Here is a 113169-nt window from a genome sequence, read left to right as displayed (position 1 = left end):
TGGGGGATCTTGAGGCCGATCAATGCCGCAAGTGAAGGCGCGATGTCCACCGTTTCCACGCCGCTGGGCTGTTCGAACCCGGTCATGCCCTTGCGCCAGAACAGGATCGGCACGCGGCGGTCATAGTCCCACGGGCTGCCATGCGTGGCGACATAGCCCGCACGCGGCGCCGGAATCGGCACCACGCCACGCTTGAGGAACACCACGAAATCGCCCGAATGCAACGGGTTGTACGAAGCGCGTGCGCGTTCGGCCAGGGTCCAGGTCTCGGGCGAGGTGGTTGGCATCGGCGTCGCGGCGATTTCGGCGGCGCTCAGCACCACCTCGACCTGCGGATCAGCCTCGAGCAGCGCTTTGGCATCGTCCACCAGCTTGCCCTTTGTGCCGGGGTCAAGGTCACGGCGCAGCCAGTAATCGCCCGAAGGCCCGTCGGACAGGATCAGACCCTTGGCCTCAAGCCCGTACTTCTTGCCGAGCGTTGCCGAGAGTGCCTCGGGCGAGACTGCGCTGTTCACCCGAGCGGACTTTTCCAGCGCCTGTTCGTGCAGACGCTCAGGCAGGTCGAACCCGCCATGGTCGGCGGTCAGCACCACGACATAATCGATCCCGCGCTTGTCGAGGCTGGCGAAGAAATCGCCCAGTGCCATATCGAGCTGGGTGAGCTGAATGCACATTTCCGCACCCTCGGTGCCGGTGGCGTGGCCGACATAATCAGTGGCAGAAAGGCTGACTGCGAGGATATCTGGAACCGAATTCTTGCCCAGCTTCTGTTCGTCCACCAGCTTTACCGCGAGATCGAGCGTCGCCCGATCAAGCCGGGGCGAGACGCGGAACTGGTCCCCCTCGCCGGCCTTCAGCGCAAAGCGTCCTGTCCCCACCGTTGCGGTGCCCGCCTGCACGGCGCGGTCCTGCCGTCCGCACCATGCCGGAAGAGGGAATGCAGGTGCGCCCTTGGCCAGCAGCTTGTCGATCTCGGCATTCTCAGCCACCGCCGTGGCCCCAAGCTCGCGCCCGGCAAGCGTGACGAACTGCTTGCCCTTCCACCAATAGACCTGATCGATATCGTGACCGCCCATCATCAGAGCGCCACGATCCTTGCCCGAAACGGCAATGTTCCGCGCCGCCGGATTGGCCTTCTTCATCCATTCGCCCAGCGTCGGCACCAGCAGATGCACCGGCGAGGCGACATAGTCCTTCGATCCTGCCGTGCGCTTCGAAACGTCCTCGGCACAATAGACGACCTTCGGGCCTGTGGTGACGCTCTGGTCGATCCACGAATTGGCGATGATCCCGGTGTGCGCGGGGCGGTTGCCGGTGAGGATCGTCGAGTGGCCGGGGCAGGTCTCGGTTGCCGCGTGGCTCTGGAAGCCTGCCGGGAACACCGCCCCTTGCGTCAACCGTGCAAAGCCGCCGGTGAAGCGCTGGCGATACTGCGCGAAGATGTCGGCCGAGAACTGGTCGATCGAGATCGCCACAATCAGCTTGGGCGCTCCGGCCGGAACCTGCTGGCTCACGGCAGGCGCTCCATCCTGCGCGAAAACGGAAACGACGGGGGCGGCACAAGCCAGCAGAACGGCGGCGTAACGGGAAAGGCTTTTCACGCGAAACATACTCCTGTGGGCACGTGCTATGGACTTGAGGGAAGGCCAGCCGTAGGACGCCCAAGAGCGCTACGCATGGCCCCGCCAGCGCTCCCGTTCAAGGGGCCATTTGGGACCGGTGACGCCCGAGATGCCGATACGCGAAATGGCCGGGATCAAGACCTTGCGCATCATAGCGATGTTTGTGACGGCGTTGTGGCTGTCCCTCGCCCCGGCACAGGCCGCGCCCAATCACATGCAGGCAAGCCTCGTCGCCGAAGGTCCGGCGCAGCCCGGCGGTACCGTGACGCTCGCACTGCTGATGCAGCCCGAGAAAGGCTGGCACGGCTACTGGTCCAACCCCGGCGATGCAGGGTACGGCCTGACCCTCGACTGGACCCTGCCCAAGGGCGCCAGCACCGGCGCAATGCAGTTTCCCGTTCCGCAAACGCTGGTGATCCAGGGCCTGATGAACCATGTCTATGAACACGAATACGCCGTGCTCGTGTCGTTCAAGCTCCCGGCCGACGCCACCCCCGGCACGCTCCTGCCCATCAGCGTGAAGGCGCAGTGGCTGGTCTGCACCAACGAGATCTGCGTGCCCGAACGCGCCGAACTTCAGGGGACGATCACTGTCGGCAGCGGTGCCAATGACGCTCGATTCGAAGCATGGCGCGCCGCGCTGCCCGCCCCGCTCGACCGCCCCGGCACCTTCGCACTGGCGGGCAAGACCCTGCGCCTCGCCCTGCCCTTCCCCGCCTCGGCCACGCTCGAAACGCCGCACCTGTTCCTCAAGACAGAGCGCCTGATCGACTACGCCGCACCCCAGCGCTTCTTCCGCAACGGCGATACGCTCGTCGTCGAAGTGCCGCTGGCCAAGAGCCCCGGCCCTGCCACCTCGGTCGAAGGCGTGCTCGCCATGGGCAAGGACGCAGGCGGAATCGCTTTCACCTCCGCCCCCGGAGCCGTGCCGAGTGGCGGCACCGAACTCGGCGGCGAAGGCACGTTCTCCATGGCCACGCTGGGCCTTGCCCTGCTCGGCGCGTTCCTTGGCGGGCTGGTGCTGAACGTGATGCCCTGCGTTTTCCCGATCCTCAGCCTCAAGGCGCTGGCTCTGGCACGCGGCAATTCCCATGACGCCCGCGCCGAAGGCCTTGCCTATACCGCAGGCGTGGTCCTCGCCTGCCTGCTGCTCGGCGGCGTCATGCTCGCCCTGCGCGCAGGGGGAGAGCAGGTCGGCTGGGCGTTCCAGTTGCAGGAGCCGGGCGTCGTCGCCGTCCTGCTGCTGCTGGCCGTGGCAATCACTGCCAACTTCGCCGGGCTCTACGAATTGCCCGGCCTTTCGGTGGAGCGTGGCGCTGGCAAGTCCGGCGCGTTCGGCACGGGCCTCCTTGCCGCCTTCGTCGCCACGCCCTGCACCGGCCCCTTCATGGCCGCTGCGATGGGCGCGGCGCTCATTCTGCCGACATGGGCCGCGCTCGGCGTCTTCGCGGCGCTCGGCCTTGGCCTTGCCCTGCCGTTCCTCGCGCTCGGCTTCGTCCCCGCCCTGCGCCGCCTGCTGCCCAAGCCCGGCAAGTGGATGGATTTGTTCCGCCGCTTCATGGCCCTGCCGATGGGCCTGACGGCGCTTGGCTTGGGATGGCTGACGTGGCGCCTTGGCGGGCCGCAGTACACTGCGGTTGCCGTAGCGATGGCCGTGATCCTGCTGGCGACGCTAGCCGCCATCGGCATCACCCAGCGCAAGAGCAGGCCCATCGGCGTGCTGGCCGCAATCGCGGCGCTGATCATCGTCGGCGGAGTGGCAGGCCTGCCGCCCCCCGCCCCCGTGACAAGCACCGAAGAGGACCTGCTTGGCTCGGTACCGTTCGACGAGACGGCACTTGCGCAGGCCCGCAGCAATCACATGCCGATCTTCCTCTATTTCACCGCCGACTGGTGCCTGTCGTGCAAGGTGAACGAAAAGGTCGCGATCGAGACCAGCGCCACCAACGCCGCCTTCCGCCTGCGCGGCGTGATCGTGATGCGCGGTGACTGGACGCGGCGCGACCCGAAGATCACGCGCTTCCTCTCAAGCCAGGGCGCGGCGGGCATTCCGCTGTACCTGTGGTATCCCAACGGCGGCGGAGAGCCCCGCCAGTTGCCGCAGGTCCTCACCAAGGACATGCTGGTCGACTTGGTCGGGGAGTAAAGTCGAGCCTAAAGGCTTTGCCCGTCATCCACAGAGATGAACGTGCCCGTCACCTGCCGCGAAGCGTCCGAGGCGAAGAACAGCATCATGTCGTCGAGCGCTGAAATCTCGGTCAGGCGCTTCCTCGGCCACGAGGCGACCTGCGCCTTGCCGCCTTCGCTGTCAAACCACTCGCCATCGATCTCCGTGCGGATATAGCCCGGCTGGATCACGTTGACGTTGATCCCCAGCCGCGCCCACTCGCGCGCGAATTGCCGCCCGAGGTGCTGGACCGCCAGCTTGGTCGCGGCATATGCCGGGTCGCCGGTCGCGGTCATCTGCGCGGTGATCGAACCGGTCAGGATGATCCGCCCCTTCTCCGACTGCTTCGATCCCGCCGCGATCATCCGCCGCGCCCCTTCGCGCGCGGTCAGGTACACGCCGTTGAAATTGGTATCGACCACGCGGCGCATCGCCTCGGCAGCAATATCGATCGAACGCCCCGCCTCGACGATCCCGGCATTGGCCACCACCACATCTGGCACGCCGAGACTGGCCTCAGCCGCATCGAACGCCGCAATGATCGAGGCCTCGTCGGTCACGTCGAGCGCCACGGCCAGAGCCTTGCCGCCGCCTGCCACGATCTCGTCCGCCAGAGCCGACACCCGCTCCACCCGCCGCGCCCCGACGACAACCGCCGCGCCTGCCGCCGCATAAATCCGCGCAAATCGCGCCCCCAGCCCGGACGAAGCCCCGGTAATCAGCGCAACGCGGCCTTCAAGCGAATAGCGTGGGGTATCCATGAAGCATCTCCTTTGGAGACGCAGCATTTAACCGATTGCTTAAGCGGTGCAAGGGTGAAGGCGCGCCATGGCAGACGTTCAGCTATAGGCCATCCTCACGGTCTGACAGCCAGTCCGAGAACCGGACCTTGAGTGCCTGAGCTTCTTCTAACGATGCTGGAAAGAGATCGAAGCCACCGTCGTATGGCGCATAGATCCGTCCTTTCTCCGGCTCGAACCATGTAACGTAGGGACCGGCATCGTTGGCCAAATCCTTCAGTGCGTCATCGAACTTGCCGTTTGCCCACGCTTCGTCGCGGATAAAGAACTTCCATACCAAGCTCTCCGGATCACTTTCATCTTCTGTCCACCCACCAGCTGGAACACCCAGTCCGGCCTCACCGTCGCACCTTGACGAGATGATCCAGCACTTCTGCGACGGTTCGAGCATTGCACTCGCGAGTGTGTTCCCGCGGGACAGGATGATGCCGGACTCCTGCTCGGTCTCGGCATACCTCTTCGAGGCGGGCAACGCATGAAAGCGCACCCATGGAAGAGAGCCGTCTTGCCGGAGCACATACCCCAGTGGTTGACGCCCTTTGTGATGCTTGTCCCAGTCCAGCCAGAACTCTCGGGGGTCTACGATGCCTGTGGTATCCATTCGGTCACGGGTACGCAGAGATGTGTTTCTTTTCCACCCCGTTCCAGCCGTTCACTAAGGAACATCGACACCATAAAACCCGTCACCCCGGGTCAAGCCCGGGGTGACGAAGTTCGGGAGTTCAGTGCAGGGAACATCTCCGCGACCTCAAAACCTGTTATCCCGCGGAAACCCGTTCGGTGGCAGCCGACCTGCAGCCCCACGCGCAACCTTCCACGGCAGCAGGTCCTTCTCCACCCGCGTGCGCCCTGAATCGCCGCCCATGGCCCACGAAAGCCCGTCCTCCAGCCGCAGAGTGATCACGTCGGCCATCTCGCCGTCCTTGTAGCGCTGCAGCGTCACGCCCTGTCCCTTGGCGAGCAGCGGCACTTCGGAAAGCGCGAAGATCACCAGCTTGCGGTTCTCGCCGATCACCGCGACGTGATCGTGCTCCGCCGCAATCTCGCGCACCACGGCAAGCTTCACGCCGGGCTTGGTCGAAACCACGCCGCGCCCTTTTCGCGTTTCGGCCAGCAGCTCGTCCATCTCGGCGGCAAAGCCACGCCCGGTGTTGGCCGCCAGCAGCAGCTGGCCCTTGGGCTTGTAGATCACCAAGCTGATGATCTGCGCCTCTGGATCGATGTCGACCATCGTGCGGATCGGCTCGCCAAAGCCGCGCGCACCCGGCAGCTTGTCAGCGCCCAGCGTGTAGAACCGCCCGTTGTCCACCGCCACCAACAGTTTGTCGGTGGTCTGGCAGTGCAGTGCGAAGGCGGGGCCATCGCCTTCCTTGAACTTGAAGTCGCCATCAAGCGCCACATGCCCCTTGGCCGCCCTGATCCAGCCCTTGGCTGAAAGGATCACCGTCACCGGCTCCTTCTCGATCATCGCGTCCATGTTGAACTCACGCGTCGGCGCGGCTTCGGCAATCGTCGTGCGCCGCCGCCCGAGCACGGTGTCCTCGGCGTAATCCTTGCGCAGCGCGTTCAGATCGCGCTTCAATCGCGTGCGCTGGCGGGCCGGGCTGTCGAGCAGCTTCTGCAGCTCCTCCTGCTCGGCCAACAGCGCATCGCGCTCCTTGCGCAGCTCCATTTCCTCCAGCTTGCGCAAGGACCGCAGCCGCATGTTGAGGATCGCTTCTGCCTGCCGGTCGGTCAGCTCGAACTCGGCCATCATTACCGGCTTGGGCTCGTCCTCGGTGCGGATGATCTCGATGATCCGGTCAAGGTTGAGGTAGGCGATGATATAACCGCCCAGCAGCTCAAGCCGGTTGGCGATCTTGTCCAGCCGGTGCTGCGAACGGCGCAGCAGGATGTCGATCTGGCTGAACACCCATTCCTGCAGCACCAGCTTCAGCCCCAGCACACCGGGCGTGCGGCGCGAATCCAGCACGTTGAGGTTCAGGCCGAACCGCGTTTCCAGATCGGTCAGCCGGTAGAGCGACTCTTTCAGCAGATCTGGATCGACATTGCGGCTCTTGGGGACCAGCACCAGCCGGATCTGCTCGTCGGACTCGTCGCGGATGTCCTCGAGGATCGGCAGCTTCTTGTCGGCGATGAGCTGCGCGATCTGTTCGATCAGCTTGCTCTTCTGCACCATGTAGGGAATTTCGGAGACGACCAGCTGCCACTGTCCGGCGCCCAGCTTTTCGATGCCGCTCTCTTCCCAGTTGCCCGCATCGTCGCGGCCCGTGGAGAAGCGCCCACGCACGCGGATCGATCCGCGCCCGGTTTCATAGGCGTTGGAGATAACCGCGGGGCTATCAACCACGATGCCGCCCGTCGGCAGGTCCGGCCCGTGGAACACTTCCATCAACTGGCTGTGCTCAACGCCGGGATTGTCGATCAGCAGCAGCGTGGCATCGATGATCTCGGCCACGTTGTGGCTCGGGATGTTGGTCGCCATGCCCACGGCGATGCCGCTGGACCCGTTGGCCAGCAGGTTCGGGAACAGGCCGGGGAATATCTCCGGCTCCTCGTCCTCACCGTTATAGGTGGGATGATAGGTGACCGAGCCTTCATCAAGCCCCGCCATCAGCTGCATTGCCGTCTTGGTCAGGCGCGCTTCGGTATAGCGGTAGGCGGCGGCATTATCTCCGTCGATATTGCCGAAGTTGCCCTGCCCTTCGACCAGCGGATAGCGCAGCGACCAGTCCTGCGCGAGGCGAACCATCGCGTCATAGACGCTGGAATCGCCATGCGGGTGATACTTGCCGATCACATCGCCCACCACGCGCGCCGACTTCTTGAAGGCATCGGTGGGGTTGAGCTTCAGCTGCCGCATCGCCCAGAGCAGGCGGCGGTGGACCGGCTTCAGCCCGTCGCGCAGATCGGGCAACGACCGCGCGGTGATCGTGCTCAGCGCATAGACGAGGTATCGTTCCGACAGCGCGGAATCGAACGGGGCATCGACGATTGCGTCGAACGGATCGGGTTCTGTCGTATCGGTGACCATGGCCGGAACGTCGTAGCAACGCGATCACCGGAGCGAAAGTCATGGAACCGCAGCAGTCCCCGGCAATTCTAGCAGGGACGGGCCAATGCCAACCCGATTCCCCAAAAGGAGAACCCCATGACCAAGCGCGTGCTGATCGTCGCGACTGACGGATTCGAGCAGTCCGAACTCGAAGGCCCCAAGAAGGCGCTGGAAGATGCCGGTTTCGAAACCGTCGTTGCCAGCCTCAAGACCGGCTCCATCACCGGCTGGAAGGACAAGAACTGGGGCGATGCCGTTGCAGTCAACATCACCCTCGATGAGGTGGACGCCAAGGAATACGACGCGCTGCTGCTGCCCGGCGGCCAGATGAACCCCGACATCCTGCGCATGGACGACCGCGCGATCGACATCGTCAACGACTTCGACGATCTCGACAAGCCGATCGCCGCAATCTGCCACGCGCCCTGGCTGCTTGCCGAAGCCGACATCGTAGACGGCCGCACCGTCACCTCCTGGCCCTCGATCCGCACCGATCTCGCCAATGCCGGCGCCGATGTGGTGGACGAGGAAGTCGTCGTCGACGGCAACCTCATCACCAGCCGCATGCCGGATGACATCCCCGCCTTCTCCAAAGCCCTGATCGATATGCTGACCGACGACTGATACGCCCTGTCGCGGTTTCCGGGGGTTCACCCGGCCCTCGGGAACCGCTACGGTCGTATCAGATGAAACAGCTTGACCATACAGAACACAAACTGATCGGGGGGATAGATGCCGCCGCCATGCTTGCGCAGGTGGAGGCGTGGTGCCCGCTCAACACCGGCACCGGCAACCTTGCAGGCCTCGCCGCGCAGTGGGACATGCTCGCCAATGCCTTCGCCACGCTGCCCGGCGAAATCCGCAAGGTCGATCCCGCCCCCGTCACCGCCATCTCCGCAGACGGTCGCGCCGTCGAAACTGCAAACGGCGCGCACTTTGTCCTCTCGGTCCGGCCGCAAGCGCCCCGGCGCTACTTGCTCACCGGCCACATGGACACCGTCTTCGCGCCGCCCCACCCTTTCCAGTCGTTGCGCTGGCTCGATGCCGAAACGCTGAACGGCCCCGGCGTTGCGGACATGAAAGGCGGCCTCGCGGTCATCCTCTCAGCGCTGCGGGTCTTCGAGAACAGCCCCGCTGCCGCCGCGGTCGGCTATGACGTGCTGATCAATTCCGACGAGGAAACCGGCAGCCTCTCCTCCGCTCCCCTGATCGCCGAGCTGGCGCAGGGCAAGGCGGCGGCGCTGACCTATGAACCTTCCGCCCTGCCCGATGGCACGCTCGCAGGAGAGCGGCCCGGGAGCGGCAACTACAGCGCGGTCATCAAGGGCCGCTCGGCCCACGCCGGTCGCAATCCGCAGGACGGACGCAACGCAATCATCGCGGCGGCGGACATGGCGCTGAAGCTCAAGAATCTGGAGCGCGATGGGCTCTCGATCAACCCGGCGAAGATCGATGGGGGGAGCGCGAACAACGTCGTCCCCGATCATGCCATTCTGCGCTTCAATGTTCGGCCTCGGCTGCCGAGATTTGCGGTAGAGTTCATGGAGAGTCTGCGAGAGTTGGTGCAGAGTCTCGAAGAGTTGCACGAGGTTGGAATCCACCTCCACGGCGGCGTCTCGCGGCCGCCCAAACCTCTCACGAAAGAAGCCGAAAGCCTGTTCGGACTCGTCCGCGAATGTGGCGAATCTCTTGGCCAGACAATACGTTGGCAGACCTCGGGCGGGGTCTGTGACGGCAACAATATCGCGGCCTGCGGCGTGCCTGTGGTCGATACCATGGGCGTGCGCGGCGGGGCGATCCATTCGGATCAGGAGTTCCTGATCGTGCCATCCCTGGCCGAACGCGCCGCCTTGTCCGCGCTCGTCCTGCATAGACTTTCCGGGGGAAATCAATGACATTCCGCATCCGCGCCGCCCGCGCGAGCGACCTGCAACCGCTCTACGAAATGGCCAAGCTCACCGGCGGCGGCTTCACCAACCTGCCCCCCGACCGCAAGGCTCTGACTGCAAAATTGGCTCGTGCATCAGAGGCTTACGGCAATTCGGAGGAAGGCGATCCGAGGAACCCGAAGGACGAACTTTTCGTTCTGGTGCTGGAAGACACCGCCACCGGAGAAGTGCGCGGAACGGCGCAGATTTTCACCTCGGTCGGCCACCAGTGGCCCTTCTATTCCTACAGGATGGCCACGCTTACCCAGCATTCTCAAGAACTTGGCCGTACCTTCCGCGCCGAGATGCTCAATCTCGTCACCGACCTTGAAGGATCGAGCGAAGTGGGCGGGCTGTTCCTCCATCCCTCGGAACGCGCCGGTGGCCTTGGCATGCTGCTCGCCCGCAGCCGCTACCTGTTCATCGCGATGCACAGAAAACGCTTTGGCGACAAGATCTTGGCCGAGCTACGCGGGGTGATCGACGAACGCGGCGGATCGCCGTTCTGGGACGGCGTGGCGGGGCGCTTCTTCGGTATGAGTTTCCAGGAAGCGGACTATTTCAACGCGATCAACGGCAACCAGTTCATCGCCGACCTGATGCCCAAGCACCCGGTCTATATCGCGATGCTGCCCGAAACCGCGCGCTCCGCCATCGGCCTGCCCCACCCCTCGGGCCGCGCGGCGATGAGGATGCTGGAGGAGGAAGGCTTTGCCTATGAAGGCTATGTCGACATCTTCGACGGCGGCCCGACGATGACCGCGAGGACCGATCGCGTCCGCTCGATCTGCGAAGCAAAAGAGGCACAGGTGGCGCACATCCGCGCGCCAGAGGGCAGCGGCAGCGTGACGAAAGCGCTGGTCGCGACCGGAACGCTCGCCGACTATCGCTGCACTTTCGCCGAAATTGCGGTTACCGATGAGGGCCTGACGCTCGATCCCGTAGCCGCCGCCGCGCTGGGCGTGAGCGTGGGCGACATGGTCTGGTTCGTGGGCCGCTAAGGAAGAAACATGCCTCTCGTTGAGATCAACTTCGACGGCCTTGTCGGCCCAAGCCACAACTATGCCGGCCTCAGCCTCGGCAACCTTGCTTCGGCCAACAATGCGGGCGAGGTTTCCTACCCCCGCGCCGCCGCGCTGCAGGGACTGGGCAAGATGCGCCACAACATAGCGCTTGGCCTGACGCAGGGGCTGTTTACACCTCTGCCCCGACCCAATCCCGTGTTGCTGAAGGCCCTCGGTCTTGAAAACATTGACGAAAGTGATGGCGTGCAGCGACGCCTGCGTGCGGCGGCATGGTCGGCGTCGTCAATGTGGACGGCCAATGCCGCGACGGTCAGCCCCGCGCCCGACACGGTGGACGGGCGCTGCCATCTGACCGCGGCGAACCTGGTAACGATGCCGCACCGTTCGCAGGAATGGCCGGATACCGTGCGCCAGCTGCGCCTCGCCTTTGCCAACAACCAGTCATTTGAAGTGCACGATGCGGTGCCGCCGTGCTTTGGTGACGAGGGCGCGGCAAACCACATGCGCATGTGCGCCAGCCATGATGTGCCCGGGCTGGAGATCTTCGTCTATGGCACGACCGGGGGCGCTTTCCCCGCGCGCCAGCACGAACAGGCAAGCAGAGCTGTGGCACGTCTGCATGGGCTGAATCCAGAGCGTTGTCTGTTCGTCGAACAGGCGAGCGAGGCGATTGCCGCAGGGGCATTCCACAACGACGTTGTGGCAGTGGCCAACGAGCGCGTGCTGTTCACCCACGAACAGGCCTTTGCCGATCCCGAAGGTACTTATGCTGCGATCCGCGAGCGGCTTCCCGAGGCCGAAATTGTGGTGGTGTCGGCCAGCATCGTCAGCCTTGGCGATGCAATCAGGAGCTACCTGTTCAACGCGCAGCTCCTGACCTTGCCGAGCGGCGAGATGGGCCTCGTGATCCCGCTCGAAGCCTGGGAGACACCTTCGGTGCGGAGCTGGCTGGAGGGCCATGTCGCCTCGAACGGGCCGATCCGCCGTGTGCTTCCTGTGGACGTGCGCCAGTCAATGGCCAATGGCGGAGGGCCTGCGTGCCTGCGCCTGCGAGTTGTCGCAGATCCTGCCACCGTCGATCCGCGCTTCCTGCTGAATGAGGCGAAGCTCGTGCTGGTCGAACAGGTCGTTAGCGAGCATTGGCCCGAACAGATTGATCCTGCTGATATCGGGAGCGAATCCCTCGCCCGCAGCGTGATCAAGGCAAGGGCAGCGTTGCTCGAAGCCCTAGCGCTGCCGGAACTCGCCTGAGCCTCGGGGCGTTTCCTTGATGTCGAGCTCGTTGCAGGTTGTCGCCTCACTTTACAGTGAAGATTGGATTAACCAGACTGTTGCCAGCATTTCATGATCTGGCACGATCGTTGCGACGTGATTCTGCAAACAAGAGGAATTGTATCCGGATGCTTCGCAAGGTCGGCCGCCTGTTCATCATCAAGACCCGCTTCGAAGCGTTCGCGGTGATCTTTGCGCTGGCCTTGGGCGCGGTGGAGCGTGGTCAGGCATACCTTGGGCAATATCCCGGATTTGGCGGCAAGTTGCTGTTTCTGGCAGCAACGGGTGCAGTGTTCATCGGAGGCGCGAAGATCCTGGACTCGCTGCGCATGGAGCAGCGATTGAAGGAGCTCGAGGCGGCCATCGAGGAATAAGGCCAGCGGCATTCAAGATGAATAGGGCGATTCTGTTGCTAGGCTCGCCCCCAGCCCCCGGTTTCCGATTCTGTTACCCGGTTCGGTCCGAACCGTGCTCTAACCTTATAACTTCAGGGCGTTAGCCCCTAGAATTATGCAGCGAGAGCAAGTGCTTCGTTGTCGTTGGCACTTGTGAGTTTTGAGCCTTGAACGGGTTACTCAGCCCGGGCAAAAACAGCGCTTTTCAACACACGTCGATCCTAGTTCGGCCCCATCAACACCCTTGCGACAACAAGGCCCGCATCCCGAAGAACACGGTAGTGATGGTGGAGCCGCCGGGTACCGCCCCCGGGTCCGCTGTGCCTATTGCACGCCGCAGTTTATCACCATAGCCGGTCGAAACCGGCAGAGGTGGATATAGGGACTGCGCGGCAAATGAAAAGGGGGGCAGCAACGATCTGCGGCTGCATTGTGACGCTGGCGGAGTGGGCCCCGGCCTTCGCCGGGGCGCCGTGGCCACAACCTGCCCCGGTCTGTCACCCCGGCGCAGGCCGGGGTCCATTTGCTCGAGTGACGCACTCCGGCGAGAGGTTATGGATTCCGGCCTTCGCCGGAATGACGAGCGTAGGAATGTCGTGTAGACCGATCAGCCCTTCGCCTTCAGCGCATCGCGGATCTCGACGAGCAGTTCGACCTCGGTCGGCCCGGCGGGCGCGGCAGGTGCTTCCTCGGCAGGCTTTTCGAAGGCCTTGTTGATCGCCTTTACCAGCAGGAAGATGATGAACGCGACGATCACGAAATTGACCGCCTGGGTGATGAAATCGCCATAACCGATCATCGGCACGCCAGCGGCTTTGAGATCGACGTAGCTGTTGGCATCGCCCTTGAAGTCTGCCGGGACCGGGCCAAGCTGAATGAAGTAGCGGGTGAAATCTACACCGCCGGTGATCCAGCCAACAACTGGCATGATCACGCTTTCGGTCAGCGAGGTCACGATCTTGCCGAACGCGCCACCGATGATCACGCCGACCGCGAGATCGAGCACGTTGCCGCGCGCGATGAATTTCTTGAACTCTCCAAACATGCCCAGCACTTCCCCCTTCACGTCCTGATTAACCATGATCCCTTTTCCGTTGGTTGCCATTGTGCGCGGAACGCGACAAGTGCCAATCGGTTGCAGTACCGGGGATACTTGAACCGTTTCGGCGGACCGCTATCTCTGCTGCATCATCCAAAGGGGAACTTACGTCGATGGCCGCTACCCGCTTTACGCAGATCGCATTCGCCACCGTTGCCGCCGCCAGCCTTTCAGCATGCGGGATCAACTCGGTTCCTGCCGCCGAGGAAGAGGCCAAGGCGCGCTGGGCCGACGTCGAAAGCTCCTACCAGCGTCGTGCCGACCTGATCCCGAACCTTGTCGCCACGGCCAAGGGTGCGGCAGCTTCGGAAACGACGATCCTGACGAATGTGACCAACGCTCGCGCCGCTGCCACTTCGATCAACATCACCACCGACGATCTTTCGAACCCTGCCGAGTTCGAGAAATTCCAGAATGCGCAGAACCAGTTGACCCAGGCGCTGGGACAGCTGCGCACGGTGGTGGAGAACTATCCGCAGTTGCAGAGCCAGGCACGCTTTGCCGACCTGATGGTGCAACTTGAAGGCACCGAGAACCGCATCAATGTGAGCCGCACGCGCTACAATGAGGCGGTTCAGGCCTATAACACCACGATCCGCACCTTCCCTGATGCCATCGGCGCGAAGCTGATCCATGGGGCCAAGCCGATGGTTCCGTTCAAGGCCGCGGCCGGATCGGAAGTGGCACCAACGGTGAACTTTGACATGAATGCCCCGGCGCCTGCTGCGTCGGGCAAGTGACGTGACCCGCCAGTTGCGGGTTTTCTGGCAAACTGTCTCGCTGCTGCTTCTGCTGATGGCGGGAGCAGCGCAGGCGGCCATGCCGGCGCGGCCTGCGGGGCCTGTGCTTGATCAGGCAAACATCATTCCGGATGCCGAAGAGGCTGCTCTGGTGCAGAAGCTTTCGGCCTACAACGCGCAGACAGGTCGGGCAGTGATCGTGGCGACGGTAAAGTCGCTGGAAAACATGGATGTCGCGGATTACGCCCAGCAGCTTGCTGAGACTTGGGACATTGGCGGTGCCAAGACCGAGCAGGGGATACTTTTTCTTGTAGCACCGACCGAGCGCAAAATGCGCATTCACGCAGCGCGCGGTGTGCAGGAACGGCTGCCAGACGTCCTCGCAGGACGTATCATTCGCGATAACGTTGCACCCAAGTTCAAGGCGGAAGACTATGCTGGCGGCATCAACGACGGTGTCGACCAGATCATCGCGCAATTGAACCGCGACCCCGCCGATGCAAAGGCAATCGCAGAGGCTGCAAAGGCCGCTTCACGAAGCGAGGGCGAAGCTGGCTCGTCCATCGGCAGTTCAATCTTCTGGGTCGTGCTGATCGTAGTAATCATTGGCATTTTTGGCCGACGCAAGCGTGGCTATTCGCAACGTCGCAGCGGGATTGATCCCGGTATCGTGTTGTGGGGCATAAGCGAGATCGCCCGTGCCGCTTCGGACAACCGTCATTCAAGCGGATGGGGCGGCGGTGGCGGTTCCGATTGGGGCAGCGGCGGTGGCTTTGGCGGATTTGGTGGCGGTGGCGGCGGCTTCGACGGCGGCGGCGCTTCGGGGGATTGGTGATGGGCAAGCTCGTGCAGATGAACGAAGCTGAGCACAAGATTGTCTCCGATGCCGTGGCCGCAGCCGAAGCGCAGAGTGCGGGCGAGATCGTGACGATCGTAACGCCCCGTTCTGATTCCTATCGCGACGTGGCTCTGGTCTGGAGCGCGCTGGCGGCCGTCGTGGCGCTGGCCGTGCTGGACATGTTTGCCGGGTTCTATCTGCCGATGATCGAGCGGGTGCTGGGGCTGTGGGCGTTCGAATGGACGCCTCGTGCGGTGCTAGGGCTGGCGCTGACCGTCATGTCGCTCAAGTTCGGAGCCATGTACCTGCTTATGCGCTTCACGCCGCTCGGCCTGTGGCTGACACCACGACGGGTGCGCAATGCCCGTGTGCGCGAGCGGGCGCTGACATGCTTTCGTGTCGGTGCCGAAAGCCGCACCACCGGGCATACTGGTGTGCTGATCTACCTCAGCCTTGCCGAGCATCGCGCCGAAATCATCGCCGATGCAGCGATTGCTTCCAAGGTATCCCCCGAAACCTGGGGCCACGCAATGAAGGCAATGCTCGATCCGCTGCGGCAGGGGCAGATGGCGCAGGGGATGGCGGCGGCTGTGACCGAGGTCGGCAAGGTTCTTGCTGAGCATTTTCCGCGTTCGGCCGACGATGTGAACGAGTTACCGGACAGGTTGATCGAAGTATGAGTCTCGAAGAAGAATATCGCGACCATCCCGAGCAGGTGCGCTGGGAAGGCCGCTTCATCGTCGCCAAGACGCGCGGGCGGTGGGAATACGTCTCGCGCAACCGCAACATCAAGGCCGCGGTGATCCTCGCCATCGAGGACGGGCATGTGCTGCTGGTGGAGCAGTTCCGCGTACCGCTCGGGCGTCCGTGCATCGAGCTTCCTGCCGGGCTGATTGGTGACGAGGCGGGTGCGGAGAACGAAGATCCTGCCGACGCTGCCGCACGCGAGCTCGAGGAAGAAACGGGATACCGTCCGGGGCGCATCGAATCATTGGGCGAGTTCCATTCCTCGCCGGGGATGGTGACAGAGGCCTTCACGCTGTTCCGCGCGCATGATCTGGAAAAAGTTTCCGAGGGCGGCGGTGTAGAAGGCGAAGGCATCACCGTGCACCGGGTTGCCCTTACGGAAATCGAGAGCTTCCTCGCAGCCAAGCGTGCAGAAGGCTATGCAATCGACGTGCGGATGCTGCTGCTGCTCGCGCCGGGGATCATGGCCTGATCTTCCCAAGACTTGCGTGATCGCCCGCAACTTGCTTCGTTGACGCAAACGGAAAGCAGGAGAGTGAGGCGATGGGCAGGGTTCAGGGCAAGAAGGCACTTGTTACGGGTGCGGCGCAAGGGCTCGGCGCAGCGCATGCCTGGATGCTGGCGCGCGAAGGCGCGAAGGTTCTGCTAACCGATATCAACGGCGATGGCGCGGCCAAGCAGGCCGAGGCGATCAATGCAGAGCTGGGTACAGGCACGGCGTTTGCCATGCGCCATGACGTGACGAGCGCGGACGACTGGGACAAGGCGATGGCCCTCGCCGCAGAAAAGCTCGGCGGGCTATCGGTGCTGGTCAACAACGCGGGCGTGGGCGTGCGCGGCAATATCGAGACCTGCACGCTGGAGGAATGGCATCGCGGCTTCGCGATCAACGTCGATTCCGTATTCTTGGGCTGCCAGAAGGCCCTGCCCCTGCTGCGCGACAGCCAGCCCGCCTCGATCGTCAACATCAGTTCGATCGCCGGGCTGATCGCGTCGGACACCATGCCGGGTTACAACGCCAGCAAGGCCGCAGTGTGGATGCTGACCAAGTCGGTCGCGCTCTATTGCGCCAAGCGCGGCTGGGATGTGCGCTGCAATTCGGTGCATCCGACATTCGTCGACACCCCGATCCTGGACGGGATCGCAACCAACGCCAACATCGACAAGGACGTGGTCATGGGCAAGCTCGCCCGCCAGATCCCGCTGGGGCGCGTGGGCGAGCCGGACGATATCGCAGCGGGCGTGCTCTACCTCGCCAGCGACGAGAGCCGCTTCATGACCGGGGCAGAGCTGAAGCTCGACGGCGGGATTTCGGCGATGTGAGGCTTGCTTTGCGGCGGCTTGTTACTTGCAGGCGACGTCGAATGACTGGAGATCGATCGCGAGGTCGACCGGGCCTGAATAGCTTCGGCTGATGCCTTCGCGCAGTCGGGCCTCCGAATTGGTGAGTGGTGCCGGCGGGATGGCGAAGTGCGTCAGAACGAGCCTCGACACGTTGGCCTTGGCTGCGAGGCTGCCAAGATCGACCGGCGTGATGTGATGCGTCGAGAGGTGCTTGCTCATGGACTGAAACACGGCTTCGGGCATGTCGGGGCGCGTCTTGCGAATGGACGCAAGTATCGGATCGAGATCGATAACTTCGCTGACAAGCAAGTCGGTGCCGGTTGCGAGTTTTTCAAAGGCTGCGCTGGGGCCAGTGTCACCGGAATAGGTGATCGATCGCGAGCCCAGCTGAAACCGGTAGCTGAGCGAGATCGCCCTGTCCGCCTTCCCCGACACTGATTCATCGTAATGGGAGTTCTCGACGGCGGTAATCTTCACGTTGCCTGACGAAACCTGATCGCCCGACCGCATTTCCACTACCCTTACAGAGTCCGACGGCGGGGTGCTCTTCTGCCCGAGCCCGAGCCCGAACCCGACGCGCGACTGCGGGCCCATCGTGGCAATGATTCCGTCCACGATCTCGCGCGTTCCGGGTGGACCATAAATGGTCAACTGGCCGGGCATATTGTTCATCCAGCGCAGGCCGATGACCGCAGGCAGACCGCCGGTATGATCCATATGGTGATGGCTGATGAAGACGGCACTGATTCGCGTCAGATCAAGGCCGCGACGCGCAAGTTGCACGACCGTACCGTCACCGGCATCCACCAGTGCGGAGAAGTCATCGGCGGTGAGCAGATTGGCAGGTTCGGATCGGTCCGGGGTTGGCACCGGCCCACCCGCGGTGCCCAACGTCATCCATCGCAATGGCGGACATGTTTCAGCCGCAGCAGCCTGCTGTGCAGACAGGCATGCGAGCGCAGCAAGCGCAGCGGAAACACATGCTTTGATGGCCATCTCGCGAAGCCTCTCACCGGATCGTTATCTGGCCAACTGCATCCCGGGATTGCTGTCGCTTTACAATCCCGGGAGTACCATCAGTTCAGAAAACCACGACCGAGCGGATCGACTTGCCCGCGTGCATCAGGTCGAACGCTGTGTTGATTTCCTCGAGGCCCATGACGTGGGTGATCATGGGGTCGATCTCGATCTTGCCGGTCATGTACATGTCGACGATCTTGGGCACGTCGGTGCGGCCCTTGGCGCCGCCGAACGCAGTGCCGCGCCAGTTGCGGCCCGTCACGAGCTGGAACGGGCGGGTGCTGATTTCCTTGCCGGCTTCAGCCACGCCGATGATGATCGAGGTGCCCCAGCCGCGGTGGCAGGCTTCGAGCGCAGTGCGCATGACTTCGGTGTTGCCGGTGGCATCGAAGGTGTAGTCAGCGCCGCCGTCGGTCATCTGGACGATCTTGGCCACAGTGTCCTCGCGGCTCATGCCCTTCGAGTTGAGGAAGTCGGTCATGCCGAACTTGCGACCCCACTCTTCACGATCGGGATTGATGTCGACGCCAATGATCTTGTTGGCCCCGGCAAGGCGCGCGCCTTGGATCACGTTGAGACCGATGCCGCCGAGACCGAAGACGACGACGTTGTCACCCACCTGGACCTTCGCAGTGTTTACCACGGCGCCGACGCCAGTGGTCACGCCGCAGCCGATGTAGCAGGCCGACTGGAACGGCGCGTCCTCGCGGATCTTCGCCACCGCGATTTCTGGCAGGACGGTGAAGTTCGAGAAGGTGCTGCAGCCCATGTAGTGGAAGATGGTCTGCCCCTTGTAGGAAAAGCGGCTGGTGCCATCGGGCATCAGGCCCTGTCCCTGAGTGGCGCGGATCGCGGTGCACAGGTTGGTCTTGCCCGAAAGGCAGCTTTTGCACTGGCGGCATTCGGGTGTGTAGAGCGGGATCACATGATCGCCGGGCTTCACCGAGGTGACACCGGGACCGACTTCGCGCACCACACCTGCGCCTTCATGGCCAAGCACGCTGGGGAAGATACCTTCGCTGTCGAAGCCATCGAGCGTGTAGGCGTCGGTATGGCACACGCCAGTGGCCATGATCTCGACCAGAACCTCGCCCGCCTTGGGGCCTTCAAGGTCAAGTTCGACGATCTCGAGCGGCTGCTTGGGCGCGAACGCTACGGCGGCGCGGGTCTTCATGGCAATGCATCTCCCGTTTGGAATGGCAGGCCGTTAGCATAATTGCTAAGCCAGTGTTAAATCGCCCGATATGATAAACACTGTTGCAAGACGAGAACAATGAGCAATCGCTGGGATGGGATCGACGAAGTTGTTGCAGTTGCCGATACGGGGACATTCGTGGCAGCAGCAAAACGGCTCGGGACTTCCACTTCTCACGTCAGCCGAGCTGTGGCGCGGCTAGAACACAGCCTAGGTGCGCAGTTCTTTCATCGCACCACACGCGCCGTCAGTCTGACCGATACCGGGCGCACGCTGGTCGATCAGTTCCGCCGCCTTATTGCCGAGCGGGACGAGGCCATTGCCATGCTCGATCTGCAGGGCGAGCCGCAGGGCCATTTGCGCATCACCTGCCCGACCGCGCTGGGCGAGCGCTTCGTCGCACCGATTGTCCGCGCCTTCGTACAGGAATACCCCAAGCTCTCGGTCGACCTCGATTTGTCCAACCGCGTTGTCGAACTTGTTTCGGAAGGGTACGATCTGGCCATTCGCACCGGCACGCTGCCGGACAGCCGCCTGATCCGCACCCAGATTGCAGCGCGCGGGATTGTGACCTGTGCCGCACCGGAGTACCTTGCGAAACACGGCACGCCACTCAGCGTGGATGACCTTGAGGCGCATGACTGCATCCCCGCAACTCTGGATATGTGGCGCTATCTTGTCGACGGAGAAGTGCGCGCGATCCGTCCGCGCGGGCGCTGGAGGTGTAGCAATGGCACGGCTGTATTCGACGCGGCGATTGCCGGGATCGGCCTGTGCCAGTTGCCAGCCTTCTATGTCAGCCGAGCAATTTCCGAAGGAGCGCTGGTCGAGGTGTTGCCGGAGTTCCGGCCCGAGGACGATCCCATTTGGGCGGTTTATCCGCAGCGGCGGCACCTTTTACCCAAAGTACAACGCCTGATCGAGAAGCTCCGGCGAGAACTGGGTCCGGCGATGGCTGCGGGTTGAAATGATCGCACTTTTGTGAGAACGTTCACAGGAATAGCTATGCAATGAGCATGACAAGGCTGTCAACGACAGCTAGATAATCCGTATGCCAAATATGGCTGGGTGAGGAGAGGTACGTGGCAGGCAGCAATGCACAATCAGGTTCGCAGAAGGCCGCGTTCATCGCGGTCACCGTGCTGTTTTTTGCCTGGGGCTTCATCACCTCGCTGATTGACCCTCTGGTCGCGGCAGTGAAGGGCATCTTCACGCTCACCACGCTGGAAGCGCAGCTTTCGGCCTTTGCATTCTTCATCGCCTATGGCGTGATGAGCTTCCCCGCAGCTGCAATCATCGGTCGCTTGCGCGCGGTTCCCGCCATTCTGCTGGCGCTGGCGACGATGGTCGTGGCATGCCTCGTCATGCTACTGGCCGCAAACATCGCCTCCTATCCGCTGGTGCTTGCCGGCCTGTTCATGCTGGCGGCTGGCATTACCGTGTTGCAGGTTGCAGCCAATCCCCTGGCAGCCGCATTGGGCAAGCCCGAGGGCAGCCACTTCCGCCTTACGCTTTCGCAGACGTTCAACTCCTTCGGCACGTTTCTCGGCCCGGCGCTCGGTGCGTCGCTGTTCCTCAAGGGCGTGGAAGTATCAGAAGGCACTGCCCTTACTCCCGAAGTGCGCGAAGCGGCACTAGCCGGGATTGATCGGGCCTACTTCTGGATCTGCGGCTTGCTGATCGTGCTGCTGGCGTTCTTCTTCGTGAATCGCGCGCGCATTTCGGCTGCAGCACCCCCGGCCCAGCCGACCGGTGGGATCGGCGCGCTGCTTTCGCAGGCGTTCTCGTCACGCTGGGCGGTGCTGGGTGCGGCTGCGATCTTCATCTACGTTGGTGCAGAAGTCACCATTGGAACGCAGATGGCGTTCTACCTCAACAACCCCGGCATCTGGAATGTCAGCCTTGAACAGGCAGGCAAGGCCGTGTCGTTCTATTGGGGTGGCGCGATGGTTGGTCGCGCGATCGGCACGGTGCTGCTGGCGCGTTTCCCCGCCGCGAGACTCATGACGCTTTTCGCCGCGATTGCAGCCGCAATGTGCGCGTACCTGTTCCTCGTCGGCGGCGTGTCGGCGGGCTACATTGCACTCGCCATTGGCCTGTTCAACTCGATCATGTTCCCGGTCATCTTCACGCTGACACTCGAGCGGTCCTCGGCCAGCGAAGAGGCGACGTCGGGCCTGTTGTGCACCGGCATCATTGGTGGTGCGCTGATTCCTGCGATGGCTGGCGCAGTAACCGACGCAACGGGAATCTTTTCCTCGTTCCTCGTTCCTCTGGCCTGCTACGTGCTGCTGGTGGTGTTCGCGGCCAGTGCCGCAAAGGCCCCGATCCTGCGCCGTTCCAGTGGCGAGAGCATGCACTGAAATCACTGCTTTCAGACACGTTGATATCTTCGGCCCCGGCATGAGCACCGGGGCCGAATTTTTTTGCTTCAAGCACCCTAGCTTGCCGTAGCGTCAGGCGCCGAACAGTGCCGTGTCACCGCCTGAAGCCGTGTTGGAGGCCTTTCCCTTTACGTAAACTTCCACTAGCTCTTTTGTCACAGAGTCGTGAGACTATGCGACCGGGAGAGAACGTTGGAAGCAGGCGGCATCACCGAACAGGCTATCGGACTACAGGCGGCCGCGATGGCAGGTAAAGGGCCTGCCTTTTCGTTGCGCGGCGTGGACGGCTGGCTGCAGGGGCGGACGATGTATGGCGGCGCCTCGTCATTCCTCGCCTATGCGGCGGCACGCAAGGCCCGGCCTGACCTGCCGCCACTGCGGGGGGCCCAGATCAGCTTTCTTGCACCGGTGGGGTCCGACGTCGACATCGAGGTATCCAGCCTGCGCGAGGGCAAGAGCGTGGCCAACATCCAGACCGACATGACGAGCGTCGGCGTTCTGGCCCATCGCGCAGCCTGGGTCTTCGGTAGTGGCCGCCCGTCCAACGGCACGGTGTCAGCGCCACGCGCCGAGAGCTTCGTTCCCTACACCGACATGGAAGAGCTGGACTCGCCCGAGGGCCTGCACTTCGTCAACAATTTCCAACTGCGGCGCGGCGAGGCCAAGGACGATCGGCGCCCGGGCGTAGTGCGACGCTGGGTGAGACTGAAGGATCGCGCTGGCCTTGATCCGATCGGAGAACTCGTCCTGATCGGCGACACCCTTCCGCCAGGATCAATGCGGGCGATGGAGCGGCGTGGGCCGATCAGTTCGATCAACTGGGCGTTCACGCTGCTGGGTGATGCACCAGAGACTCGCGATGGTTGGTGGCTGCTGGAAACGGCGTCAAATCGCATGAGCGATGGGTTCAGCAGCGAAACCCTGCGGATGTGGAATGCCGATGGCGTGCAGGTAATGCACGGCCTGCAGAGCGTGGCGATCTTTGGCTGAGGGGAAGAATATGGAATTGGCCGACGCGCAGACGCTGGGGTTCGAATCTGACCGATTGGGCCGGATCGGGGCCTTTCTCGACGAACACTACATAGCAAGCGGCAGACTGCCCGGCATCGATGTGCTGGTCGCGCGTGATGGCGAGGCGGTCTATCGCCACACCGCAGGCCGTGCGCGCGAGGACGGGACGCCGATGACGGTGGACACGATCTGCCGCATCGCCTCGATGACCAAGCCCCTGACTTCGGTGGCGTTCATGATGCTGGTCGAGGAAGGCAAGATCGCGCTGGACGATCCGGTGACAAAGGTCATCCCGGAGTTTGCCAACCTCGGTGTCTATGCAGGCGGTGGGGGCGAGGTGGACTTCTTCCCTGCGCGCCCTGCCCCGGTGATGCGCATGGTGGACCTGATCACGCACCAGTCTGGCCTGACCTACGGCATCCAGAACCGCACCAACGTGGACGCCGCCTACCGCAAGAGCAGGCTGGACGGCCATGCCAGCCTGCCCGGCAATGACCATTTCATCGAAGAACTGGCCAAGCTCCCGCTCGAGTTCGCACCGGGCGAAGCGTGGAACTATTCTGTCGGCACCGACGTGCTGGGCGTGGTCGTGGCGCGAGTTTCAGGGATGAGCCTTGGCGAGTTTCTCAAGACCCGCATTTTCGATCCGCTGGGCATGGTCGACACCGGCTTCCATTGCCCGGATGACAAGGCGCACCGTCTGGCCGATGCCTGGACCTATCAGGCGGGGCAACCGCCGCAGCTGTTCGATCCTGCCGAGAAGTCCGGCACGCGCCGGGTCCCGCGCTTTGAAAGCGGCGGCGGCGGCTTGCTTTCGACCACAGCGGACTATCACAGGTTCTGCCGGATGCTGGTGAATGGCGGCGCAGCCGACGGTAGGCGCATCCTTTCCCCAAAGACGCTGCAACTGATGACGGCAAACCACCTCCCCGGCGGCGCTGACCTGACTCAGGTGTCCAAGGCATTGTTCAGCGAGGCTTACAATGCCGGCGCGGGCTTTGGCCTGGGCTTCGGCATGACGATTGATCCGGCGCGGGCGCTGGTGCCTGGCTCTGCCGGCGAGTTCTACTGGGGCGGCATCTTCTCGACCGCGTTTTTCGTGGACCCGGTGGAGAAGCTGCACATGGTCTTCATGACCCAGCTCTACCCCTCGTTCATCTATCCCATCCGGCGTCAATTGAAGACGCTGATCTACAGCGCGCTGGCCACCAGTCGCGCCTGATAATCTTAGCAGGAGAACAGCCATGTCCGACCCCATTTCCGGTGCAAAAGACCACATCGACGCTGCCCGCAAGCTGGCGGCAACCATCGACGACATCCCGGCTGACACGCAGTTGCTTCCCATCAAGAGCGTCGGCGTGATCGGTGCCGGCACGATGGGCGGCGGGATCACCATGAACTTCCTGACCGCGGGCATTCCTGTGACTATCGTCGAAATGACGCAGGAAGCTCTCGATCGTGGCGTGGCGACGATGGGCAGGAACTATGAGAACACCGTCAAGCGCGGCAAGATGGAAGCAGCGGATGCGCAGGCCGCGATGGCGCGACTGACACCGACGCTGGACTTTGGCGCCCTCGCCGGGGCCGATCTGGTGATCGAGGCGGTTTACGAGAGCATGGACGTCAAGAAGGACGTGTTCGGGCGGCTCGACAAGGTGGCCAAGCCGGGGGCGATCCTGGCTTCGAACACCAGCTATCTGGACATCGACGAAATCGCCAGTGTCACCTCGCGGCCGGAATCAGTGCTGGGGATGCACTTCTTCTCGCCCGCCAACGTGATGAAGCTGCTTGAAGTTGTACGAGGCAAGGCCACCGGCAAGGCGCAACTGGCGACTGTGATGGCGCTTTCGGTGAAGATCGGGAAGGTGCCTGTGGTCTCGGGCGTGTGCGACGGCTTCATCGGCAACCGCATGCTCAGCCCTCGCCAGGCGCAGGCACATGCGCTCATCATGGAAGGCGCTAATTACTGGGACGTGGACGAGGCGCTGCTCGAATTCGGCTTTCCGATGGGGCCGTGGCAGATGGCAGACCTTGCGGGCGTGGACATCGGCTGGCACCGCGATCCCAACCGCATCGAGACGCTGCGCGATGCTCTTTGCGCGGTCGGTCGCTGGGGCCAGAAGACCAAGAAGGGCTTCTACGACTACGACGACAACCGCCAGCGCACGCCGTCTGATGAAGTAAAGACGCTGATCGCCGACTTCGCCGCCAAGGAAGGCAAACCGCAGCGTGAAATCGGCAAGGACGAAATCCGCGAACGCCTGCTTTACCCCATGATCAGCGAGGGTGCCCTGATCCTTGAGGAAGGCATTTCGCAGCGCGCGAGCGACATCGATACGGTGTGGCTCAACGGCTACGGTTGGCCGGCATGGACCGGCGGCCCGATGTTCTGGGCCGATCATATCGGGCTCGAGACCGTTGTTGCGGGCCTGAAGAAGCACGGCCTTCCAGTCGCACCTCTGCTGGAGCGCAAGGCTGCTGCAGGCGAGAAGTTCAACGCCTGACGGGAGGCACTTGAGGGAAATAGAGGCGATGCGGATCGAGGATATCGTCGATAGCGAATTCACGCCACAGAGCGACATACTGCGCGCCCATGCCGTAAGGCGGGGCGACACGGTGGCGCTGGCTGACGAGACCCACTCCATCGGCTGGGCGGAAATGGACGCCCTGCTCGACCGCATCGCCACTGCCCTCCAGCGCGAGGGCGTGCAGAAAGACGAGCCCGTCGCCATCGCGGCAATGAACGCGGTGACCACGGGCCTCGCCTTCCTCGGCGCGATCCGGGCAGGCGCAGTGGCGGCGCCGCTAACGTCCACCGCGACGCCGGAAACGATCATCGCCATGCTTGAGGACAGCGGCAGTCGTGTGCTGCTGCTGGACAAGGAGATATCGGACAGGCTCGCCGGATTGAACCTGCCCGCCAAGGTCAAGCGCATCGCTCTCGACGACAGCGACGCCGGCACCCCGTTCAGCGAATGGATGGCGGAGAAAGGCGCAACGCCCGAGGAGCGCACCCCCGCCCCCGGCGACCCCTTCAACATCATCTACTCCTCCGGCACCACCGGAGCGCCAAAGGGCATCGTGCAGAGCCACAAGATGCGCCACGAATATGCACGCCGCACCATCCCCGGCGGTTATGGTGACGATACGGCGGTGATCTGTTCAACTCCGCTCTATTCCAACACCACGCTGGTCAGCTTCCTTCCCGCGCTCACCGCAGGCGGCAAGGTCGTGCTGATGCGCAAGTTCGATGCGCGGACGTTCCTGCAGTTGTCCGAGCGCGAGAGGGTGACGCACGCCATGCTGGTGCCGGTGCAGTACCGACGGATCATGGAAGTGCCGGACTTCGACCGCTTCGACCTGTCATCCTACAAGCTCAAGTCCTGCACCTCCGCGCCCTTTCCGGCTTGGTTGAAAGCCGATGTGCTCAAGCGCTGGCCGGGTGGCCTGACCGATGGCTATGGCATGACCGAGGGCGGCGCGACGGCGATCCTGCTGGCACACGTGTACCCCGACAAGCTGCACACAGTTGGCCAGCCCTCCCCCGGCCACGTGATCAAGATCATCGATGACGATGGCAACGAACTGCCGCAGGGCGAAGTGGGCGAAATAGTCGGCCATTCGCCGATCATGATGAACGGCTATCATAACAAGGCCGACCAGACCCGCCAGGTCGAGTGGTACGATGCCGAAGGACGCCGCTACATTCGCCACGGCGATGTCGGCAAGTTCGACGAGGACGGCTTCCTGATCCTGATGGACCGCGCCAAGGACATGATCATCTCCGGCGGGTTCAACATCTACCCGAGCGACCTTGAGGCAGAGCTGACCCGTCAGAGTGCAGTGAAGGAGGCTGCCGTCGTCGGCGTGCCCTCCGATGCCTGGGGTGAAACCCCGCTGGCCGTCGTCGTGCTCGCCAATCCCTCGGCCGACCCGCAAGCCGTTCTCGCCGAAGCCAACAGCCGCCTCGGCAAGACGCAGCGCATTTCCGCGATCGAGGTGGTGGACGAACTCCCCCGCAGCCCGATCGGCAAGGTCCTCAAGCGCGAATTGCGCGACAAGTTCGGCGGCAATCCCATCCTCGCCGCCACATCCCTCGAAAAGACATCCCCAGCAGGAGCTTGAACCATGCGTGACGCCGTAATCGTATCGACCGCCCGCACGCCCATCGGGCGCGCTTACAAGGGTGCCTTCAACGCCACGCCGGGCGCAACGCTCGGCGCACTTTCCTTGCAGGCCGCCGTTGCCCGCGCCGGGATCGACCCCGCCGAGGTAGACGACGTGCTGTGGGGCGCCGCGCTGCAGCAGGGCGCACAGGCCGGGAACATCGCGCGCCAGGTCGCGCTGCGCGCAGGGCTTCCGGTCACCGCGTCGGGTATGAGCATGGACCGCCAGTGCTCGTCTGGCCTGATGACCATCGCCACCGCCGCCAAGCAGGTGATCATCGACCGCATGGACGTGGTGGCCGCAGGCGGTCAGGAATCGATCAGCCTCGTCCAGACCAAGGACATGCGCGTCGCCCCGGACAAGAGCCTGATGGCGATGCACAAGGCAATCTACATGCCGATGCTGCAGACCGCCGAGATCGTCGGCCAGCGCTATGGCATCAGCCGCGAGGCTTGCGACGAGTATGCCCTGCAATCGCAGCAGCGCACTGCCGCCGCGCAGGCCGCCGGCAAGTTCGATGACGAGATCGTCGCGGTCGACACCTCGATGGGCGTCCAGAACAAGGAAACCGGCGAGATCACGTTCCAGGACGTCCACCTGACCAAGGACGAAGGCAACCGCCCCTCGACCACCATCGAGAACCTGCAGGCATTGAAGCCGGTGATCGAAGGCGGCATCGTGACGGCAGGCAACGCCAGTCAGCTTTCTGACGGTTCGTCGGCGGTGATCGTGATGGAGGCAGACCTTGCCGCCAAGCGCGGCCTCACCCCGCTTGGCCGCTATGTCGGCATGGCGGTCGCGGGCACCGAGCCTGACGAGATGGGCATCGGCCCGGTCTTCGCCATCCCCAAGCTGCTGCAGCGCTTCGGCCTGAAGATGGACGACATCGGCCTGTGGGAACTGAACGAAGCCTTCGCCGTGCAGGTCCTCTACTGCCGCGACAAGCTGGGCATTCCCAATGACCTGCTCAACGTCAACGGCGGCTCGATCTCGATCGGCCACCCCTATGGCATGACTGGCGCGCGCTGCACCGGCCACGCCCTGATCGAAGGCAAGCGCCGTGGGGCGAAGTATGTCGTGGTCACGATGTGCGTCGGCGGCGGCATGGGTGCAGCGGGGCTGTTCGAGGTTCTTTGATCCGATAAGCCGGGAATGCCCACCCCCGACCCCTCCCGCAGGCGGGAGGGGTTGGGGGTGGGCTTCCGGCGCTTGCCGTCGAACTCCACCCCGCCTACCCTCACCCCATGATCGATAACGAGATGGAACGCCCTTGGCCCCAGGCCGGGCGCGAGAGGCTGATCTACCCCTCGCCGGTGGGCTGGAAGGGCACCGACTTCGTCGACAACGAAGCCGAGCTGCTCAAGCTGCTGAACCCCAAAACGGTGTTCATGATGGGCGACAATCCCGCCCTGCCCCGGATGCCCGAGCGGCCACGCCTGCTCGATTTCTTCCGCTGCCGCTTTGGCGACATCACCGTGCGGCACCTGCTGGTCAGCGCCAAGCGCGCGCTGGACGATGGGTTGCCGGAGAAGGTGGTGCTCGCCTGCCTGCTGCACGACATTTCCAACGGCTGCCTGATCCGCTGCGATCACGGCTACTGGAGCGCGCAACTGATCGCGCCCTATGTCGATCCGGAAGTGGCCTTTGCGGTGAAGTACCATCAGGCGCTGCGCTATGTGGCGGACGAAAGCGTCGGCTATGCCTACCCTGACAGCTACCACAAGTTCTTCGGGCCGGACTATCAGGTGCCCGAATACCTGCTGCGCGACGCCGAATACGCGCGCGGCCACGAATGGTACATGACCGCGAGGGCTGTGACGCTCTACGACACCTATTTCTTCGACGACTTTCCGGTGGTGGAGCCGGAGGAACTGGAAGGCGTCATCGCGAGGAACTTCCGCGAGCCCGAGGAAGGGCTGGGGTTTGACGGGTCGCCCACGGCGCATATGTGGCGGACGATGATCTGGCCGAATAATTTTTTGTGAGGGGGATGTGCTTTCGACACGACGGCTATTGGCAATTTCCAGCCAAAAGCAGACTGTCTGGACACGACGCCTTAACGGACGTTCTGCTTGGCGCTAATCTCTAGAAATGGCAGTGTGGCAATTCGTCATGGATTTCATCCCAGCATCTTCGGCTAGGTCGCTGGGAAGCACTGCTGCGCGCATGAGCCGCGACCAATTGGACGCAATTCGTCTGGGTTTCTCGGATGCCGACGCGGAGGTTCTCTTAGATCGGCTTGGGTCAATTCTGCCCGAAAAGACTTCTTGGTCTACCAGGCTACGCATTTGGGGCGATGAGAAGACGGACGACATACAGGTTGGCTTGAATGGGCAAAGCATTGAGGACGTTCAGGTCCGCCTGAATGTGGCAGACCTTTCATTGCTCTTGGTAGGCGCTATCTGCGATTTATCGCGCCAGTTCGACTGCGTCCTCGCTACAAGGGATGGGGCGATAATTCAGCCGAATCGAGAATCCGTCCTGCGGACGATCATGCAATCGAGTGCGGTGCAATTTGTCCGCGACCCGCAACGCTTTTTGGAAGAAGCGATCCGTTTGGATCAAGAGGGTGCGTAGCGGCGGCTAACTCCTCACTTCCGGTCATTCAACACGAACATCCCGCGCCATAAAAGCTGCCGTCCTCGTTATCGTCACCCCGGACTTGATCCGGGGTCCCGCTTCTTCTGGCGGTGCGTAAAGGGCAAAAGCGGGACCCCGGGTCTTCGCCCGGGGTGACGTAGGTTGGCCGAGTGTGTGCAGTCGCTGGACTAACCGACGCCTGCCTCACCCTTCCCCGCCCGCCCGGCAAAGCCGTGCATGCCCAGCCACCACTGTAGCGCGATCACGCCGCCCTTGGCGGGCTGGATCAGGCCAACCAGCAGCGCCAGCGCCAGGACCGCCACGATCAGCATCATCGCCCAGCCCGGCAGGCCGGTGTGCAGGCCGAGTTCGATGATCACCGGGGCCATGATGTGCCCGGTCAGCAGGATCGAGATGTAGGGCGGGAAATCGTCAGCCGCGTGGAGCGTCCAGTTCTGGCCGCACAGGCGGCAGCGCTCGACCGGCTTGAGGAAGCGCGCGAACAGGTGGGTGCCGCCGCAGCGCGGGCACTTGCCCCGGATGCCGCGCCACAGCGCCGCGCCGAGCCCTTGGGGGAGCGTGGTGCGGTCGAGAGGCAGGGCTCCGGTGGGCATGGCTACTTCGCGAAGGGGTTCTTGGGGCTGCGCAGCGTCATGCGGATCGGCACGGCCTCGAAGCCCAGTTCGCGGCGGATACTGTTGATCAGGTAGCGGCGGTAGCTTTCCGGCAACTGCTCAAGCCGGGTGCCGAACAGGATGAAGCCGGGCGGACGCGTCTTTGCCTGCGTGATGTAGCGTAGCTTGATGCGGCGGCCGCCGGGTGCGGGCGGCGGATTGGCGGCCAGCGCATCATCGAACCAGCGGTTGAGCGCGGCGGTGGCGACGCGCTTTGACCAGGCGGCGCGGATTTCGAACGCGGCCTTGAGCAGGTCGTCCAGCCCCTTGCCGGTGCGGCCCGAGATGGCGAGCAGCGGCACGCCACGCACTTGCGCGAGGCCATCGTCCAGCGCCTTGCGCACGCCCTGGAACAGGCCCGAAGGGTCCTCGGCCACGTCCCACTTGTTGATCGCGATCATCAGCGCGCGGCCCTCTTCGAGCACCATCGAGGCGATCTTTAGATCCTGATGCTCAAGCCCCCGCGTGGCGTCGAGCATGAGCACGACGACTTCGGCGAAATCGATGGCGTGGCGCGCATCGGCGACCGACATCTTTTCCAGCTTCTCGGTCACGTTGGACTTCTTGCGCATCCCCGCCGTGTCGATCAGGCGGACGGGGCGATAGCCCTCGCGCTCGGGATCGAACCATTGCCAGTCGACGGCGATGGAATCGCGGGTGATGCCGGCTTCCGGGCCGGTGAGCAGGCGGTTCTCGCCCAGCAGGCGGTTGATCAGCGTGGACTTGCCTGCGTTCGGGCGGCCGACGATGGCGAGCTTGAGGACGGATTCGGGATCGAACTCCTCCTCGTCGCCTTCAACCTCTGCTTCGTCATCCTCTTCGACCTGCTTGGGCTCAAGGTGCGGACGCAGTGCCTCGAACAGATCGGCAAGGCCCTGCCCGTGCTCGGCAGAAAAGGCGACCGGTTCGCCAAAGCCCAGCGCGAAGGCGTCATAGATGCCGGGATCGCCCTGACGGCCTTCGGCCTTGTTGGCCAAGAGCACGATCGGCACGCGGCTCGAACGCAAATAGCGGGCAATTTCCTCGTCGAGCGGGGTGACGCCCGCGCGCGCATCAATCACGAACAGCGCAACGTCGGCACCGACCAGCGAGGCTTCGGTCTGCTGGCGCATGCGGCCTGGGAGCGTTTCGGGATCGAGATCCTCCCAGCCTGCCGTGTCGACGATGGTGAAATCGAGCCCGAGCAGCGTAGCATCGCCAAAGCGACGGTCGCGCGTGACACCGGGCTGATCGTCCACCAATGCCAGCTTCTTGCCGACAAGGCGGTTGAACAGCGTCGATTTGCCGACGTTCGGGCGTCCGATAATGATGACCTGAGGGCGCATGGTCCTCCCGTGGCTGTTTGTGCGCCGAAAGGCAAGGGCGACGCTCAGAGGCAACTATCATTTAGCGAGCCATTAACCATCATCCGAAGCATTACATTGACCTAAACTTTATAACCAAAGACACGATGAAAGTGCTTCGGATCATTGCCGCCACGGTATTGGCATTCCCCTGCGGGACCGCTCATGCAGATAGCGTGGAGATACGCGCAGACCGCGAAGATACGGGCTTTTCCAGCCAATCTTCCACCTATCGTACCGACTCCGATTCCCTGCCCTATCTGCAATGCGTGCCCTATGCGCGCGATGTCAGCGGCATCCAGATTTATGGCGACGCCTTGACCTGGTGGAATCAGGCGGAGGGACGCTATGCCCGGGGCCACAGGCCCAAACCGGGCGCCGTCATGAGCTTTGCGCCGCACGGGCGCATGGAACTGGGCCATGTCGCCGCTGTCAGCCGGGTGATCGATTCGCGTACTGTCCTGCTCCGTCACGCCAACTGGTCGCCCATCGACGGGCGTCGCGGCCAGATCGAGGACAACGTGCGCGCTGTCGACGTGTCGGAAGCCAACGACTGGTCCGAAGTGCGCGTGTGGTATGCCCCCATCGGCAATCTCGGTACGACGGCTTGGCCGGTGAACGGTTTCATCTATCCCGAGAAGCCAGGCCGGAACGAACGTCTGGCGGTGCTGGCTTCGGCATCCAGGCCCAAGGCGGCTGAAAGACCACGGTCGCTGGTGGGCGCGGACTTCCTCAAGGGCATTCGCCCGGAGGTTACGGTGAAACCCGCGTCCGTGCGGCGCGAGCTGGCCTACAGGTACGAAGCCCCCAAAGCCGCCGCGTCCAAACCGGTCGCCGCTCGTCCGGCTTGGGCTGCTACATCGCTGGCGGATGACCCGATTGGCCGGATCATCGCCGCGAAGACACGCTGATACCTAAAGCGACTTAATGATCGCGGAGAAGTCCAGACCCGCATTCCCGGCATCGGCAAAGGCCGAATAGAGTTCCTCCGCGCGCCGGCCCATGGGCACATCGGCTCCGGCATCCTTGGCAGCCGCCATGGCAAGCTTGAGATCCTTGAGCATGAGCGCGGTGGCAAAACCACCTTGGTAGCCGCTGTCCGCAGGGCTCTGCGGCCCCACGCCGGGGACCGGGCAGTAAGAGGTCATCGACCAGCACTGGCCCGAAGCCTTGGACGAAATGTCGTAGAAGGTCTGCAAGTCGAGCCCGAGCTTTTCGGCCATTGCGAAAGTCTCGCACGTGGCGACCATCGAGGCACCAAGAAGCATGTTGTTGCAAATCTTGGCTGCCTGCCCCGCGCCACTGGCGCCTGCGTGGATCACTGCCTTGCCCATGGCGGCAAGGATCGGTTCGGCTCGAGCGAAGGCCTCATCCGAACCGCCGACCATGAAGGTGAGCGTGCCGCCATTGGCCGCAGCGATCCCGCCCGAAACCGGCGCATCAACCATGGCATAACCCGCTGCGTGAGCCGCCGAAGCGACCTCACGCGCAGTGGCGACGTCGATGGTCGAGCAATCGAGCAGCAGGGCCGAGGTCGGCGCATGGCCGATGACATCGGCAGTATAGACCGACTTCACAATTGCGCCGTTGGGCAGCATCGAGACAACAGCATCGGCACCCTGCACAGCTTCCTTCACCGAGGTGTAGGTCGTGCAGCCGTTTTCCTTCGCCCGCTCAAGCGCCGCTTCTGCAAGGTCGAAGGCGTGCACGTCATGCCCTGCTTTCACAAGGTTCGCGGCCATGCCGCCGCCCATGTTGCCGAGGCCGATGAATGCGATCTTCATGAGTTCAGCGCCCCTTCCAAACGCCGGGGCGCTTTTCGATGAAGGCCTTCATGCCTTCGGCCTTGTCCTCGCTGGCGGTGAGGATCTGGAAGACGCGGCGTTCGAACAGGAGGCCCTGGTCGAGCGTCGTTTCAAATGCGGCATTGACCATTTCCTTGTTGGCGACGGCGGCCATCGGCGGCATCGCTGCGATGGTCTCAGCCGTCTTCAGCGCATCGGCGAGCAGATCAGCCAGCGGCACGACGCGGGTGACGAGGCCCGAACGTTCGGCTTCGGCGGCGTCCATCATGCGGCCAGTCAGGCACATGTCCATCGCCTTGGCCTTGCCAACGGCGCGGGTGAGGCGCTGCGATCCGCCCATGCCCGGCGCCACGCCGAGCTTGATCTCCGGCTGACCGAACTTGGCATTTTCAGACGCAATGATGAAGTCCGCCATCATGGCCAGTTCGCAACCGCCGCCCAGCGCAAAGCCGTTCACCGCAGCGATCCACGGCTTGCGCGTGGTCTTGACCAAGTGGCTGGTCCACTTCGAGAAGAAATCCTCGTTGTAGAAATCAGCAGCCGGCTTGTCCGACATTTCCTTGATGTCGGCACCGGCGGCAAAGGCCTTCTCACCCGAACCGGTGAGCACAGCGCAGCGCTGTGAAGCGTCAGCTTCGTAGGCAGCGAAAGCCTCGATCAGCTCGGCCAGAACCTGCGAATTGAGCGCATTGAGCGCTTGCGGGCGGTTGAGCGTAATGAGGGTGACGGCACCCTTCTGTTCGACGAGGATGGTTTCGTAAGTCATAGCGGTTTCCATTCGTCAGCGGCGCCCAAAGGCGCGAAGATGGTATCGAGAAGGTCATCGGTAACGCCCTCGGGCGTCGCGGGATTCCACTTCGGCGCGTGATCCTTGTCGACGATCACCGCGCGAACGCCCTCGGCGAAGTCCGGCAACACCAGCACGCGTGCCCCCACGCGGTACTCCATCGCCATGTTGGCGGCAAAGTCCGGCAGGGTCAGGCTGGTGGCAAGCTGACGCAAGGCGACCTTGCAGGTCTGCGGGCTCTTGGTGTGGAGCGTCTTGAGCGTCTCAGCCGCGAAATCCGAGTCATCGGCCTCAAGTGCTGCCAGGATGTCCTCGTAACGATCCGAAGCGAACAGGCGCGCTATGTCCGCTGCGTGCGTCGCGATCTTCGGCTCGGGCGGGACAGCAGAAAGTTCGCGCAAGATGGCCGGAATGTTTCCGGGATCTGCAGCAATCCGCGCCTTGGCCTCCGCTAGGTTTGCAGAAGGCAGATAATGCGTCGCAAGGCCCGCCCAAAGGCATTCCGCACCATCCAGCCGCGCACCAGTCAAGGCTAGGTACTGGCCGAGGCGACCCTTGAGACGCGACAGGAACCAGCCGCCACCCACATCGGGAAACAGGCCGATACCGGTTTCGGGCATGGCGAGCTTGGTGTTCTCGGTCGCAACCCGGTAGGTTGCAGGGCCTGCCAGCCCCACGCCGCCCCCCATGGTGATGCCGTCCATGAAAGCCACGACCGGCTTGCCATAGGTCATCAGCAAGTGGTTGAGCTGGTACTCGTCGTGGAAGAACTTGCGCCCCGACGTGCCGCCATCGTTCAAGGCCGAATTGCGCAGGAAGGCGATGTCACCCCCTGCACAGAAGCCGCGCGACAGCTTTGGATCGCCGTCGTCCGCAACCTGATGGTCCAGCATGACGACTTCCACGCCATCGTCTCCGCGCCATTCCAGCAGCGAAGCCGTCAGTGCGTGGACCATATCGAGCGTCAGCGCATGGATGGCCTTTGGCCGGTTGAGCGAAAGGATGCCTGCAGCCTTCTTCCGCGTTGCGAGCACTTCGTCGGTCACTTCAGCAGGTCCCTTCCCACGATCATGCGCATGACTTCATTGGTGCCTTCAAGGATGCGGTGGACGCGCAAGTCGCGCCAGAAGCGCTCGATCGGATAGTCGCGCAAGTAGCCATATCCACCAAACATCTGCAGCGCGCGGTCGACAATGGAGGAGCCGTTGTCGGTCGCCAGCTTCTTGGCCATGGCCGAGAAACGGGTCTTGTCGGGCGCGCCGGAGGTGACCTTGGCAGCAGCCATGTAAAGCAGAGAGCGCGCGGACTCGAGGTCGGTCGCCATGTCGGCCAGGACGAACTGGGTGTTCTGAAACTCGGCAATCGCCTTGCCGAACTGCTTGCGGTCCTTGACGTACTGCACCGCTTCATCAAGGCAGCGCTGCGCGCCGCCCAGCGAACAGGCACCGATGTTGAGGCGCCCCCCATCGAGCCCCGCCATCGCGAACTTGAAGCCATCGCCTTCGGCACCGACGCGGTTGGCAACCGGCACGCGCACATTGTCGAAGATCACCTGCGCGGTGGGCGAGGCGTTCCAGCCCAATTTGCGCTCGGGCGCACCGAAGCTGACGCCCTCCATATCCTTGTCGATCACCAGACATGAAATGCCGCGTGCACCATCATCGCCGGTGCGGACCATCGTAACGTAAATGTCGTTCACGCCGCCGCCGGAAATGAACTGCTTGGTGCCGTTGACGACATAGCAGTCGCCATCCAGACGTGCCGTCGTCTTGAGAGCCGCCGCATCCGAGCCCGAGCCCGGTTCGGTCAGGCAGTAACTGGCGATCTTGTCCATTGTGACGAGGTTGGGAAGGTAACGGCCCTTGATCTCGTCGCCACCGAACGTGTCGATCATCCACGCTGCCATGTTGTGGATCGAGATGAACGCGCTCGTGGCCGGGCAGCCATAGGCCATGGCTTCCATGATCAGCGCAGCCTCAAGGCGGCCAAGGCCGATGCCGCCTGATTCCTCGCTGACGTAGATCGCCGCGAAGCCAAGTTCGGCAGCGGCCTTGATCGTCTCGCGCGGGAAAGTGTGGTCCTCGTCCCATTGCGCAGCGAACGGCGTGATCGCATCGGCGGTGAATCGACGCGCCATATCCTGGATGGCAATCTGGTCTTCGGTCAGTGAGAACTGGTCGGTCATCTTCTCTTCCCGTCTTACCCTTTTGGCCGTCACACAGTGTTAACCGCGCCCTTAAATTTTTCATGGGCGGCGGATATGGTCCGCCGCCCATGCTGTCCAGACCTATCCGCAGGAAATGCGGACGATCGTGTAGTCGTCGTCATAGGCAACCGTCAGCCGATCCGCCCGATAGTCCATGGTCACCGCCGAGCGAGGCGGAACCCAACGCAAGGTCCGGGCACCGGTCAACTTCATCAGTTCGGCAGCGACCTCTGACGTAGCCTTCCGGCCAATGAACGATTGGGATGCATCGGCATTGCAGGACCCTTCGGGCATGGCGGGCAGGTTCTCCGAAGGTGGTGTGCCTTGTGTGCAAGCGGACACACCAAGCAGCGCGGCGACGGCAAGGACAGACAGCTTCATCATGCCCTCCCTTACTTGCACCGGCTGTGGCGGCGCGGGCCTTGCGGCGCGTCATCGCCATATTCGGTCAGAACCAGCGTCTTCCCGCCATCTTCAAGCTCGTAGCTCGCTTCGCGCTGCCACTTCATACCTTCGCCTTCATAATCAAAGACGGCGCGGATTTCGGTTGGCGTGGCGATCTTGGCGTCGGTCAGGTTTGCCACGGATTCGTAGAACTTTACCGACTTCTCGCTGATGGTAAGCGCGCCCTTGTCTGCCCCGGTCGAAGGATCGCAATCGGCCTGACCCATAGCCCATTTGCCGCGCATGGCGGCTGGGAACGTCGCTGCTGCGACCGGCGCGGCCTCGCTCGCCTCGGGCGAGGCTGGCGGTGCCATGGCTTCGCTCGCACTCACCACTGGGGCGAGGCTCGGGGTCGCAGCGTCGCTCGGCTCGGGCGACGGCTTCGAGCAGGCGGCCAATGCCAGAGGCAGGGCGAGCATGGGAAGAACAAGACGCTTCATCGGGAAAACTCCGGTGCTGTTGCAGATGGCATAACCAACGCGCACCGGAGAGATCCTATCCATGAACAGCCTTTAACCCGGCTCAGCCCATCGTCGGGATGACGAAGGCGTTTCCGCCGTCGGGCGAACCATCCGGCCAGCGCTGCGTGACCGTCTTGACCTTGGTCCAGAACTTCACGCCTTCCATGCCGTGCTGGTTGGTGTCGCCAAAGGCCGAGCGCTTCCATCCACCGAAGGTGTGATAGGCGACCGGCACCGGGATCGGCACGTTGATGCCGACCATGCCGACGTTGACGCGGGCGGCAAATTCACGCGCAGCATGGCCGTTGCGCGTAAAGATCGCCACGCCGTTGCCGTACTGGTGCTTGCTCGGAAGTTCGAGCGCCTGCTCGAAGTTCTCGGCGCGCACGATCTGTAGCACGGGGCCGAAGATCTCGTTGTGGTAGCTGTCCATGTCCGGTGTGACATGGTCGATCAGCGTCGGGCCGACAAAGAAGCCTTCCTCATGCCCCTGCAGCGTGAAGCCGCGACCGTCGACGACGAGCTCACCGCCTTCCTCGATGCACTTGCCGATCCAGCCTTCGACCTTCTCCTTGTGCGCCTGGGTCACGACCGGACCATAGTGCGCTTCCGGATCGGTCGAGATGCCGACCTTGAGCGCGTGGATCGCGGGGATCAGCTTGGCACGCAGACGCTCTGCCGTGTCGTGGCCGACCGGCACGACGACCGGCAACGCCATGCAGCGTTCGCCAGCCGAACCGAAGGCCGCGCCGCACAGATCGTTGACCACTTGATCGAGATCGGCGTCGGGCATGACCACGCCGTGGTTCTTGGCCCCACCCATCGCCTGCACGCGCTTGCCGGCGGCAACACCACGGTTGTAGACGTAATGGGCGATGTCGGAGGAGCCGACGAAGCTGACCGCGCCGATGGCCGGATGATCAAGGATCGCGTCGACCATTTCCTTGTCGCCATGGACGACCTGGCAGATGCCTTCGGGCAAGCCCGCTTCGATGAACAGTTCGGCCAGACGCACCGGCACCGAGGGATCACGCTCACTGGGCTTGATGATGAAGGCATTGCCGGTGGCGATGGCGATGGCGCTCATCCACAGCGGGATCATGCCGGGGAAGTTGAACGGGGTGATGCCCGCGCCGATGCCAATAGGCTGACGCATCGAATAGACGTCGATGCCGGGGCCAGCCCCTTGCGTGTATTCGCCCTTGAGCACGTGCGGAATGCCGCAGGCGAATTCGACGACCTCAAGGCCGCGCTGGATATCGCCCTTGGAGTCCGCGATGACCTTCCCGTGCTCGGACGAGAGCATATGGGCGAGGCTGTCCATGTTTGCTTCGACCAGTTCCTTGAAGCGGAACATCACGCGGGCGCGGCGCTGCGGGTTGGTTGCTGCCCAGGCAGGCTGGGCCTTCAGCGCGGCCTGAACGGCACGTTCGAGCGTCTCCGCGGTGCCGAGCGCGACTTCGGCCTGAACGCCGCCGTTGTTCGGATCGAAGATCTGACCCTTGCGGGCAGGCGCGCCGCCGGGGCCGCCGACGATGAAATGGTCTACGAGACGCATGGGGAATCCTCTTTCGCCAAAACTTGGATGGCGTGATGCGCCGATGGTTGATTGCAGGCAACAAGTGAATATGCGACATGGGCCTGCATTTTTGCAGGTGACTTCATGCAATCGAGCGACTGGAACGACTTTCAGGCCTTCCTCGCCGTGGCCCGTGCCGGACAACTCGCGCGCGCTGCCGCCGCCATGGGCGTTGACGCGACGACAATCGGCCGCCGCCTTCGCCGTCTCGAGACCCGGGTGGGGGCAACACTGTTCGAACAGACGCGCGAAGGGCAGGTGCTGACCGAGGCGGGCGAGGCGATGCTGGCCGAGGTCGAGGCCATGGATCAGGCCGCCAGCCGCATCGCCGAGAATGCCCTGAGTGGGGGGGGAGTTGCGGGTAACTTGCGGGTGAGTCTGTCCGAGGGCCTCGGGAGTTGGATTGTTGCCCCTGCCCTGCGCGGCTTCGTCGAAGCCAACCCTCGCCTTATGGTCGATCTCGTTGCTTCTTCAGGATTTCTCAGTCCTTCCAAGCGCGAAGCAGACCTTGCCGTCACGCTTTCCCGACCGCGCGCGGGGCCGGTGATTGCCGGCAAGCTGTCGGACTACACCCTGCGGCTCTACGCCACGCGCGGCTATCTTTCGCAGAAGGGCCTGCCGGAACAGCCCACCGAACTGGCGCGGGGACACCGCTTGGTGGGCTACATCCCGGACCTGCTCTACGCCCCGGAATTGCGCTATCTCGCTGAAATCGAACCAGACTTGGCAGCGAACCTGCGCTCCTCGTCGATCATCGCACAACATCGGATGATCGCAGCAGGAGCCGGCATCGGCGTGCTTCCCTGCTTCATCGGCGATTCGGACAAGTGGTTGGTCCCGGTCCTGCCCGAGCGACGCATCACCCGCTCGTTCTGGCTGGTCACGCACAAGGACACGCACAACCTTGCGCGCGTGCGAGCCTTCAAGGACTGGCTAACGGCGCTGGTGGCGAGGGAACGCGGGCGGCTGCTACCACGGTAGCCGCGCCCGCCATTTACCTCAGGCCTTTGCCACCGGCGCGTCTTCGCCGAGGTCTTCGTACCAGGCTTCGACCGGGCCATTGAGCTTGATCGTTAGCGGGTTGCCCTTGCGATCCATGCTCTTGCCCGCCTGCACGCGCACCCAGCCTTCGGAAATCGAGTATTCCTCGACATTGTTGCGCACGACGCCCTTGAAGCGGATGCCGACGCCGCGGCGCAGCTTGTCAGCATCGAAGTGCGGGCTGCGCGGGTTGATCGCGAGGCGATCGGGCGGCACGTCCGGACCCGAGGTGACAGGTGTGGTTTCGGGCGTGGCTTCTGGCGAGGTGGTTTCTTCGGTCATGGCCAGCGCAAATATCTTGATTGCCCCACTTGTCAATCGAAGCACGCCGTCGTAGAGGCGCGCCCCTGTCAAGCGGCCACGCTGTTGGTCCACTCTGACGGGCGCGTAGCTCAGCGGTAGAGCACACCCTTCACACGGGTGGGGTCACAGGTTCAATCCCTGTCGCGCCCACCATTTCCCCAGAGACGGCGAAATGGTGCGGAAATGCCGCTTTCGCGTTTTGCGCGTAATCAATGAACTTCTAATATGACCTGCCACTGTTTCGACATTCGAAACGGTAAGCTACCTCATGATGTTCAAGACCAATGTCGGCGGGATAGACCGCATTCTCCGGATTGTGCTGGGTCTGGTGCTGATCACGCTGGTCTTTGTCGGCCCGCAGACACCGTTGGGCTGGATCGGGATCGTCCCGCTCGCTACAGGCCTGCTACGCACTTGCCCGCTCTATTCGCTGCTGGGCATGAATACCTGCCCACGCTGACGGCGGCTTGCCACCGGCGGAGCGAGGCGGCATAGCGCGGCCCATGCATGATATCCGCCTGATCCGCGAAAACCCCGCGGCTTTTGACGCCGCCCTCGCCCGCCGGGGCGTGGAGCCTGCCGCTGACTCCATCCTCGCGCTCGATGCGCGCCGCCGCGAGATCGCGACGCGGATGCAGGAGGTGCAGGCTCGCCGCAATGAGGCTTCGAAGGCCATCGGTGCGGCCATGGGCAAGGGTGACAAGGACACCGCCGAAGCGCTGAAAGCCGAGGTTGCGGCGCTGAAGGTGGAACTGCCTTCGCTCGAAGACGAAGAACGGCAGCTTACGGCGCAACAGAATGCAGCGCTTGCAGCTTATCCCAACGCGCCCGCCGTCGAGGTGCCAGAAGGCGCGGACGAGAGCGACAATGCGGAAGTGCTGCGCTGGGGAAGCCCGCGCGAGTTTGCCTTCACGCCCAAGGAGCACGCGGACCTTGGTCCATTGCTAGGCCTCGATTTCGAGACCGGTGCGCTGATCGCTGGCGCGCGGTTCACTTTCCTGAAGGGCGGCATGGCGCGCCTGCACCGGGCGCTGGCGCAGTTCATGCTCGACCGGCAGACTGGCGAGAACGGCTATCTCGAATGCATCCCGCCCCTGCTGGTGAAGGACGAGGCAGTGTTCGGGACGGGGCAGTTGCCCAAGTTCTCCGAAGACCTGTTCAAGACCACAGACGGCCGCTGGATGATCCCGACTGCCGAAGTCAGCCTGACCAACGCCGTGCAGGGCCAGATTCTGGGTGAAGCGCAATTGCCCCTGCGCATGACCGCCCTAACCCCCTGCTTCCGTTCGGAAGCGGGCGCCGCGGGGCGCGATACGCGCGGGTTCATCCGCCAGCACCAGTTCGAGAAGGTGGAACTGGTCTCGATCACGAGGCCTGAAGATTCCGAAGCCGAGCACGAGCGGATGACCGCCTGTGCCGAAGGCGTACTGCAGGCGCTGGGCCTGCCCTATCGCAAGGTGCTGCTATGCACCGGCGACATGGGCTTTACCGCCCGAAAGACCTACGACCTCGAAGTCTGGCTGCCGGGACAGGGTGCCTATCGCGAGATCTCGTCGTGCTCCAACTGCGGCGATTTCCAGGCGAGGCGGATGAACGCCCGCTATCGCCCGGAAGGCGGAAAGGGCACGGAATTCGTTCATACTCTTAATGGTTCGGGCCTTGCGGTTGGCCGCACGCTGGTGGCAGTCTTGGAAAACTACCAGCAGGAGGACGGATCGGTGGACGTGCCTGAGGTGCTGCATCCCTATATGGGCGGGCTGACCCGCCTCGTGCCGCTAACCTGATGAAACTGGCCTGATGAAGCGGATCGCGGTCGCGCTGGCGCTGCTGGCTGCCGCGCCGCTTTGTGCGCAAGGAACATCGCGCCCGCCGATCGTGGCGTGGAGCTACACCGTGCAGGCGGGGGATACGTTTTCGGACATAGCCCGGCGCTGGGGCGTCGACATGGCTTCCTTGGGTGAAGCGAACGGCATTCCCAGTCCTTACGTGATCCGCATAGGTCAAGTGCTGAAGCGTCCCGAGCCGAAGGGCACGCCCAAGCCAGTCCCTGCGCCCAAGCCCACGCCATCGACCGCAAGCACACCGACGGAGACACCCAAGGCCGTCCCCCGCCCGACGCCATCGCTTCGCCCGCCGCCACCACAGCGCCCCGCACTCGCCCCGCGCGAATCCGATGCACCACGGCTACAATGGCCAACGGCCGGAGCGGTCGTCAGCCATTTCCGCGATCGTGTCTCAGGCATCCCGTCGAACGGGATCGATCTTATTGCGCACCCGGGCCAGAAGGTCCGCGCCGCAGCCACGGGCACCGTGCTCTATGCAGGCAAGGAGCCGGAGCGCTTTGGCCAGTTGATCCTGATCGATCATGGCGGCGGCTTCGTCACCGCCTATGCCTATCTCGGCACGATGACAGTGAAGGAAGGCCAGAAGGTCATCGCCGGGGAACGCATCGCGCTGGTGGGCAAAAGCGGCGAGGCGAAGCGGCCGACGGTCCACTTCGAACTTCGCCGCAACAACGTGCCGCGCGATCCGGAGCTTTACCTGCCTCCGCGCCTTTGAATCGCATTGCTCAGCCGAGCAGGAAGAACGCGAGTCCCATCGACAGGTAGGCGAAGAGCCAGAAGCCGCCATCGATCAGCGCCAGCCGCGTGCTGATGCGCTGCTGGCTGTAGCTGATCCACAGCGAGGGAATCACGAAGGCGATGGCAAGGCCGCCCGACATCATGAAGTAGAGCCACCACTTCACGTCCAGCGTCGCTTCGCCGACGCGGGCGAACATGTGGCCCATCATGGTTGCGGTGATCAGCAGGAGCGCTGCGGTGATGGCGGCAGTGCGTCCGGGCGAGCGGCGGATGCCGAGCTTGCCGGGACCGACTTCCTCCAGACGCGCACGACCGAACAGCGGCCCGTACCACAAGGTGGAGAAACCCAGCGCAACCAGTGTTGCAACAATGACGCCTATCCAGTTGACCGGGCCCATCTTTTCCTTCTTTTCCAAGCCCCCGCTGCAGGTCTGTTGCTACGCCCCTCGCCTGCGCATTGCAACGCCGCACCCGCTGCAGGTGACGTGGCGTGCTTTTTAGCCTATGGGCCGCGCCACAATGGCAAGCCAGACTCCCCCTCTCGAGATTCCCGAAGCCCCCAAGGTCGGCATGGTCAGCCTCGGCTGTCCCAAAGCGCTGGTGGATTCAGAACGCATCCTCACCCGCCTGCGCGCCGACGGCTATGCGATGAGCGCCGACTATGCCGGTGCCGACGTGGTGCTGGTCAACACCTGCGGCTTCCTCGATTCCGCCAAGGAAGAGAGCCTTGCCGCAATCGGCGAGGCGATTGCCGAGAATGGCCGCGTGATCGTGACCGGCTGCATGGGCAACGAAGCCGAAGCGATCCGCGCCAAGTTCCCGCAGGTCCTCGCGGTGACCGGCGCACATCAGTACGAAGCCGTGGTCGAGGCCGTGCACGAAGCCGCCCCTCCCAGCATGGGCCCTTATATCGACCTTATTCCGCAGGCCGAGCCGGGCGATGTCAAGCTTACCCCTCGCCACTACGGCTATCTCAAGATTTCCGAGGGCTGCAACCACGCCTGTGCCTTCTGCATCATCCCATCCTTGCGCGGCAAACTCGTCAGCCGCCGGATCGATGCCGTTCTGCGTGAGGCCGAGAAGCTGGTTGCGGCGGGCACTAAGGAGCTGCTGGTCATCAGCCAGGACACCTCGGCCTATGGCGTCGACGTGCGGCATGAAGAGCGGATGTGGAAGGGCGAGCCGGTCCGCACGCACATGACAGACCTTGCCCGCGAACTCGGCAAGCTGCGCACGCCGGAAGGCGAAACGCCGTGGGTGCGGCTGCACTACGTCTACCCCTACCCTCACGTCGACGCGGTGATTCCGCTGATGGCCGAGGGTCTGGTGACGCCATACCTCGACATTCCGTTCCAGCACGCCAGCCCAAGCGTACTGCGCGCGATGAAGCGCCCGGCCAACGAGGCCAAGGTGCTCGACCGGATCAAGGCTTGGCGGGAGATCTGCCCTGACATCACGATCCGCTCGAGCTTCGTAGTCGGCTTCCCCGGGGAGACCGAGGCGGATTTCGAGTATCTGCTCGAATGGCTTGAAGAAGCCCAGCTCGACCGTGTTGGCGGGTTCCGTTTCGAGCCGGTGGCGGGAGCTGCTGCCAACGACCTGCCGAATCCTGTCCCCGAAGCGGTCAAGGAAGAGCGTTACGCCCGGTTGATGGAGAAGACAGAGGCGATCAGCGCGGCAAAGCTTGCTGCCAAGGTCGGCCGGACGATCAAGGTCATCATCGACGAAGTCGGCGAGCCCGACGAGGACGGCGACATCGGTGCGACGGCACGCTCACAGGCAGATGCGCCGGAGATCGACGGTGCCGTGTACCTGCGCAACGTGCCAGCGACGCTGCAGCCGGGAGACTTCGCGCAAGTGCTGGTCGAGGACGCGGACGCCCATGACCTTTACGGTGTTATCGAAGGCTAACAGGCCTCCTTGCAGGCCGTCGTAAACAGGGCCTCGCGCAGCTTGTCGATGTCCGGCAAGTCAAGGCCTGAGATGTCGGCGATACCTTCGATTGCGTCATCGCCGTAGCAGTGCGCAAGGGCGATGGTCTCGCCCCTCAGCCGCTTGCTCAGCGGTATCGACCAGAACGTGCGCACCGTTGGAAGCGCGGGATCGGCTGGATCTTCGTCGACCACCATCGCCAACCGTTCGGACCGCAGGCGGACGAACGAGCCGATCGGATAGACGCCGACCGTTTCGACGAAGCGCTCGAGAATGTCCGGATCGAACCTTTCGGGCTGATCACGCAGTTCGCGGATGGCTTCCGCCGGGTCGAGCCTGCCACTGGCTTCTCCGCCGGAGATGCGCGAATCGTACACGTCGCATATAGCCGCCATGCGACTGAGCGTATCAATCTCGGCACCGCAGATCCCTTGAGGATAGCCGCTACCGTCCAGCCGCTCATGATGGTGGAGGATCACGCGCAGGACTTGCGGGGGAATGTCGCCTGCCGCCTTGAGGAAGGTATAGCCGAGCACGACATGTTGTTCGCGCAGATCCGGACGCAGCAACGTGTAGTCCCCACCGACCGGTGCCAGATCGACCGGTAATTGACCGACGCCGACGTCCATCAATAATCCGGCCATCCCGGCATCGCGGACGTCGACCGCAGACATGCGCATGTGCTTGGCCAGAGCGATCATCAAGGCGCTGACGGCGAGCGAGTGCCGATAGACCGGTTCGTTGTCGGTCTGGCAGCGCAGCAGGCCGTTGAACGCGTAGAGGTTGCGCTGGACCGAAGCATATATGGCATCAAGCACCGGCTCGACATCGTGCGCGCGGATGGCTTTGCCCAGCCGGACCTGGATAAACGCCTTGCTGACGACCCGTAGCGCATCGCCGGCAGCACGCTTGGCACGTCCGAACTCCCGTGCAACCGGCATCGGGGCAGGCGGGCGGGCAAATCCGGGGCGCTGTGGGACGGGCGCAAGGTCCTGACGACGGACAAGAACAGGTGACGGCGCAGGCTCCCCGGCGTTGCGCGGACCGGAAATGATCTGCGCCGCGCAATCGCCCAGATCGCGCAGAGTCCTGCCCCGGCTGGTGTCGATTATCACCTCGTCCACTGCGCTGTCGCGCAGGGTTTCAAGCATTCCCGGGTCATCAAGCAGGAACCGACGCTTCCAGAAGGGGTGCTTGAACCAGCTTCCCTCCAGCTTGTGGATGAACATCCCGAGTTCGATTTCACTGGTAGAAATACGCTTCAGCATGGGCCGTCCGTTCGAGTGACAGACTAACCTAGGTTAGCAAGCGTATGTCTTGTCCGGACCAGACCATCCGGAAAAATGCGTAGTGGCTGGATTCCCCATCCGGATTGAACCGGATGGGGTAGCTCCAACTTACTGATTAGGGTCCTGAACCTTGAACGGATCGGTAGCGTCTGGCTTGGTCGGCAGCGGCGAGCGCGGGAGCTCCTTGTCGCTCATCGCCGCCTGCAACAGCATCCCTGCAAGGATCACCGACGCCTGACGCATGTCGTCGGCACGCATGTGGTCAAGCGTGTCGAGGCTCGAATGGTGCACGCGGCTGTCGTAGTCGAGCGGGTCCTGGATGAACTGGTATCCCGGCAGGCCGATAGCCTGAAGATAGACGTGGTCGGTGCCGCCGGTCTTGCTCATCACCACCTTGTCGGCTCCCAGCGAATTGAACGGCGCCAGCCATTCGCGCAGGGTGGAGGCGGCGCCGATGTTGCCCTCGGCATAGATGCCGCGGAACTTGCCCGAGCCGTTGTCCATGTTGAAATAGGCCTTGAGCTGCGAGTACTCCGGCTTTGGCGTGATCGGATAGGCATTGCGCCACGCCGCATAGCTGTCGATTCCCTTGAGGCTGGGATCGACCGGACGGGTAGCAAGATGCTGTTCGATGTAGGCCTTGGAGCCAAGCAGCCCCTGCTCTTCCCCGCTCCACAGGGCAAAGCGGATCGTGCGCTTGGGCTTGACGCCCATCTTGGCCAGAAGGCGCGCGGCTTCAATGACCGCGACGCTGCCCGCACCATTGTCGGAAGCGCCATCGCCCGCGATCCAGCTGTCGAAGTGTGCGCCAGCCATGACGTAACCCGCCTTGGGATCGGTGCCGGGGATCTCGGCGATGACGTTGTCTGCCATCAGGTCCCTGTCATCGAAGCTGGCATCGATCGACAGTGACAGTTGCGGCGCAACGCCGGTCTTCTCGAGGCGGACGAGGCGGCGGTAGTCTTCCTGCGCCATGTCCATGGCAGGTATCGCCAGCGTCTGACCGGGGATGAAGTCATAACCTTCGCCATGGACCAGCTTGCCGTCGCGATAGGTCATGCGGACCATCGCCAGTGCGCCTTCGGCCTTGAGGAATTCCGAGAGCTTGCGGGCAAAGCCGCGCCGAGCAGTCTGCATGGCGAGACCTTCGGGATCGTGGCGCGGGAGGGTGTACTTGTCGAGCTTGCCGATGTCCTCGCCCGAGAGGCGCTCGAACACAGGATCTTTGGATTCGCTGGTCTCACCCGGCAGGCTGACAAGCACGATCTTGCCAGCAAGCTTGCCTTTCCACGCGTCGAAATTCTCGACCTTGCTCATCGGCGCAACGATGACCGGCGCAGTGATCGTGCCGCCTGTGGCGGGTGACCACGCCACAGGCAGAACGGTAAGCGGCAGGCTGCGCGGTGCAGTCATCGTGGCCGAGTAGCTCTTCAGGTTCCACCCCAGACCGAATTCGAACGGTTCGCGGTGAATGTTCTTGAGCCCGTATGACGCGAACTTTGCAGTGGCCCATTCCTCGGCCTTGCGGTGATTTTCGGAATTGGTCAGGCGCGGACCGATGCGATCCATCAGTTCCGACGCGGTCTCCATCGCGTCCGAGCGGTTGAGCCCTTCATCGAGCAGCTGGGCGATCAGCTTGTCTTCGGCAGGACCTGCAAGAACAGGTGCTGCGGTGGCGCAAAGCGCGATGGCCGCAACGCCAATGGCAATGCGCGAACGGACGGTCATGTCTGGAAAGCTCCCCTGGGCAAGTTTCTATGGCAACTAGTCTTGCCGCTATGACGCGGATTGCCAAGTGCTTTTTAGACAGGCCTTAGCAACCAGTGGCTGACGCCCCATTCCTTGCCGCCGCGATGACCGAAGAGCCCAGCAGTTGCGAGATAGAACAGACGCCATCTGCGGAGCCACAGCCGCGTCTGCGCGCCGTAGACCGCGTGCAGAACCGGTTCGATCTCCGAGACTTTCGCGTCAAACAGAGCCAGCCAGTCGAGCGCGGTCTTCTGGTAGTGAGTGCCTTCCCACCACCAATCCTGTTCCAATGCGAACAGGTCTGCAAACTGCCCGATCAGACGGTGACTTGGCATGATCCCGCCAGTGAAGAAGTACTGCGCGATCCAGCTCGACTTGTCGGCGGTGTCGAAACGGTAGGGATACTGGCGGTGGCTGAACACGTGGAGGAACAAGCGACCGTCGGGATTGAGCCAGCTTTTCACGCGCCCCAGCAGTTCGCGCCAGTTGGCCATGTGCTCGAACATCTCTACCGAGACGACCCGATCGAACCGTCCTTCAGGCGCAAAGGCGTTCATGTCGGCAGTGAGCACGGTGAGATTGGTGATCCCCCGCGCTGCCGCTTTGGCCCGGATATGCTCGCCTTGCGGGCGCGAGTTGGACACTGCCGTAATCCGCGCGTTCGGGAAGTGCGCCGCCATGTAGAGGCTAAGCGAGCCCCAACCGCAGCCGAGTTCGAGAATGTCCTGACCATCCTGGAGCGCAGCATGTTCAACCGTGGCAGCCAGCGCAGCGAATTCAGCTTCCTCCAGCGTTTCGGCGCCGGTCGGGTAGTGACAGCAGGAGTACTTTGCATTCGGCCCGAGGCTCAACCCGAAAAAGCGCGGCGGAAGCTCGTAGTGCTGCTCGTTGGCGGCGTCGGTGTGCTCGGCGACGGCGCGATGCGCCATCCACGCAGCGAAACCGGCGTCGGTCGGTCGCTCGTCCATGAGCGCGCGCAGGCGCTTCTCGCACATGAAGGTGACGCCTGCACGCGTCAGCGCATCAGGCAAGGGGGCTCGCTCGACGAGCGATATTACTGGGGCAAGCAGGCTCACGAAGCAGAACTAGCCATCGGGGTGTGACTTGTGTCAACCTGTCACGAGGGGAGCGCTATATAACAGATGACAGACGGGTAAGTACGCTACGGCATCAATGCCTTGTGCGATGGGGATCTGGGTTGTGATGAGCCGTGGTGGCGCGCCGGGAGGCGTTCTCGACATTGCCGTAGTCGGAAGCGGAATCTCCGGGCTTTCAGCCGCGTGGCTACTGTCTAAACGGCATCGCGTCACCCTGTTCGAGGCGGATGAGCGGCTTGGTGGGCACAGCAACACGGTAGAGGTTGATGGCGTGCCGGTTGATACCGGCTTCATCGTCTACAACGAGCGCACCTATCCCAACCTCACGGCGCTGTTCGCCCATCTCGACGTGCCGACCCGCGAGACGGTGATGAGTTTTGGGGTCACGCTCGACCAGGGTCGGCTCGAATATTCGGGCGACATACGGGGGCTCTTCGCCCAGCGCCGCAATCTCGTTTCCCCTCGCTTCTGGTCCATGCTTCGCGATCTGGCACGGTTCTACAAGGCCGCCCCGCGCGACCTGCCGGACCTCGGCGATCTGGGCCTCGGTGCCTATCTCGATGGTCTGGGCTGCGGGCCTGCCTTCCGTGACGATCACCTCTACCCCATGGCCGCCGCGATCTGGTCGACCCCGGTGCGCGACATTCCGCACCACCCCGCCGCCGCCTTCATCCGCTTCTTCGACAACCACGGGCTGCTCCAGTTTCGCGAACGTCCGCGCTGGCGCACGGTCGACGGTGGTAGCCGCGAATATGTAAAACGGATGAGCGCCAGCTTTGCTGACGGCATGCGCCTCTCCTCACCAGTAAAGCAGGTTCGCCGCCTGCCCGATTGCGTGGAAATCAACTGCAGGTCTGGCTGGGAGCGCTTCGACCACGTCGTTCTCGCCTCTCATGCAGACCAGTCGCTCGCCATGCTGGCCGATCCCGATGCTGAAGAACGTCGGCTGCTGGATGCCTTCCCCTATCGCCATAACCTTGCCGTGCTCCACGCGGACCAGCGTCTCATGCCACGCCGCCGCAAGGTCTGGTCTGCATGGAACTACGCGGCCGAGCGTGGTGCGGACGCGCACCAGCTTTCCGTTACCTACTGGATGAACCGCCTTCAGCATTTGTCGACAGAGAAGGACCTGTTCGTCACCCTGAACCCGCTGGTCGAACCCGACCCCGCGCTGGTTTACCGGCGCGAGAGCTATGATCACCCCGTGTTCGACGTTGCGGCTGGTGCCGCGCAGAAGCAGCTCTGGTCGCTGCAGGGGCGCCGTCGCACGTGGTTCTGTGGGGCATGGTTCGGCGCAGGTTTTCACGAGGATGGGCTGCAGTCAGGCCTTGCCGTGGCCGAGCAGCTTGGCGGTCTGCGTCGTCCGTGGAGCGTCGAGGAGGAATCCGGCCGCATCCATGTGACTCATCAGGCGCTGGTACCGGAACTCGCCTGATGACAGACGCGGCGCTCTTTCATGGCCACGTCCTGCATCGCCGCTCGCGCCCCGCCGTGCACGTCCTGCGTTACCGCGTCCTGCACCTGCTGCTCGATATCGACCGGCTGGATGATCTCTCAGCACGCCTGCGCCTGTTCTCTCGAGGGCGCTTCAACCTGTTCTCATTCCACGACCGGGACTGCGGCGACGGCAAGGAACTACGCGCCCATGCGCAACGCCTGCTGGGCTCTGCCGGGATTGAGGCAGATGGAGGCCGCATTTGGCTCCTGACCATGCCGCGCATGTTCGGCTATGTCTTCAATCCGCTGAGCACGTGGTTCTGTCATGGCGAGGACGGCTCGCTGCGCGCGGTGATCTACGAAGTCTCGAATACCTTCGGCGAACGACACAGCTACGTTATCCCTGCAGAACCCGGTTCAAAGGCTCTGCACCAGCACGCCACCAAGAGCTTCCACGTCTCGCCATTCCTGCCGATGGACATGGCCTACGCCTTCCGGGTCTCACCCCCCGGCGAAAGGCTCGCAATCGGCATCACCGTATCCGACGCTGAAGGTCCCATACTGGCGGCAGTCCACACGGCACGACGCGAAGAGTTGAGCGACACCGCTCTGCTGCGCGCCGCCCTTTCCTACCCGCTGATGACGCTCAAGGTTACCGCAGGAATCCACTGGGAAGCGCTCAAGCTGTGGCTCAAGCGCGTGCCGCTGTTCCGCAAACCGCCGCCGCCCGCCAAATCCGTGACGGTTGGAAACTGATCAGAACAGGCGGGTGAGCAGGTAGAACGCCGCGCCCACGGTCGCGCTGGCCGGAATGGTGATGAACCACGCCGTGACCACCCGCTGCGCCACGCCCCAGCGCACTGCGCTCGCACGGCGGGCAGCCCCGGTGCCGATGACGCTTCCGGTGATCGCATGAGTGGTCGACACCGGAATGCCCATCGCGCTCGCCCCGAACACCACGATCGAACCGGCGGTCGATGCGCAGAAGCCCGTGTGATGGTTCAACCGCGTGATCTTGGTGCCCATCGTCTTGATGATCTTCCATCCGCCCGACATCGTGCCGAGCGAAATCGCGGCATAGCACGACAGCACGACCCATTCCGGGATATGGAACTCGCCCTTGAGGTAGCCGGTCGAGTAGAGCAGCACAGTGATGATGCCCATGGTCTTCTGCGCATCATTGCCGCCATGGCTGATCGAGTAGGCGGCAGACGAGATCAGGTGTAGGCCCTTGAACACGCCTTCCGCCCTGCGGGGCTGGAAGCCCTTGAACAGCCAGCTTGTGACCAGCACGAAGAACATCGCCAGCACGAAGCCGATCGTGGGCGACAGGAAGATCGCGACGAAAGTCTCGATGGTCTTTTTGGATTCGATCGCGTCAAACCCGCCATGCATCACGCCCGCGCCGAGCAACCCGCCGATCAGCGCGTGGCTGGATGACGAGGGAATGCCCTTCACCCAGGTGACGATGTTCCAGAACATCGCCCCGACCAGCGCGCCAAATACGACCGCGGGCGTCACGATGTCCTTGTCGATGATTCCCTTGCCGATGGTATCGGCCACGTGCAGCCCGACCAGCCAGTAGGCCGCGAAGTTCCCAGCGGCTGCAAAGACCACCGCCGCAACGGGCGACAGCAAACGGGTGGAGACGACCGTAGCAATGGAGTTGGCCGCATCGTGCAACCCATTGAGGAAGTCGAAGGCCAGCGCCAGTGCGATCAGGCCGACCAGCAGCGGAAAGGCTAGCTCGTGCATCGGATCAGCTCCTGTCCCGCGCCGTCAGGCGTGGTCGATGACGAGCGCGTCGATCTCGTTCGCGACGTCCTCGAAAGCATCGGCGATCTTCTCGAGATGCTTGAATATCTCGCGCGAAACGATGAACGCGATGTGGTCGCCGTCGGTGCGGTGGCGCAGGAAATTGGCCTTTAGCCCGGCCTGGTGGATCAGGTCCACCTCGCCTTCCAGCTTGACGATCCGCTCGGTCAGCGCGTGGAGGCGTCCGCCGTTGCGCTCGATGTCGCGGAGTAGCGGCATGGCTTCGGCGATGAGCCCAACGGCTTCGACGATCTTGTCGGCCATGGCCTGCATCTCGGGCTCGAACGCTGCGATCTCATAGAGTTCGATTGCCGAAGCCGCGGCCTGCATCTCGTCGATGGTATCGTCCATCGCGCCGATCAGCGACGTAATCGCGCCGCGGTCGAAGGGGGTAAGGAACGTGCGGCGCACCGTGAACAACACTTCGCGGATCACGTCATCGGCCGCATGTTCGCGTTCGCGGATCTTGCCGACCCACTGTGCGGCATCGCCCTGCGAGCGGGTGAGCTTTGCCAGGGCATCGGCTGCATCGACGCATGCCGCGGCATGCCGTTCAAACATGCCGAAGAAATCGCCCGTCTTGGGCAGGAGACGCTGGAACCAGCCGAACATCGCTACGCTTCCCGAATTGCCGTCACGCATTAGGCGAAACGACTCGTTCCAGCCCACCGCGGCACTAGGCCAGTCACGTTTCCGTCACAATCTCGCAATGCAAGATTGTCCACACCAGCGGCGAAGCCCCTAGAGCCAACCGATGCTGCGGAACCTGAGCCATAGTCCGCCGCATATCGTGATGATCGCGCCCCACACCACGAAGTAGCCATAATGCCACTTGAGTTCAGGCAGATACTCGAAGTTCATGCCATAGATTCCGGCGATGGCAGTCGGCACCGCAAGGATCGCTGCCCATGCTGCAAGCTGGCGGGTCATCTCGCCCTGACGATGCTGTTCGAGCAGGCTTGCCGTCTCGACAATTGCCGCCAGTGTTTCCTTGAGCCCCCGCATCCGCGCCATCGCCCGGCGCACATGGTCAAGCACGTCGCGGAACCAGATCCGCGCGGCGGGATCGATGCACGGAAGGTCCGCAACCACCAGCCTTGAGCAGACCTCCTCCATCGGTCCGATCACCCGCTCGAAACGACGCAGCTGGCGGCGCAGGCGGAATATGCGACGGATGACCGATTGCTCGGGGAAGACGTCGATCGCTGCCTCCTCCATCTCCTGCGCCACTTCCTCGAGCTTCTCGAGCAGTGGCAGGTAGCCATCGACGATGAAATCGAGCACCGCATGGAGCACATAGTCCGGCCCTTCGGACAATCTGTCGCCTTGTGTCTCGAGCTCCTCGCGCAAGGTGAGATGCGCGCGGGTACTGCCGAAGCGGACGCTGATCAGGAAGCCGGGGCCGACGAAGAACGCGGTCTGGCCATAGCCGATCTCCTCCCCTGCCTGCAGTTCCGCCGTGCGAGCCACCACGAAAAGCGTTTTGCCGTAGACTTCAACCTTTGGCAGCTGGCGCGGATTGAGTGCATCTTCCACCGCCAGTGGGTGCAGGCAGTACTGCCGCCGCACGAGGTCCATCTCCGCCACGTCCGGCTCGCACAGTCCGATCCAGTCGAAAGTGTGCGGCGGCAGGTCAGGCGCTGGCTCGCCAGTCAGGTCGAACACATCCTCATGGGCGGTGCCATTGCTGTAGCGGCGGGCGGCGATCACGGTCATGCCAGCATCACTGGCAAACCTTGGAGCCACTGGCAATCGCGCGCAAATATGCTAACATCGCTGTAAATAGATAAGCATGGAGAGTGTTTGTGGGTGCAGAGCAGTCCACTTTTGCGGCGGGCAAGCCGGACGTCGACGTCCTGATCGTCGGCGCAGGCATTTCCGGCATCGGCATGGCCGCGCATATGAAAATGCTCTGCCCTGACCGCAGCTTTGCGATTATCGAGCGGCGCGCTCAGGTCGGCGGCACGTGGGACCTATTCCGCTATCCCGGCGTCCGCTCCGATTCAGACATGCACACGCTGGGCTTCATCTTCGAGCCATGGAAGCATGAGAAATCCATTGCCGACGGTCCGGCCATTCTCGACTACCTGAACCGGATTGTCGACGAACGCGACATCCGCCGCCACATCCGTTTCGACAGCAAGGTCGTCAGTGCAGATTTCGACAGCGAAACAGCACACTGGGTTATCACCCTTGAGGGCAGCGATGGCCAGCGCAGCCGGGTAACCGCAGGCTGGATCTACCTCGGCTCGGGCTACTACGACTACGACAAGCCTTACGAAGCGCAGTTAGAAGGCCGCGAGGATTTCAAGGGCGAGATCATCCATCCCCAGTTCTGGCCGGAGAATCTGGATTATACCGGCAAGCGCGTGGTGGTGATTGGCTCGGGCGCCACAGCCGTCACCATCGTTCCCTCGATGGCCGCCAAGGCTGCCCACGTGACCATGCTCCAGCGCACGCCGACCTGGTACGGTATACGGCCTGCACGTGATGCCCTTGCCAACTTCCTGCGGAAGATCCTCCCCGAGGAACTGGCCTATCGCATCACCCGCTGGAAGAACGTGCGGCTGCAGAACCTCGTGTTCAAGCGGGCGCGGACCAAGCCCGAGCAGGTCAAGCAGTTCCTCACAAAGCGGATCAAGGCGGCTCTAGGCGACAAGTACGACGAGAAGGCCTTCACCCCGCCTTACGATCCTTGGGACCAGCGCCTGTGCCTCGTGCCAGACGCCGACCTGTTCGAGGCGATCAAGGTCGGCAAGGCCAGCGTCGTCACCGACCATATCGACAGGTTCGACGCCACCGGCATCAAGCTCAAGTCCGGCAAGCACCTTGATGCCGACGTCATTGTCACCGCAACCGGCCTCAAGATGGTCATGGCAGGCAAGATCGCGATCAGCGTGGACGGCGTGCCGGTCGATTTCGCCGACCGCTATTATTACAAGGGCGTGATGTTCTCGAATGTGCCGAACCTTGCTGCGGTGTTCGGTTATCTCAACGCCTCTTGGACACTTCGGGCTGACATCAACGCCCGCTACATCTGCGATGTGCTGAACGCGATGAAGGCGCGCGGCGTCGAAGTGGCAGTGCCCAGCCTCGCGCCCAATCACCATCTCGACGAGGACAACATCTACGACTTCTCGTCGGGCTATATCGAGCGTGCCCGCCACCTCCTGCCCAAGTCGGCAAGCGACATGCGCTGGCGCCTAAATCAGGACTACGTGCGAGACGTGGCGTGGATGCGCCAGGATCCGATCGAGGATGGCGTTCTGCAATTCGGCCATCCGCGCCCTACAACCATACACAAGGAGCAGATGGAAGTGGCGGAATAGCGCTTTTGCGGGGACCAGCCATGCGGTATCCCTGCCGCCATGACTGACGAATCCCGCATCTGGACCGCCGCGCTTGTCGTGGTCGGAGACGAAATCCTCTCCGGCCGCACGCAGGACAAGAACATCGCGCAAGTCGCGACATGGCTCGGCGTGCAGGGTATCCGCCTGCGCGAGGTGCGGGTCGTACCTGACGATATGGCGGCGATCGTTGAAGCGGTGAACACACTGCGCGTCCGCAATGACTATCTGTTCACCACCGGCGGCATTGGCCCCACGCATGACGACATCACCGTGGACGCGGTTGCCGAAGCCCTCGGCGTGGAAGTCGTCATCCACCCGAAGGCGCGCGCCATTCTCGAAAGCTATTATGCCTCGCGCGGTGGCCTGAACGACGCACGCCTGCGCATGGCGCGCGTGCCCGATGGCGCTGACCTGATCGAGAACCGCGTATCAGGCGCGCCCGGCATCCGCGTCGGCAACGTGTTCCTGATGGCAGGCGTGCCGGGCATCACTGCGCAGATGCTTGATGGCCTGACCGGCCAGCTCGAAGGCGGATTGCCCCTCCTGTCCACGACTGTCGGCTGCTGGGTGGCCGAAAGTGAAATTGCCGACCTTTTGCGCGAGACGGAACAGGCTTTCGAAGGCGTGCAGATCGGCAGCTATCCGTTTTTCCGCGAGGGGAAAACCGGCGCGAACTTCGTTATCCGCTCGGTCAGCGAAAGCCAGCTCAAGGCTTGCGCTCACAAGCTGGAAGAGGGTCTTGCGGAAATCGGCCGCTTCCCGGTCACTGGCGGAATCTGACAATGCTTACGCGCCGCCTCGCCATTCTGGCCCCGCTTGCCGTCCTGCTGATTGCCGCAGCACCTGTGAAAAAGCGCGTGGCATCGCCCCGGCCGCCCGCGCCCGCCTATCCTGCGCCTTCGACTGCCCCCTTGCCCGACAAGGTGCGCGTCGCTCTGGATACCGAGGCCGGGCGCATCGTGGTCGAAGTTGACGTTAGGCACGCCCCTGCCAGCGCCACCAACTTCGTCCGCTACGCCGAGACGCGGCGCTTTGACGGCACGGTGTTCTATCGCGCCATGCACCTGCCCTGGGGTGAACAGCCAAACGGCCTGATCCAAGCCGGCACCCGGGGTGATCCGAAGCGCAACCTGCCGCCCATCGCGCACGAACCCACCAACGTGACCGGCATCCTGCACAAGTCCGGCACGCTATCCATGGCGCGCTACGCGCCCGGCACGGCCACCGGCGATTTCTCGATCATGGTGTCGGATCAGCCCGGTCTCGATGCCCAGCCGGATTCCGCCGATCCTGAAGCCAAGGCCGGTTATGCTGCATTCGGACAGGTCGTCGAAGGCATGGACGTGGTAAAGGCGATTTTCGCTGCCCCGATCTCGGAAACAGAAGGCGAAGGCATCATGCGCGGACAGATCTTGGCCAAGCCGGTCAAGATCCTGACGGCCCGTCGCCTGCCAGAGACTGCACCTGCCCCTGCGCCCTGAGCCTGCGTTTGCAGCGACATTCTGCTTGTTGCTGGCAGGGTGCGCCGGATCGGCTGAGCGGGCGCGTCTTGAGCAAACTCTCGCTGCCAATGATAGTGCTACCGTGGCGCTGGGTCAGTGGTGCGCAGCCAGAAACATCGCACAGCCGCCGACCATCCGCGCAGTCGCGGACCGGTCGGAACGAATTCCGGCACCTGCGCACGTCCGCATGGCCCTCGGCGTCGGTCCCGAAGAGCCGATAGTCTATCGCCACGTGCGCCTCACCTGTGGCGACACTGTTCTGTCTGTCGCCCACAACTGGTACGTGCCGGCTCGCTTGAGCCAAGCGATGAACCAGACGCTCGAGAGCACTGACATCCCATTCGGCAAGGTCGTTGCCCCGCTCGGCTTTCATCGCGAGCGTTTGAGCCAGATGCGCGGGCGCATGGAGGAGTGTCCGACAGGCACGATCTTGTCACATCGCGCCGTGCTTCGCCCAGCCGATGAGCGCGCCATCAGCCTCGTCATCGAATGCTACACCCGCGAGAACATCAATCCCGCGAGGGGTTGACCGTCCAGTCGCCAACGGCTCCTTCCATTGCCGCTTCGGCATAGGCTTCGAGTTCGCGCCAATGCCGGTCCCAGCCGGGGCCTCGCTTTTCCGGCGGAATCACCGCCTCCACTTGCTGGCGAGCAACGGTTACCGGGTTCTGCGAGGCTTCGGATTCAGGCATCCCTCGCTCCTAGACGCCTTCCGCAGACAGAAAAAGGGCCGGAGAGGTTTCCCTCCCCGGCCTTCTTTTTCCTAGCCCAAGGCAGCTGAAATCAGCCGCCGTGCACTTCAGCCACATCGACCTTGAGGCCGGGGCCCATCGACGAGGACAGACCGACCTTGCGCAGGTACTTGCCCTTGGCGCCGGCAGGCTTTGCCTTGACGATCGCATCGACGAAAGCGTCAAAGTTGGCACGCAGCGCTTCGTCCGAGAACGAGAGCTTGCCGATGCCGCCGTGGATGATGCCGGCCTTTTCGACGCGGAATTCGATCTGGCCGCTCTTGGCTGCCTTGACCGCATCAGCGACGTTCGGGGTGACGGTGCCGAGCTTCGGGTTCGGCATCAGGCCCTTGGGACCCAGCACCTTGCCGAGGCGACCGACGATGCCCATCATGTCGGGCGTCGCGATCACGCGGCCGTAGTCGAGGTTGCCAGCCTGCATGTCTTCGAGCAGGTCTTCGGCACCGACCTTGTCGGCACCGGCGGCAAGAGCCGCTTCAGCCTTGTCGCCACGGGCGAACACGGCGACCTTGACGTCTTTGCCAGTGCCCGAAGGCAGCGTGACCATCCCGCGGACCATCTGGTCGGCGTGGCGCGGATCGACGCCGAGGTTCAGCGAGACTTCAAGGCTCTCGTCGAACTTGGCGCTCTTGAGGTCCTTGAGCAGCTTGATCGCGTCGTTGACGGAATAGAGCTTCTGGTTGTCGCCCAGCTTTTCGGCCAGCGACTTCTGCTTCTTGGTCAGGTTGGCCATGTGATCAGCCCTCCACCACGGTGAGGCCCATCGCGCGCGCGGAGCCTTCGATGATCTTCGTTGCGGCTTCGATGTCGTTCGCGTTCAGGTCCTTCATCTTGGCCTGGGCGATTTCCGCCAGCTGCGAACGCTTGATCGAACCGGCCGAAGCCTTGCCCGGGGTCTTCGAACCCGACTTGATGCCAGCGGCCTTCTTGATGAAGAAGGTGGCGGGCGGGGTCTTGGTCACGAACGTGAACGAGCGGTCGGCATAAACCGTGATCACGGTCGGAAGCGGCGTGCCCTTCTCGACTTCCTGCGTGGCAGCGTTGAACTGCTTGCAGAATTCCATGATGTTGACGCCGCGCTGACCCAGTGCCGGACCGATCGGCGGAGCGGGCTTCGCTTCACCGGCTGCAACCTGCAGCTTGATATAGCCTTCAATCTTCTTGGCCACGTTGGGCCTCCTTTCTTCCTGTTGGCAGGGCTTGTTCAGCCCCGACCTCAGAGTGAGCGGTCAAACGCCCCGGAACCGGGACTCCCGCACGGAATCACCACCCGTTCAGGCAGCGAAGCGCGGGCCGATAAGGCTATCGGCCGGCAAATGCAAGTGATTGCGGATCAGCCGCGAACGAGTTCGACTTCCTCGAAGCCCAGTTCCACCGGCGTCGCACGACCGAAGATCGAGACCGAGACCTTCACGCGGCTCTTGTCGAAGTCCAGTTCCTCGACGATGCCGTTGAACGAAGCGAACGGGCCGGCGTTGACCTTGACCGAATCGCCGATCTCGTAGTCGACCACCACGCTCTTGCGCGGTTCGGCCGCTGCCTGCTCGCGGGCCCCAAAATAGCGGGCGGCTTCCTTGTCGGAAATCGGCTGTGGCTTGTTGTTGGTGCCGAGGAAGCCCGTCACCTTCGGCGTGTTCTTGACGAGGTGATAGATGTCGTCGTTCATCGCCAGCTTTGCCAGCACGTAGCCCGGCATGAACTTACGCTCGACCTGAACCTTCTTGCCGCGCTTCACTTCAGTGACGGTCTCGGTCGGCACTTCGACCGCTTCGACCAGTTGCGAAAGTCCGATGCGCTCGGCCTCGGAAATGATCGCTTCCTTCACCTTGTTCTCGAAACCGGAATAGGCGTGAATGATGTACCAGCGGGCCATATCTTTGTTCTCTTTGGTCCTGGAGGTTGGTCTGATCAGGCGAGCGAAAGCAGGAAGCGGACGATTGCACTGAACAGCGAATCGATACCGAGGAAAAACACCGCGAGGATCAGCATCATGATGCCGACGAAGATCGCCGTGGTCGTCGTCTCCTGACGGGTTGGCCACACGACCTTGCGCGCTTCCGCCTTCACCTGGTTGAAGAACTCGCCGGGGCTGGTCTTGGCCATTGCTCTCGTGCCTTGCTTGCTGCGGCCCTAGCCGCGTTGAAACTAACCGCGTGAAATCTCGTTTCTTCCAGCTAGGGGTCATCGCCGCCCCGGACAAGTCCGGGAGGGGCTGGCGATTTTCCGATGTCGGAAGTTCCGTTCATTTAGTCCGCATGGGCCGCGATGGCAAGGGCACGTGTGGGATGGGTCGCTCCACGCACCCGACAGACGGCGCTTCGTATCGGAACGGCAGTTCCCGCGCCTCGTTTAGAGCCTGTATCCAACAGGGACCGTTTTCACGGGGGCGAAGAGGAAACACGCCATGAAAGAGATAATTCTCCCGCTGGCCGCACTTGCCATGGCAGGCGCTGCACATGCCCAAAGCGGTCAGATCAATGCCGGTGGATCGGCCAGCGCCGTAGCGCAGACATCAGTCGGCAACGGCTCTGCAAACGCAAATACCGGCCTAGGCGCTGATGTCAGCGCGTCCGACAAGGGCATTGGCGGCGAAGTGTCGACCAAGGCGCAAGTGCGAAATGACGTCCGGGCCGACAAGAGGGTGGCTGACAGAGCCGAGCGAAAGGCGGACGCCACTGCACAGCGCACCGAACGCGCCGCAAAACGGACAACTGGGCGCGTGAAGGAACGCGCCAACGATACGCTTGATGATGTGGCAACATCCGGCGCGGTCGATTCGGCAGTTTCCGGTCGGGGCACGCTCGGAGGCAGTCTAGGCCAAGCCGGCGCCGGGCTAGGCGGAACCGTGGGTGCCATGGGCCACGCGGGTGGCGGGCTCGGTAGCATCAGCCGCAACTGACGCCATTTGTCATACAAAGAAAGGGCGGGCCCTCGCGGCTCGTCCTTTTTTGTGCCGAGTTCGTCGGCATATCATCAGATGGACTGGCATTGCTATTCTGCAGTGGTAGTCTTTGCCAATCTCAGGCGAACCAGACGCATGAGACGAAACTCGGGGTGGCATGCAACCGCGTGCCGCCCCTTTTTGTGGCTTGTTGGCTATCTGGGCCTCGCCCCCGGCGGCGAAGCCCTGCCCAGCCGCCTGCCGCCACTATCCCAGGTCAAGACAGGAGCCATCGCCGCGAGGCCCAGTCTGCCATGTGGCGCAAAATCTCCGCGCTGAGCGTCTACGAAGAGGTCCGCCTCAGTGCCGCCCGTCTCGGTATCGATAGCTCCGGCGGGCACGCGAGGATCCCGGAACAGGTAATTCCTTGTCAGACGGATCGCAGGCTGTGCGGGACCCAACCATTGCAGGCCTCCCAGCACATTGTTGGTCCAGAGACAGTAACGGTCGGCACGGAAGCCTCCGGCTGTGCGGAGCACCCACCCTTGCGTCATCGAGTTGTGCGCAAAGACGACGTGCGACTTCGGCCCCTTGCGATCCAGCTGCGAAAAGAAATGGTCGCGCCTGTTGTAACCGGTCGACCCGGGCTTTCCATGGAAGCAGTTCTCCACGAAAATGAAATCCTGCGATGGTGATACGGAGGAGATGAAGAAGCACTGACCGGCAAAGTTGGTGATGACGTTTCCTGCCACGACGACGTTCTCGGTCGTCCAGGCGGCGGGAGTGTTCTGCTGATAGAAGTCGCCGTGGTAATCGAACATGGTCACCAGCTCGAGTGGCGCATCCCGGCAATCCATCTCGGCAAAGCCCGCACCCTTGCCCCCGACGCGCGACAGTACGCTCGCCCGGCGTGTGTCATCGTGCAGGATTGCGGACCAGTCCGGCAGCGAATTGATCCAGCGGGCAACCGACGAGTTCCTGCCCGCCGCTACCGTGTAGAACCGGTCGGTGGTGAACGTCCCCACCACTTCGCCGTCGACGCGCGCAGTGAAGACCCGTCTGGCCGCGTTGTTGTCGCCTGAAAGCTGCAGCGTGGCCTTTTTTCCCTGCCCGGCATATCGCACGGTCAGGGCGGGCACATCCTTGGCCCAGTCGATGTAGGCATCGTAGTCATCGAAGCGGCTGCCGATCACGCACTGCGCCTCGCTGACGGCATCGGCAAAGCAACGCGTGAACTTGCAGCCGCGCACAAGGCTTGCACCGTTGGCCGTGGTTGGCAGGTCCGAAACACTGCACTCGGTCAGCCATGGTTGCCCACTGGCGAATCCGCCCGGACGAGGACCTCCGAGCCTTTGCAGAAGCTGCCCGCGCCCTTGGGAGTTGATCACCCGAACGCCATCGTACCAGTACTGATTGCCCTTGCGCTCGTAGAAGTAGCGATCGGCCGTGGCCATATCGAGGGTGATGTTCGGTCCCTTGAACCGGATGCCCGAATAACGCGGCCGAGGCGTCGCATCGGTGTGCTCGCGGGTGCCGATGATCGTCACCGGAACCGTTGCCTCTATGGTGACGTAACCCTTGGCGGTCACATAGGCACTGGCACCGCGCAAGGATCCGAAAAGATAATCATCTCGCCGTTCGACTATGCGGATAAGCGGACGGTGGCTCCGTCGCTCGGCACAGAACTGCAGGGCGTCGACAATGCTCTGGTACCGTCGCCCGGGCAAAACAGCCCGGGAAGGCGCCACTTCCAGTTCAAGATCATGGACAGTACTGCTTGGCAAGAACAGGTACGGACCGATCACCCGGTTCTGCATCGTCGCGTCGCGAGGCTTGGCCTCGACATAGAGCTGCGCCTCGCCATGACGGCCATCGTTCAGCAGCGCGCACCACCAGCCGAGATAGCTGACGACTTCTCCACTGGCCGCAGTGAATGTGTAGACGCTCGGCTCGGTCAGCACCTGCGTGCCACCTTCATAATGGAAAGTGACACTTTCAAGCCCGCAGTTCAGCAGCTCGCCCATGTTGTTGGCGAACGCAGCAACACCGACGACGAGATGGTCGGAAAATGCTTGATTGGGAGGAACGATCAACCGGCACGCCGGCTTGGCAGTTGTCCTTGGTGGATCCGAAGGAGCGTTTGCAAAGCCGCTACCGGCAACGCCAGCCCATCGGCGCAACGGGCGGACTGACGCGTATGCCGCGTGGCCGTCAATCTGTAGCCGATTCTTCAGGGTGGCCGCGGTGTCGGCGTCGAAGCGGTCCAAACCCTGCCCCCGGACAACGCCAGCAGCCACCACCCGGGCGCCCGCCGTCCCTGCCAATAGCACTGCGAGCACAGACCTGCGGTTGACGATGAAGCTGGATGAACGCTGATCGGAGCTTTGAGTCACAAAGCTGATCTAGGATGCGTGAAGCGAATCAACCAGCGGCCTGATGCCGAAGATCGATATCTCTAGGCCAAGATGAAAGAAATCTGCGCCGGTCTCATCCGCGCCGGGCCCGCCGCGATGCGGCGAGAGTGGCAGGAGTGGGGGGACTCGAACCCACGGCCCTCGGTTTTGGAGACCGATGCTCTACCAACTGAGCTACACTCCTGTACTCTGACCGGCCCCTTAAAGGCTTGACGCGGGGAGCGCAACCGACCGAAACACATTATTGTCATCATGGCCCGAAATGATCCCCACACCATCCCGCCAGAGCTTCTGCTCAAGGCCTATCGCGCGGGCATCTTCCCGATGGCGGACAGCCGTGACGATCCCGAAGTCTTCTGGGTAGAGCCGCGCATGCGCGCGATTCTGCCGCTCGATGGCTTCCATCTCTCCAGATCGCTCGCCCGCACACTGCGGCGCGGCAAGTTCACGGTCACCTGCAACGCTGCCTTCGAAGCCGTGATCGATGCCTGCGCCGCTCCCCGCCCGGGGGCCGACGAAAGCTGGATCAGCACGCGCATCCGCGAAAGCTACATCGGCCTGCACGAACATGGCCACGCCCACTCGATCGAATGCTGGAGCGAAGGACGTCTTGTGGGAGGCCTCTACGGCGTCGGCTTCGCGCGAGTGTTCTGTGGCGAATCGATGTTCAGCCGCAAGACCGACGCTTCGAAGGTCGCGCTGGCGTGGCTTGTGGCGGCGTTGCGGCGAATCGGGGCCGAACTGCTGGATTGCCAGTTCACCACCTCGCACCTCGCCTCGTTGGGCGCGGTGGAGATGCCGCAAAGCCAGTACCTGCAACTCCTGTCGCAGGCGCAGCGGCCTTATTCCTCAGGCGAGGTATCCGCCGCACGGGCGCTGGCCGATGCAGTAGCCGACGGACTTGCGACCGGGGCCGGCGAAGCCGCCGTGCTCGGGCTGCCAGCCGGATTTGCCGCGCTGCGCGACGATGCCAGCGGCTCTTCCTCGCCGGGGAACGTCATCGCGCAGTCCTTGACCCAGACGTCATAGACCGAATGCTCGACGACGTTGAGCGAAGGCGCATTTCTGAACAGCCAGCCGGAAAAGACCTTGTGCCAGGCTAGTGGCTGCTCGGTAGTCGCGCGCTCTTCCACATACAACTGGACGAAGGCCCCGATCTCCGGCGGGTCTTCCCAGGGCGCAGTCTTCTCGCAGGTGGCAAGCTTGACGATGGCATTGCCGATGCGCCGCGATTCGCCGCTCTTGAGGACAATGTCCTGCGTGATGTTGTTGCGCTTGTTGAGAAAGCCCAGCGTTGCCACGCGATCCTTGATCGGCGTGCCGAACTCGCTCTCCACTGCCGCGCCGGATGCACTGGCGATGGCAGAACCGGTCTCGGTCGCTTCAGGTGGCGGTGGTGGTGCCTTGTCGCCACAACCGGCAAGCGCCAGCAGGCCCGCAATCGCGAGTGCCCGCCGAGCCGCCGACGCGACCGATGGCATCAGGCTTCCGGAACCCAGGCTTCGTAGTCGCCCGTTGCCGCCGCGCGCTTTCCGCCACGCTCCAGCGCGCCTTGCGGGCGATAGGCGTTGACCGTGCCGGTGGCGTTGGGCGTGTAGTCCACTTCCCAGATTCGTGCGGGCGGCAGGTTGCTTTCAGGCACCCCGTCGAACGACCCGTGCAGCCAGCCGTGCCATTCCGAAGGCACGCGGCTGGCGTCGTTCGCGCCGTTGTAGATTACCCAGCGACGCTCACGCCCGGCAAAGGGGTGGCCCTTGGGATAGGGCTTCTTCGCGCGGAAGTACTTGTTGCCTTGCGCGTCGGTGCCCACCTGCTCGCCATTCAGCGCGCTGAACAGCATGGTGGTGACGGTGGCACCATTCCACCATGTGAAGATCTTGCCGAGGATGCTCATGGTACCTGCCTTGGATATTTGGCGCGCTTAGCCGGTGATGGGGGGAGTCGGCAAGCGCGTTGATGCGCCTGCCTATCAGTTACCATTCAACCTTGTCGCCCGCCTTGATCCCGAGCTTCGCCGCAAGCCCGCCATTTATCTCAAGCACGGCAAGCGTCGGTCCGGCAGCCGGAAGGGGCGTCTCGTCATAGGGCACGGCGTTCGCCGCAATGTTCAGGATGCGATGGTCGGTGCCGATGAAGATGATGTCGAGCGGAATCACCGTATTGCGCATCCAGAACGCCGCAATGTCAGGCGGATTGCGCAGGAAGATCATGCCCTCGTCATTGCCCAGCGCGGTGCGGAACATCAGGCCCTTGGCCTGCTCGGCCGACGTGCGCGCGACTTCCGACTTGAAAACGTGCGCTGTCTTGCCGCTGGTCACGGTCACAGGCTGAATCTGCAGGCCCGAAACCGGGTGCACCGCAGGCGTCGCAGTCTGTGCAGGCGCCTTGGCTCCGGCATCCGCCGCGCCCGGAGAGCACCCCGCGATCATCGCGAGGGCAGCAAATGCAATAATTCTAGTCGCCTGCTTCATCGGTCCACTCTTCCAGAGCCTCTTGGCTCAACGCATTCACCACCGCGCGCGCATGCGCAAGAGGGTGTCCAGCCCTTAGCATGGCAGCCACCTGCTTTTCGCGAGTTGCCGGGTCAAGCCTCTCCCCGGTGCCGAACGGGCCGAACCGCCGCTTGCGCGCCATGACCAGAGCCGCCCGCCGTCGTTCCACCTCGCTGCCCCGCGCGTCTTCCCGCAAGGGTTCGGCAATGCCTGCCGCACCCAAGGCCTGATCGATACGCCTGGCGCCATAGCCTCGCCGGAGCAGCCCTTGCGCCTTGCCCCGCGCATACATGGCATCGTCGATGTATCCCAGCTCCACGAACCGCGCGACGATTCCGGCGATGTCGGCCTCGCCCTCACCTTCCCAGCCCCGTTCGCGCAGCTTGCGCCGCAGATAGTCCGAAAGCTTGCCCGCGCTTGTCGCAAAGCGTGCAACGTAAGACAGCGCGAGGTCGTCAAGCCGCCGCGCATCGAGCGGCCTTGGCGGCCTGCGCTCCCTGCGTTCTCCGCCACGATCTGGGGAATTGCGATCCATTCGCCACATTCGTGCCACAGTCGCGACTAAATGAGAACGTCCGTACCGTGGTGGCGTTGTTTTCGCGTCACGGACCAGTAATGGGCCGTCCGAAGCTAATGGACCGTTCATCGGCGGGCACGCAAAGGCCCGCAGGACGAATGAAGATAACATCGGGGTATCGCATGACTGTTTCGAACGCTGTCGCTGAAAAGGCGGCTCTCGTTCCCACACCCAATCTCGACGTGCAGCCACGTCGGTATTCGGAGTTCGACACGTTCTGCGACGCGCTCGACTACGCCGCAAAGGGCGTGCTCGGGTTCAACTTCCACGATCCGCGCGGCACACTTTCGCGCGTCTATCCCTATTCCGAACTGCGCGAAGATGCGCTTGTCGCCGCGCGCCGCCTCGTCGCCATGGGCGTTGCCCCCGGTGATCGCGTGGCCCTCGTGGCAGAGACAGGTCCTGAATTTGCCGCTATCTTCTGCGGCGCGATGTACGCTGGCGCATGGCCGGTCCCGCTTCCCCTGCCAACCAGCTTCGGCGGCAAGGAAAGCTATATCGACCAGCTCGCCGTACAGCTTGGCAGCTCGGACCCGAAGATGCTTCTCTATCCCGGCGAGATCGCCGAGATGGCCGCTGCCGCCGCCGCCCGCCAGGGTTGCAAGGGTCTCTCCTGGGCGGAATTTGACGCTGGTGACATGTCCGACGCGCCGCTGCCCAAGCCCGATCCGGAGGCGATCAGCTACCTTCAGTATTCCAGTGGCTCGACCCGCTTCCCCCACGGCGTCGCCGTTACCCACCGCGCCCTGCTCGCCAATCTGGCAGGCCACGCCCACGGCATGAGCATCGCGGACCCGGACCGCGCGGTATCATGGCTGCCCTGGTATCACGACATGGGCCTTGTCGGCTGCTTCCTCTCGCCGATCGCCAATGGCGTCTCGGTCGACTACCTCAAGACTGAGGATTTCGCCCGCCGTCCGCTCGCGTGGCTCGATCTGATCAGCCGCAACACCGGCACGACGCTCTCCTATTCTCCAACCTTCGGCTACGACATCTGCGCGCGTCGCATCTCGAGCCAGACCCACGTCTCTGACCGTTTCGACCTGTCGCGCTGGCGCGTGGCCGGCAACGGGGCCGACATGATCCGCCCTGACGTGATGCAGAACTTCGTCAACGCCTTTGCCGATGCCGGCTTCAAGGCCGAGGCCTTCCTGCCGAGCTACGGCCTTGCCGAAGCGACGCTGGCGGTCACCATCATGCCGCCGGGCGAAGGCATCCGCGTCGAACTGGTCGAGGAAGAGCGTCTTTCGGGCACGCCGCGCGATCTGTCCCGCCCTGCCCGCTATCGCGCCATGGTCAACTGCGGCGTTCCGGTGCGCGGCATGGAGGTCGCCATCCGGGGCGAGAGCGGCAATGTTCTGGCCCACCATCACATCGGCAAGGTCTGGTGCCGCGGATCGTCGGTCATGCACTCTTACTTCCGCGATGCCGAAGCCACCGATGCCTGCATGGTCGATGGCTGGCTCGATACTGGCGACATGGGCTACGTCGACGAGAAGGGCTATCTGTTTATCGTCGGTCGCGCCAAGGACATGATCATCATCAACGGCAAGAACCACTGGCCGCAGGACATCGAATGGGCCGTCGAACAGCTCCCCGGCTTCCACCAGGGTGACATTGCCGCCTTCTCGGTCGAAACCGAGAACGGCGAGGAAGCCCCCGCCGTGCTGGTCCATTGCCGCGTCTCGGACCCTGCCGAACGCATCAAGCTGCGCGACCAGATCCGCGACAAGGTCCGCTCGATCACCGGGATGAACTGCGTGGTCGAACTCGTGCCTCCCCGCACGCTGCCGCGCACCAGCTCGGGCAAGCTCAGCCGCGCAAAGGCCAAGAAGCTTTACCTTGCCGGAGAGATCGCGCCGTACCAGCTCGCGGCCTGATCGTTCCGAAGCGGCACGCGTGCCAATCTTAAAAGCTTGACGAAATTGTCATCTTCCGATTCCTTGGGCGGCGGGGAATTGGGAGAGGGCATATGGCAACGGCAAACCTGCCGACCGACGAGACGCCGCACGAGCTTTCAGGTGTCGTGATCGGCTGGAAGCATCGCGCTTTCGCGCGCAACATCCACCTTACCGTGCAGTCGACCAGCAAGGCGCGACCTACGCCAGATGCTGTCGACACGCACCACCTGCTGATGACCCGCAACCAGGCCATGCTGCTCGCCAATTACCTGATGCGCGCCACCGGCCAGGAACTCCCTGACCGCCGCCCCAGCCTGTGGCAGAGGCTGTTCGGTTAGGGTTAGTTGGTTCCAGTTGCAATGCGCCACTGCCCATCGCGGAACCGGTAGATGTTTGGCGAGATGCAACGCTGCTGCGCCGCACAGTCGTCGGCTACAGTCTTCGAAAACCGTTGCAGTCCTTCTCCGTCAGGCATCAGGCCGACGAAGACGAAGCCATCCGAAACGGCCGTTACGAACAGATCGGGACCAAGCTCCCTCGCCAACTCGGCAAATCCGTCTCGCTGCACCAGCAAACTGCCAAGATACTCGTACTCCTCAAACGCCACCGCATTTTCTCGTAGTTGCTCTACTGTCGGCAGGGGCGGAAGTTTCTCGGCTGTCTGCCGCTCGGCAATGCGCCACGCCTCGTCTTCCGAGATCGAGAGTTTCTTCAAAGCCTCGGGTCCTGCAAGGGCGATCGTCTCGGGTGAATCGAGTACCAGAAACTCGTACAGATCATCACCGATCTGACGAGCGTAAGCATCCATTGCCTTGGCAGCGGGTCTATAGCCCTGCGATGAGGGGCCTCTCACGTAGTCGTAATAGACCTGATCTCGTACGGTAACCCGAAGATCGCTGAGTTTGCCTTCGGGTGGCCGAAGGGCCGATTTGCGCGCGAACTCTTCCTTGGCATCCTTGCAATCGGATTTCGCGACCGCCTGACAATAGGTCCAGATGCGGCCGATGTTGACGATCCGATCGTCGTCCTCGCCGGGAAAATCGATGCGGATTTCCTGCCAGTCATCTCCGGACGTCTTCACCTCGCCAGTAGGGTGAGCCTTACCAACGAGACGAACCATATCCTTGATGAAGGCGTCCTGTCCCTCTTCTGCGAACCCCGCCGTGGGCAGGACCAGGAAAGCGGCAACTGACAAGAGCTTCCGGAGGATCATGAGAACGCCTTCACGCAAGGGAATTTGCAGAGTGCCGGTACGCCCAGCTTCTGTCCACGCAAGTTGATCAGATTCCATCCGCTGCGGACACTGTTATCAGGGCTTCCCTAATCGCGCGATTAAGGTCACTCTAGCTCTTGGAACTCCACGTAGATCGGAGCCGGGAGAGGACATGCTTTCATCTCACTTCCGCCGTGCGCTGGTCGCCGGTGTATCGCTTCTGCTGCTCGCCCGTCCAGCCTTAGCGGACACGCCCAGCGAAGCCACGCGCAAGGCCAATGCCGCTGCCCTTGCCGAGCTGCCCATGGCTGACACGCGCGACTTCGATTTCGCCTCGCGGGGATTCGTAGCAACACTCAAGGACCCTGTGATCCGTGATGCCGCAGGCAAGCCGGTCTGGGATACATCGGCCTTCGCCTTTGCCAGGGGCGAGGCCCCGGCCACGGTGAACCCCAGCCTCTGGCGTCATGCGCAGGTCCTTGGCAAGGCAGGACTGTTCAAGGTCACTGATCGCATCTGGCAGGTTCGCGGATTTGATGTTGCCAACATCACGTTCGTGCGCGGCGACAAGGGCTGGATCGTGATCGACCCGCTGACCGCAACCGAAACCGCCGCCGCGGCCTATAACCTAATCTCGGAAAAGGTGGCCAAGCTGCCCGTCACCGCGATGATCTACACCCACAGTCATGTCGACCATTTCGGCGGGGCAGGTGGGCTTCTCGCAGCGATGGCCAAGGACGCGCCGATCATCGCACCCGCAGGCTTTACCCGCGCTGCCGTCAGCGAAAACGTGATCGCAGGGCCGGCCATGGGACGCCGCGCGGGATACCAGTTCGGCCTTTCCCTGCCCAAGGGCCCGGAAGGATCGATGGGTTCAGGAATAGGCATGGGCGTTGCTGCAGGTGGCCGCAGCCTTATCCCGCCCACGCGCGAAATCAGCGAGACCGGCACCGAGCTGGTGCTCGATGGCGTGCGAGTCCGCTTCCAGATCACGCCCGGCACCGAAGCGCCTGCCGAGATGAACTTCGGTTTCCCCGACTGGAAAGTCGCCGACCTCGCCGAGAACGCGAACGTCAGCCAGCACAACATCCTCACCCCGCGCGGCGCGGTGATCCGTGACGCGAAGGCTTGGGCCCAGGGCCTGACCGAAGCGATGGATTTCTTTGCGGGTTCAGAAGTGCTGATCACCAGCCACGGTTGGCCCCGCTTTGGCGCTGGCGAGATAGCAGATTATCTCGGCAAGCACCGCGACGCATATGCCTACCTTCACGACCAGACCGTGCGCCTGATGAACAAAGGTCTGACCGGGCCGGAGATCGCCGCAAAGCTCACCCTGCCCCCCGCACTCGCGCAGCAGTGGTATGACCGGCCCTATTACGGCTCCTACAGCTTTAACAGCCGCGCGGTCTATCAGTTCTACATGGGCTGGTACGACGGCAACCCGGCCCATCTCGCCCCGCTACCCCCGGAGGAAGGCGGCCGTCGCTATGTCGAGGCAATGGGCGGCGCGGCCCGCGTCAGGGCACTGGCCGAAGCCGCCTTTGCCAAAGGCGATTATGCCTGGACTGCCGAACTGCTCAACCACGTGATCTTTGCCGACGGAGCCGATGCGGCCGCCAAGGCACTGCTCGCCCGAACCTATCGCCAGCTCGCCTACCAGAGCGAAAATGCCCTGTGGCGCAACATGTATCTGACCGGCGCAAGCGAGCTGGACAACGGCGTTGCGGCGACCGATCCCACAGGTGGTGCCGGGCTGATCAGCCAGTTGCCACCCTCGGACCTGTTCGAAGTGCTGGCCGTCCGGCTCGATCCGGCAAAGGCGACTGACGGTTCGGCATCGCTGGGCTTCGTCTTCCCCGACAAGCAGCAAGACTGGACCGTGACCATAGCCAACGGCGTGCTGGTCCATCGCAAGGGTCTGCGCGATGGCAGGCAGGCCACGCTGACGGTGCGCTATTCAGACCTTTTGGCGGCTCTGTTCGCGGGTCAGCCCTTGGCAGCCAAGGTCGCTTCCGGTGAAGCAACGATTGAAGGGGACCCGACTGCCTTCGCCCGCCTCGTCAGCTGGCTCGACAAACCGGATCCCGCCTTCAATATTGTAACGCCTTAGTTCGGTTTCTTGAGATAGGCGATCACGTTCGCGCGGTCAGCCGCGTTGGGCAGGCCCGCGAAGGCCATCGACGTACCCGGCACAACGGCGGCGGGGCGCGTCAACCATTTGTCGAGCGTGGCGTCATCCCACTTCAACTTGGCCTTCTGCATCGCGGCAGAATACTTGAAGCCCGGTGCTGCGGCTGCCTTGCGGCCTGCAACACCTGCAAGGTTAGGCCCCATCTTGACCCCTGCACCCGGCTGGACCGCATGGCAGGCGATGCAACGCATGAAAACCTTCTTGCCAGCCGCCGCATCCTGCGCGGAAGCGGAGCCACCTACCAGCGCCGCAGCGGCCATGCCTGCAACGATCATCGCACCCTTCAATTTCTTCATTCTTGCACCCTGCCTTGTTTCAATCTCGCCAGAGCCCCACGCTCGAACGCCAAACGATATTGTTGCAGTGGCGCTTTATCCCGCCTGAACGCGTATGCGCCATATCATTTGCGCAACACTTCAAAAAAGGTGGCGATAGGCTAGGGTCGGTCCATGGAAACCCAGCACGTCCGTATGGCTCGCCCGCTTGCCTGCGGCTTCATCGAGAGTCTTGCGGCCCGTTTCGGTCCTGCCTGCCAAACGAGCGAGGCCATCCGCGCGCAACACGGCGCGAGCGAATCGCAGTACTCCACCGTCCTTCCCGACGCGGTGGTCTTTGCAATCTCCACGCAGGACGTGGTCGATTGCGTGAATCTCTGCCGCGATGCCGGCGTCGCAATTGTGCCCTATGGCGCCGGCACCTCGCTGGAGGGGCACACTTTGCCACTGGAAGGCGGGGTCAGCCTCGACCTGACGCGAATGGATGCGGTCCTGAGCGTCAACCATGCCGACTTCGATTGCACGGTGCAGCCCGGTATCCGGCGCGAGGCGCTCAACACCCACTTGCGTGACAGCGGATTGTTCTTCCCGATCGATCCGGGCGCCAACGCCACCATCGGCGGCATGGCCTCCACCCGCGCCTCGGGCACCAATGCCGTGCGCTATGGCACGATGCGCGAGGCCGTACTCGGGCTGGAAGTGGTCACGCCACAGGGCAAGGTGATCCGCACCGGGACGCGCGCCAAGAAATCTGCTGCCGGGTATGACCTGACACGACTTTACATTGGTTCTGAAGGCACGCTGGGCGTGATAACCGCTGTCACGTTGCGGCTCCACCCAGTGCCCGAAGCGATCATGGCCGCGACTTGCCCGTTCGAAAGCCTCGCAGGTGCCATCGAAACGGTCGTCGGGGCATTTCATTGCAGCGTACCGATGGCGCGCATCGAGCTGCTCGATTCCATGCAGATCCGCGCGGTAAACCTGCGCAGCAAGCTCGGCTTGCCGGAAGCGCCGACGCTGTTCTTCGAATTTCATGGCACGCCTGCCGGAGTCACCGAACAGGTGGAAACGGTAAGGGCGCTGGCAGCAGGCAACGGCGGTGGTGAATTCCAGTGGGCCACCCACGCCGAAGACCGCAGCCGCCTGTGGCGCGCCCGGCATGAATCCTATTACGCCGCAGTCAACCTGAGGCCGGGCGCAATCGGGCTGACGACGGACGTCTGCGTGCCGATGAGCCGCCTTGCCGAATGCATCCTCGCCACTCGCGCCGACCTCGACAAATGCAGCGTACCCGCGACGATCCTTGGCCACGTCGGTGATGGAAATTTCCACCTCGTCTTTTCGATCGATCCGAACGCGCCACACGAGATGGCCGAAGTGGAGGCGGTGAATCATCGCATGGTTGCCCGCGCCCTTGCCATGGATGGCACCTGCACGGGCGAGCACGGAGTGGGCTACGGAAAGCAGCAATGCCTTGTCGACGAACTTGGCGAGGACGCGGTGCAGGTCATGCGCACGATCAAGCAGGCGATGGACCCGCAAAACCTGTTCAATCCGGGAAAGATATTCCGGCTTTGAGCCGAATGTAAAATTCTCCCGTCATCCCGGCGTAGGCCGGGAACCAGTACGTCTTGGTCTTGCACGAGAGGTGATGGGCCCCGGCCTTTGCCGGGGCGACGCGACGATCTCAGCTATGGAGTGAGGCGCAAAGCCTCACTCCATCTCGAGGATGATCGCATCCACGGCCAGACTGTCGCCCGCCTTGGCATTGACCGACTTCACCTTGCCCGCCTTCTCGGCACGCAGGATGTTCTCCATCTTCATGGCTTCGACCACGGCCAGCGGCTGCCCCGCTTCCACCATATCGCCCTCGCCAACGTTGAGCGTGACGAGCAGACCCGGCATCGGGCAGATCAGGAACTTCGAAAGATCAGGCGGGATCTTTTCGATCATATGCTGGGTGTAGGACGCGATGTGCGCGGGCAGGACCTGCACCTGATGGATCGCGCCACGCGTGGTGAGCTTGAACCCTGCGCCCGTCGGCTCGACCTTTACTGAAAGCGGCGCATCGTCGATCTCGCAATGCACGATGCGATCGCCCGGCGTGTATTCCAGCGCAAGGTCGATGGCCTTGCCGTCCACCGTCACTTCGTCCTCGTCGAGCGTCACCGCAAAGGTATCGCCGCCGATCTTGACCGCCCATTCGTAAGGCGGATCGAGCTCGTCACCCAGCTGCTGGTCCACGCGGCGCGCGCGGTCGGCACGGGCCGTGGCAAGGAAGCCTGCCAAAGCGGCAAGTGTCTGCTTCAGCTCGTCGGAGGTTGCAGCGCCAGTGAACCCTTCGGGATACTCCTCGGCGATGAAGCCGGTGGTCAGCTCGCCCGAGCGGAAGCGCGGGTGCTGCATGATCGCCGAGACGAAATCGATGTTGTGGCCAAGCCCCTCGATCTCGAACGCATCCAGGGCCGCGATCTGCTTGTCCGCCGCCTCGTCGCGCGTCGGCCCCCAGGTGATCAGCTTGGCGATCATCGGGTCATAGAACATCGAGACTTCGCCGCCTTCATAGACGCCGTCATCCACGCGCACGCCATCAACGCCGCGCCGCCCGTTGGCCTCGCCATCGTCGGTCCAGCCAGCCAGCGGCGGGTTGTAGCGGATCAGGCGCCCGGTCGAGGGCAGGAAGCCGCGATAGGGGTCTTCGGCATAGACGCGATTCTCGATCGCCCAACCGTCGATCTTGATGTCGTCCTGCGTCATCTGCAGCTTCTCGCCATAAGCGACGCGGATCATCTGCTCCACAAGGTCGATGCCGGTGATCGCCTCGGTGACGGGGTGCTCCACCTGCAGGCGGGTGTTCATTTCAAGGAAATAGAAGCTCTCGCCCGTCGGATCAGCACCCGAGACGATCAGTTCCACCGTGCCTGCCGAATAATACCCCACCGCGCGGGCCAGCGCGACGCACTGTTCGCCCATCGCCTTGCGCATCTTCGGGGTGACGAACGGCGAAGGCGCTTCTTCCACCACCTTCTGGTGGCGGCGCTGGATCGAGCATTCACGCTCGTTCAGGTAAAGAATGTTGCCGTGCTTGTCGCCGAGGATCTGGATCTCGATGTGGCGCGGGTTGAGGATGAACTTCTCGATGAACACGCGATCATCGCCGAACGAGTTCAGGCCCTCGCGCTTCACCGCTTCAAAGCCCTCGCGCACGTCCTTCTCGTTGTAGGCGAGGCGCATGCCCTTGCCGCCACCGCCGGCCGAGGCCTTCATCATCACCGGATAGCCGATCTCGTCCGAGATGCGCACCGCGTGTTCGGTATCCTCGATCTCGCCGACGAAGCCGGGCACAACGTTGACGCCTGCCTGCTTGGCCAGCTTCTTGGACTCGATCTTGTCACCCATCGCCGCAATCGCGCCGACCGGTGGGCCGATGAATGCGATGTTCTCTGCCGCCAGCGCCTCGGCAAACGAGGTGCGCTCTGACAGGAAGCCATAGCCCGGATGCACCGCCTCGGCGCCCGTCTGCTTGCAAGCCGCGATGATCTTGTCCGCGATGAGGTAGGACTGCGCAGCAGGCGCAGGCCCGATATGCACCGCCTCGTCCGCCATCTGCACGAACGGCGCCCGCGCATCGGCATCGGAATAGACCGCCACCGTCTGAATACCCATCCGACGCGCCGTCTTGATCACACGGCAGGCAATTTCACCACGGTTGGCGATGAGGATTTTCTTGAACATGGGCGATTGCTTTCCGTTTTTCAAATCTGTTCGAGTGCCTGCGCGAGGTCGGCCACGATGTCGTCGATGTGTTCGATACCCACTGAAACGCGCACCGTGTCCGGCCCCGCGCCTGCGGCCACCAGTTCTTCCTCGCCCAGCTGGCTGTGCGTGGTCGAGGCGGGGTGGATGATCAGCGAGCGGGTGTCGCCGATGTTGGCGAGGTGGCTGAACAGCTTGACCGACTGGACGAGCTTCACGCCCGCATCGTGCCCGCCCTTCACGCCGAAGGTGAACACCGCGCCACCCTTGCCGCCAAGGTACTGCCTGGCCAGCTGGTGATAGGGGTCTTTCGGCAGACCTGCGTAGGACACCCAAGCCACCTTGGGGTGGGCCTGCAGCCACTGCGCCAGATGCAGCGCATTGCTGCAGTGCCGCTCCATGCGCAGCGCCAGAGTTTCCATGCCGGTCAGCGTCAGGAACGCGTTCATCGGTGCCATCGACGGCCCAAGGTCGCGCAGGCCAAGCACGCGGCAGCCGATGATGAAGGCGATGGGGCCGACAGGCTTCAGTGCCTCGGTCAGCACCGCGCCATGGTAGCTCGGGTTGGGCTGGGTGAGCGAGGGGAACTTGTCGCTCGCCGCCCAGTCGAACTTGCCCGAATCCACGATCAGGCCGCCGATGGAATTGCCGTGGCCGTTGAGAAACTTGGTGCACGAATGGACGACGATGTCCGCGCCATGTTCGATCGGGCGGCACAAAGCGGGGCTTGCCATCGTGTTGTCGACGATCAGCGGAACGCCCGCCGCGTGGGCGACTTCGGCAATCGCCGCGATGTCCTGCACCACGCCGCCGGGGTTGGCGAGGCTTTCGATGAACACGCCGCGCGTCTTGTCGGTGATCGCGGCGGCAACGGCTGCGGGATCATCTGCATCGACGAACACCGCCTTCCAGCCGAACTTGGCAAAGCTGTGCGCAAACTGGTTGAGCGTGCCGCCATAGAGCTTCTTGGCCGCCACGATCTCGCAGCCCGGCTCCATCAGGGTGTGGAACACGATGAACTGCGCGGCATGGCCCGATGCCACGCCGAGCGCGCCCACGCCGCCTTCCAGCGCCGCGATCTTGGCTTCGAGCGCGGCATTGGTCGGGTTCATGATGCGGGTGTAGATGTTGCCGAACTCGGCCAGCGCGAAGAGATTGGCCGCGTGCTCGGCACTGTCGAACACGTAGCTTGCGGTCTGGTAGATCGGCGTGATCCGCGCCTTGGTGGTCGGATCAGGCTCGCACCCGGCATGGATCGTCAGCGTCTCAAGCTTCTGCGTCATGGCATCTCTCCTCCACCAAGGTGGCGTGCACTCTATCAGTCGGCTTCGATCTCGCTACCCAATGGCGGCATGTTGTGGCCAAGCAGCCGCAGCATGTCGGCTGCACATTCCACCACGTTCGAGCCCGGACCGTAGATGCCCTGTACGCCCGCCTCGCGCAGAAAGTCGTAGTCCTGCGGTGGGATCACGCCGCCCGCCACGACCTTGATGTCAGAGCGGCCAGCCGCACGCAGGTGTCCGATCAGTTCGGGGATCAGCGTCTTGTGACCGGCGGCGAGCGAAGATGCACCGACCGCATCGACGTCCTTCTCGATGGCCAGGGCGGCGGCTTCCTCAGGCGTCTGGAACAGCGGGCCGCTGGTCACGTCAAAGCCCATGTCCGAGAAGGCCGAGGCGATCACGTTCGCCCCGCGATCATGCCCGTCCTGCCCCATCTTGGCTACAAGCATGCGCGGGGTGCGACCAAGGCGCCGCGTCACAGCCCCAACGCCATCGACCACCTGCTGGTAGCGATTGTCGCCAGCATAGGCCGCGCCATAGACGCCCTTGACCGGCGTCGGGAACGTGCCGTGGCGGCCGAACACGACTTCCATCGCATCCGAAATCTCGCCCAATGTCGCGCGATGGCGCGCAGCCTCGACCGCGAGTTCGAGCAGGTTGCCTCCGGTCTTCGCGCCTTCGGTCAGCGCGTTGAGCGCCGCGCGGCACTTGGTCTCGTCACGCGTCTCGCGCACCCACTTTAGGCGGGCGATCTGGCCCTGACGGACCTTGTCGTTGTCGACCTCCAGCGTTTCCAGAAGGTCTTCGTTGGCAAGGCGATACTTGTTGACGCCGACGATCACGTCCTCGCCACGATCGACGCGGGCCTGACGGCCAGCAGCAGCCTCCTCGATCATCGCCTTGGGCCAACCGGCAGCCACGGCCTTGGCCATGCCGCCTTCACTCTCGACGCGCTCGATGATCTCCCAGGCCTTGTCGACCAGTTCCTGCGTCAGGCTCTCGATGTAGTACGACCCGCCGAGCGGATCGACCACGTTGCACATGCCGGTCTCTTCCTGGATCACGATCTGCGTGTTGCGCGCGATGCGGGCGGAAAAGTCGGTCGGCAGTGCGATGGCTTCGTCAAGCGCGTTGGTGTGCAGCGACTGCGTGCCGCCCAGCATCGCGGCCATCGCCTCGATCGTGGTGCGGATCACGTTGTTGTAGGGGTCCTGCTCCTGCAGCGACACGCCCGAAGTCTGGCAGTGCGTGCGCAGCATCTTCGAACGCTCGTCCTGCGCGCCGAGCTTGGTCATCACGCGGTGCCACAGCACGCGCGCGGCGCGCAGCTTGGCCACTTCCATGAAGAAGTTCATGCCGATGGCGAAGAAGAACGACAGACGCCCGGCAAACTTGTCGATGTCGAGGCCCGAGGCCACGCCGTACTTCACGTATTCCATGCCGTCGGCGATGGTGAACGCGAGTTCCTGAACCTGCGTCGCGCCCGCTTCCTGCATGTGATAGCCGGAAATCGAGATCGAGTTGAACTTCGGCATCTCGCGGCTGGTGTAGCCGAAGATGTCCGAGATGATCCGCATGCTGGGTTCGGGCGGGTAGATGTAGGTATTGCGGACCATGAACTCCTTGAGGATGTCGTTCTGGATGGTCCCGTCGAGCAGCTTGCGATCGACGCCCTGCTCCTCGCCCGCCACGATGAAGAACGCGAGGATGGGGATCACCGCGCCGTTCATCGTCATCGAGACCGACATCTGATCGAGCGGAATTCCGTCGAACAGGATCTTCATGTCCTCGACAGAGTCGATGGCAACGCCCGCCTTGCCGACATCGCCGGTCACGCGCGGGTGGTCCGAGTCATAGCCACGGTGCGTCGCAAGGTCGAAGGCGACCGAGAGGCCCTTCTGCCCTGCGGCAAGGTTGCGGCGATAGAAGGCGTTCGACTCCTCGGCGGTCGAGAAGCCCGCATACTGGCGGATCGTCCATGGGCGACCCGCATACATCGAAGCACGAACCCCGCGCGTGAACGGCGCAAAGCCCGGCAAGCCCGGATCGACGGTCACGTCCTCGGCCGTGTAGAGCGGCTTGACGGCGATGCCTTCCGGCGTGGCCCAGGTCAGGTCCTTGCCCTTGACTTCCTTGGCGGCTGCGGCCTGCCAGTCTGCCAGTGTCTTCTCGCTCATATCGCAATCCTTAGATCGTCACCCCGGACTTGATCCGGGGTCCCGCTTTTCCTTGACCGCACCGCCGTCCGAAGGCAGCGGGGCCCCAGGTCAAACCCGGGGTGACGGTTACGTCAAACCTCAGTGGTGCCCGTCCTTGGGCCTCTCCATGATCTCGGTCAGCTGCCCGCCCATGTCCTTCGGGTGCACGAAGAAAATCAGCGTCCCGTGTGCGCCGATGCGGGGTTCGCCCAGCACGCGCTTGCCCCGGGCTTCGAACCAGGCTTTCGCCTCGTGAATGTCGGGCACTTCGTAGCAAAGGTGATGCTGGCCACCCAAAGGATTTGCCGCGAGCCATTTGCCCACCGCGCTGTCCGGGCTGGTCGGCTGGATCAGCTCGATCTGCGTGCCAGCAGTTCCGTTCTCGCCCGGCGTATTGACGAAGCACACCCGCACCTGCTGGCTTTCCAGCACGAACGGCTCGGTGATGTCGCTCGCCCCCATCACGTCGCGATAAAACGCGATGGAAGCGTCGATGTCCGGCGTCGCAACGCCGACGTGGTTGAGGCGGCCCAGTTTCATATCAGACCCTCTCGATGACCATGGCGATGCCTTGACCGCCGCCGATGCACATCGTGATCAGGCCATACTTGCCACCAGTGCGGTGCAGTTCGTACATCGCCTTGATCGTCAGGATCGCGCCGGTCGCACCAATCGGATGGCCCAGCGAGATGCCCGAGCCATTGCCGTTGGTCTTGGCCGGATCGAAGCCCAGTTCCTTGGCCACGCCGCAAGCCTGCGCCGCAAACGCCTCGTTGCTCTCGATCACGTCGATCTGGTCAAGCGTCAGGCCTGCCCGCTGCAGTGCCACCGGCACGGCCTTGACTGGCCCCAGACCCATCACGTTCGGCTCGACGCCCGCATGGCCCCAGCCAAGGATCTTGGCCATCGGCTTCAGCCCATGCTCTTCCACGGCCTTGCCGCTTGCAAGCACCACAGCCGCCGCGCCGTCATTGATGCCGCTCGCATTACCCGCGGTAACCGTGCCGTCCTTCTTGAACACCGGCTTGAGGCCAGCAAGCGATTCCACCGTGGTTTCGCCGCGCACATGCTCGTCGGTGTCGAACACGGTCACGCCCTTGCGAGTCTTGATCTCGACCGGAACGATCTGTTCCTTGAAATAGCCCGCCGCGATGGCCGCAGCCGCGCGCTTCTGGCTCTCGACTGCCAGCGCGTCCTGCGCTTCGCGGCTGATGTCCAGACGCTCGGCCACGTTCTCTGCCGTCACGCCCATGTGGATGCCTTCGAACGGATCGTGCAGCGCGCCCAACATGGCGTCCATCAGCACCTGATCGCCCATCTTCTGGCCGTTGCGCGCGGTCAGCACCATGTGCGGCGCGTTCGACATGCTTTCCGCACCGCCACCGATGGCGATGTCCTGCTCGCCCAGTGCAATGCCCTGCGCTGCCGAGACGATGGCCTGCAGGCCCGAACCGCACAGGCGGTTCACGTTCATGGCAGGCGCCTCGATCGGGATGCCGGCGCTCACCGCAGCCACGCGGCTGACATAGGCGTCCTTGGGCTGCGTCGGCACGACAGTGCCGATCACCACGTTCTGCACCTTGTCGGGCGTGATCCCGGCGCGGGCAATGGCTTCCTTGATCACGATGGCGCCCGTCTCTGCCGGACGCAGCGAGGCAAGCCCCCCACCGAACGAGCCGATGGCGGTGCGCGCGCCAGAGACGATGTAGATGTCGGTCATGTCAGTTCTTTCAGACTGAGGCGCTCGTCAGAGCGGAATGTTGTCGTGCTTCTTCCACGGATTTTCGAGGCTCTTGGTCTTGAGCTTCCTGAGGCCCAGAGCCACGCGACGGCGGGTAGAATGCGGGTGGATCACTTCATCGACGAAGCCCTTGCTCGCCGCCACGAACGGGTTGGCGAAGCGGTCCTCGTATTCCTTGGTCTTCACCGCCTGCTCTTCGGCCGAAAGCCCGCGGAAGATGATCTCGACCGCGCCCTTGGCGCCCATCACCGCGATTTCAGCGGTCGGCCAAGCGTAGTTCAAGTCGCCGCGCAAGTGCTTCGAGGCCATCACGTCATAGGCACCACCATAGGCCTTGCGGGTGATGACGGTGATCTTGGGCACAGTCGCCTCGGCATAGGCGAAGAGCAGCTTCGCGCCGTGCTTGATGATGCCGTTGTGCTCCTGCGCGGTGCCGGGGAGGAAGCCCGGAACGTCGACGAAGGTCACGATCGGAATGTTGAACGCATCGCAGAAGCGCACGAACCGCGCCGCCTTCTTTGAAGAGTTGATGTCGAGCACGCCCGCCAGCACCATCGGCTGATTGGCAACGATGCCCACGGTGCGGCCCTCCACGCGGCCGAACCCGACAATGATGTTGCCCGCATGCTTGGGCTGAACCTCGAAGAACTCGCCCTCGTCCACCGTCTTGCGGATGACTTCGTGCATGTCATAGGGCTGGTTGGCCGAGGCTGGCACGATCGTGTCGAGGCTGTGCTCGAGCCGGTCATAGGGGTCCGAAGTCGGCCGCTCGGGCACGTCGTGACGGTTGGACAGCGGCAGGTAGTCGAAGAAATCACGCGCCGCCAGCAGCGCCTCGATGTCGTTCTCCAGCGCGAGATCGGCAACCGAAGTCTTGGTCGTGTGCGTCACCGCGCCGCCCAGTTCTTCCTGCGTCACGACCTCGTTGGTCACGGTCTTGACCACGTCCGGGCCGGTGACGAACATGTAGGAGCTGTCCTTCACCATGAAGATGAAGTCGGTCATCGCCGGCGAATAGACTGCGCCGCCCGCGCAAGGCCCCATGATCAGCGAAAGCTGCGGCACCACGCCCGAGGCCAGCACGTTGCGCTGGAACACCTCGGCATAGCCACCGAGCGACGCCACGCCTTCCTGGATGCGCGCACCGCCCGAATCGTTGAGACCGATCACCGGCGCGCCAACCTTCAGCGCCATGTCCATGATCTTGCAGATCTTCTGCGCATGGCGCTCCGAAAGCGAACCGCCGAACACGGTGAAGTCCTGGCTGAACACATAGACCAGACGGCCGTTGATCGTGCCCGAACCTGTCACCACGCCATCGCCCGGAATGACCGTGTCAGGCATGTCGAAGTCGACGCAGTTGTGCTCGACGTACATGTCGACTTCCTCGAAGCTGCCTTCGTCGAGCAACACCTTCAGGCGCTCGCGCGCGGTCAGCTTGCCCTTGGCGTGCTGCGCGTCGATGCGCTTCTGCCCGCCACCCATGCGTGCCGCCTGACGGCGCTTTTCCATCTCGGCAATATTGGCGGACATGCGTGGCAATCCTCTCTGCAACCTGGAAACCGAATCTGCTGCAGACTCCGGCACGCTTCTCCTCCCCGAGCCGCGTACCGGAGCCGCACCCGCGATCTCGCCCGAAGGCCAAGGATCGCAGATCGGTGCACCAACTGCGCCACGGCGGTTGCCAAGTCCAATGTTATTCTGCAAACTTGCGAAGGAACAGTTTGCAAAACAGGGCCGATAGAAATGGCAAGACGCCGCCTCTTTGCAGGCGAACAACTCAAGGCTCTGCGCATCACGCGCAAGCTGCGCCAGGGCGAGATGGCGGCCCTTCTCGGTATCAGCGCCTCGTACCTTTCGCAGATCGAGAACGACGAACGCCCGCTCACCCCGGCACTGACTGACCGGTTGCAACAGAGCTTTCCGGTCGAATGGCAGGACTTCGCCGCCGACCGCGTGGAACCCGTGCTCGCCGCCCTGCGCGATGCCACGGCCGATCCGATGCTCGGCCAGATGCTGCCGGGCGATCAGGTCGAACGCGTGGCCGAGCAGTACCCCGCTTTCGCGCAGGCCTTCGCCCGACTGTGGGACCAGCACCGCCGCTCGGTCCAGCGCCTTGAGGCCATCGACGAGGCGCTGGGATCGGACAGCATTTCCGGCGGCCGCCTGCCGTGGGAGGAAGTGCGCGACTGGTTCCACCACGCCAACAACTACGTCGACAGCATCGACCGTGCCGCCGAACGCCTCGCGGTGCGCCTCTCGGGCACCGGCATGTCGCCCACGATGGGCCAGATGGCGGTCTGGCTGGAAAGCCGGGGCATTGCCGTGGAGCAGGTCAGCGGCGGCGCCATGCGCAGGTTCGATCCCGAAGCCCGCCGCCTGACCCTTGATCCCAACCAGCCGATCGAATCCGGCCGCTTCCAGATGGCTTACCAGCTCGCCGCCGAGGGCCTGCGCGAGGAGATCGCCGCCATCGTCGGCGAAGCGACACTACAATCGGATGCCGCGCGCCAGCTCCTCACTGTCGGCCTTGGCAACTATGCCGCCGGTGCGCTGATCATGCCTTACGAGTGGTTCCGCGCCCGTGCCCGCGAACTGCGCCACGATATCGACCAGTTGCGCCAGCTGTTCGGCGCCAGCTTCGAGCAGGTCTGCCACCGCCTCTCGACCCTGCAACGCCCGCAGGCACGCGGCATCCCGATGTTCTTCTGCCGCGTCGACATGGCAGGCAACATCACCAAGCGTCACTCCGCCACCCGCCTGCAGTTCGCGCGCTTCGGCGGCGCCTGCCCGCTATGGGTGGTGCACGAAGCCGTTGCGATCCCTGACCGCATCCACGTGCAGGCCGCCGAAATGCCCGATGGCGTGCGCTATGTCTCAATCGCCAAGGGTCTGGTGAAGCCCTCTGGCAGCTACTACCGCCCGCCGCGCCGCTATGCCGTGGCGCTGGGCTGCGAGGCGGCGCTCGCCGACGAGTTCATCTATGCTGACGGGATCAATCTGGCGCGGCCCGAAGCGGTCACCCGCATAGGCATCTCCTGCCGCATCTGCCCACGCGACAAGTGCGACCAGCGCGCTTTCCCGCCCAGCGACCGCGCCATCGTGGTCGATCCTCACGCGCGCGATCTGGTGCCCTACGGGATCACCGATTTTCAGGCCTGACCGTCAGTTCACGACGCGAACGCTTGCCGTTCCCGTCGCCCAGACGGGCAGGTACAAGCCCTGCCCTGCCGCCTGCAGCTGGCCAGAGCGCGTGCGCAGCAGATCCGCCTCGACGATGAAGTCGCCCTCGCGCTTGGTCTCGATGGCGCGATCCACCTTGCCGAGCAGCTTGGCGTAATCGCGCTCGAAATCCTGCGTCAGCGCCGAAGCCACATATTGCACGACGCCCGGCGCATTGATCAGGTCGATGATCAGGTCACCGCCGGTCATGTCGGTGGTGCCGCTCACGCTCAGGTCCTCGAAGCCGACGCGGCGGGAGTTCTTGGCATTCACGGGCTTGCCGGTCAGCCAGACGGTGCCGCTGGCCGTCTCGCCCCCGGCTTGCGGACGCGCATCAAAGTTGATGCCAACCGCAATCTTGCCGCCCTTGGTTCCATAGATCTCGACTGCCTTGAACTTCGCCATGACCGGCCCCACGCCCGGTACGTCGAAGGCCCGCGCCGATCGCTTGGTCAGCGCCTTCATCAGCACCGGCTCCAGTTCGCGATAGTCGGCGAAGACCGGCAGGAAGAATTCGAGCTTTCCCACCCCTTGCTCCAGGCGCTTCATCTTCGGCAAGGGCGCGGGCTTCGGATCGGCCGGTCGCTGGCCGACGAAGGTCTCGGTCAGGGCCTGCAGGCCCAGCTTCAGGCGCAGCTTGCCGCCCACCACTTCATAGCCCCCATAGCGCAATTCCCGCGGCGTGATCCGCATCCACACCGGCGGATTTTCGCGATTGAGCGACACGGTGGTGAAAGCATCGGCCCAAGCCTTGCCCACGGCCTCACGCAGGCGCAACTTGCCGAGTTCACCGGGCAGTTCTCGCTCCAGCCGTGCGATCACCGGCGCGAGCTTTTTATTGGCCTTGTCGGCAAATTCGATGCGCTGTCCCATGAAATCGACATGGGGTGTGTCGGTCCAATCGTAGCTGATGTCGACCTTGCCGCGCGGGGTCCAGTCCTCGGCAATATCCAGCCGGACGACGGCATGGGCCATGGCATCGGCCGTGGCGGATTCGTCAATCAGCCCGGCCACATTCTCGGCCCGGATCTTCGCGTGGAGTGGCATAGCGATCCGAATGTCGCGGCCCGAACCTTCCAGTCGCAGGGGCCCTCGCGTCACCGCGCCGATGATCCGGCATTTCAGCTTGGGCGTCTTGATCGTGGCAATGCCGATATCCAGCCCCTTGCTCTTGACGCAGGTCTGTCCGGGCTTGTCGATGGTCCACAATTGCCGTGGCACTTCGCGCTCGAGAATGCGCGAAAGATCAGCGAGGTCAGCCTCTACCGGAACCGTGATCAGGGAAGGCGCTGGCTCCACCTCTATCGCATCGGATGTGCGTACCGGCTTGCCACCATTACCGCCACCGCTGCAGCCGGACAGTAGGACGATGGCGGCGATGGGTGCGAGCAGGCGGTTCATGCCGGGCACAACGCGGCTTGCGGCCAAATGGTGCCCAATCGCGTCGGGCTGACGCCAAGGAAAAGGGACAGGAGTCTATAACCTTCTGCCCCCAAACCCTTTTATTCGATCAAGAATCGAACGCTCAGGCGTTAGGATTCGGCGCAAAGGCGCAGATCTTGTTGCCATCGGGATCGCGCAGATAGGCGCCGTACTGCTTGCCCGGCGAATTCTCGCGCACGCCGGGTTCGCCCTCGCACGTGCCACCATTTGCAAGGCCTGCCGCGTGCCAGGCATCGACGACCGAGGAATCCGCAGCCTTGAAGCCGAGAGTATGTCCGTTCGATACGGTGTGCGCTTCGCCATTTGCGGGCTTGGCGACAATCAGCGAGCCGGCGGCCGAAGGGAACGCCGTGCCGTGCGGCAGCGGCACGGCAGTGGCATGGCCGAGCGTTTCCATAACCGCGCTGTAGAACTTGCGCGACTTTTCGATGTCATTGGTGCCGAGGAAGGTATGGTTAAACATCAGGTCTCTCTCCATGGCCTTTAAGGCCGGGGTATGGTGCCGGGAGCCGCGTTGATGCCGCGACGCTGCTCAGACGTCCAGCCCTGTAAGCTCCAGCCCAGCACATGAGCGTGCCGCACAGCGAAACAGGGCGCATTGCCGTGGCGGGAGAGGGAGAACCGCCACGGCAAGCACTAGCTCAGAACGTGAAACGTACGCCTGCGGTCAATGCGTCGGTCTTGAGCTTGCTAAGCCGGAAACCGCTCGACGCATCATAGGCCTCGTTGGTCCGGCCGACTTCGCGGTGCCGATAGTCGGCCGTCAGCGCCATCTTGTCGGAGAGCTTGAACGCCACGCCCGCGCCTAGCTGCCAGGCAAACTTGCCCTTGCCCTCGCCGTCGATCTCGAACCCGGCAATCCCGGCGCCACCGCCAACGTAAGGCACGATCTTGTCGCCCACCGGCAGGTCGAGCCACAGATTTGCCATGGCGGAAAGCTGGCGCACGCGCGAACCAGGGATGTTGAAGGTGTTGCCGGTTCCGCCGCAGGTGTCGGCTTCCAGATAGTCGCACACCTCGTCGCGTGCCTCCTGGTCCAGCGTCACCGTCGAGCCGTTGACCGACTGGATGGTCAGCGCCGGAATCTTGTGGCGCGAATACTGGATCTGCACATCCGCGCGGACCGGACCGAAATCGTAACCGATCGTGCCGCCGAACGTGACCGCACTCTTGGTCGTCAGGCGAGCGGTCGCGGTGTCTTCGGCACCCGTACCGCCGAAAGTCCCGCCTGCATCGTAATAAGTGATCACCGGATCGTTGAGCGTCGCCACGCCTGCTTCTGCTGCGATATAGAAGCCCCGCCCGTCCTCGTCGGCAGCCCATGCCGAAGTCGAGGTGAGAAGCGCGGTGCCGGCCAGCATGCTGCACAACATGCCCTTGATTTCATTCCTCATCATAATCCTCACTGATTGCCTTTGGCACCGTTTTGGTTACGGTCTGCCGCTCGAACGGGGTATCAACCGAATGGCTCAACCGCATGGCTCGGCTGATGGGGCGAGATTGACGCAAAGTCCCGAATTGGACAGCCGTGCCAAAGTGATAGCGCGCGAACTCAGGAGCCAACTGCACACGGACATCGCGGGTCTGGCCGGACTTTCCGGGGTGACCGGCTATTGCTGGTTTTCGTTCCGGGGCGTTGCGCCCGATGCCCTGCTGCATCCGTGGGCGGGCATCATGTTTGGCCTGCTTGCGGTATGGGCCGGAATGCTCGTGCTGCAATGGCGCAAGCCACCTTCGGACGAGGATGTGATCGGGTTCTGGCTCCACTGGCACCTGGCCGGATCGGTCTGCCTGAACGCGTCGATCGCGTTGAGCGTCTGGGTCTTCATGCCCTATGCCGGTGCCGGTCTGCTGGTACCCCAGTTGATGCTCTACGCATGGTACGTGCTTTCCTTCTGCATGATCGCAACCGCTTCGGTGCGCTCGGCCATGTGGACGCTCCACGCCGTCCCGCTGTCACTGGCGCTGTGGCTTCTGACGAGCAGAACCGCAGGCAGCATCCCCGCCGCTATCGTGGTGTTGATGATGAGCGGATCGGCTGCGCTGCTGCAGACCCTTGTCCGCCGGGCAACGATTGCCGCAGAGGAAGCGCAGGTTCGTGCCGAGGAAACCAATCTGGCCATGCAACGCGCGATGAGCGAAGTCATTGCCCAGCGCGATGCCCGCTCGCAGCTCCTCGCTGCGGTGTCGCACGATCTGCAGCAGCCGGTCCAGGCGGCCAGCATGCTGTTCGATCTTGCCTGCGACAGTCCGGGCAAGGTCTCGACAGATATTGCGGTAACGGGCGCGCTGCCTTCACCTCGGTGCAGTCCCTGCTGCAGGAAATGCTGCACTTCATGCGGCTAAGCTCGAGCGGCCTGCGCATGCGTCCGCGCGAGTTCGACCTCGCAGATCTGCTCGAAAAGATCGCTGCGCCCTACCGCTATCGCTGCGGCACGCGAATGCGGCTGTCGGTCCACGCACGGCCGCAGATCATCAATTCCGACCCCGAACTGCTCGAACGCGCGATAACCAACCTGCTCGAGAACGCGCTGCGCCATTCTTCCGCGCGCCGATTGATGCTCATCGCGCGGCTTGGCGAAGGCCGCATCCGCATCTGGGTCGTCGACGATGGACGCGGCATGGACGAGGCCAGAGCCGCGCTTGCGTTCGAACCTTTTGCCAATGCCGGGCAGGCAGGCGAAGTGACCGGCTTCGGCCTCGGCCTGCCTTCCGCACGGCTGATTGCGCGGGAACTGGGCGGGGATCTCGTGCTGGACCGGCGCGTGCGCAAGGGCTGCAGCTTCATGCTGGAATTGCCGGCGTTGCCACCTTCGCCTGCCTTGCGGACAGGCCAGGCACCTACCGACGTGGAGGAACCACCATGCGTCGCTGCCTGATCTGCGACGATCATCCACTGATGGTCGATGCCTTGCGCCTGATGCTGCAAAGCCGCTGGCCTGAATGCGAATTCCTCGTTGCGACAGATTATCCCTCGGCGATAGGCATGGCAGAATGTTCGCCGGACCTTGTCGTGGCGGATCTTTCCATGCCGGGCCGCGAACCCATGTCTGGCATGCGCGCGGTGCGCACGGCCTTTGCGACGGCGCGCCTCATCGTCTTTTCCGGACAGCTCGATGACCGCATACTGGTCGAGCTCCTGTCGCTGCAAGTCGATGGAATCCTGGCCAAGTCCGAGGCACCGGCCTTGATGATCCCGGCGATCGAACTGGTACTTGCCGGTGGGCGATACCTGCCCCAGCGCATCGCAGAACTTGCTGTCCGGCGCGATGCCGATCCGTCGCAAGGGCTCGCCCCACGTCTCAGTCCACGCCAGAAGGAGATCGTCCAGCTTCTGGCAAAAGGCCGTTCGAACAAGGAGATAGCGCAGGCCTTGCGCCTGTCTCCCGCCACGGTGAAGACGCATGTGGCGCAGGCCATGGCAACCCTCTCGGCCAGCACGCGGGCAGAGGCTGCGGCACGCGCGACGGCGCTGGGCCTCGCCTAGAAGGTCGTAGGGCTTTCCTGCGGCAAATCAGCGCGATGCGCCGCCGCATAGGCCTCTGCCGCCTTCATCACCCGCAGCATGTTGCCGCTGGCGAGCTTGGCGACATCACCCTTCGACCACCCCCGCCGGGCGAGTTCGGCGAAGAGCGCGGGGTAGGTCGAGACGTCGTCCAAGCCTGCCACCGTCGCTTCCACGCCGTCGAGGTCTCCGCCGAGGCCGACGTGGTCCGCACCGATCAATTCTGCAATGTGATCAATATGATCGGCGACATCGCCAATGCTGCCACGCGGCATCGGGTTGGCCTTGTCCCACGCCGCCAGAGCGGCCTTCTCGGCCTCGGGATCGCCTCGGTTCAGACCCTTTGCGCGCGCGGCTTCGGCATCGCGCGCGGCGCTCCATTGTCGTGCCGCTTCAACGACATATGGCGGGTAGAAGTTGACCATGATGATCCCGCCCGCTGCGCCGATCTTGCGCAGCGTCTCGTCCGAAACGTTGCGGGCGTGGTGATTGATACCCCTTGCGTTTGAATGGCTTACTATCGGCGGCGGACCACCCAGTGCAAGCACGTCGCGCATCGTCGCCTCGCTCACATGGGCTAGGTCAACCAACATGCCAAGCCTTTGCATTTCCTTGACAACTTGCACTCCGAACGGCGTCAGGCCGTCGTGCGCCGGGGCGTCGGTGGCGCTGTCGGCCCAGGCGTTGTTCTTGAAGTGCGTCAGCGTCATGTAGCGCGCGCCGAGAGCATGCATCTGGCGCAGGACGCCGAGCGAGCCGCCGATGGAGTGCCCGCCTTCCATGCCGATGAGTGAGGCTATCTTCTTCGCTTTCCACGATTTCTCAACGCAGGCGGTATCGGTGCAGAACTGCATTTCCGCCGGGTGCCGCGCGATCAGGCGCTTCATCACGTCGATCTGCTCGAGCGTTGCCTGGACCGCGATCGGCTCGGGCAGATCAGCCGAGACATAGACCGACCAGAACTGCGCGCCGACGCCTCCGGCCTTCAGTCGCGGCAGGTCGGTCATCATGCCGACCGCGCGCGTGTCTTTGAAATCAAACCCTTCCAGCACGTCCTTGCGGCGTTCGCGGAGCTGTTCAGGGACGTCGTTATGGCCGTCCCAGACGGTCAGGTTGGAAATGTCCAACTCTCGCGAACTCTGGGGGGACTCTGCGGCAACTCCCCCGCAACTCCCCCACCACAAGGCCATGCAGACGAGGGGCGAAACGAGGCTTCTGGTCACGCGCATTCCGTCCGCTCCGATCCGGTCAAAGACCCTGAAGTGATCCTATGCGGCAGGCTGTTCCGACATCACGTCGTCGCCATCGCGCTCGGGCAGCATCAGGAACAGCACCAGGCTGACAATCGAGCCCATCGCCATGATGATCGACACCGTCAACAGTTGGTCGTCTCCCAACCAGCCGAACAGGGTGCCCGCCAGCAACGGACTTCCCGCAGCGCCCAACCGACCCACGCCCAATGCGAAACCTGTACCGGTGGCCCGCGCATAAGCCGGGAAGCCTCGGGCAAAGGCGGCATAGTAGCCGCTGATCGCCGCATTGGTGAAGAAACCGGCGATCATCGTCGCCCATTGCCACGCATTCAGCGTATCACGCCCGGTGCCAAACCAGGCCACCATCATCGCGCCGATCAGAAGCATCAGCGCGGTCGGCCACCTGACTCCCAGCCGCGCCATCACGAAGCCGAAAAGCGCGCTGCCCAGAAACCCGCCGACGTTGGCATATGTCAGCACCGTGGCCGCCTGCGCCGGAGGATAGCCCGGCGGATAATCGGACACGATCTGCACACCGAACTTCAGGATGTAATAGAAAGTGATGCAGTGGAATGTGTAGCCGAACGCCGTGAGCAGGGTGACCGGGCGCAGTCTGGGGTTGGACAGGATATCGGTTACACGCGGCTTGGCGGCGCCCGCCACGATCACCGGCAGATCGCTGATGGCAGGCTTGCCGAAAGCGGCGAGCGTGCGGTTCACGCCCGCCAGATTGCGCTTCGTCACCAGATAGGCCGCTGTTTCGGGCACCAGCACCAGAATGACGGGGATCAGGACTGCGGTCACCACCGCGCCGAACAGAAACACCGCATGCCAGCTGTAGGTGGGCAGCAGCCATTCCGATGCCGCAATTCCGCCGACGATCGCGCCCAGCGGATAACCCGCCACATAGACCGCGATGGCGACAGAGCGCCAACGGCTGTTGGTGCTTTCGGCAACCACCGCGTTGGTAGTGGTGAGCATCCCGCCGATGCCGATGCCGGTGAGGAACCGGTAGGCAACCATCGGCTGAACCGCCGTCGCGATGCTCGCCAGATACATGCCAATCGCCATCAGCACGAGGCAGACAAGCATGGTGGATTTGCGGCCATACCGGTCTGCCGCCCCGCCCAGCAGCACGGAACCGAAGCCCATGCCGAGCAGTTCGGCCGAAAGCACCACGCCCAGCGCCGGGCGGGCGATGCCCCAATCGGCGGTGATCCCCGGCGCTGCAAAGGCGCTCGACAGCACGTCAAACCCATCAAGCGCGTTCAACAGCACCATCAGGACCACCACGATCCATTGGCGGACGCCCATCGGCGTCTGCTCGATCACCTCGCGCGGGGTTTGTGACATGCGGCCCGATTCCTCTCCAAACGCACTTATTGCTATCTGCTATAACTTATTCGTGGATTCTGGAAAGCAGTTCGATGAGCTGTCGCACTTCCTTGTCGGTAAAGCGACTCTTCACCCATGCCTCATGCTCGCCGATGGCGGTCTTGGCGCGGGCGAGCATCTCGATACCGCCGGGTTCGAGAAACAGCGCCTGCTTGCGCCCGTCCTTCGGCGACCGGTCACGGCGCAGGAAGTGCTTGGCCTGCAGGCGGTTGATGATCGCCATCGTCGTGGCGCGGTCCATGCGCAGGCGCTGCGCCAGATCGGTCTGTGCGATGCCGGGGTGGTCATCGACCAGCCAGAGCACCGAGACCTGCTTCTGCGTGAGATCGAGATCAGTGAAGGTTTCGGTGAAATGCCTGAGGCACGCGCCGTGGGCCAGACGGATGTGAAAGCCGAGAATGTCGTTGATCGCGCCGACGTCATCCTCGTCGGTATGGCCGACGGGCGCGATGGCGTCGGCGAATTTGTCCTTGATCAATGCCCTGCCCCCAACGAATGCGCTTGTCTAATTGTTAGCATTACATACAATATCGCTAGGAGGATGCCATGGCTCAATTTCCGAACACTCCCAGCTTCACGGGATTCAACACGCCATCGCGGATCGAGGCAGACATTGCCGACCTCGCGCACGAGGGCACGATTCCTGAAGGATTAAACGGCGCATTCTACCGCGTCCAGCCCGACCCGCAGTTTCCTCCGCGCCTTGCCGATGACATCGCGTTCAACGGCGATGGCATGATCACCCGGTTCCACATCCATGATGGCCAGGTGGACTTCCGCCAGCGCTGGGCCAAGACGGACAAGTGGAAGCTGGAGAACGCAGCCGGAAAGGCCCTGTTCGGCGCCTATCGCAACCCGCTGACCGACGACGAGGCGGTAAAGGGCGAAATCCGTTCGACCGCCAACACCAACGCCTTCATCTTCGGCGGCAAGCTGTGGGCGATGAAGGAGGACTCCCCTGCCCTCGTCATGGACCCGGCGACGATGGAGACCTTCGGATTCGAGAAGTTCGGCGGCAGGATGACCGGGCAGACCTTCACCGCGCATCCCAAGGTCGATCCGAAAACCGGCAACATGGTCGCAATCGGCTATGCCGCGAGCGGCCTGTGCACCGACGACGTGACCTACATGGAAGTGAGCCCGGAAGGCGAACTGATCCGCGAGGTTTGGTTCAAGGTGCCCTACTACTGCATGATGCACGACTTCGGCATCACCGAGGATTACCTCGTGCTGCACATCGTGCCTTCGATCGGCAGCTGGGAGCGGCTGGAAAAGGGCATGCCGCACTTCGGCTTCGACACGACCAAGCCGGTGCACCTTGGTATCATCCCGCGCCGCGACGACGTGCGGCAGGAGGACATCCGCTGGTTCACGCGGGACAACTGCTTTGCCAGCCACGTGCTCAACGCCTGGCAGGAAGGGACGAAGGTCCATTTCGTGACCTGCGAGGCGAAGAACAACATGTTCCCGTTCTTTCCCGATGTGCACGGCGCGCCGTTCAACGGCATGGAAGCGATGAGCTATCCGACCGACTGGGTGGTGGACATGGCGAGCAACGGCGAGGACTTTGCCGAGGTGGTGCGCCTGTCCGATACGGCGGCGGAATTCCCGCGCATCGATGATCGCTTTGCGGGCCGTAAGACCCGCCATGGCTGGTTCCTCGAAATGGACATGAAGCGCTCGGTGGAACTGCGCGGCGGCAGTGCCGGTGGCTTGCTGATGAACTGCCTGTTCCACAAGGACTTCGAAACGGGGCGCGAACAGCACTGGTGGTGTGGGCCCGTCTCCAGCCTGCAGGAGCCATGCTTTGTGCCGCGTTCGAAGGATGCGCCCGAGGGAGACGGCTGGATCGTGCAGGTGTGCAACCGGCTGGAAGACCAGCGCAGCGACCTGCTGATCTTCGACGCCCTGGAGATCGAGAAGGGCCCGGTGGCGACGGTGCACATCCCCATCCGCCTGCGCTTCGGCCTGCACGGCAACTGGGCCAACGCGGACGAGATCGGGCTTGCTGCCTGACCTCAGGAGCGGCAGGCTGCGGGCATGACAGAACCGCAAAAGGGCCTGCCGCCCTCGCCCGCCACTCCTGCAAAGCCTTGGTGGCGGTGGCTGATGTGGCCTTTCGCCATTTTGGGAGTGTTGGCTGCAATTGCCCTGATATGGCTCATGGTCATCGTGCTCGACCTGGGTGGTGGACGGCGTGAGCGCCCGGTGATTGCCAATGCCGGTGAGGAGCGCCGTTTTACAGTTGGGCAGATTGAACCGCTTAACGGCACATCACTGATCGCCATCGAGATCGCTGCCGTCGACGCGAGTGGGTCGATCAGCAAAGGTTATGGATCGGACCAGCGCAACCTGTTGCTTCTTGATCGTAGCAGTGGTCGTTCACGCAGGGTGCTGCCCGATAACTCCCGGCGCATCCAGAACCTGCGCTACCTCCCGGACGGCAGCAGTGCCGCTGCTGGCATGGATGGCGCTGGCAATATTGCCGGGACGACAAAGCCACCACGGAAGCCGGTGCGCTTCGTGATGTTCGAGCTGTCCGATCCGGCGCACTCGGAAAAAGGTCTCGATCTGATGGTGCTGACCGTTTCGGCCGGAGAACCTGCGGCCGTGCTGCAAGGCATCGATGGCGTGGATCACCTGGAGATGCTCGACGACGAACACGCAACGGTGATTGTTCGGCAGAAAGGTCAATTGCGCTTCAAGGTGCTGGACCTTCCGGCACACAGGGTGACGGAAGATCATCCAATCGACATAGGATGACCGAATGATTGATATTCAGGGAAGAATTCAGCCCGGCCTTGAGTTCGTCTATGAGGCAACGGGCGAGTTGGAGCCGCCCATGCCGATTGGCGAGACCTATGACGGGACGCGGCGGATCATTCCGATTGTGGGCGGCGGGCGTGTGGAAGGGCCGTTGATCAAGGGCAAGTTGATCGGCAACGCGGCGGACTGGCAGGTTACGCGGCCTGACGGGGTGACTGTGGCCGATGCCCTCTATGCACTGGAAACCGATGACGGGGTGGTGATCCAGATCCGCAATCGCGGGCTGCGGCACGGGCCTCCTGAAGTGATGCAGCGACTGGCTTCTGGGCAGGAGGTTGATCCGGCTGAGTACTACTTCCGCACCGTGCCGGAGTTCATTGCGCCCAAGGGCAAGTATGACTGGATGAACCGGTCGATCTTTGTCTGCTCTGGCGCGCGCTATCCGCTGGGGATCAAGCTGTGGGTGTGGCGGGTGACCTGAGCGGTCACCCTTCCGCACGCTCCAAAAGCCCCGCCTCGTCCTTCTGCGCACGGCGAGCAATCAGGAGCATAAGCACCGCAATCGGGATCGCCACGGCGTTGATCGAGAGCATGGCGGTGCGCAAGTCGCCGGTGGCGTCGGACACCAACCCCACAAAGTAGGGGCCGATGCCCATGCCGAGGATCGTCATCACCAGCAGGTAGAGACTGGCGGTAAGGCCCCTCATGCGCGGCAGGACCTGATCGTACATGATCGCATAGAGCGGCGGCATCCAGCCGGTGAGGATGAAGCTGTAGACCACGAAGCGGGCATAGAAGCTGCCGGGATCGGCGGCATGATAAACCCAGAACGACATTACCGGCGAAACCGCCATCGTGAACAGCGAAACCCAGGCGCGGCCTGCGCCGGGAATGCGCTGGTTCAGCCAGTCCGACAGCGGGCCCCATGCCAGCGGCCCGACAATGCCGACCGCAGCAGAGAGCAGGCCGAACTGCAGCGCGGTTTCCTGCATGGTGAGGCCATAAGTGCGGATCAGGAAGCTGGGGTTGAACGCCATCATTCCGTAGTTGATCACCGACTGCAGCGTGCCGACCGCGATGCACATCATTACGGTGGGCGAGCGCGAGATGACGCGGAAGGCCTGTGCATCACCCAGCTTCATGCCCTGCATCAGGTTGACGATGACGAAGACGCCGAGGCCGATCACGCTCCACTGCAGGGCGTGCGGGTTGATGGCGATGCTGCCCAGCAGCATTGGCGGCTTGGGACTGATCGCGTTGCTAAGCAGGGTTAGCGCAAAGGCGGCCACCGCAATCAGCGCGAGCGCCAGCAGGTTGCCGCGTATCATCGCCGGGCTGGCGCCCCTGCCCTTCATGCCGATCCAGTGGAAGCCGGGCGTGACCGAGCCGAGCAATGCAATGCTTCGCGCGAAGGGGTGGGCTTCGGGCGCGGTCTCGATGCCGTCCATCTGGCCGCGCGTGGGCTCCTTCAGCGTCCACAGGAAGGCGGCGAGCACGAAGCCGGGCGCGGCGGCGACGAGGAAGGCGAATTGCCAGCCCTTCAGACCACCGGCGGCGTGGTTGGCATCCCACCAGTGCGCGGCGACGCCACCGAGGATCAATGACCCGCCAAGGCCGAGGGCAATGGCCGAGGCCATGACCGACATGACGAAACCGCGGCGGTGCTTGGGCCAGAAGTCATAGACCAGCGAGGTCCCGGCAGGCTGCGTCGCCGCCTCGCCAATGCCGACGCCGAGGCGCGAGAGGGCGAGCATTGCGAAGCTCGAAGCGAATCCGGCAAGCCCGGTGGCGGCAGACCAGAACAGCAGGCTGATCGCCAGCAGGCGAGTGCGGATCCAGCCATCGGCCAGACGCCCGACAGGCAGCGAGAACAGCGCATAGAACAGCGCGAAGACGGTACCGTAAAGCAGGCCCATCTCGGCATCGCCGATGGCGAGGTCCTTCTTGATCGCAGGCGCGAGGATCGCGAGGATCTGCCGGTCAAGCAGGCTCATCGCGTTGGTCAGCGCGACGAGCACGAGCGCGTACCAGGCGCCGGGGGCCAAGGTGCGGCGCGGTTCGGTGGTCATCGGCTCTCCCTCCCGGCGCGGGTCAAAGCTTGAACCACTTCTCCGCATTCGTCTGGAAGAACTTCTTCTTGGTTTCAGCGCTCATGTCCATCGCATCCATCGCGCGGACTTCGTCGGCGACGTACTGGTAGGGGTAGTCCATCGCGTACATCACACGGTCCTCGCCCATGACGTGCTGGCAGAACTTGATCGCCGGTTCCCACGCCACCCCCGAATTGGTGACGAGGACGTTGGTCTGGAGGTATTCGGCGATGGTCTTCTTCAAGGGCTTCATGCGCTCGTAGCGCTGCGAGCGGACGCCGGCCTGGTGCATGTAGTCGAGGCGGTAGAGCCAGTAGGGCAGCGCCTCGCCCATGTGGCCGACCATGATCTGCAAGCTCGGATACTTGTCGAAGATGCCGATGGTGATGAGGCGCAGGAGGTGCATGCCCGTTTCCACGCCGAAGCCGAAGATGGCGCCATCGAGCCCGGCATCGAGCATCGGACCGATCATCGAATCCGGCGAGGTGGCGGGGTGGATGTAGAGCGGCTGGTCAACCTCGACGAGGGCGCGGAAGATCGGGTCGAAGAACGCCTCGTCGAGATAGCGGCCCTGGGTGTGGCTGTTGATCTGGATGCCCTTGAAGCCCAGCTCCTTGGCCCCGCGATGGATTTCCGCCGCCGACCATTCCGGGTCCTGCGGGGCGACGGTGCCCATGCCGATGAAGCGATCCGGATACTTTTCACAGGCGGCGGCGAGCGTATCGTTGGCGCGGGTGGCGAGGCTTTTCGCTTCCTCGACATCGAGCAGCGGCTGGACGCCGGGCGAGGTCAGCGCGAGGATTGCCTTGTCTATGCCGGTCGAATCCATGTCGGCGATGCGGCGCTCACCCAGATCGAGCAGGCGGTCCATGATCTGCATGGCGCGTTCGGACGGCGAAGTGGCGTAAAAGCCCCAGAGCGAGACCATGCCCTTGTCCGCCGTGCCATCGCGGATCATGCGAAGGTAGACGTCGATGATCTCGCGCGTGGCGAAGGCTTCCTCGGTGGCGATGCGCAGGTAGCCCTGTTCGCCTCCGGTCTTCAGATCAGTTGTCATGCAGGCTTCCTTCCCGAGGAAAGCAGCCTGCGCCCCGTCACTTGCGGATGGTGAGCGAAAGGCTGCCGATGTGGTTCATGCGATCGGGCGCGTTGAAACGATTGACGTACTGCCCCGAATATCCTGCCTCGATGGCGATGCCCCTGGCAATCGGCACCCCGACCCCGGCAAAGCCGCGCAGCTGATCGAACCCGGCGCGCTGGCCCCACGCGGTCGTATCGAGATTGACGAAAGGTTCGGCCCAGACAATCGCGTTGAGGCCCTTGGCCAGTGGCGCATCGAGACGGACCTGCTGGCGAAGGCGCCAGCCCATGCCCGAGCGACCTTCGAGCCAGCGCTGTTCGACGCGGGTGCGCGAAGTTACCGTGGTCTTGCCGGGACCGCCCACGACACGCACAAGCGCCTGCTGGAACATGCGATGCTCGTCGGTCGGCGTGCCGTTCAGCGGTTCGGTGCGGACATAGGCGTAGCCGAGGAACAGCGTGTCGCTGGACGTGATCCGATAGCCGACAGCGGGGCGCAGCAGGACCTGACCCAACCGCTCCGCCCCATCGGTGAAGCGCAATTGCACGTCGGTGAAGAGCAGGACTTTCTTGCCGACCTCGACCGTCGAGAACTGGGCGAGCCAGACCTGTTCGTCCTCCTGCGCGGCCATGGCGCAAGGCGCGGACAGGAGGCTGGCGGCGGCCAGCAGGGCGCGCGACTGACGCATGGGAAGCTCCGGGCAAGACGGGATGATCCCGGCGGGCTAGTGCCGCAGTATTGCCCGAAGGTTTCCAGATCACGTCAAAGCCTGCCGATCAGCCTTCGTGGACAGCCTTGGTGACCATGCAGGCGAGCACGCCTTCGGGGCCATCCTCTGCGCCGTGACCGGACCACTTGACGCCGCCGAAGGGGGAGTCCGCGCCGCCGATCATGGTCGAGTTGAGGCCGATCATGCCGCTTTCGATCTCCCGGGCGAGACGCTTCTGGCGCGAAGCGCTTTCCGTCCAGGCGTAGGCCGCGAGGCCATAGGGCAGACGATTGGCCTCGGCGATCATCGCTTCCTCCCCGCCGAACGGGTTGATCATGGCGACCGGGCCGAAAGGCTCCTCGTTCATGATTGCGGCATCGAGCGGGACTTCGGACAGGACGGTGGGCGCGTAGAAGTACCCGGCGTTGCCGATGCGCTCACCGCCGGTGTGCAGGCGTGCGCCACGGGTGACGGCATCGCCGATCAGCCGGTTCATCGCCTCGGGGCGGCGGGCATTGGCCATCGGCCCCATCTGCGAGCCGTCTTCGAGGCCATTGCCGACCTTGATGCGTCCGACGCGCTCGGCAAAGCCATCGCGGAAGCGCTCGAAGACGTTTTCCTCGACGATGAAGCGGGTGGGGCTGACGCAGACCTGGCCTGCGTTGCGGTACTTGGACGCGGCCATCGTATCGAGGGCCTTGTCCACGTCGGCATCGCCGAAGATCAGGACCGGGCCGTGGCCACCCAGTTCCATCGTGGTCCGCAGCATGTTGTCGGTGGCGAGACGAGCAAGGTGCTTGCCGACAACGGTCGAGCCGGTGAACGACAGCTTGCGGATGACGGGCGAGCCAAGCAGGTGGCGGCTGACTTCATCGGGCACGCCGAATACCGCCTGCGCCACTTCCTTCGGCAGGCCTGCATCGAGCAGACATTGGAGGACGCCGAGCGCTGACGCAGGGGTTTCCTCCGCCGCCTTGAGTATGACCGAGCAGCCCGCAGCAATCGGTGCACCGAGCTTGCGCCCCGGGTTGCCGAGCGGGAAGTTCCATGGCGCGAAGGCGGCGACGGGGCCGACCGGTTCGTGCGTGATCGTGCTGCGCTGTCCGGCAGGGCGGACCAGCGTGCGGCCATAGATGCGGAAGACTTCGCCCGCGTAGAAATTGAACAGGCCCACGTTCATCAAGACTTCGATGCGCGCCTCGGGCAGGGTCTTGCCCTCTTCCATCGTGGCGATGCGAGCGAGGTCCTCCTGCCGCTCCATCATCAGGCGCGCCGCGCCCTGCAGCACGGCGGCACGCTGCTGCGGCGTGCTTTCGCGCCAGATCCGGAAGCCACGGGCGGCAACCTCAAGCGCGCGATCGAGATCGGCAGCCTCCGCCAGCGGCAGTTCGCCGATGGTCTCTCCGTTGGCGGGATTGACGACGGCATGGGTACGCTGGCCTGCGCCGCTCACGCGCTCGCCATCGATGATCATGTGAAGCGAAGGGTACTGGGTCATGTCTGTTCCATGGTTTGCGAGCAGGCGCCGGGAGGAGGTGGCACCTGCCCGCAAGCTCTTACTTCCGCGCGTTCTCGCGGTCGATGTCACCCTGCCAGCGCTGGGCAACCATTTCCTCGCCCGTGATGGGGTGCTTCATGTGGAAGGCGTTGAGCTTGTGCGTGGGCCACAGCCAGTGATCGGTGATCAGTTCGTCCGGTCCGGTCGGATCTTCGGGATAGGTCACCTTGGGGAACGGCACGTACTCGTGCGGGGTGTTGGCCCAACCATGCTCGAAATCTGCGTGCCAGATCGGCATGTAGTTGAGGATGTGCATCCGCCAAACCCCGTCCACCTTCTTGTAGGTGTTCTCATAGATGCCGCCTTCCCACCACTGGCGCGCCTTGAGGTGCGGGGCATCGCCTTCATAGTCCTTGTGGCGGCCAGCCTGCATCATCGAGCGCGCGCGGCCAAGTGCGGTCACGCCATCAGGCTGCACGTTTATGATGTCCTGCAACTGCGGGTGGTCGAGCAGGAAGCCGTCGATCGGGCCGTTGTTGCCGTAAGTGAAGCGCTTCTGGAAGCGTTCGACGTAGAGGCGGCGCACGCCTTCCTTGCCCTTCCACACGCCGCCGAAGAAGCGCACTTCGCCATCGTCGGTGAACAGGTCCACCGTCTCGTTATACATGCACTTGTCGATCAGGTAGCCGTAGAGGTGCTGCAGCTTCCGGATATCAAGCTCATCCTCACGCACGGTAAGGCGCTGTTCGAGATCGGCTAGCCGGTTTTCGAGCGCGGCAATCTGGCTGTTATCGGACACTTCCAACTCCCATGTTCTTTTGGCATATATTTTGTAAGTCTTACTAACAATCTGACCCAGTCGGAAGTTGCTGTCAACGGCCAAGCGCCTCGAGCCGTTCGACTTCTTCGCGATAAGGACGGATGGCGCGGAACATCAGGAATGTGGCGAGCGGCATGAGCACGCTGGCGGTGATCAGCAGCGCCTTCCACAGCTGCGTCGGGTCACCGATCAGGACATCCTGCACCTTGCCGACCACGTAACTGCCCATCGCGCCGAAGAAGGTGAACATGAACAGGTAGAAAGCGGTCACCTGCCCGCGCATGTCGTTGGGCGCGACGCGCTGCACCGCTGCGTTCTGCGGCACGGCGCCTGCGATGCCGAACATGCCCGAGAGGCCGAACATGATCAGAGAGCCCCAGGCCGTGGGCATGAGAATGGCGGTGATCGTGCAGACGGTGACGCCTGCCGCGCAGCAGGTGGCGGCGCGAACGTTGGCATCCTTGTAGCGCTTGGCCAGCCATTCGACGAAAATCCCGCCAAGCAGCAGCCCCGAGAGAGATGCAATCAGCACGGTTGCCCCCAAGGCAGCGCCGATCTGGCCTTCATTCCAGCCGAACGTGCGGATCAAGAAGGGCACGCGCCAGAACTGCAGGCCGAAGGTTTCGACGGCGCTGAGAGCCAGCGCGCCGAAAAGCGGATAATAAACACGAGGCTTGGCGTTGATGGCGCGGAAGGCATCGAGGCCCATGAAGGTGAGCACCTTGCGCCCGAACGAAGCGTTGACAGGGACCGTCGGCGCGTCGGCCGCAGGGGCCATGCGTGGCGGCTCCTTGATCGTCAGGAACAGCAAACCGACGAGCAGCGAAGGAATTCCCATGAAGATAAGGATCCACTGCCAGCCAAGGATCGTAAGCGGGCCTAGCTGGGTGACACCCCACGACGCAGTCATCATCACCAGCATGCCGCCGATCAACGGCCCCAATGTGGTGCCGCCAATGAAGCCGAACTGCAGCAGCGCGAAGGCGCGCGTCAGCTTCTTTGGAGGAAAGGCGTCTGCCAGCAGCGAATAGGACGCAGGCGCATGGGCCGAACCGCCAGCAGCAAGGAACACGCGGCTGCCGACGAACTGGCCGAAGCTCTGGGCAAGGCCGCCTGCGGAGATGATCACGCCGACCAGCGCGGCCCCTGCCCCCAGCACGTACTTGCGCGGGTAGATATCGGCGAGGCGCGCCAGCGGTATGCCGACAAAGAGATAGCAGATGATGCTGGCAGGTCCGGCGAGGAACCCGAGCTGCGAATCGGTGAGACCGAAATCGTGCTTGATCCGCTCGGCGAGCATGCCGAATGTCACGGCATCGAAGAACGTCATGAAAGTGGCCAGCACGATAACGAACAGCGCCCAGTAGGCGGCACTTGCCGGGTGATCGGCGCGTTCCTGCTGAACGTCGGCCTCGGGAACTACCGTGACTGCGACACCTGCCATGTGCTCTCCTCTCTCACCGTCACGGTCGTTTTCCGAACCTTTTCGAAGCGGTGATATTGTTAGTCTTGCATACAATTCCGCTCTGGTGAATACAAAAGGCGAAAAATGATTCCCCGCCTTCTCCCGAGGGCTGAGGGCAGTACAGGATGGAGAGGATCTGATGCAGAATCTGCCGGGTAAGACGGCCTTCGTGACGGGAGGTGCCAGCGGCATCGGCCTCGGGATCGCCAAGGCGCTGCTGGGCGCGGGCATGAACGTGACCATCGCCGACATCCGGCAGGATCACCTCGATTCTGCCGTGGCCGAACTCGATGGGGGCGAGCGCGTGCTGGCGGTTCAGCTCGACGTGACCAACCGCGAGCAGTTCGCAGCTGTCGCCGATGCGGTCGAAGCAAGGTTCGGCAAGATCCACATTCTGGTGAACAATGCAGGCGTTGCCGTCGTCGGGCCGACCGAGCTTGCGACCTTTGCCGACTGGGACTGGGTCATGGGCGTGAATGTGGGCGGCACGATCAACGGCATCGTCACCATGCTGCCGCGCATCCTTGCCCATGGCGAAGGTGGCCACATCGTCTGTACCGCATCGATGAGCGCGCTGGTGCCGGTGGGCATGACCACGATTTATTCCTCGGGCAAGGCCGCTGTCACCTCGATGATGGAATGCATGCGCCCCGAACTCGAACCGCGCGGCGTGATCTGCAGCGCCTTCTGTCCCGGCGCGGTGCAATCGAACATCGCCGATGCCGGCAAGACCCGTCCGGCCGATCTTGCCGAGACCGGCTATGCCGAAGCCGACAAGCGCCGCGCCTCCGGTGGCAACTTCATGCATCTCTACCAGACCAAGGAGCAGGTCGGCGAACGGGTGCTGGAAGGCATTCTCAATGACGAGCTCTACATCCTCACCCATGCCGAATTCCTGACCGGCGTGGAGGAGCGCGGCCTTGCCACCACCGCAGCGGTGCAGACCCACCTGCCCGAGAACCCGGAATACAAGCAGACCTTCGCGATGCTGTTCCGCAACCCGGCGATCACCGAGGAGATCGCGCGGCAGAACAAGCTGAAAGAGGCGCGCGGCGCATGAAGGACTTTGCAGGGCGCACCGCCTTCGTCACCGGAGGCGCCAACGGCGTGGGCATCGGGCTGGTGCGGCAGTTGCTGAACGAGGGATGTAAGGTCGCCATCGCCGACATTCGGCAGGATTCCATCGACAAGGCGCTGGCCTCGCTCGACAATCGGGAAGTGATGGGCGTCCAGCTCGACGTGGCCAGCCGCGACGGGTTCAAGGCGGCGGCGGACGAGGTCGAGGCGAAGTTCGGCCCGGTTTCGATCCTGTGCAACAACGCGGGTGTGAACCTGTTCCAGCCGATCGAGGAGAGCTCCTACGACGACTGGGACTGGGTCATGGGCGTAAACCTCCACGGGGTGATCAACGGCGTGATGACCTTCGTTCCGCGCATGGTCGAGCGCGTAAAGGCGGGCGAGCAGAAGGGCGGGCACGTGGTCAACACCGCCTCGATGGCGGCCTTCCTCGCCGCGGGTAGCCCCGGCATCTACAACACCACCAAGTTTGCCGTGCGCGGGCTTTCGGAATCGCTGCACTATTCGCTGCTGAAGTATCAGATCGGCGTCTCGGTGCTCTGTCCCGGCCTTGTGAAGAGCTACATCTATGCCAGCGACGACGTGCGCCCCGAAGCCCTGAAGGGGGCGATGAAGCCGGTCGATCCGAGCGCAGTGGAGCGTCTGCAGGGGCTGCACGAATTTGGCATGGAGCCCGACGTGATTGGCGCTCGTGTGATCGAGGCGATGACGGCCAACCGCCTTCACATCTTCTCGCACCCCGACCACAGGGAAGAGATGCGCGAGATCTTCGACGAGATCATCGCGGAATATCAGGATTATCCCAAGGACCCCGGCTATGACCGGCGCGTGGCCTTCGAGAAGTTCCGCGCCGACAGCTTTGCCGAAGCACGGCGGCAATCGCGGGCTGCGGACTTCTGAGCGCAAACGAAAAGGGCGGAGCCGCAAGGCCCCGCCCTTTCTCGTTGGTTTCGCGCTGTCTTCAGGCGACGTCGCGCAGGGCTTCGACGAACTTGTCGATGTTGCCCGTGGTCAGGCCGGCGATGTTGATGCGGCCCGACCCTGCCATGTAGACGCCATGCTTTTCGCGGATGGCGAGGATCTGTTCGCCGTTGAGCGGGAGCATAGAGAACAGGCCGTTCTGCACGCCAAGTGGCGCCATGTTGATCGGGCCGACCTGCTGCGCAGCGGCAAGACGATCGCGCACCCAGCGCATGCGATCGCGCATCTCGTCAAGCTCGGCCAGCCACATCGCGGTAAGATCGGGATCGCCGAGGATCAGGCGGACGGCAGCGGCGCCATGATCGGGCGGCATCGACCACGAAGCGCGGGCAATCGTCGCGCCGTTGGCCATGGCGTTGGCAAGAGCAGTCGCGTCCGAGGTGACGGCGTAGAACGCACCGACGCGATCGCGATAGAGGCCGAAGTTCTTGTCGCACGAATAGGCAACCAGCGCTTCGGGCGCGAGGCTCAGCACCTTGCGCAGGCCATAGGCATCGGCTTCCATGCCAGCGCCCAGGCCTTGGTACGCCAGATCGAGGATCGGCAAAACCTGACGCTCGACCAGCAGCGGCGCGATCTCGTCCCACTGCGCTTCAGTGTAATCGACCCCGGTCGGGTTGTGGCAGCAGCCGTGGAGCAGCACGGCATCGCCGGCTTCAGCCCCGGCCAGCGCGGTCTTCAGCGCTTCGAGATCGGCGAAGCCATCGGCGGTCATGTGGCTGAAGGTCTTCAGTTCCATGCCAGCGGCGGAGATGATTTGCGCATGGTTGGGCCACGAGGGCGTGCCCATCCACACACGCTTCACGCCTGAACGCTTGGCAACCTCGATGGCGAGGCGCACCGCACCGGTGCCGCCAGGAGCCTGCATGCCTTCGACCTTGGAGCGATCGAAGTCCTTGCCGAAGACATAGGGAACCAGTGCATGAACGAAGCCCATGTCACCTTCAGGGCCGAGGTAGGCCTTGGAATCCTGATCAGCCAGAAGCCTCGCCTCGGCTGCCTTGATCGCCTTGAACACCGGCGTATCGCCCTCGGACGTGCGATATACGCCGACGCCAAGGTCGATCTTGTCAGCGCGCGGATCGGCGTTGTGGAGCTTGATCAGCGCCAGCAAGGCATCAGCAGGCTGCGCGGCAAGATTTTCGAGCATGGTTCTCAGGCCTTCCATCCGGGGAGCGAATTGCGGCGGCTCCATGCCGCCGGAAGGCCACGGGGGCAACCCTACATTTCAATTATAAGGTATGCGGGCGGCAATTTGCAGCGATGTTGCGCCAAACCCTCAGAACGGGAACCAGTTCTGCTTTCGCGAGAACTTCATGTAGCCGCCGTTGATGCCAAGCCGCAGCCCTGCCCCCGAACGCACGGGAATCAGCACCGTATCGCCCTTGCGCAAGTAGCTCACGTGGAAGCCGCCCACGAGATAGGCCTGCCCCTCGCCCGCCGGGAAGCGCTTGTAGAGCTCTTCACTGTCGAACAGGTTGTAGACGAGCACGAAGGTGCTGGCAGCGTTGGCGCCTGCATCGAAGCCGATGGACGGACCGGTCCAGTAGACCGGGCGCTCACCCTCTACCTTGTGGTGTAGCGTGCCCGAACCGTAGCGCAGCCCGACAACGAGCGCGCCGCCCGCTTCGCGGCCGACGATATAGGCATTGGGCTCGCCCTGCTTCTTGAGCAGATCCTTGATCACATCGGCAAGCCCGGCTGCACCCTTGCCGAACACGCCTTCGGCCGCGCCGATCAGGTCGTCGTCCTTGTAGGTCGTGCCTGTGGCGGTCTTGGCGGCAGGTGCCGTAGCCGCGGGGGCTGGAGTCATTGTGGCCGAAGGCGGCGGAGCGTCTGCCGGAAGTGCGGGCAGGCTGCCGGCCTCGGCTCCGGCCGGGCTGGCGGCTGGAGACTGGGTGGCTGGTTGGGCAGGCATTGCACCCGGGGTGAGATCGCCATCGATCACCGCGTTGGGATCGACCGTCTGGACCTGCGCCGAAACGCCGGTCGCGGTCATCGCAAGACAGGCCGCCATGCCGAGGGCAAAGCGGCGACCGAGCACGCGTGCGTGATAAACCAGTGTCGTCATAATGCTTTCCGTCCGATCCCTGCGCAATGTGCGCGCCCCTGCCATGCCACCAGAATCCAAGGCTGCCCTGCGGACAATGAGCGGGCGATGAGTCGAGTCGGAAACGCGCCAAAGCGTCGCGAGAAGCAGATTTCCACTCCTGCGCATTTTTGCCGCGCAGGCCCTTGCCGCCCCCCACAACCCTCGTTATAGCGCCCCCTCGCCGCTGCGATCCGGAGACGTGGGTGAGTGGCTGAAACCAACGGTTTGCTAAACCGTCGTACTGGTAAATCCGGTACCGAGGGTTCGAATCCCTCCGTCTCCGCCATTCCTTTCAGACAAACTTTTCTCTGAAAGGCCGCTCTCGGGCGGCAAGTGCGCGGATTCGTGCGACTTTTTTCCGCAGAACTGAACCACGAAACTGAACCAGCGGATAATCGAATCTGGTTCCGTTTGCCGCAGCGAACTTGCATTGCAAGCAGGCGCAGCGTTCACGAATGCGCCTTTTCGAGCACGAATTGCCGCTCGGACCCGAAGCTGGCTTTGCCATTGCCGGAAGTGCCCGGAATGGCACTGTCAAAGCGACAACACCCGTTGGAGCTATACGCTCACGCCGCTAGCTTTGGCTGATGCCAAGACCGCGCAAACCTGCGAGCCCCTTCCGCTAATTCGGCTCCTCGCCTGACATCATCCGGTTGGCGGTCGAGACGTATGTCCGCTTGCCGTTGTCATTGCGCAACGTCGAGAACCTCCAGTTCGAGCGGTGTATCGACGTCTGCCACGAGACCCCGCGGCTGTGGTGGAACCGCATGCGGGGGTTCTGGCACCGGTGCTAGCATCATGATGAGAAGTACGTGAAGCTGACTGGTGAGATGGTCTATCTCTTGCATGCGGCAGACCAGTCGGGCGCAATGCTTGAAGGCTACGTGCCCCGCGCGCGGGGCATAACTGCCACCCTCACCTTCATGCGCAAGGTCCTGAAGCGCCATGGCTCTGCTGAGCGGATAACGACCGATGGTCTGCGAATCGTTTTGCCTCGGACTTGCAGCTCCACTATTGCACTCTGCAGGATGCGCGGAATTCACTTGGGCTAAGGCTCGCGTCCGCTTTGAATTTGCGACTGAAATGCGCGGCGTTTCCAAACCCCCATCTCAGACCGATCTCGAATATGCTCGAGTCCGCGAACGCAGGATTTGCCAGATCGCGTTTGCAACCTGCGAGCCGCTCTGCAGAGATAAATTGCCAGGCGGTTTGCCCGCTCCCCTCGAACAACCAGTGGAGGTACCGCAGCGAGATGCGGTTTGCCGCCGCCACCGCTTCCAGCGTCAGGTCAGGATCATGCAGTCGCTGCCGGATCTTGGCCTTCACGGTCTCGAGCTGCGCACCTTTGTGGCTGATCTGATCGCCATTGCCCGATTGCGAGGCGACGATCATTGCGACGGCGGCATCGACCAGAGCATCGTAGCGCAGCGGGTTGTGCGTGTGATCCATCCTGACGAGGCTGCGGACATATCCGGCCAGAAGTTCGGAGCCCGGCTCGCCCGACTTGATCCACCTTGGCAGATTGCGCCACGACTGAGGCAGCCAGTCCTTGAGCCGATTCAAAGGCAATGCGACTGAAACCTTGCTCAACCGTTCCAGCACGGTGAACTGCATGTTCTGCGTGTTATCCCAGATGAAGATGTCGCCCGCATGCAGGACGGCTTCCTGGGCACCTAGCTTCATGTGCTCTTGCCCGGCTTCGACAAGCTGGATGATCAGGCGCTCCTGCGGATCAGGCTCGCGCACGATGTCGCCGCCGCGACGTTCTCCGCCGCATGGATCGCACTCACAGGAAATGACATTGAGGCTGCCAAGGGTGCGCGCTGAAATCCTTGCGTCGAAGTCGCCTTGCGAAGATCTGGTTGGCTGCCAGTAGCCGAACGTCGAGTTGAGCTGATCGACCCAAGCATCATACCGGCCGCGAGGATTGTTGTCCTGCGACGACCACGCGTACACTGCGGCCCCTTCGTCCATCGCCTGTCTCCCATGCCGACGCTTCTCTGCGGAGCGTTCAGCGGTGGCCAGTGTAAGACCAAATCGACGGTTCATGCCAATGCTATCTCGCGATTGCGCGACGATGCACGTGCACTTGCACGATTTGCAAAGCCGCAGACCGTTCAAAGCCAGTTTCGGGACCTGGACGTCTGCCCGATTCCCGGATTGAGCGTATTGGTTGGGTCGAGCGTGCGGTAGAAGGACACGACATTTTCCGGGGCTCTGTAATGGTGGCCAAAGTTGTGTTCGGCCGGGCACACGATACCCTCGGAGTCCAGTTGCTCGAGCAGATCGCTCTCAAAGAGCTTCGCATCCACTCCAGGCTTCAGCACAAAGTCGAGATGGAACACGTGGCAAAGGAAGTGCCCGTAGTCGGCGCGCATCAGCACCTGGTCCGCCAACTTCGGAGACAGGACGACCTGCCAATCCCGTCGACTGCGGGGCAGTGCACAGTCAATTGCAACAAGTGGCCCCGCCTTGCCTGCCAGCGCCGCAATTCTGACCGTTGCGCCCGCCGTGGCAAAGCGCAGTCGTTGCAGTGCTGCGGCCTCGTCCGGTGAGCAGGAGTGTACAACCATCGAGCCAACCGGAGCCGACATGAATTGCCTGCGGGCTTCTTCGATTCCCTCGTCTGCCACCGTCAGAAGGAGCAGGTGCTGATAGGCACTCACGATTGGCCGGATCGAAGCAGGCAACGGATGCGGAGCCATCTTGCCGATCGCCTGCAGCAACCTTTCCGATGGCGCTGCGTCAATTGGGGCAAATGCGCGATCGAACCATCGCTTTACCGCAAACAGCGCAGGCATCCGGCGTGCGCCCAGATACTTCACGGCAAGACAGATGTCGTTGCCGTGGCTGGCCGCGAGAGCCGCCGCATCACGATGCAGATATTCCGCGCTGATCGGAAGATGGCGGAAGGTGCCCAGCACCCTCCGGCGCAACTGCGCGAAATCAGCGGCCGAGTTGCTTGCCAGCAGGAACGTCATCACTTGGCGGGGTGCTGGAAACGTCTTTGTACGAACGGCAAGTACGATGATCTTGCCCGCGCAGCCAGAGGCTTCGAAAAGTTGACGGCTGTCGGCATTGTGGCGTGCTGGTGTCGGCTCATCGAGCGCCCGCACATGATTGGAATAACTTGCAGCAAGGGAGGCCTGCTCGCCGTCATCCGCTATCCGCTCCGGCGCCAGCATTCCGCGGTCAAGCAGGGCAAGAGCCTGTTCCGGGTCATCGCCGAGCGTGATGCCGAGATTGTTGACCAGTGCGAGCCGGCCGCTCTCGTCAATTCGACCGTACAGCGCGTGACGGGTAAAGGCCGGGCCGCGATTTACCAGCGCGCCGCCCGAATTGTTGCAGATCCCACCGACGACCGATGCACCAAGACACGTCGAACCGATGACGGAATGGGGAACCCTTCCAAATTCCGCAAGGACGCCTTCCAACTTCGTCAGAGTTGCGCCTGCCAGGGAAATGACCTGCCGCCCTTCACATATCGGTATGATGCCATCGATGCGGGAGGTGTTGATCACCACCACCGGTCGGTCATACTCCCCATATGGCGTCGATCCACCGGTGAGGCCGGTGTTGGCCGCTTGCAGGATAAGTATGCAATCCGCAGCGACACACGCCTGCGCTGCCCGCCACAACTCGACAAGCGTGGCGGGCCGGACGACGGCGACAACTGGCCCTCCACCGATGCGGTAGCCCTCGGTAAAGGCCCGCGCTGCGGCGATGTCGGTAATCACCTGCCGGCGCCCGACAATCGCGCGCAACTCGTCAACCAGCCGGGTACGTGAACCTGTCACGAGGGCGGGCTTCGCGCTCAGGGTTGGCTGGCGAGCCAGGCAGCCTCGGCGCCGTCCCAAGTGACAAGAGCCTTGGTCGGACCTCCCGGCATATCCACGAATTGCAGTGGGCCCAGGAATGTCATGTAGAACTCGCTGTCGACCGGAAAGTACGTCTTGCCATGGAATGCGCTGGTGGCTTCATAGCCATAGGCTGGCGCCTTGACGGTTTCCCCGCCTTCGGCCTCTCCCCCCCTTATCTCCATGCGGCCGCGGGTAAGGTAGTATTCGCCCGGACCGATATGGTGGTGGCTGGCGAAGGAAGACCCTGCCGGACAATCGAAAATGGCTGCCCATGAGCCAAGCTCAGGGGCAACGTTAAGCAGTTTCCACCGGATACCTCCGGCACTGAGTGAGGGCGGGAAATCGACCCAGGGGAGATCGTCGAGTTCCACGGCGCGGCAATTGATCGGTGCTGTAGCTTGCATCAGCTCATCCTCTTCCATCTTGTAATGTTGGCAGACCGGGTCAGACCATGCTGGCCAGACTTTGGGGGTTCAGGATCTCGATCCAGTAGCCGTCGGGGTCAGCGATGAAGGCCAGCCCTTTCATTCGCCCCTCTTCGGGGCGTTTGACGAAAGGAACTCCGAGATCGGCAAAGCGTCGGCAGGCCGCCGCAACATCGGGCACGGCAATCCCGATATGGCCAAAGCCACGCGGCTCACTGTTGCCATTGTGATAGACCGGTGCGGGCGTGCTTTCAGTGCCATGGTTGTGCGTCAGTTCGAGCACGGCCTTCTGCCTGAAGGCGTAAGTCGTGCGCTCCACTCGATCGATCGGCAGGGGTTCGTCGCCCTCCCGCACATATCCGAGGAAATAGAGCGAGAACGCTGCCTCGGGAAAATCGAGCTGCTGGATCAGCGTCATCCCCAGCACGCGGGTGTAGAAATCGAGTGACACCTGCGGATCGCGAATGCGCAGCATCGTCTGGTTGAATACGAAATCGCTGGTCTCGGGTGACGGCATCTGCGGCACGGTCGGCTCCTCACGGGACGAGCGCGCGCTCCAAGGCGGAGACGTGCTCTTACCCGCTCAGCACTACCACGCCTGTTCAAAGCCGCTTTCCTGTCAGTGCCAGCCGCCATGACAGATCATGCAGCGGGGCCATTCGTAGCCTGCTTGCACGGAATGCGAAGGCTGTTGGCGCTCACGCAAAAGCCTGTCGCGGCGCGCTCGGCTAACGACAACGCTGCAGAAAACGCACGCGATAATGAGGGGAGAGGCTATGATCATGACCACGAAACGACCACGCAACGGATTGATGGCCTGCGTTGCGACGCTGGCGCTTGCGGCGCCGGCGGCCATTCGGGCGCAGGAAGTGCCCCCCGTAGAAGACAAGGCCGACGGTGCCTATCATGACGGCGAGATCCTGGTCACTGCCCGCAAGCGTGCGGAAACGACACGCGAAATTCCGGAATCCATTTCGGTGATCGGAGCGGAAACGCTCGAACGCCAGGAAATCAACAATATCGACAAGGTGGGCCTTCGCGTAACCAACCTGAACCTCAGCACGCGCGCTGACGGCAATCCCAATGTCACCATCCGCGGGGTCGGCTCTTTCGGCAACACGCAGGGCGTCGGCTTCTTTATCGACGGTGTTCACATCCTGACCGATGCTTCGGCGGAATTCGGAGAGATAGAACGTCTGGAAGTTCTCAAGGGGCCGCAGGGAACGCTCTATGGAGGCTCCAACATCGGCGGTGCGATCCGGTTCATCACCAAGCGTCCCGAACTCGGCGATTTCTCCGGCACGGCCAAGGGCAAGATCGGCGAGCAGAACATGCGCAACCTGTCAGCCAGCGTGAATGTGCCGCTCGGGAGCATCGCGGCGCTGCGGTTGTTCGGCTACCGCAACCAGGATGATGGCTTCGTCTACGATAACAACCCCATCCGCCTGAACGGGCGTTCGAACATAACCGACAGCTACATCTGGCCGCTTCCACTGGTCGGTCCGGGGGTGAACTTCGTGCCCGATTCAGGCAATTCTGCCGAACGCTGGCGTAAGCATCCCAACGAGAAGACCGAATGGGGCGTGCGCGGGGCTCTGTACATTGAGCCATCCGACCGGCTGAACATCCTGATCTCGGCGCGGTACAACAAGATCGATACCGGCAACAACAACTGGCGAGCGGACGATCCGGATCTGCTGACCTATTCACCCGAACGCCACCTGACCTTTGCCGGACGCCTGCGTCGCCACACTTTTGGAATCAGCGGTGAAATCAATTACGACCTCGGCGGCGTTAAGCTCAATGCGCTGACCAGCTATACCGATGCGTTCCGCAAGGACACGACCGACCTTGACGTGTCGTCCGAGGTCGGGTTCGATCTCGTGCGTCCCGAACCGACAAAGTACTACACCAATGAATTGCGGCTGACTTCGGACACGGATGGGCCCTTCGAGTGGATCATCGGCGGATACTATTCGGTCTGGAAGAACGACTGGTCCAGCTATGCGAACTTCTACGGGACGACCGATGTGCTCTCGGCGGTGATCCCGCCATCGAATACGCTCAACATTCTCGACAACATCGTCGGCAACGCGGTCAGCGCCCCGACTTTCGACGAGGAAACGACCGTCCGCGTGCCATTCCCGTTCGAGAACCGGAAGCGAAAGAAGACTCATCTCGCCGGGTTCGGGACCGCCAGCTACAAGTTCGGCCAGTTCGAGCTGGGCCTGGGTCTGCGCATCGACAAGTGGACCTACGACACGCTGGACCGCAACGCTGGCCTTTATGGTACCGGGATTCCCTACCTGAAGCAGGGCGGGACCGAAGTGATGCCCAAGGCTTCGCTATCGTACTTCACTGAAGGCGGCACCCATATCTACGGCAACTACGCCAAAGGATACGAGCCGGGTGGCTTCAACCTTTACGATGCCGCCGGCACGCCCAAGCTCAATGCCTTCAGAAAAGAAACGGCTGACAACTACGAAGTGGGCTTCAAGACCCAGGCACTGGACCGTCGGCTCAATCTCAATGTTGCGGGATACTATATCAAGTACAAGGATCGCCAGTTCGAGTTGCAGCAACAGATCGCCATTGGTGGCGTGGTCGAGAACATCCTCAATGCTGGCAGTTCCGAACAGTACGGATTCGAGATCGATGCCAACTTCCGCGCAAACGACATCCTCACCCTCAGCGCAGGCTTCGGGCGGGTCTGGGCGGAGTTCGGGCCGGGCAGTCTGGTCAACGATGTCAACAGCCAGCCGAGCGATGTGAGCGGGAAGACCCCGCCATGGATTTCGGACTACAGCTTCAACGTCGCAGCAGACATGCGCGTGCCGCTGGGCGGCGATTACGAGCTTGCCGGGACAGTCGAATACATCGGCAAGGGCCCGTACTGGTTCAATCAGGAGAATACGGCACGGCATCCCGGATACGAGATCACCAACGTCTCAATCGGGGTCGAGAATCCGGGCTGGAGTCTTCGCCTCAACGTCGAGAACCTGTTCGATACCGGCTATTACAGCGATGG

The 113169-nt window shown here is 63.1% G+C and carries 106 protein-coding genes, 3 tRNA genes, 1 other RNA gene and 3 pseudogenes (2 of these 113 only partly in view); 51 read left to right on the top strand and 62 right to left on the bottom strand.

Annotation, left to right across the window (positions count from 1 at the left end):
- Positions 1-1610 carry the 5' portion of an alkaline phosphatase family protein gene (locus IQ25_RS10155; RefSeq protein ID WP_144905382.1) on the bottom strand. The gene continues 70 nt to the left of window position 1, outside the view, so 1610 of the gene's 1680 nt are visible here — the first part of the coding sequence; it begins with the start codon at positions 1608-1610; the stop codon falls past the left edge of the window.
- A gap of 121 nt (positions 1611-1731) precedes the next feature.
- Here IQ25_RS10155 and IQ25_RS10150 point away from each other — a divergent pair, with 121 nt between their 5' ends.
- A complete protein-coding gene (locus tag IQ25_RS10150) occupies positions 1732-3768 on the top strand; it encodes a protein-disulfide reductase DsbD family protein (protein ID WP_144905380.1) in 2037 nt (678 codons plus the stop codon).
- 8 nt (positions 3769-3776) lie between these two features.
- On the opposite strand, the gene IQ25_RS10145 is transcribed toward IQ25_RS10150, so the two are convergent.
- The 3 genes from IQ25_RS10145 to parC form a co-directional block, all read right to left on the bottom strand.
- Positions 3777-4550: an SDR family NAD(P)-dependent oxidoreductase gene (locus tag IQ25_RS10145; RefSeq protein ID WP_144905378.1), complete on the bottom strand. Its 774-nt coding sequence runs from the start codon at positions 4548-4550 to the stop codon at positions 3777-3779.
- Between the two features lie 82 nt (positions 4551-4632).
- On the bottom strand, positions 4633-5190 hold the full coding sequence (locus IQ25_RS10140; protein ID WP_144905376.1) for a DUF3885 domain-containing protein: 558 nt from the start codon (positions 5188-5190) through the stop codon (positions 4633-4635).
- A 147-nt stretch (positions 5191-5337) separates the two neighbouring features.
- Positions 5338-7623 (bottom strand): DNA topoisomerase IV subunit A, encoded by a 2286-nt coding sequence (parC, locus tag IQ25_RS10135; RefSeq protein ID WP_144905375.1) that lies wholly within the window; start codon positions 7621-7623, stop codon positions 5338-5340.
- A 117-nt stretch (positions 7624-7740) separates the two neighbouring features.
- On the opposite strand from parC, the gene IQ25_RS10130 reads away from it, so the two are divergent.
- The 5 genes from IQ25_RS10130 (at position 7741) to IQ25_RS10110 (ending at position 12243) form a co-directional block, all read left to right on the top strand.
- Complete coding sequence (locus IQ25_RS10130; RefSeq protein WP_118073242.1) at positions 7741-8268, top strand: type 1 glutamine amidotransferase domain-containing protein; 528 nt, start codon at positions 7741-7743, stop codon at positions 8266-8268.
- Positions 8269-8330: 62 nt separating this feature from the next.
- Positions 8331-9539, top strand: coding sequence for a hydrolase (locus tag IQ25_RS10125; protein WP_144905373.1), 1209 nt, complete (start codon positions 8331-8333; stop codon positions 9537-9539).
- A complete protein-coding gene (locus IQ25_RS10120; protein ID WP_144905371.1) occupies positions 9536-10573 on the top strand; it encodes an arginine N-succinyltransferase in 1038 nt (345 codons plus the stop codon). Before IQ25_RS10125 ends, IQ25_RS10120 begins: the two co-directional genes overlap by 4 nt.
- Positions 10574-10582: 9 nt before the next feature.
- Complete coding sequence (locus tag IQ25_RS10115) at positions 10583-11848, top strand: N-succinylarginine dihydrolase (RefSeq protein ID WP_144905369.1); 1266 nt, start codon at positions 10583-10585, stop codon at positions 11846-11848.
- Positions 11849-11997: 149 nt separating this feature from the next.
- Positions 11998-12243, top strand: coding sequence for a hypothetical protein (locus IQ25_RS10110; RefSeq protein ID WP_144905367.1), 246 nt, complete (start codon positions 11998-12000; stop codon positions 12241-12243).
- A gap of 59 nt (positions 12244-12302) precedes the next feature.
- Here IQ25_RS10110 and ssrA read toward each other — a convergent pair.
- Positions 12303-12671: a transfer-messenger RNA gene (ssrA, locus tag IQ25_RS10105) on the bottom strand.
- A gap of 200 nt (positions 12672-12871) precedes the next feature.
- Complete coding sequence (gene mscL / locus IQ25_RS10100; RefSeq protein ID WP_276509789.1) at positions 12872-13345, bottom strand: large conductance mechanosensitive channel protein MscL; 474 nt, start codon at positions 13343-13345, stop codon at positions 12872-12874.
- A gap of 131 nt (positions 13346-13476) precedes the next feature.
- On the opposite strand from mscL, the gene IQ25_RS10095 reads away from it, so the two are divergent.
- The 5 genes from IQ25_RS10095 to IQ25_RS10075 all read left to right on the top strand — a co-directional run bounded on the left by IQ25_RS10095 (position 13477) and on the right by IQ25_RS10075 (position 17011).
- On the top strand, positions 13477-14103 hold the full coding sequence (locus IQ25_RS10095; RefSeq protein ID WP_118073238.1) for a LemA family protein: 627 nt from the start codon (positions 13477-13479) through the stop codon (positions 14101-14103).
- Between the two features lies 1 nt (position 14104).
- Complete coding sequence (locus IQ25_RS10090; RefSeq protein WP_258537002.1) at positions 14105-14938, top strand: TPM domain-containing protein; 834 nt, start codon at positions 14105-14107, stop codon at positions 14936-14938.
- Positions 14938-15621: a TPM domain-containing protein gene (locus IQ25_RS10085; RefSeq protein WP_144905363.1), complete on the top strand. Its 684-nt coding sequence runs from the start codon at positions 14938-14940 to the stop codon at positions 15619-15621. The genes IQ25_RS10090 and IQ25_RS10085 overlap by 1 nt, the downstream gene beginning before the upstream one ends.
- Positions 15618-16160 (top strand): NUDIX hydrolase, encoded by a 543-nt coding sequence (locus tag IQ25_RS10080; protein WP_144905361.1) that lies wholly within the window; start codon positions 15618-15620, stop codon positions 16158-16160. The genes IQ25_RS10085 and IQ25_RS10080 overlap by 4 nt, the downstream gene beginning before the upstream one ends.
- Positions 16161-16231: 71 nt before the next feature.
- Positions 16232-17011 carry an SDR family oxidoreductase gene (locus IQ25_RS10075; protein ID WP_144905359.1) on the top strand — a complete coding sequence of 260 codons (780 nt, stop codon included), beginning with the start codon at positions 16232-16234 and terminating at the stop codon, positions 17009-17011.
- A gap of 21 nt (positions 17012-17032) precedes the next feature.
- Here IQ25_RS10075 and IQ25_RS10070 read toward each other — a convergent pair whose 3' ends face one another.
- Together IQ25_RS10070 and IQ25_RS10065 are read right to left on the bottom strand one after the other, a co-directional pair.
- Complete coding sequence (locus tag IQ25_RS10070) at positions 17033-18028, bottom strand: MBL fold metallo-hydrolase (RefSeq protein ID WP_144905357.1); 996 nt, start codon at positions 18026-18028, stop codon at positions 17033-17035.
- Between the two features lie 85 nt (positions 18029-18113).
- Positions 18114-19226: an S-(hydroxymethyl)glutathione dehydrogenase/class III alcohol dehydrogenase gene (locus IQ25_RS10065; RefSeq protein WP_062343266.1), complete on the bottom strand. Its 1113-nt coding sequence runs from the start codon at positions 19224-19226 to the stop codon at positions 18114-18116.
- A gap of 99 nt (positions 19227-19325) precedes the next feature.
- On the opposite strand from IQ25_RS10065, the gene IQ25_RS10060 reads away from it, so the two are divergent.
- The 9 genes and pseudogenes from IQ25_RS10060 (at position 19326) to IQ25_RS10020 (ending at position 29386) form a co-directional block, all read left to right on the top strand.
- Positions 19326-20213, top strand: a complete 888-nt coding sequence (locus IQ25_RS10060; RefSeq protein ID WP_144905355.1) for a LysR family transcriptional regulator — start codon at positions 19326-19328, stop codon at positions 20211-20213.
- Positions 20214-20329: 116 nt separating this feature from the next.
- Entirely contained in the window at positions 20330-21610 is a 1281-nt protein-coding gene (locus tag IQ25_RS10055) for an MFS transporter (protein WP_144905353.1), read from the top strand.
- Between the two features lie 213 nt (positions 21611-21823).
- The gene (locus tag IQ25_RS10050; protein WP_246415480.1) at positions 21824-22621 is read left to right on the top strand and encodes a thioesterase family protein; all 798 of its coding nucleotides are present in this window, start codon (positions 21824-21826) and stop codon (positions 22619-22621) included.
- A gap of 10 nt (positions 22622-22631) precedes the next feature.
- Complete coding sequence (locus tag IQ25_RS10045) at positions 22632-23864, top strand: serine hydrolase domain-containing protein (protein ID WP_144905352.1); 1233 nt, start codon at positions 22632-22634, stop codon at positions 23862-23864.
- A 37-nt stretch (positions 23865-23901) separates the two neighbouring features.
- Positions 23902-25146: pseudogene (locus IQ25_RS10040) on the top strand (3-hydroxyacyl-CoA dehydrogenase NAD-binding domain-containing protein); the annotation flags it as partial.
- Positions 25147-25174: 28 nt separating this feature from the next.
- Positions 25175-26767 carry a class I adenylate-forming enzyme family protein gene (locus IQ25_RS10035; protein ID WP_144905348.1) on the top strand — a complete coding sequence of 531 codons (1593 nt, stop codon included), beginning with the start codon at positions 25175-25177 and terminating at the stop codon, positions 26765-26767.
- A 3-nt stretch (positions 26768-26770) separates the two neighbouring features.
- Positions 26771-27946, top strand: a complete 1176-nt coding sequence (locus IQ25_RS10030; protein ID WP_144905346.1) for an acetyl-CoA C-acyltransferase — start codon at positions 26771-26773, stop codon at positions 27944-27946.
- Positions 27947-28068: 122 nt separating this feature from the next.
- Positions 28069-28794: a hypothetical protein gene (locus IQ25_RS10025; RefSeq protein ID WP_144905344.1), complete on the top strand. Its 726-nt coding sequence runs from the start codon at positions 28069-28071 to the stop codon at positions 28792-28794.
- A 181-nt stretch (positions 28795-28975) separates the two neighbouring features.
- Positions 28976-29386: a hypothetical protein gene (locus tag IQ25_RS10020; RefSeq protein WP_144905342.1), complete on the top strand. Its 411-nt coding sequence runs from the start codon at positions 28976-28978 to the stop codon at positions 29384-29386.
- Positions 29387-29577: 191 nt separating this feature from the next.
- Here the strand turns inward: IQ25_RS10020 and IQ25_RS10015 are convergent, their stop codons facing one another.
- Together IQ25_RS10015 and der are read right to left on the bottom strand one after the other, a co-directional pair.
- The gene (locus tag IQ25_RS10015) at positions 29578-30003 is read right to left on the bottom strand and encodes a DUF983 domain-containing protein (protein WP_144905340.1); all 426 of its coding nucleotides are present in this window, start codon (positions 30001-30003) and stop codon (positions 29578-29580) included.
- Positions 30004-30005: 2 nt separating this feature from the next.
- Positions 30006-31388: a ribosome biogenesis GTPase Der gene (der, locus tag IQ25_RS10010; protein ID WP_144905338.1), complete on the bottom strand. Its 1383-nt coding sequence runs from the start codon at positions 31386-31388 to the stop codon at positions 30006-30008.
- Positions 31389-31582: 194 nt separating this feature from the next.
- Between der and IQ25_RS10005 the strand changes: the two genes are divergently transcribed.
- Positions 31583-32317: a CHAP domain-containing protein gene (locus IQ25_RS10005; protein WP_407070592.1), complete on the top strand. Its 735-nt coding sequence runs from the start codon at positions 31583-31585 to the stop codon at positions 32315-32317.
- A 3-nt stretch (positions 32318-32320) separates the two neighbouring features.
- Here IQ25_RS10005 and mmsB read toward each other — a convergent pair whose 3' ends face one another.
- The 7 genes from mmsB to IQ25_RS09970 form a co-directional block, all read right to left on the bottom strand.
- Positions 32321-33190, bottom strand: coding sequence for a 3-hydroxyisobutyrate dehydrogenase (gene mmsB / locus IQ25_RS10000; protein ID WP_144905334.1), 870 nt, complete (start codon positions 33188-33190; stop codon positions 32321-32323).
- 4 nt (positions 33191-33194) lie between these two features.
- On the bottom strand, positions 33195-33977 hold the full coding sequence (locus IQ25_RS09995) for an enoyl-CoA hydratase-related protein (protein WP_144905333.1): 783 nt from the start codon (positions 33975-33977) through the stop codon (positions 33195-33197).
- Positions 33974-35044, bottom strand: coding sequence for an enoyl-CoA hydratase/isomerase family protein (locus tag IQ25_RS09990; protein ID WP_144905331.1), 1071 nt, complete (start codon positions 35042-35044; stop codon positions 33974-33976). The genes IQ25_RS09995 and IQ25_RS09990 overlap by 4 nt, the downstream gene beginning before the upstream one ends.
- Positions 35041-36183, bottom strand: a complete 1143-nt coding sequence (locus IQ25_RS09985) for an acyl-CoA dehydrogenase family protein (protein WP_144905329.1) — start codon at positions 36181-36183, stop codon at positions 35041-35043. The genes IQ25_RS09990 and IQ25_RS09985 overlap by 4 nt, the downstream gene beginning before the upstream one ends.
- Positions 36184-36285: 102 nt before the next feature.
- Entirely contained in the window at positions 36286-36585 is a 300-nt protein-coding gene (locus IQ25_RS09980) for an I78 family peptidase inhibitor (protein ID WP_144905327.1), read from the bottom strand.
- An 11-nt stretch (positions 36586-36596) separates the two neighbouring features.
- Positions 36597-37088: a hypothetical protein gene (locus tag IQ25_RS09975; RefSeq protein ID WP_144905325.1), complete on the bottom strand. Its 492-nt coding sequence runs from the start codon at positions 37086-37088 to the stop codon at positions 36597-36599.
- An 82-nt stretch (positions 37089-37170) separates the two neighbouring features.
- On the bottom strand, positions 37171-38667 hold the full coding sequence (locus IQ25_RS09970; protein WP_144905323.1) for a CoA-acylating methylmalonate-semialdehyde dehydrogenase: 1497 nt from the start codon (positions 38665-38667) through the stop codon (positions 37171-37173).
- Positions 38668-38772: 105 nt separating this feature from the next.
- Here IQ25_RS09970 and IQ25_RS09965 point away from each other — a divergent pair, with 105 nt between their 5' ends.
- The gene (locus tag IQ25_RS09965) at positions 38773-39669 is read left to right on the top strand and encodes a LysR family transcriptional regulator (RefSeq protein ID WP_144905321.1); all 897 of its coding nucleotides are present in this window, start codon (positions 38773-38775) and stop codon (positions 39667-39669) included.
- 18 nt (positions 39670-39687) lie between these two features.
- Here the strand turns inward: IQ25_RS09965 and IQ25_RS09960 are convergent, their stop codons facing one another.
- Entirely contained in the window at positions 39688-40011 is a 324-nt protein-coding gene (locus IQ25_RS09960) for a DUF3297 family protein (RefSeq protein ID WP_144905319.1), read from the bottom strand.
- Positions 40012-40110: 99 nt separating this feature from the next.
- On the opposite strand from IQ25_RS09960, the gene IQ25_RS09955 reads away from it, so the two are divergent.
- The 4 genes from IQ25_RS09955 to IQ25_RS09940 all read left to right on the top strand — a co-directional run bounded on the left by IQ25_RS09955 (position 40111) and on the right by IQ25_RS09940 (position 42591).
- Positions 40111-40185: transfer RNA gene (locus tag IQ25_RS09955), tRNA-Val, on the top strand.
- Positions 40186-40303: 118 nt separating this feature from the next.
- Complete coding sequence (locus IQ25_RS09950) at positions 40304-40492, top strand: YgaP family membrane protein (protein ID WP_144905317.1); 189 nt, start codon at positions 40304-40306, stop codon at positions 40490-40492.
- Positions 40493-40535: 43 nt separating this feature from the next.
- A complete protein-coding gene (serS, locus tag IQ25_RS09945; protein WP_144905315.1) occupies positions 40536-41816 on the top strand; it encodes a serine--tRNA ligase in 1281 nt (426 codons plus the stop codon).
- A gap of 13 nt (positions 41817-41829) precedes the next feature.
- Entirely contained in the window at positions 41830-42591 is a 762-nt protein-coding gene (locus IQ25_RS09940; RefSeq protein WP_144905313.1) for a M23 family metallopeptidase, read from the top strand.
- 10 nt (positions 42592-42601) lie between these two features.
- On the opposite strand, the gene IQ25_RS09935 is transcribed toward IQ25_RS09940, so the two are convergent.
- Complete coding sequence (locus IQ25_RS09935; RefSeq protein ID WP_246415479.1) at positions 42602-43030, bottom strand: DUF1761 domain-containing protein; 429 nt, start codon at positions 43028-43030, stop codon at positions 42602-42604.
- An 88-nt stretch (positions 43031-43118) separates the two neighbouring features.
- Between IQ25_RS09935 and rimO the strand changes: the two genes are divergently transcribed.
- Complete coding sequence (gene rimO / locus IQ25_RS09930; RefSeq protein WP_144905311.1) at positions 43119-44525, top strand: 30S ribosomal protein S12 methylthiotransferase RimO; 1407 nt, start codon at positions 43119-43121, stop codon at positions 44523-44525.
- Here the strand turns inward: rimO and IQ25_RS09925 are convergent.
- From IQ25_RS09925 to IQ25_RS09915, 3 genes are all read right to left on the bottom strand, one after another.
- Positions 44522-45814 carry an HD-GYP domain-containing protein gene (locus tag IQ25_RS09925; RefSeq protein WP_144905309.1) on the bottom strand — a complete coding sequence of 431 codons (1293 nt, stop codon included), beginning with the start codon at positions 45812-45814 and terminating at the stop codon, positions 44522-44524. The two genes, rimO and IQ25_RS09925, sit on opposite strands and share 4 nt — an antisense overlap.
- 129 nt (positions 45815-45943) lie before the next feature.
- Entirely contained in the window at positions 45944-47563 is a 1620-nt protein-coding gene (locus IQ25_RS09920; RefSeq protein ID WP_144905307.1) for a M20/M25/M40 family metallo-hydrolase, read from the bottom strand.
- A 74-nt stretch (positions 47564-47637) separates the two neighbouring features.
- The gene (locus tag IQ25_RS09915; RefSeq protein WP_144905305.1) at positions 47638-48660 is read right to left on the bottom strand and encodes an SAM-dependent methyltransferase; all 1023 of its coding nucleotides are present in this window, start codon (positions 48658-48660) and stop codon (positions 47638-47640) included.
- Between the two features lie 127 nt (positions 48661-48787).
- On the opposite strand from IQ25_RS09915, the gene IQ25_RS09910 reads away from it, so the two are divergent.
- Both IQ25_RS09910 and IQ25_RS09905 read left to right on the top strand, forming a co-directional pair.
- Complete coding sequence (locus tag IQ25_RS09910) at positions 48788-50116, top strand: NAD(P)/FAD-dependent oxidoreductase (protein WP_144905303.1); 1329 nt, start codon at positions 48788-48790, stop codon at positions 50114-50116.
- Positions 50116-50874, top strand: coding sequence for a DUF1365 domain-containing protein (locus tag IQ25_RS09905; protein WP_144905301.1), 759 nt, complete (start codon positions 50116-50118; stop codon positions 50872-50874). The genes IQ25_RS09910 and IQ25_RS09905 overlap by 1 nt, the downstream gene beginning before the upstream one ends.
- On the opposite strand, the gene IQ25_RS09900 is transcribed toward IQ25_RS09905, so the two are convergent.
- The 3 genes from IQ25_RS09900 to IQ25_RS09890 all read right to left on the bottom strand — a co-directional run bounded on the left by IQ25_RS09900 (position 50875) and on the right by IQ25_RS09890 (position 53649).
- The gene (locus IQ25_RS09900; RefSeq protein ID WP_144905299.1) at positions 50875-51873 is read right to left on the bottom strand and encodes an inorganic phosphate transporter; all 999 of its coding nucleotides are present in this window, start codon (positions 51871-51873) and stop codon (positions 50875-50877) included.
- 24 nt (positions 51874-51897) lie between these two features.
- On the bottom strand, positions 51898-52575 hold the full coding sequence (locus IQ25_RS09895) for a DUF47 domain-containing protein (RefSeq protein WP_246415477.1): 678 nt from the start codon (positions 52573-52575) through the stop codon (positions 51898-51900).
- Positions 52576-52674: 99 nt separating this feature from the next.
- Positions 52675-53649 (bottom strand): magnesium and cobalt transport protein CorA, encoded by a 975-nt coding sequence (locus tag IQ25_RS09890; protein WP_144905297.1) that lies wholly within the window; start codon positions 53647-53649, stop codon positions 52675-52677.
- An 89-nt stretch (positions 53650-53738) separates the two neighbouring features.
- On the opposite strand from IQ25_RS09890, the gene IQ25_RS09885 reads away from it, so the two are divergent.
- From IQ25_RS09885 to IQ25_RS09870, 4 genes are all read left to right on the top strand, one after another.
- Positions 53739-55262 (top strand): flavin-containing monooxygenase, encoded by a 1524-nt coding sequence (locus IQ25_RS09885; protein WP_144905295.1) that lies wholly within the window; start codon positions 53739-53741, stop codon positions 55260-55262.
- Positions 55263-55301: 39 nt separating this feature from the next.
- Positions 55302-56063 (top strand): competence/damage-inducible protein A, encoded by a 762-nt coding sequence (locus IQ25_RS09880; protein ID WP_144905293.1) that lies wholly within the window; start codon positions 55302-55304, stop codon positions 56061-56063.
- 2 nt (positions 56064-56065) lie between these two features.
- Complete coding sequence (locus IQ25_RS09875) at positions 56066-56764, top strand: peptidylprolyl isomerase (RefSeq protein ID WP_144905291.1); 699 nt, start codon at positions 56066-56068, stop codon at positions 56762-56764.
- 103 nt (positions 56765-56867) lie between these two features.
- A complete protein-coding gene (locus IQ25_RS09870; protein ID WP_144905290.1) occupies positions 56868-57314 on the top strand; it encodes a UTRA domain-containing protein in 447 nt (148 codons plus the stop codon).
- Here IQ25_RS09870 and IQ25_RS09865 read toward each other — a convergent pair.
- From IQ25_RS09865 to secE, 5 genes are all read right to left on the bottom strand, one after another.
- On the bottom strand, positions 57295-57477 hold the full coding sequence (locus tag IQ25_RS09865) for a hypothetical protein (protein WP_144905288.1): 183 nt from the start codon (positions 57475-57477) through the stop codon (positions 57295-57297). The two genes, IQ25_RS09870 and IQ25_RS09865, sit on opposite strands and share 20 nt — an antisense overlap.
- Positions 57478-57568: 91 nt before the next feature.
- The gene (gene rplA / locus IQ25_RS09860) at positions 57569-58270 is read right to left on the bottom strand and encodes a 50S ribosomal protein L1 (protein WP_144905286.1); all 702 of its coding nucleotides are present in this window, start codon (positions 58268-58270) and stop codon (positions 57569-57571) included.
- Between the two features lie 4 nt (positions 58271-58274).
- Complete coding sequence (gene rplK, locus IQ25_RS09855; protein ID WP_144905284.1) at positions 58275-58706, bottom strand: 50S ribosomal protein L11; 432 nt, start codon at positions 58704-58706, stop codon at positions 58275-58277.
- Between the two features lie 164 nt (positions 58707-58870).
- Positions 58871-59410 (bottom strand): transcription termination/antitermination protein NusG, encoded by a 540-nt coding sequence (nusG, locus tag IQ25_RS09850; protein WP_144905282.1) that lies wholly within the window; start codon positions 59408-59410, stop codon positions 58871-58873.
- A 35-nt stretch (positions 59411-59445) separates the two neighbouring features.
- A complete protein-coding gene (gene secE / locus IQ25_RS09845) occupies positions 59446-59640 on the bottom strand; it encodes a preprotein translocase subunit SecE (RefSeq protein ID WP_144905279.1) in 195 nt (64 codons plus the stop codon).
- A 301-nt stretch (positions 59641-59941) separates the two neighbouring features.
- On the opposite strand from secE, the gene IQ25_RS09840 reads away from it, so the two are divergent.
- Positions 59942-60436 carry a hypothetical protein gene (locus IQ25_RS09840; protein WP_144905277.1) on the top strand — a complete coding sequence of 165 codons (495 nt, stop codon included), beginning with the start codon at positions 59942-59944 and terminating at the stop codon, positions 60434-60436.
- Positions 60437-60633: 197 nt separating this feature from the next.
- Here the strand turns inward: IQ25_RS09840 and IQ25_RS09835 are convergent, their stop codons facing one another.
- Together IQ25_RS09835 and IQ25_RS09830 are read right to left on the bottom strand one after the other, a co-directional pair.
- Positions 60634-62511 carry a hypothetical protein gene (locus IQ25_RS09835; RefSeq protein ID WP_144905275.1) on the bottom strand — a complete coding sequence of 626 codons (1878 nt, stop codon included), beginning with the start codon at positions 62509-62511 and terminating at the stop codon, positions 60634-60636.
- A gap of 429 nt (positions 62512-62940) precedes the next feature.
- Positions 62941-63016, bottom strand: a tRNA-Trp gene (locus IQ25_RS09830).
- Between the two features lie 68 nt (positions 63017-63084).
- On the opposite strand from IQ25_RS09830, the gene aat reads away from it, so the two are divergent.
- Positions 63085-63861 (top strand): leucyl/phenylalanyl-tRNA--protein transferase, encoded by a 777-nt coding sequence (gene aat, locus IQ25_RS09825; protein ID WP_144905273.1) that lies wholly within the window; start codon positions 63085-63087, stop codon positions 63859-63861.
- A gap of 35 nt (positions 63862-63896) precedes the next feature.
- Here the strand turns inward: aat and IQ25_RS09820 are convergent.
- From IQ25_RS09820 to IQ25_RS09805, 4 genes and pseudogenes are all read right to left on the bottom strand, one after another.
- Positions 63897-64313: pseudogene (locus IQ25_RS09820) on the bottom strand (DUF2155 domain-containing protein); the annotation flags it as partial.
- On the bottom strand, positions 64313-64726 hold the full coding sequence (locus IQ25_RS09815; RefSeq protein ID WP_144905271.1) for an NADH:ubiquinone oxidoreductase subunit NDUFA12: 414 nt from the start codon (positions 64724-64726) through the stop codon (positions 64313-64315). The pseudogene IQ25_RS09820 and the gene IQ25_RS09815, both read right to left, overlap by 1 nt.
- A 79-nt stretch (positions 64727-64805) precedes the next feature.
- Positions 64806-65303 (bottom strand): DUF192 domain-containing protein, encoded by a 498-nt coding sequence (locus IQ25_RS09810; protein WP_144905269.1) that lies wholly within the window; start codon positions 65301-65303, stop codon positions 64806-64808.
- Positions 65287-65859, bottom strand: a complete 573-nt coding sequence (locus tag IQ25_RS09805) for a regulatory protein RecX (RefSeq protein ID WP_144905267.1) — start codon at positions 65857-65859, stop codon at positions 65287-65289. Before IQ25_RS09805 ends, IQ25_RS09810 begins: the two co-directional genes overlap by 17 nt.
- Positions 65860-66023: 164 nt before the next feature.
- Between IQ25_RS09805 and IQ25_RS09800 the strand changes: the two genes are divergently transcribed.
- Entirely contained in the window at positions 66024-67781 is a 1758-nt protein-coding gene (locus IQ25_RS09800; protein ID WP_144905265.1) for a fatty acyl-AMP ligase, read from the top strand.
- Between the two features lie 92 nt (positions 67782-67873).
- Complete coding sequence (locus IQ25_RS09795) at positions 67874-68140, top strand: hypothetical protein (protein WP_144905263.1); 267 nt, start codon at positions 67874-67876, stop codon at positions 68138-68140.
- 2 nt (positions 68141-68142) lie between these two features.
- Here the strand turns inward: IQ25_RS09795 and IQ25_RS09790 are convergent, their stop codons facing one another.
- Entirely contained in the window at positions 68143-69015 is an 873-nt protein-coding gene (locus tag IQ25_RS09790) for a hypothetical protein (RefSeq protein WP_144905261.1), read from the bottom strand.
- A 172-nt stretch (positions 69016-69187) separates the two neighbouring features.
- On the opposite strand from IQ25_RS09790, the gene IQ25_RS09785 reads away from it, so the two are divergent.
- A complete protein-coding gene (locus tag IQ25_RS09785; RefSeq protein ID WP_144905259.1) occupies positions 69188-71125 on the top strand; it encodes an alkyl/aryl-sulfatase in 1938 nt (645 codons plus the stop codon).
- On the opposite strand, the gene IQ25_RS09780 is transcribed toward IQ25_RS09785, so the two are convergent.
- Positions 71122-71502 (bottom strand): c-type cytochrome, encoded by a 381-nt coding sequence (locus IQ25_RS09780; protein WP_407070591.1) that lies wholly within the window; start codon positions 71500-71502, stop codon positions 71122-71124. The two genes, IQ25_RS09785 and IQ25_RS09780, sit on opposite strands and share 4 nt — an antisense overlap.
- Positions 71503-71655: 153 nt before the next feature.
- On the opposite strand from IQ25_RS09780, the gene IQ25_RS09775 reads away from it, so the two are divergent.
- Positions 71656-73059, top strand: a complete 1404-nt coding sequence (locus IQ25_RS09775; RefSeq protein ID WP_144905258.1) for an FAD-binding oxidoreductase — start codon at positions 71656-71658, stop codon at positions 73057-73059.
- Positions 73060-73194: 135 nt separating this feature from the next.
- Here the strand turns inward: IQ25_RS09775 and IQ25_RS09770 are convergent, their stop codons facing one another.
- The 6 genes from IQ25_RS09770 to IQ25_RS09745 all read right to left on the bottom strand — a co-directional run bounded on the left by IQ25_RS09770 (position 73195) and on the right by IQ25_RS09745 (position 81992).
- Positions 73195-75216, bottom strand: coding sequence for an acetyl-CoA carboxylase biotin carboxylase subunit (locus IQ25_RS09770; protein ID WP_144905256.1), 2022 nt, complete (start codon positions 75214-75216; stop codon positions 73195-73197).
- A 20-nt stretch (positions 75217-75236) separates the two neighbouring features.
- Positions 75237-76520 (bottom strand): O-acetylhomoserine aminocarboxypropyltransferase, encoded by a 1284-nt coding sequence (locus tag IQ25_RS09765; RefSeq protein ID WP_144905254.1) that lies wholly within the window; start codon positions 76518-76520, stop codon positions 75237-75239.
- A gap of 35 nt (positions 76521-76555) precedes the next feature.
- Positions 76556-78697, bottom strand: a complete 2142-nt coding sequence (gene scpA / locus IQ25_RS09760) for a methylmalonyl-CoA mutase (RefSeq protein WP_144905252.1) — start codon at positions 78695-78697, stop codon at positions 76556-76558.
- A gap of 120 nt (positions 78698-78817) precedes the next feature.
- The gene (gene mce / locus IQ25_RS09755) at positions 78818-79258 is read right to left on the bottom strand and encodes a methylmalonyl-CoA epimerase (RefSeq protein ID WP_144905250.1); all 441 of its coding nucleotides are present in this window, start codon (positions 79256-79258) and stop codon (positions 78818-78820) included.
- Between the two features lies 1 nt (position 79259).
- The gene (locus IQ25_RS09750) at positions 79260-80438 is read right to left on the bottom strand and encodes an acetyl-CoA C-acyltransferase family protein (protein WP_144905248.1); all 1179 of its coding nucleotides are present in this window, start codon (positions 80436-80438) and stop codon (positions 79260-79262) included.
- A gap of 27 nt (positions 80439-80465) precedes the next feature.
- A complete protein-coding gene (locus IQ25_RS09745; RefSeq protein WP_144905246.1) occupies positions 80466-81992 on the bottom strand; it encodes an acyl-CoA carboxylase subunit beta in 1527 nt (508 codons plus the stop codon).
- Positions 81993-82205: 213 nt separating this feature from the next.
- Here IQ25_RS09745 and IQ25_RS09740 point away from each other — a divergent pair, with 213 nt between their 5' ends.
- Positions 82206-83621 (top strand): helix-turn-helix domain-containing protein, encoded by a 1416-nt coding sequence (locus IQ25_RS09740; RefSeq protein WP_144905244.1) that lies wholly within the window; start codon positions 82206-82208, stop codon positions 83619-83621.
- A gap of 3 nt (positions 83622-83624) precedes the next feature.
- Here the strand turns inward: IQ25_RS09740 and IQ25_RS09735 are convergent, their stop codons facing one another.
- The 3 genes from IQ25_RS09735 to IQ25_RS09725 form a co-directional block, all read right to left on the bottom strand.
- Positions 83625-85082 (bottom strand): DUF4403 family protein, encoded by a 1458-nt coding sequence (locus IQ25_RS09735; RefSeq protein ID WP_144905242.1) that lies wholly within the window; start codon positions 85080-85082, stop codon positions 83625-83627.
- 124 nt (positions 85083-85206) lie between these two features.
- Positions 85207-85587, bottom strand: a complete 381-nt coding sequence (locus IQ25_RS09730; RefSeq protein WP_144905240.1) for a VOC family protein — start codon at positions 85585-85587, stop codon at positions 85207-85209.
- A gap of 178 nt (positions 85588-85765) precedes the next feature.
- The gene (locus IQ25_RS09725) at positions 85766-86518 is read right to left on the bottom strand and encodes an outer membrane protein (RefSeq protein WP_158637724.1); all 753 of its coding nucleotides are present in this window, start codon (positions 86516-86518) and stop codon (positions 85766-85768) included.
- A 106-nt stretch (positions 86519-86624) separates the two neighbouring features.
- Here IQ25_RS09725 and IQ25_RS21025 point away from each other — a divergent pair, with 106 nt between their 5' ends.
- Genes IQ25_RS21025 through IQ25_RS09710 form a run of 3 tightly spaced genes read left to right on the top strand, consistent with a single transcriptional unit; the run spans position 86625 to position 88611 of the window.
- Positions 86625-87470, top strand: a complete 846-nt coding sequence (locus tag IQ25_RS21025) for a hypothetical protein (protein ID WP_158637723.1) — start codon at positions 86625-86627, stop codon at positions 87468-87470.
- Positions 87461-88003 carry a sensor histidine kinase gene (locus IQ25_RS21020; protein WP_158637722.1) on the top strand — a complete coding sequence of 181 codons (543 nt, stop codon included), beginning with the start codon at positions 87461-87463 and terminating at the stop codon, positions 88001-88003. Before IQ25_RS21025 ends, IQ25_RS21020 begins: the two co-directional genes overlap by 10 nt.
- On the top strand, positions 87988-88611 hold the full coding sequence (locus IQ25_RS09710; protein ID WP_144905233.1) for a LuxR C-terminal-related transcriptional regulator: 624 nt from the start codon (positions 87988-87990) through the stop codon (positions 88609-88611). The genes IQ25_RS21020 and IQ25_RS09710 overlap by 16 nt, the downstream gene beginning before the upstream one ends.
- On the opposite strand, the gene IQ25_RS09705 is transcribed toward IQ25_RS09710, so the two are convergent.
- From IQ25_RS09705 to IQ25_RS09695, 3 genes are read right to left on the bottom strand one after another with little or no spacing between them, the layout of a single operon-like run.
- Entirely contained in the window at positions 88608-89858 is a 1251-nt protein-coding gene (locus tag IQ25_RS09705) for a dipeptidase (RefSeq protein ID WP_181447223.1), read from the bottom strand. The genes IQ25_RS09710 and IQ25_RS09705 overlap by 4 nt on opposite strands.
- Before the next feature lie 39 nt (positions 89859-89897).
- The gene (locus IQ25_RS09700) at positions 89898-91235 is read right to left on the bottom strand and encodes an MFS transporter (protein WP_181447222.1); all 1338 of its coding nucleotides are present in this window, start codon (positions 91233-91235) and stop codon (positions 89898-89900) included.
- A 46-nt stretch (positions 91236-91281) separates the two neighbouring features.
- Positions 91282-91755, bottom strand: coding sequence for a MarR family winged helix-turn-helix transcriptional regulator (locus tag IQ25_RS09695; protein ID WP_144905231.1), 474 nt, complete (start codon positions 91753-91755; stop codon positions 91282-91284).
- Between the two features lie 68 nt (positions 91756-91823).
- On the opposite strand from IQ25_RS09695, the gene IQ25_RS09690 reads away from it, so the two are divergent.
- The 3 genes from IQ25_RS09690 (at position 91824) to IQ25_RS09680 (ending at position 94524) form a co-directional block, all read left to right on the top strand.
- Positions 91824-93293, top strand: coding sequence for a carotenoid oxygenase family protein (locus IQ25_RS09690; protein ID WP_144905229.1), 1470 nt, complete (start codon positions 91824-91826; stop codon positions 93291-93293).
- Positions 93294-93386: 93 nt separating this feature from the next.
- A complete protein-coding gene (locus IQ25_RS09685; RefSeq protein ID WP_144905228.1) occupies positions 93387-94040 on the top strand; it encodes a hypothetical protein in 654 nt (217 codons plus the stop codon).
- A 4-nt stretch (positions 94041-94044) separates the two neighbouring features.
- On the top strand, positions 94045-94524 hold the full coding sequence (locus tag IQ25_RS09680) for a DUF3237 domain-containing protein (protein WP_144905226.1): 480 nt from the start codon (positions 94045-94047) through the stop codon (positions 94522-94524).
- A gap of 4 nt (positions 94525-94528) precedes the next feature.
- On the opposite strand, the gene IQ25_RS09675 is transcribed toward IQ25_RS09680, so the two are convergent.
- The 6 genes from IQ25_RS09675 to IQ25_RS09650 all read right to left on the bottom strand — a co-directional run bounded on the left by IQ25_RS09675 (position 94529) and on the right by IQ25_RS09650 (position 101685).
- The gene (locus tag IQ25_RS09675) at positions 94529-96112 is read right to left on the bottom strand and encodes an MFS transporter (protein WP_144905224.1); all 1584 of its coding nucleotides are present in this window, start codon (positions 96110-96112) and stop codon (positions 94529-94531) included.
- Between the two features lie 22 nt (positions 96113-96134).
- The gene (locus tag IQ25_RS09670) at positions 96135-97190 is read right to left on the bottom strand and encodes an amidohydrolase family protein (protein WP_144905223.1); all 1056 of its coding nucleotides are present in this window, start codon (positions 97188-97190) and stop codon (positions 96135-96137) included.
- 37 nt (positions 97191-97227) lie between these two features.
- Positions 97228-97902, bottom strand: coding sequence for a DUF2490 domain-containing protein (locus IQ25_RS09665; protein WP_144905221.1), 675 nt, complete (start codon positions 97900-97902; stop codon positions 97228-97230).
- An 88-nt stretch (positions 97903-97990) separates the two neighbouring features.
- Positions 97991-99421: an NAD-dependent succinate-semialdehyde dehydrogenase gene (locus IQ25_RS09660; protein WP_144905219.1), complete on the bottom strand. Its 1431-nt coding sequence runs from the start codon at positions 99419-99421 to the stop codon at positions 97991-97993.
- A gap of 58 nt (positions 99422-99479) precedes the next feature.
- Entirely contained in the window at positions 99480-100220 is a 741-nt protein-coding gene (locus IQ25_RS09655; RefSeq protein WP_144905217.1) for a nuclear transport factor 2 family protein, read from the bottom strand.
- Positions 100221-100293: 73 nt separating this feature from the next.
- Complete coding sequence (locus IQ25_RS09650; RefSeq protein ID WP_144905215.1) at positions 100294-101685, bottom strand: MFS transporter; 1392 nt, start codon at positions 101683-101685, stop codon at positions 100294-100296.
- 160 nt (positions 101686-101845) lie between these two features.
- Here IQ25_RS09650 and IQ25_RS09645 point away from each other — a divergent pair, with 160 nt between their 5' ends.
- Together IQ25_RS09645 and IQ25_RS09640 are read left to right on the top strand one after the other, a co-directional pair.
- Entirely contained in the window at positions 101846-102766 is a 921-nt protein-coding gene (locus IQ25_RS09645; protein WP_144905213.1) for an SDR family NAD(P)-dependent oxidoreductase, read from the top strand.
- Positions 102763-103683: an SDR family NAD(P)-dependent oxidoreductase gene (locus IQ25_RS09640; protein WP_144905211.1), complete on the top strand. Its 921-nt coding sequence runs from the start codon at positions 102763-102765 to the stop codon at positions 103681-103683. The genes IQ25_RS09645 and IQ25_RS09640 overlap by 4 nt, the downstream gene beginning before the upstream one ends.
- A gap of 61 nt (positions 103684-103744) precedes the next feature.
- On the opposite strand, the gene IQ25_RS09635 is transcribed toward IQ25_RS09640, so the two are convergent.
- Both IQ25_RS09635 and IQ25_RS09630 read right to left on the bottom strand, forming a co-directional pair.
- Positions 103745-104914, bottom strand: coding sequence for an amino acid aminotransferase (locus IQ25_RS09635; RefSeq protein WP_181447221.1), 1170 nt, complete (start codon positions 104912-104914; stop codon positions 103745-103747).
- Between the two features lie 129 nt (positions 104915-105043).
- Positions 105044-105835, bottom strand: a complete 792-nt coding sequence (locus tag IQ25_RS09630; protein WP_144905207.1) for a DUF1134 domain-containing protein — start codon at positions 105833-105835, stop codon at positions 105044-105046.
- Positions 105836-106049: 214 nt separating this feature from the next.
- Between IQ25_RS09630 and IQ25_RS09625 the strand changes: the two genes are divergently transcribed.
- Together IQ25_RS09625 and IQ25_RS21530 are read left to right on the top strand one after the other, a co-directional pair.
- Positions 106050-106142: transfer RNA gene (locus tag IQ25_RS09625), tRNA-Ser, on the top strand.
- A 358-nt stretch (positions 106143-106500) separates the two neighbouring features.
- Positions 106501-106839, top strand: a pseudogene (locus tag IQ25_RS21530) (DDE-type integrase/transposase/recombinase); the annotation flags it as partial.
- Between the two features lie 28 nt (positions 106840-106867).
- Here IQ25_RS21530 and IQ25_RS09615 read toward each other — a convergent pair.
- From IQ25_RS09615 to gloA, 4 genes are read right to left on the bottom strand one after another with little or no spacing between them, the layout of a single operon-like run.
- Positions 106868-107977 carry an AraC-like ligand-binding domain-containing protein gene (locus IQ25_RS09615; RefSeq protein ID WP_144905203.1) on the bottom strand — a complete coding sequence of 370 codons (1110 nt, stop codon included), beginning with the start codon at positions 107975-107977 and terminating at the stop codon, positions 106868-106870.
- Entirely contained in the window at positions 107974-109653 is a 1680-nt protein-coding gene (gene dld / locus IQ25_RS09610; RefSeq protein WP_144905201.1) for a D-lactate dehydrogenase, read from the bottom strand. The genes IQ25_RS09615 and dld overlap by 4 nt, the downstream gene beginning before the upstream one ends.
- A gap of 17 nt (positions 109654-109670) precedes the next feature.
- Positions 109671-110120: a cupin domain-containing protein gene (locus IQ25_RS09605; protein WP_144905200.1), complete on the bottom strand. Its 450-nt coding sequence runs from the start codon at positions 110118-110120 to the stop codon at positions 109671-109673.
- A 40-nt stretch (positions 110121-110160) separates the two neighbouring features.
- On the bottom strand, positions 110161-110658 hold the full coding sequence (gene gloA, locus IQ25_RS09600) for a lactoylglutathione lyase (RefSeq protein WP_144905793.1): 498 nt from the start codon (positions 110656-110658) through the stop codon (positions 110161-110163).
- Between the two features lie 265 nt (positions 110659-110923).
- Between gloA and IQ25_RS09595 the strand changes: the two genes are divergently transcribed.
- On the top strand, positions 110924-113169 hold the 5' portion of the coding sequence (locus tag IQ25_RS09595) for a TonB-dependent receptor (RefSeq protein ID WP_158637721.1). 106 nt of this gene lie beyond the right edge of the window; 2246 of the gene's 2352 nt are visible here — the first part of the coding sequence; it begins with the start codon at positions 110924-110926; the stop codon falls past the right edge of the window.

This window comes from Novosphingobium taihuense (assembly GCF_007830315.1).
Taxonomy (GTDB): domain Bacteria; phylum Pseudomonadota; class Alphaproteobacteria; order Sphingomonadales; family Sphingomonadaceae; genus Novosphingobium; species Novosphingobium taihuense.
Note: the sequence above shows the minus strand (reverse complement) of the source record. Positions and strands in the feature narration are given on the sequence as shown.

Coding starts and splice junctions, on each gene's coding strand:
- IQ25_RS09950 (WP_144905317.1), top strand. CDS start 40,304: ATGTTCAAGACCAATGTCGGCGGGATAGACCGCATTCTCCGGATTGTG.
- IQ25_RS09740 (WP_144905244.1), top strand. CDS start 82,206: ATGGCAAGACGCCGCCTCTTTGCAGGCGAACAACTCAAGGCTCTGCGC.
- IQ25_RS21020 (WP_158637722.1), top strand. CDS start 87,461: ATGCGGCTAAGCTCGAGCGGCCTGCGCATGCGTCCGCGCGAGTTCGAC.
- IQ25_RS09940 (WP_144905313.1), top strand. CDS start 41,830: ATGAAGCGGATCGCGGTCGCGCTGGCGCTGCTGGCTGCCGCGCCGCTT.
- IQ25_RS09785 (WP_144905259.1), top strand. CDS start 69,188: ATGCTTTCATCTCACTTCCGCCGTGCGCTGGTCGCCGGTGTATCGCTT.
- IQ25_RS09690 (WP_144905229.1), top strand. CDS start 91,824: ATGGCTCAATTTCCGAACACTCCCAGCTTCACGGGATTCAACACGCCA.
- rplA (WP_144905286.1), bottom strand. CDS start 58,270: ATGGCCAACCTGACCAAGAAGCAGAAGTCGCTGGCCGAAAAGCTGGGC.
- IQ25_RS09925 (WP_144905309.1), bottom strand. CDS start 45,814: ATGCTGAAGCGTATTTCTACCAGTGAAATCGAACTCGGGATGTTCATC.
- IQ25_RS09745 (WP_144905246.1), bottom strand. CDS start 81,992: ATGTCCGCCAATATTGCCGAGATGGAAAAGCGCCGTCAGGCGGCACGC.
- IQ25_RS09965 (WP_144905321.1), top strand. CDS start 38,773: ATGCAATCGAGCGACTGGAACGACTTTCAGGCCTTCCTCGCCGTGGCC.
- IQ25_RS10085 (WP_144905363.1), top strand. CDS start 14,938: ATGGGCAAGCTCGTGCAGATGAACGAAGCTGAGCACAAGATTGTCTCC.
- serS (WP_144905315.1), top strand. CDS start 40,536: ATGCATGATATCCGCCTGATCCGCGAAAACCCCGCGGCTTTTGACGCC.
- rimO (WP_144905311.1), top strand. CDS start 43,119: ATGGGCCGCGCCACAATGGCAAGCCAGACTCCCCCTCTCGAGATTCCC.
- IQ25_RS10145 (WP_144905378.1), bottom strand. CDS start 4,550: ATGGATACCCCACGCTATTCGCTTGAAGGCCGCGTTGCGCTGATTACC.
- IQ25_RS09890 (WP_144905297.1), bottom strand. CDS start 53,649: ATGACCGTGATCGCCGCCCGCCGCTACAGCAATGGCACCGCCCATGAG.
- IQ25_RS10095 (WP_118073238.1), top strand. CDS start 13,477: ATGGCCGCTACCCGCTTTACGCAGATCGCATTCGCCACCGTTGCCGCC.
- IQ25_RS09670 (WP_144905223.1), bottom strand. CDS start 97,190: ATGACAACTGATCTGAAGACCGGAGGCGAACAGGGCTACCTGCGCATC.
- scpA (WP_144905252.1), bottom strand. CDS start 78,697: ATGAGCGAGAAGACACTGGCAGACTGGCAGGCCGCAGCCGCCAAGGAA.
- IQ25_RS09805 (WP_144905267.1), bottom strand. CDS start 65,859: ATGGATCGCAATTCCCCAGATCGTGGCGGAGAACGCAGGGAGCGCAGG.
- gloA (WP_144905793.1), bottom strand. CDS start 110,658: ATGCCGTCACCCGAGACCAGCGATTTCGTATTCAACCAGACGATGCTG.
- IQ25_RS09750 (WP_144905248.1), bottom strand. CDS start 80,438: ATGACCGACATCTACATCGTCTCTGGCGCGCGCACCGCCATCGGCTCG.
- IQ25_RS10070 (WP_144905357.1), bottom strand. CDS start 18,028: ATGGCCATCAAAGCATGTGTTTCCGCTGCGCTTGCTGCGCTCGCATGC.
- IQ25_RS09875 (WP_144905291.1), top strand. CDS start 56,066: ATGCTTACGCGCCGCCTCGCCATTCTGGCCCCGCTTGCCGTCCTGCTG.
- IQ25_RS09900 (WP_144905299.1), bottom strand. CDS start 51,873: ATGCACGAGCTAGCCTTTCCGCTGCTGGTCGGCCTGATCGCACTGGCG.
- IQ25_RS09780 (WP_407070591.1), bottom strand. CDS start 71,502: ATGAAGAAATTGAAGGGTGCGATGATCGTTGCAGGCATGGCCGCTGCG.
- IQ25_RS09775 (WP_144905258.1), top strand. CDS start 71,656: ATGGAAACCCAGCACGTCCGTATGGCTCGCCCGCTTGCCTGCGGCTTC.
- IQ25_RS09800 (WP_144905265.1), top strand. CDS start 66,024: ATGACTGTTTCGAACGCTGTCGCTGAAAAGGCGGCTCTCGTTCCCACA.
- IQ25_RS09725 (WP_158637724.1), bottom strand. CDS start 86,518: ATGAGGAATGAAATCAAGGGCATGTTGTGCAGCATGCTGGCCGGCACC.
- IQ25_RS10120 (WP_144905371.1), top strand. CDS start 9,536: ATGACATTCCGCATCCGCGCCGCCCGCGCGAGCGACCTGCAACCGCTC.
- IQ25_RS09920 (WP_144905307.1), bottom strand. CDS start 47,563: ATGACCGTCCGTTCGCGCATTGCCATTGGCGTTGCGGCCATCGCGCTT.
- IQ25_RS10140 (WP_144905376.1), bottom strand. CDS start 5,190: ATGGATACCACAGGCATCGTAGACCCCCGAGAGTTCTGGCTGGACTGG.
- IQ25_RS10110 (WP_144905367.1), top strand. CDS start 11,998: ATGCTTCGCAAGGTCGGCCGCCTGTTCATCATCAAGACCCGCTTCGAA.
- IQ25_RS09700 (WP_181447222.1), bottom strand. CDS start 91,235: ATGTCACAAACCCCGCGCGAGGTGATCGAGCAGACGCCGATGGGCGTC.
- IQ25_RS09895 (WP_246415477.1), bottom strand. CDS start 52,575: ATGCGTGACGGCAATTCGGGAAGCGTAGCGATGTTCGGCTGGTTCCAG.
- IQ25_RS10130 (WP_118073242.1), top strand. CDS start 7,741: ATGACCAAGCGCGTGCTGATCGTCGCGACTGACGGATTCGAGCAGTCC.
- der (WP_144905338.1), bottom strand. CDS start 31,388: ATGCGCCCTCAGGTCATCATTATCGGACGCCCGAACGTCGGCAAATCG.
- IQ25_RS10045 (WP_144905352.1), top strand. CDS start 22,632: ATGGAATTGGCCGACGCGCAGACGCTGGGGTTCGAATCTGACCGATTG.
- mmsB (WP_144905334.1), bottom strand. CDS start 33,190: ATGAAGATCGCATTCATCGGCCTCGGCAACATGGGCGGCGGCATGGCC.
- IQ25_RS10075 (WP_144905359.1), top strand. CDS start 16,232: ATGGGCAGGGTTCAGGGCAAGAAGGCACTTGTTACGGGTGCGGCGCAA.
- IQ25_RS10025 (WP_144905344.1), top strand. CDS start 28,069: ATGGAACGCCCTTGGCCCCAGGCCGGGCGCGAGAGGCTGATCTACCCC.
- IQ25_RS09765 (WP_144905254.1), bottom strand. CDS start 76,520: ATGACGCAGAAGCTTGAGACGCTGACGATCCATGCCGGGTGCGAGCCT.
- secE (WP_144905279.1), bottom strand. CDS start 59,640: ATGGCCAAGACCAGCCCCGGCGAGTTCTTCAACCAGGTGAAGGCGGAA.
- IQ25_RS10125 (WP_144905373.1), top strand. CDS start 8,331: ATGAAACAGCTTGACCATACAGAACACAAACTGATCGGGGGGATAGAT.
- nusG (WP_144905282.1), bottom strand. CDS start 59,410: ATGGCCCGCTGGTACATCATTCACGCCTATTCCGGTTTCGAGAACAAG.
- IQ25_RS09685 (WP_144905228.1), top strand. CDS start 93,387: ATGTGGCCTTTCGCCATTTTGGGAGTGTTGGCTGCAATTGCCCTGATA.
- mce (WP_144905250.1), bottom strand. CDS start 79,258: ATGAAACTGGGCCGCCTCAACCACGTCGGCGTTGCGACGCCGGACATC.
- IQ25_RS09880 (WP_144905293.1), top strand. CDS start 55,302: ATGACTGACGAATCCCGCATCTGGACCGCCGCGCTTGTCGTGGTCGGA.
- IQ25_RS09645 (WP_144905213.1), top strand. CDS start 101,846: ATGCAGAATCTGCCGGGTAAGACGGCCTTCGTGACGGGAGGTGCCAGC.
- IQ25_RS10150 (WP_144905380.1), top strand. CDS start 1,732: ATGCCGATACGCGAAATGGCCGGGATCAAGACCTTGCGCATCATAGCG.
- IQ25_RS09770 (WP_144905256.1), bottom strand. CDS start 75,216: ATGTTCAAGAAAATCCTCATCGCCAACCGTGGTGAAATTGCCTGCCGT.
- IQ25_RS09710 (WP_144905233.1), top strand. CDS start 87,988: ATGCGTCGCTGCCTGATCTGCGACGATCATCCACTGATGGTCGATGCC.
- mscL (WP_276509789.1), bottom strand. CDS start 13,345: ATGGTTAATCAGGACGTGAAGGGGGAAGTGCTGGGCATGTTTGGAGAG.
- IQ25_RS09630 (WP_144905207.1), bottom strand. CDS start 105,835: ATGACGACACTGGTTTATCACGCACGCGTGCTCGGTCGCCGCTTTGCC.
- IQ25_RS09995 (WP_144905333.1), bottom strand. CDS start 33,977: ATGACTTACGAAACCATCCTCGTCGAACAGAAGGGTGCCGTCACCCTC.
- IQ25_RS09810 (WP_144905269.1), bottom strand. CDS start 65,303: ATGAAGCAGGCGACTAGAATTATTGCATTTGCTGCCCTCGCGATGATC.
- IQ25_RS09905 (WP_144905301.1), top strand. CDS start 50,116: ATGACAGACGCGGCGCTCTTTCATGGCCACGTCCTGCATCGCCGCTCG.
- IQ25_RS09640 (WP_144905211.1), top strand. CDS start 102,763: ATGAAGGACTTTGCAGGGCGCACCGCCTTCGTCACCGGAGGCGCCAAC.
- IQ25_RS09840 (WP_144905277.1), top strand. CDS start 59,942: ATGAAAGAGATAATTCTCCCGCTGGCCGCACTTGCCATGGCAGGCGCT.
- IQ25_RS10115 (WP_144905369.1), top strand. CDS start 10,583: ATGCCTCTCGTTGAGATCAACTTCGACGGCCTTGTCGGCCCAAGCCAC.
- IQ25_RS09815 (WP_144905271.1), bottom strand. CDS start 64,726: ATGAGCATCCTCGGCAAGATCTTCACATGGTGGAATGGTGCCACCGTC.
- IQ25_RS09975 (WP_144905325.1), bottom strand. CDS start 37,088: ATGAAGCGTCTTGTTCTTCCCATGCTCGCCCTGCCTCTGGCATTGGCC.
- IQ25_RS09650 (WP_144905215.1), bottom strand. CDS start 101,685: ATGGCAGGTGTCGCAGTCACGGTAGTTCCCGAGGCCGACGTTCAGCAG.
- IQ25_RS09960 (WP_144905319.1), bottom strand. CDS start 40,011: ATGACCGAAGAAACCACCTCGCCAGAAGCCACGCCCGAAACCACACCT.
- IQ25_RS09675 (WP_144905224.1), bottom strand. CDS start 96,112: ATGACCACCGAACCGCGCCGCACCTTGGCCCCCGGCGCCTGGTACGCG.
- IQ25_RS09730 (WP_144905240.1), bottom strand. CDS start 85,587: ATGTTTAACCATACCTTCCTCGGCACCAATGACATCGAAAAGTCGCGC.
- IQ25_RS10065 (WP_062343266.1), bottom strand. CDS start 19,226: ATGAAGACCCGCGCCGCCGTAGCGTTCGCGCCCAAGCAGCCGCTCGAG.
- IQ25_RS10020 (WP_144905342.1), top strand. CDS start 28,976: ATGAGCCGCGACCAATTGGACGCAATTCGTCTGGGTTTCTCGGATGCC.
- parC (WP_144905375.1), bottom strand. CDS start 7,623: ATGGTCACCGATACGACAGAACCCGATCCGTTCGACGCAATCGTCGAT.
- IQ25_RS09735 (WP_144905242.1), bottom strand. CDS start 85,082: ATGAACCGCCTGCTCGCACCCATCGCCGCCATCGTCCTACTGTCCGGC.
- IQ25_RS09790 (WP_144905261.1), bottom strand. CDS start 69,015: ATGATCCTCCGGAAGCTCTTGTCAGTTGCCGCTTTCCTGGTCCTGCCC.
- IQ25_RS10035 (WP_144905348.1), top strand. CDS start 25,175: ATGCGGATCGAGGATATCGTCGATAGCGAATTCACGCCACAGAGCGAC.
- IQ25_RS09635 (WP_181447221.1), bottom strand. CDS start 104,914: ATGCTCGAAAATCTTGCCGCGCAGCCTGCTGATGCCTTGCTGGCGCTG.
- IQ25_RS10015 (WP_144905340.1), bottom strand. CDS start 30,003: ATGCCCACCGGAGCCCTGCCTCTCGACCGCACCACGCTCCCCCAAGGG.
- IQ25_RS09865 (WP_144905288.1), bottom strand. CDS start 57,477: ATGCCTGAATCCGAAGCCTCGCAGAACCCGGTAACCGTTGCTCGCCAG.
- IQ25_RS09665 (WP_144905221.1), bottom strand. CDS start 97,902: ATGCGTCAGTCGCGCGCCCTGCTGGCCGCCGCCAGCCTCCTGTCCGCG.
- IQ25_RS09705 (WP_181447223.1), bottom strand. CDS start 89,858: ATGCGCGTGACCAGAAGCCTCGTTTCGCCCCTCGTCTGCATGGCCTTG.
- IQ25_RS10060 (WP_144905355.1), top strand. CDS start 19,326: ATGAGCAATCGCTGGGATGGGATCGACGAAGTTGTTGCAGTTGCCGAT.
- IQ25_RS09985 (WP_144905329.1), bottom strand. CDS start 36,183: ATGACCGACCAGTTCTCACTGACCGAAGACCAGATTGCCATCCAGGAT.
- IQ25_RS10080 (WP_144905361.1), top strand. CDS start 15,618: ATGAGTCTCGAAGAAGAATATCGCGACCATCCCGAGCAGGTGCGCTGG.
- IQ25_RS10030 (WP_144905346.1), top strand. CDS start 26,771: ATGCGTGACGCCGTAATCGTATCGACCGCCCGCACGCCCATCGGGCGC.
- IQ25_RS09970 (WP_144905323.1), bottom strand. CDS start 38,667: ATGCGTCTCGTAGACCATTTCATCGTCGGCGGCCCCGGCGGCGCGCCT.
- IQ25_RS09680 (WP_144905226.1), top strand. CDS start 94,045: ATGATTGATATTCAGGGAAGAATTCAGCCCGGCCTTGAGTTCGTCTAT.
- IQ25_RS09795 (WP_144905263.1), top strand. CDS start 67,874: ATGGCAACGGCAAACCTGCCGACCGACGAGACGCCGCACGAGCTTTCA.
- IQ25_RS09980 (WP_144905327.1), bottom strand. CDS start 36,585: ATGAAGCTGTCTGTCCTTGCCGTCGCCGCGCTGCTTGGTGTGTCCGCT.
- IQ25_RS09910 (WP_144905303.1), top strand. CDS start 48,788: ATGAGCCGTGGTGGCGCGCCGGGAGGCGTTCTCGACATTGCCGTAGTC.
- IQ25_RS09605 (WP_144905200.1), bottom strand. CDS start 110,120: ATGCAAGCTACAGCACCGATCAATTGCCGCGCCGTGGAACTCGACGAT.
- aat (WP_144905273.1), top strand. CDS start 63,085: ATGGCCCGAAATGATCCCCACACCATCCCGCCAGAGCTTCTGCTCAAG.
- IQ25_RS09660 (WP_144905219.1), bottom strand. CDS start 99,421: ATGACCCAGTACCCTTCGCTTCACATGATCATCGATGGCGAGCGCGTG.